This is a genomic window from Pseudoalteromonas sp. 120-MNA-CIBAN-0494 (genome assembly GCF_040308885.1).
Classification (GTDB): Bacteria; Pseudomonadota; Gammaproteobacteria; order Enterobacterales; family Alteromonadaceae; genus Pseudoalteromonas; species Pseudoalteromonas nigrifaciens.
The window spans coordinates 57,672-173,014 of the sequence record NZ_JBEOOE010000001.1 but is presented as its reverse complement, the minus strand read 5'-3'; the positions used below and the strand labels follow the sequence as shown (position 1 = coordinate 173,014).

General features: G+C 40.3%; 98 protein-coding genes, 5 tRNA genes, 1 other RNA gene and 3 pseudogenes (1 of these 107 only partly in view). 76 read left to right on the top strand and 31 right to left on the bottom strand.

All coding sequences use genetic code 11. The features are described from left to right. Positions 1–369: 369 nt before the first annotated feature. The 4 genes and pseudogenes from ltrA to AAEY55_RS00785 all read left to right on the top strand — a co-directional run. A pseudogene (gene ltrA, locus AAEY55_RS00800) lies at positions 370–1,770 on the top strand (group II intron reverse transcriptase/maturase); the annotation flags it as partial. A gap of 52 nt (positions 1,771–1,822) precedes the next feature. Next, a complete protein-coding gene (gene bcsG / locus AAEY55_RS00795) occupies positions 1,823–3,400 on the top strand; it encodes a cellulose biosynthesis protein BcsG (RefSeq protein WP_350549649.1) in 1,578 nt (525 codons plus the stop codon). Between the two features lie 129 nt (positions 3,401–3,529). Continuing rightward, positions 3,530–5,086, top strand: coding sequence for a transcriptional regulator TyrR (gene tyrR / locus AAEY55_RS00790; RefSeq protein WP_011328814.1), 1,557 nt, complete (start codon positions 3,530–3,532; stop codon positions 5,084–5,086). A gap of 128 nt (positions 5,087–5,214) precedes the next feature. After that, positions 5,215–5,751, top strand: a complete 537-nt coding sequence (locus AAEY55_RS00785; RefSeq protein ID WP_179807456.1) for a thioesterase family protein — start codon at positions 5,215–5,217, stop codon at positions 5,749–5,751. A 95-nt stretch (positions 5,752–5,846) separates the two neighbouring features. On the opposite strand, the gene AAEY55_RS00780 is transcribed toward AAEY55_RS00785, so the two are convergent. After that, positions 5,847–6,500: an OmpW family protein gene (locus tag AAEY55_RS00780; protein WP_179807455.1), complete on the bottom strand. Its 654-nt coding sequence runs from the start codon at positions 6,498–6,500 to the stop codon at positions 5,847–5,849. A 242-nt stretch (positions 6,501–6,742) separates the two neighbouring features. On the opposite strand from AAEY55_RS00780, the gene AAEY55_RS00775 reads away from it, so the two are divergent. The 10 genes from AAEY55_RS00775 to AAEY55_RS00730 all read left to right on the top strand — a co-directional run bounded on the left by AAEY55_RS00775 (position 6,743) and on the right by AAEY55_RS00730 (position 13,824). Next, positions 6,743–7,825: an MATE family efflux transporter gene (locus AAEY55_RS00775; RefSeq protein ID WP_350549644.1), complete on the top strand. Its 1,083-nt coding sequence runs from the start codon at positions 6,743–6,745 to the stop codon at positions 7,823–7,825. Continuing rightward, on the top strand, positions 7,825–8,148 hold the full coding sequence (locus tag AAEY55_RS00770; RefSeq protein ID WP_350549641.1) for a hypothetical protein: 324 nt from the start codon (positions 7,825–7,827) through the stop codon (positions 8,146–8,148). Before AAEY55_RS00775 ends, AAEY55_RS00770 begins: the two co-directional genes overlap by 1 nt. Before the next feature lie 50 nt (positions 8,149–8,198). Further along, entirely contained in the window at positions 8,199–9,119 is a 921-nt protein-coding gene (locus tag AAEY55_RS00765) for a glyoxylate/hydroxypyruvate reductase A (RefSeq protein WP_179807454.1), read from the top strand. Positions 9,120–9,578: 459 nt separating this feature from the next. Then, positions 9,579–10,364, top strand: a complete 786-nt coding sequence (locus AAEY55_RS00760) for an SDR family oxidoreductase (RefSeq protein ID WP_058373853.1) — start codon at positions 9,579–9,581, stop codon at positions 10,362–10,364. A 9-nt stretch (positions 10,365–10,373) separates the two neighbouring features. After that, a complete protein-coding gene (locus tag AAEY55_RS00755; RefSeq protein WP_179807452.1) occupies positions 10,374–10,835 on the top strand; it encodes a MaoC family dehydratase in 462 nt (153 codons plus the stop codon). Positions 10,836–10,987: 152 nt separating this feature from the next. Next, positions 10,988–11,566, top strand: coding sequence for an AraC family transcriptional regulator (locus AAEY55_RS00750; protein ID WP_257025470.1), 579 nt, complete (start codon positions 10,988–10,990; stop codon positions 11,564–11,566). A gap of 26 nt (positions 11,567–11,592) precedes the next feature. Continuing rightward, positions 11,593–12,003 carry a helix-turn-helix transcriptional regulator gene (locus AAEY55_RS00745; RefSeq protein ID WP_257025469.1) on the top strand — a complete coding sequence of 137 codons (411 nt, stop codon included), beginning with the start codon at positions 11,593–11,595 and terminating at the stop codon, positions 12,001–12,003. A gap of 130 nt (positions 12,004–12,133) precedes the next feature. Further along, positions 12,134–12,736: a class II aldolase/adducin family protein gene (locus tag AAEY55_RS00740; RefSeq protein ID WP_218910973.1), complete on the top strand. Its 603-nt coding sequence runs from the start codon at positions 12,134–12,136 to the stop codon at positions 12,734–12,736. A gap of 26 nt (positions 12,737–12,762) precedes the next feature. Then, the gene (locus AAEY55_RS00735; RefSeq protein ID WP_218910972.1) at positions 12,763–12,903 is read left to right on the top strand and encodes a hypothetical protein; all 141 of its coding nucleotides are present in this window, start codon (positions 12,763–12,765) and stop codon (positions 12,901–12,903) included. A gap of 39 nt (positions 12,904–12,942) precedes the next feature. Then, positions 12,943–13,824, top strand: coding sequence for a TauD/TfdA family dioxygenase (locus tag AAEY55_RS00730; RefSeq protein WP_350549635.1), 882 nt, complete (start codon positions 12,943–12,945; stop codon positions 13,822–13,824). 319 nt (positions 13,825–14,143) lie between these two features. Here AAEY55_RS00730 and AAEY55_RS00725 read toward each other — a convergent pair whose 3' ends face one another. The 3 genes from AAEY55_RS00725 to AAEY55_RS00715 are packed head-to-tail and all read right to left on the bottom strand — an operon-like array spanning position 14,144 to position 17,483. Beyond that, positions 14,144–15,649, bottom strand: coding sequence for an FAD-dependent oxidoreductase (locus tag AAEY55_RS00725; protein ID WP_350549632.1), 1,506 nt, complete (start codon positions 15,647–15,649; stop codon positions 14,144–14,146). Between the two features lie 33 nt (positions 15,650–15,682). Next, positions 15,683–16,450 (bottom strand): SDR family oxidoreductase, encoded by a 768-nt coding sequence (locus AAEY55_RS00720; protein WP_179807449.1) that lies wholly within the window; start codon positions 16,448–16,450, stop codon positions 15,683–15,685. A 49-nt stretch (positions 16,451–16,499) separates the two neighbouring features. After that, positions 16,500–17,483: an MFS transporter gene (locus AAEY55_RS00715; RefSeq protein ID WP_350549629.1), complete on the bottom strand. Its 984-nt coding sequence runs from the start codon at positions 17,481–17,483 to the stop codon at positions 16,500–16,502. Here AAEY55_RS00715 and AAEY55_RS00710 point away from each other — a divergent pair. From AAEY55_RS00710 to AAEY55_RS00700, 3 genes are read left to right on the top strand one after another with little or no spacing between them, the layout of a single operon-like run. Next, positions 17,465–18,088, top strand: a complete 624-nt coding sequence (locus AAEY55_RS00710; protein WP_350549626.1) for an AMP-binding enzyme — start codon at positions 17,465–17,467, stop codon at positions 18,086–18,088. The two genes, AAEY55_RS00715 and AAEY55_RS00710, sit on opposite strands and share 19 nt — an antisense overlap. A gap of 21 nt (positions 18,089–18,109) precedes the next feature. Then, complete coding sequence (locus tag AAEY55_RS00705) at positions 18,110–19,267, top strand: acyl-CoA dehydrogenase family protein (protein ID WP_350549623.1); 1,158 nt, start codon at positions 18,110–18,112, stop codon at positions 19,265–19,267. A gap of 25 nt (positions 19,268–19,292) precedes the next feature. Further along, positions 19,293–20,486, top strand: a complete 1,194-nt coding sequence (locus tag AAEY55_RS00700) for an acyl-CoA dehydrogenase family protein (protein WP_350549620.1) — start codon at positions 19,293–19,295, stop codon at positions 20,484–20,486. A 183-nt stretch (positions 20,487–20,669) separates the two neighbouring features. On the opposite strand, the gene AAEY55_RS00695 is transcribed toward AAEY55_RS00700, so the two are convergent. Next, on the bottom strand, positions 20,670–21,485 hold the full coding sequence (locus AAEY55_RS00695) for an SDR family oxidoreductase (RefSeq protein WP_350549617.1): 816 nt from the start codon (positions 21,483–21,485) through the stop codon (positions 20,670–20,672). Between the two features lie 55 nt (positions 21,486–21,540). Further along, a complete protein-coding gene (locus AAEY55_RS00690) occupies positions 21,541–22,746 on the bottom strand; it encodes an acetyl-CoA C-acyltransferase (protein WP_350549614.1) in 1,206 nt (401 codons plus the stop codon). Between the two features lie 1,160 nt (positions 22,747–23,906). On the opposite strand from AAEY55_RS00690, the gene AAEY55_RS00685 reads away from it, so the two are divergent. The 6 genes from AAEY55_RS00685 to AAEY55_RS00660 are packed head-to-tail and all read left to right on the top strand — an operon-like array spanning position 23,907 to position 29,637. Beyond that, complete coding sequence (locus AAEY55_RS00685) at positions 23,907–24,377, top strand: hypothetical protein (protein WP_011328783.1); 471 nt, start codon at positions 23,907–23,909, stop codon at positions 24,375–24,377. 51 nt (positions 24,378–24,428) lie between these two features. Next, positions 24,429–24,905 (top strand): hypothetical protein, encoded by a 477-nt coding sequence (locus tag AAEY55_RS00680; protein ID WP_350549611.1) that lies wholly within the window; start codon positions 24,429–24,431, stop codon positions 24,903–24,905. 56 nt (positions 24,906–24,961) lie between these two features. Beyond that, positions 24,962–25,660 (top strand): molecular chaperone, encoded by a 699-nt coding sequence (locus AAEY55_RS00675; RefSeq protein WP_179807442.1) that lies wholly within the window; start codon positions 24,962–24,964, stop codon positions 25,658–25,660. Further along, positions 25,660–26,385: a hypothetical protein gene (locus AAEY55_RS00670; RefSeq protein WP_244181038.1), complete on the top strand. Its 726-nt coding sequence runs from the start codon at positions 25,660–25,662 to the stop codon at positions 26,383–26,385. The genes AAEY55_RS00675 and AAEY55_RS00670 overlap by 1 nt, the downstream gene beginning before the upstream one ends. A 5-nt stretch (positions 26,386–26,390) precedes the next feature. Beyond that, positions 26,391–28,796: a fimbria/pilus outer membrane usher protein gene (locus AAEY55_RS00665; protein WP_350549607.1), complete on the top strand. Its 2,406-nt coding sequence runs from the start codon at positions 26,391–26,393 to the stop codon at positions 28,794–28,796. Further along, positions 28,786–29,637 (top strand): hypothetical protein, encoded by an 852-nt coding sequence (locus AAEY55_RS00660; RefSeq protein ID WP_179807440.1) that lies wholly within the window; start codon positions 28,786–28,788, stop codon positions 29,635–29,637. Before AAEY55_RS00665 ends, AAEY55_RS00660 begins: the two co-directional genes overlap by 11 nt. Here the strand turns inward: AAEY55_RS00660 and AAEY55_RS00655 are convergent. Further along, positions 29,627–30,217 carry a LuxR C-terminal-related transcriptional regulator gene (locus AAEY55_RS00655; RefSeq protein WP_011328777.1) on the bottom strand — a complete coding sequence of 197 codons (591 nt, stop codon included), beginning with the start codon at positions 30,215–30,217 and terminating at the stop codon, positions 29,627–29,629. The two genes, AAEY55_RS00660 and AAEY55_RS00655, sit on opposite strands and share 11 nt — an antisense overlap. A gap of 385 nt (positions 30,218–30,602) precedes the next feature. On the opposite strand from AAEY55_RS00655, the gene AAEY55_RS00650 reads away from it, so the two are divergent. Beyond that, the gene (locus AAEY55_RS00650) at positions 30,603–32,789 is read left to right on the top strand and encodes a TonB-dependent receptor (RefSeq protein WP_350549603.1); all 2,187 of its coding nucleotides are present in this window, start codon (positions 30,603–30,605) and stop codon (positions 32,787–32,789) included. Positions 32,790–32,861: 72 nt separating this feature from the next. Here AAEY55_RS00650 and AAEY55_RS00645 read toward each other — a convergent pair whose 3' ends face one another. Together AAEY55_RS00645 and AAEY55_RS00640 are read right to left on the bottom strand one after the other, a co-directional pair. After that, entirely contained in the window at positions 32,862–33,227 is a 366-nt protein-coding gene (locus tag AAEY55_RS00645; protein WP_041454510.1) for a hypothetical protein, read from the bottom strand. A gap of 195 nt (positions 33,228–33,422) precedes the next feature. Then, complete coding sequence (locus tag AAEY55_RS00640) at positions 33,423–34,625, bottom strand: aromatic amino acid transport family protein (RefSeq protein WP_080516816.1); 1,203 nt, start codon at positions 34,623–34,625, stop codon at positions 33,423–33,425. A gap of 220 nt (positions 34,626–34,845) precedes the next feature. Here AAEY55_RS00640 and AAEY55_RS00635 point away from each other — a divergent pair, with 220 nt between their 5' ends. Next, positions 34,846–35,736 carry a DMT family transporter gene (locus AAEY55_RS00635; RefSeq protein ID WP_182677256.1) on the top strand — a complete coding sequence of 297 codons (891 nt, stop codon included), beginning with the start codon at positions 34,846–34,848 and terminating at the stop codon, positions 35,734–35,736. Between the two features lie 10 nt (positions 35,737–35,746). On the opposite strand, the gene AAEY55_RS00630 is transcribed toward AAEY55_RS00635, so the two are convergent. Next, positions 35,747–36,625 carry an OmpA family protein gene (locus AAEY55_RS00630; protein WP_011328772.1) on the bottom strand — a complete coding sequence of 293 codons (879 nt, stop codon included), beginning with the start codon at positions 36,623–36,625 and terminating at the stop codon, positions 35,747–35,749. Positions 36,626–36,832: 207 nt separating this feature from the next. Here AAEY55_RS00630 and rnt point away from each other — a divergent pair, with 207 nt between their 5' ends. Then, positions 36,833–37,531, top strand: coding sequence for a ribonuclease T (gene rnt, locus AAEY55_RS00625; RefSeq protein WP_350549598.1), 699 nt, complete (start codon positions 36,833–36,835; stop codon positions 37,529–37,531). Here the strand turns inward: rnt and AAEY55_RS00620 are convergent. After that, complete coding sequence (locus AAEY55_RS00620) at positions 37,515–39,140, bottom strand: DUF342 domain-containing protein (RefSeq protein WP_197108192.1); 1,626 nt, start codon at positions 39,138–39,140, stop codon at positions 37,515–37,517. The two genes, rnt and AAEY55_RS00620, sit on opposite strands and share 17 nt — an antisense overlap. Before the next feature lie 270 nt (positions 39,141–39,410). Here AAEY55_RS00620 and ssrA point away from each other — a divergent pair. Beyond that, positions 39,411–39,767: a transfer-messenger RNA gene (gene ssrA, locus AAEY55_RS00615) on the top strand. 533 nt (positions 39,768–40,300) lie between these two features. After that, positions 40,301–40,498, top strand: a pseudogene (locus tag AAEY55_RS00610) (tyrosine-type recombinase/integrase); the annotation flags it as partial. Between the two features lie 40 nt (positions 40,499–40,538). On the opposite strand, the gene AAEY55_RS00605 reads toward AAEY55_RS00610, so the two are convergent. Together AAEY55_RS00605 and gltS are read right to left on the bottom strand one after the other, a co-directional pair. Continuing rightward, positions 40,539–41,774, bottom strand: a complete 1,236-nt coding sequence (locus AAEY55_RS00605; protein WP_350549595.1) for an ATP-binding protein — start codon at positions 41,772–41,774, stop codon at positions 40,539–40,541. Positions 41,775–42,178: 404 nt separating this feature from the next. Further along, positions 42,179–43,393: a sodium/glutamate symporter gene (gene gltS / locus AAEY55_RS00600; protein ID WP_011328742.1), complete on the bottom strand. Its 1,215-nt coding sequence runs from the start codon at positions 43,391–43,393 to the stop codon at positions 42,179–42,181. 595 nt (positions 43,394–43,988) lie between these two features. Here gltS and AAEY55_RS00595 point away from each other — a divergent pair. Further along, the gene (locus AAEY55_RS00595) at positions 43,989–44,747 is read left to right on the top strand and encodes a sulfite exporter TauE/SafE family protein (RefSeq protein ID WP_350549592.1); all 759 of its coding nucleotides are present in this window, start codon (positions 43,989–43,991) and stop codon (positions 44,745–44,747) included. A gap of 5 nt (positions 44,748–44,752) precedes the next feature. Here the strand turns inward: AAEY55_RS00595 and AAEY55_RS00590 are convergent, their stop codons facing one another. Continuing rightward, a complete protein-coding gene (locus AAEY55_RS00590) occupies positions 44,753–45,388 on the bottom strand; it encodes an NAD(P)-binding oxidoreductase (protein ID WP_011328740.1) in 636 nt (211 codons plus the stop codon). Positions 45,389–45,470: 82 nt separating this feature from the next. Continuing rightward, positions 45,471–47,480, bottom strand: coding sequence for a bifunctional tRNA (5-methylaminomethyl-2-thiouridine)(34)-methyltransferase MnmD/FAD-dependent 5-carboxymethylaminomethyl-2-thiouridine(34) oxidoreductase MnmC (mnmC, locus tag AAEY55_RS00585; RefSeq protein ID WP_350549589.1), 2,010 nt, complete (start codon positions 47,478–47,480; stop codon positions 45,471–45,473). Positions 47,481–47,661: 181 nt separating this feature from the next. Between mnmC and fabB the strand changes: the two genes are divergently transcribed. From fabB to purF, 10 genes are all read left to right on the top strand, one after another. Then, on the top strand, positions 47,662–48,873 hold the full coding sequence (gene fabB, locus AAEY55_RS00580) for a beta-ketoacyl-ACP synthase I (RefSeq protein WP_306287854.1): 1,212 nt from the start codon (positions 47,662–47,664) through the stop codon (positions 48,871–48,873). A gap of 109 nt (positions 48,874–48,982) precedes the next feature. Further along, entirely contained in the window at positions 48,983–50,104 is a 1,122-nt protein-coding gene (locus tag AAEY55_RS00575) for a 4-phosphoerythronate dehydrogenase (RefSeq protein WP_179808019.1), read from the top strand. Positions 50,105–50,149: 45 nt separating this feature from the next. Next, the gene (locus tag AAEY55_RS00570) at positions 50,150–51,166 is read left to right on the top strand and encodes an aspartate-semialdehyde dehydrogenase (RefSeq protein WP_182677220.1); all 1,017 of its coding nucleotides are present in this window, start codon (positions 50,150–50,152) and stop codon (positions 51,164–51,166) included. Positions 51,167–51,514: 348 nt separating this feature from the next. Then, on the top strand, positions 51,515–55,519 hold the full coding sequence (locus AAEY55_RS00565) for a FimV/HubP family polar landmark protein (RefSeq protein ID WP_350549584.1): 4,005 nt from the start codon (positions 51,515–51,517) through the stop codon (positions 55,517–55,519). Positions 55,520–55,668: 149 nt separating this feature from the next. Beyond that, entirely contained in the window at positions 55,669–56,463 is a 795-nt protein-coding gene (truA, locus tag AAEY55_RS00560; RefSeq protein WP_011328733.1) for a tRNA pseudouridine(38-40) synthase TruA, read from the top strand. A gap of 154 nt (positions 56,464–56,617) precedes the next feature. After that, complete coding sequence (accD, locus tag AAEY55_RS00555) at positions 56,618–57,493, top strand: acetyl-CoA carboxylase, carboxyltransferase subunit beta (RefSeq protein ID WP_011328732.1); 876 nt, start codon at positions 56,618–56,620, stop codon at positions 57,491–57,493. A gap of 25 nt (positions 57,494–57,518) precedes the next feature. Further along, positions 57,519–58,784, top strand: coding sequence for a bifunctional tetrahydrofolate synthase/dihydrofolate synthase (folC, locus tag AAEY55_RS00550; RefSeq protein WP_086998467.1), 1,266 nt, complete (start codon positions 57,519–57,521; stop codon positions 58,782–58,784). 11 nt (positions 58,785–58,795) lie between these two features. Next, a complete protein-coding gene (locus tag AAEY55_RS00545; RefSeq protein ID WP_179808016.1) occupies positions 58,796–59,425 on the top strand; it encodes an SPOR domain-containing protein in 630 nt (209 codons plus the stop codon). Between the two features lie 195 nt (positions 59,426–59,620). Next, the gene (locus AAEY55_RS00540; protein WP_041454502.1) at positions 59,621–60,115 is read left to right on the top strand and encodes a CvpA family protein; all 495 of its coding nucleotides are present in this window, start codon (positions 59,621–59,623) and stop codon (positions 60,113–60,115) included. A gap of 18 nt (positions 60,116–60,133) precedes the next feature. Next, on the top strand, positions 60,134–61,660 hold the full coding sequence (gene purF, locus AAEY55_RS00535; protein ID WP_089368566.1) for an amidophosphoribosyltransferase: 1,527 nt from the start codon (positions 60,134–60,136) through the stop codon (positions 61,658–61,660). A gap of 93 nt (positions 61,661–61,753) precedes the next feature. Here purF and AAEY55_RS00530 read toward each other — a convergent pair whose 3' ends face one another. Continuing rightward, positions 61,754–62,353 (bottom strand): Yip1 family protein, encoded by a 600-nt coding sequence (locus tag AAEY55_RS00530; protein WP_011328727.1) that lies wholly within the window; start codon positions 62,351–62,353, stop codon positions 61,754–61,756. Between the two features lie 223 nt (positions 62,354–62,576). Here AAEY55_RS00530 and miaE point away from each other — a divergent pair, with 223 nt between their 5' ends. Further along, on the top strand, positions 62,577–63,353 hold the full coding sequence (gene miaE, locus AAEY55_RS00525) for a tRNA isopentenyl-2-thiomethyl-A-37 hydroxylase MiaE (RefSeq protein ID WP_350549806.1): 777 nt from the start codon (positions 62,577–62,579) through the stop codon (positions 63,351–63,353). Positions 63,354–63,361: 8 nt separating this feature from the next. On the opposite strand, the gene AAEY55_RS00520 is transcribed toward miaE, so the two are convergent. Both AAEY55_RS00520 and AAEY55_RS00515 read right to left on the bottom strand, forming a co-directional pair. Beyond that, a complete protein-coding gene (locus AAEY55_RS00520; protein ID WP_011328725.1) occupies positions 63,362–64,102 on the bottom strand; it encodes a UDP-2,3-diacylglucosamine diphosphatase in 741 nt (246 codons plus the stop codon). Positions 64,103–64,214: 112 nt separating this feature from the next. Beyond that, the gene (locus AAEY55_RS00515; RefSeq protein ID WP_193039041.1) at positions 64,215–64,706 is read right to left on the bottom strand and encodes a peptidylprolyl isomerase; all 492 of its coding nucleotides are present in this window, start codon (positions 64,704–64,706) and stop codon (positions 64,215–64,217) included. A gap of 155 nt (positions 64,707–64,861) precedes the next feature. Between AAEY55_RS00515 and cysS the strand changes: the two genes are divergently transcribed. Next, positions 64,862–66,241, top strand: coding sequence for a cysteine--tRNA ligase (gene cysS / locus AAEY55_RS00510; protein WP_086993300.1), 1,380 nt, complete (start codon positions 64,862–64,864; stop codon positions 66,239–66,241). An 88-nt stretch (positions 66,242–66,329) separates the two neighbouring features. Here cysS and folD read toward each other — a convergent pair whose 3' ends face one another. Next, positions 66,330–67,184 carry a bifunctional methylenetetrahydrofolate dehydrogenase/methenyltetrahydrofolate cyclohydrolase FolD gene (gene folD / locus AAEY55_RS00505; protein ID WP_350549577.1) on the bottom strand — a complete coding sequence of 285 codons (855 nt, stop codon included), beginning with the start codon at positions 67,182–67,184 and terminating at the stop codon, positions 66,330–66,332. Between the two features lie 345 nt (positions 67,185–67,529). Here folD and AAEY55_RS00500 point away from each other — a divergent pair. The 12 genes and pseudogenes from AAEY55_RS00500 to AAEY55_RS00445 all read left to right on the top strand — a co-directional run bounded on the left by AAEY55_RS00500 (position 67,530) and on the right by AAEY55_RS00445 (position 78,383). After that, a tRNA-Pro gene (locus tag AAEY55_RS00500) sits at positions 67,530–67,606 on the top strand. 116 nt (positions 67,607–67,722) lie between these two features. Then, a tRNA-Arg gene (locus AAEY55_RS00495) sits at positions 67,723–67,799 on the top strand. A 23-nt stretch (positions 67,800–67,822) separates the two neighbouring features. Further along, positions 67,823–67,898: transfer RNA gene (locus AAEY55_RS00490), tRNA-His, on the top strand. Positions 67,899–67,913: 15 nt separating this feature from the next. Next, positions 67,914–67,990, top strand: a tRNA-Pro gene (locus tag AAEY55_RS00485). A gap of 64 nt (positions 67,991–68,054) precedes the next feature. Further along, a tRNA-Pro gene (locus tag AAEY55_RS00480) sits at positions 68,055–68,131 on the top strand. 456 nt (positions 68,132–68,587) lie between these two features. Further along, complete coding sequence (gene tig, locus AAEY55_RS00475; protein ID WP_011328721.1) at positions 68,588–69,892, top strand: trigger factor; 1,305 nt, start codon at positions 68,588–68,590, stop codon at positions 69,890–69,892. 164 nt (positions 69,893–70,056) lie between these two features. Beyond that, entirely contained in the window at positions 70,057–70,674 is a 618-nt protein-coding gene (gene clpP, locus AAEY55_RS00470; RefSeq protein ID WP_011328720.1) for an ATP-dependent Clp endopeptidase proteolytic subunit ClpP, read from the top strand. A 132-nt stretch (positions 70,675–70,806) separates the two neighbouring features. After that, positions 70,807–72,090: an ATP-dependent protease ATP-binding subunit ClpX gene (gene clpX / locus AAEY55_RS00465; RefSeq protein WP_011328719.1), complete on the top strand. Its 1,284-nt coding sequence runs from the start codon at positions 70,807–70,809 to the stop codon at positions 72,088–72,090. A 149-nt stretch (positions 72,091–72,239) separates the two neighbouring features. Continuing rightward, positions 72,240–74,600, top strand: a complete 2,361-nt coding sequence (gene lon / locus AAEY55_RS00460; RefSeq protein WP_350549574.1) for an endopeptidase La — start codon at positions 72,240–72,242, stop codon at positions 74,598–74,600. A 170-nt stretch (positions 74,601–74,770) separates the two neighbouring features. Then, positions 74,771–75,079, top strand: a pseudogene (locus AAEY55_RS00455) (HU family DNA-binding protein); the annotation flags it as partial. 171 nt (positions 75,080–75,250) lie between these two features. Continuing rightward, positions 75,251–77,152, top strand: a complete 1,902-nt coding sequence (locus AAEY55_RS00450; protein ID WP_350549571.1) for a SurA N-terminal domain-containing protein — start codon at positions 75,251–75,253, stop codon at positions 77,150–77,152. Positions 77,153–77,408: 256 nt separating this feature from the next. Continuing rightward, the gene (locus tag AAEY55_RS00445) at positions 77,409–78,383 is read left to right on the top strand and encodes a transposase (RefSeq protein WP_350549803.1); all 975 of its coding nucleotides are present in this window, start codon (positions 77,409–77,411) and stop codon (positions 78,381–78,383) included. A 498-nt stretch (positions 78,384–78,881) separates the two neighbouring features. On the opposite strand, the gene AAEY55_RS00440 is transcribed toward AAEY55_RS00445, so the two are convergent. The 6 genes from AAEY55_RS00440 to pspF are packed head-to-tail and all read right to left on the bottom strand — an operon-like array spanning position 78,882 to position 85,291. Then, a complete protein-coding gene (locus tag AAEY55_RS00440) occupies positions 78,882–79,643 on the bottom strand; it encodes an ATP-binding cassette domain-containing protein (RefSeq protein WP_011328713.1) in 762 nt (253 codons plus the stop codon). Continuing rightward, on the bottom strand, positions 79,643–80,635 hold the full coding sequence (locus tag AAEY55_RS00435) for an oligopeptide/dipeptide ABC transporter ATP-binding protein (protein WP_011328712.1): 993 nt from the start codon (positions 80,633–80,635) through the stop codon (positions 79,643–79,645). The genes AAEY55_RS00440 and AAEY55_RS00435 overlap by 1 nt, the downstream gene beginning before the upstream one ends. Then, the gene (locus AAEY55_RS00430) at positions 80,636–81,529 is read right to left on the bottom strand and encodes an ABC transporter permease subunit (protein WP_011328711.1); all 894 of its coding nucleotides are present in this window, start codon (positions 81,527–81,529) and stop codon (positions 80,636–80,638) included. Then, a complete protein-coding gene (locus AAEY55_RS00425) occupies positions 81,516–82,550 on the bottom strand; it encodes an ABC transporter permease (protein WP_350549568.1) in 1,035 nt (344 codons plus the stop codon). The genes AAEY55_RS00430 and AAEY55_RS00425 overlap by 14 nt, the downstream gene beginning before the upstream one ends. Then, on the bottom strand, positions 82,550–84,157 hold the full coding sequence (locus AAEY55_RS00420; protein WP_350549565.1) for an ABC transporter substrate-binding protein: 1,608 nt from the start codon (positions 84,155–84,157) through the stop codon (positions 82,550–82,552). The genes AAEY55_RS00425 and AAEY55_RS00420 overlap by 1 nt, the downstream gene beginning before the upstream one ends. Before the next feature lie 48 nt (positions 84,158–84,205). After that, a complete protein-coding gene (gene pspF / locus AAEY55_RS00415) occupies positions 84,206–85,291 on the bottom strand; it encodes a phage shock protein operon transcriptional activator (protein WP_086997934.1) in 1,086 nt (361 codons plus the stop codon). 185 nt (positions 85,292–85,476) lie between these two features. Between pspF and pspA the strand changes: the two genes are divergently transcribed. The 8 genes from pspA (at position 85,477) to AAEY55_RS00375 (ending at position 92,119) form a co-directional block, all read left to right on the top strand. After that, positions 85,477–86,136, top strand: coding sequence for a phage shock protein PspA (gene pspA / locus AAEY55_RS00410; protein WP_041454499.1), 660 nt, complete (start codon positions 85,477–85,479; stop codon positions 86,134–86,136). Between the two features lie 85 nt (positions 86,137–86,221). Then, positions 86,222–86,455 carry an envelope stress response membrane protein PspB gene (pspB, locus tag AAEY55_RS00405; protein ID WP_011328706.1) on the top strand — a complete coding sequence of 78 codons (234 nt, stop codon included), beginning with the start codon at positions 86,222–86,224 and terminating at the stop codon, positions 86,453–86,455. Further along, entirely contained in the window at positions 86,452–86,853 is a 402-nt protein-coding gene (pspC, locus tag AAEY55_RS00400) for an envelope stress response membrane protein PspC (protein ID WP_011328705.1), read from the top strand. The genes pspB and pspC overlap by 4 nt, the downstream gene beginning before the upstream one ends. A gap of 63 nt (positions 86,854–86,916) precedes the next feature. Beyond that, entirely contained in the window at positions 86,917–88,338 is a 1,422-nt protein-coding gene (locus AAEY55_RS00395) for a YcjX family protein (RefSeq protein ID WP_086997937.1), read from the top strand. Beyond that, on the top strand, positions 88,335–89,360 hold the full coding sequence (locus tag AAEY55_RS00390) for a YcjF family protein (RefSeq protein WP_011328703.1): 1,026 nt from the start codon (positions 88,335–88,337) through the stop codon (positions 89,358–89,360). The genes AAEY55_RS00395 and AAEY55_RS00390 overlap by 4 nt, the downstream gene beginning before the upstream one ends. A gap of 157 nt (positions 89,361–89,517) precedes the next feature. After that, a complete protein-coding gene (gene megL / locus AAEY55_RS00385; protein WP_011328702.1) occupies positions 89,518–90,699 on the top strand; it encodes a methionine gamma-lyase in 1,182 nt (393 codons plus the stop codon). 238 nt (positions 90,700–90,937) lie between these two features. After that, complete coding sequence (gene phhA / locus AAEY55_RS00380; RefSeq protein WP_011328701.1) at positions 90,938–91,735, top strand: phenylalanine 4-monooxygenase; 798 nt, start codon at positions 90,938–90,940, stop codon at positions 91,733–91,735. A 39-nt stretch (positions 91,736–91,774) separates the two neighbouring features. Then, positions 91,775–92,119 carry a 4a-hydroxytetrahydrobiopterin dehydratase gene (locus tag AAEY55_RS00375; protein WP_011328700.1) on the top strand — a complete coding sequence of 115 codons (345 nt, stop codon included), beginning with the start codon at positions 91,775–91,777 and terminating at the stop codon, positions 92,117–92,119. 168 nt (positions 92,120–92,287) lie between these two features. On the opposite strand, the gene AAEY55_RS00370 is transcribed toward AAEY55_RS00375, so the two are convergent. Continuing rightward, on the bottom strand, positions 92,288–94,315 hold the full coding sequence (locus AAEY55_RS00370) for a BCCT family transporter (protein ID WP_350549561.1): 2,028 nt from the start codon (positions 94,313–94,315) through the stop codon (positions 92,288–92,290). A gap of 199 nt (positions 94,316–94,514) precedes the next feature. On the opposite strand from AAEY55_RS00370, the gene AAEY55_RS00365 reads away from it, so the two are divergent. Continuing rightward, a complete protein-coding gene (locus AAEY55_RS00365; protein ID WP_147207655.1) occupies positions 94,515–95,090 on the top strand; it encodes a hypothetical protein in 576 nt (191 codons plus the stop codon). 141 nt (positions 95,091–95,231) lie between these two features. Here AAEY55_RS00365 and dapD read toward each other — a convergent pair whose 3' ends face one another. From dapD to map, 3 genes are all read right to left on the bottom strand, one after another. Beyond that, a complete protein-coding gene (dapD, locus tag AAEY55_RS00360) occupies positions 95,232–96,062 on the bottom strand; it encodes a 2,3,4,5-tetrahydropyridine-2,6-dicarboxylate N-succinyltransferase (protein ID WP_011328697.1) in 831 nt (276 codons plus the stop codon). 9 nt (positions 96,063–96,071) lie between these two features. After that, complete coding sequence (gene glnD, locus AAEY55_RS00355) at positions 96,072–98,690, bottom strand: [protein-PII] uridylyltransferase (protein ID WP_089368557.1); 2,619 nt, start codon at positions 98,688–98,690, stop codon at positions 96,072–96,074. Between the two features lie 68 nt (positions 98,691–98,758). After that, positions 98,759–99,544: a type I methionyl aminopeptidase gene (map, locus tag AAEY55_RS00350; RefSeq protein WP_011328695.1), complete on the bottom strand. Its 786-nt coding sequence runs from the start codon at positions 99,542–99,544 to the stop codon at positions 98,759–98,761. Between the two features lie 271 nt (positions 99,545–99,815). Between map and rpsB the strand changes: the two genes are divergently transcribed. The 14 genes from rpsB (at position 99,816) to AAEY55_RS00280 (ending at position 113,296) form a co-directional block, all read left to right on the top strand. Then, the gene (gene rpsB / locus AAEY55_RS00345) at positions 99,816–100,544 is read left to right on the top strand and encodes a 30S ribosomal protein S2 (protein ID WP_011328694.1); all 729 of its coding nucleotides are present in this window, start codon (positions 99,816–99,818) and stop codon (positions 100,542–100,544) included. Between the two features lie 103 nt (positions 100,545–100,647). Next, positions 100,648–101,499: a translation elongation factor Ts gene (gene tsf, locus AAEY55_RS00340; RefSeq protein ID WP_011328693.1), complete on the top strand. Its 852-nt coding sequence runs from the start codon at positions 100,648–100,650 to the stop codon at positions 101,497–101,499. Between the two features lie 157 nt (positions 101,500–101,656). After that, the gene (gene pyrH / locus AAEY55_RS00335) at positions 101,657–102,406 is read left to right on the top strand and encodes a UMP kinase (protein WP_011328692.1); all 750 of its coding nucleotides are present in this window, start codon (positions 101,657–101,659) and stop codon (positions 102,404–102,406) included. Positions 102,407–102,456: 50 nt separating this feature from the next. Then, positions 102,457–102,978, top strand: a complete 522-nt coding sequence (frr, locus tag AAEY55_RS00330; RefSeq protein WP_011328691.1) for a ribosome recycling factor — start codon at positions 102,457–102,459, stop codon at positions 102,976–102,978. Between the two features lie 165 nt (positions 102,979–103,143). Further along, positions 103,144–103,923, top strand: coding sequence for an isoprenyl transferase (locus tag AAEY55_RS00325; protein ID WP_011328690.1), 780 nt, complete (start codon positions 103,144–103,146; stop codon positions 103,921–103,923). A gap of 20 nt (positions 103,924–103,943) precedes the next feature. Further along, a complete protein-coding gene (locus AAEY55_RS00320; protein WP_011328689.1) occupies positions 103,944–104,810 on the top strand; it encodes a phosphatidate cytidylyltransferase in 867 nt (288 codons plus the stop codon). Beyond that, the gene (gene ispC, locus AAEY55_RS00315; RefSeq protein ID WP_350549800.1) at positions 104,807–106,012 is read left to right on the top strand and encodes a 1-deoxy-D-xylulose-5-phosphate reductoisomerase; all 1,206 of its coding nucleotides are present in this window, start codon (positions 104,807–104,809) and stop codon (positions 106,010–106,012) included. The genes AAEY55_RS00320 and ispC overlap by 4 nt, the downstream gene beginning before the upstream one ends. A gap of 1 nt (position 106,013) precedes the next feature. Next, positions 106,014–107,372 (top strand): sigma E protease regulator RseP, encoded by a 1,359-nt coding sequence (gene rseP, locus AAEY55_RS00310; protein ID WP_350549556.1) that lies wholly within the window; start codon positions 106,014–106,016, stop codon positions 107,370–107,372. 96 nt (positions 107,373–107,468) lie between these two features. Then, positions 107,469–109,940 (top strand): outer membrane protein assembly factor BamA, encoded by a 2,472-nt coding sequence (bamA, locus tag AAEY55_RS00305; protein ID WP_011328686.1) that lies wholly within the window; start codon positions 107,469–107,471, stop codon positions 109,938–109,940. Between the two features lie 11 nt (positions 109,941–109,951). Beyond that, positions 109,952–110,470 (top strand): OmpH family outer membrane protein, encoded by a 519-nt coding sequence (locus AAEY55_RS00300; protein WP_041454497.1) that lies wholly within the window; start codon positions 109,952–109,954, stop codon positions 110,468–110,470. Between the two features lie 7 nt (positions 110,471–110,477). Next, entirely contained in the window at positions 110,478–111,500 is a 1,023-nt protein-coding gene (gene lpxD / locus AAEY55_RS00295) for a UDP-3-O-(3-hydroxymyristoyl)glucosamine N-acyltransferase (RefSeq protein WP_011328684.1), read from the top strand. A 27-nt stretch (positions 111,501–111,527) separates the two neighbouring features. Beyond that, positions 111,528–111,980: a 3-hydroxyacyl-ACP dehydratase FabZ gene (fabZ, locus tag AAEY55_RS00290; RefSeq protein WP_011328683.1), complete on the top strand. Its 453-nt coding sequence runs from the start codon at positions 111,528–111,530 to the stop codon at positions 111,978–111,980. 2 nt (positions 111,981–111,982) lie between these two features. Then, positions 111,983–112,753: an acyl-ACP--UDP-N-acetylglucosamine O-acyltransferase gene (lpxA, locus tag AAEY55_RS00285; RefSeq protein WP_011328682.1), complete on the top strand. Its 771-nt coding sequence runs from the start codon at positions 111,983–111,985 to the stop codon at positions 112,751–112,753. 153 nt (positions 112,754–112,906) lie between these two features. Continuing rightward, positions 112,907–113,296, top strand: a complete 390-nt coding sequence (locus AAEY55_RS00280) for a septal ring lytic transglycosylase RlpA family protein (protein ID WP_089368555.1) — start codon at positions 112,907–112,909, stop codon at positions 113,294–113,296. Here AAEY55_RS00280 and cydC read toward each other — a convergent pair. Beyond that, on the bottom strand, positions 113,293–115,032 hold the full coding sequence (cydC, locus tag AAEY55_RS00275; RefSeq protein WP_350549551.1) for a thiol reductant ABC exporter subunit CydC: 1,740 nt from the start codon (positions 115,030–115,032) through the stop codon (positions 113,293–113,295). The two genes, AAEY55_RS00280 and cydC, sit on opposite strands and share 4 nt — an antisense overlap. Next, positions 115,025–115,343, bottom strand: partial view of a thiol reductant ABC exporter subunit CydD gene (gene cydD / locus AAEY55_RS00270; RefSeq protein ID WP_350549548.1) — the 3' end only. The gene runs 1,457 nt beyond the window's last position; 319 of the gene's 1,776 nt are visible here — the last part of the coding sequence; its start codon lies off the right edge, out of view; the stop codon is at positions 115,025–115,027. The genes cydC and cydD overlap by 8 nt, the downstream gene beginning before the upstream one ends.

The following is a 115,343-nucleotide window of genomic DNA, read 5'->3' as shown; positions in this document are numbered from 1 at the left end:
TCGCCATTGCCTACACGAATTAACAGGCAATAATACTAAATGTATGAGTATTATTGCCGACTTGATAAATCACACGTAGGTATTTATCAATGGATAAACGCTAAATCACAATTCAGCGTTTAAGTATTATCACCTTACAGCACGATAAGGTTAAAGACTGCGATCGGCATCCACCCCAATATGTTCGAGTTCAGATAGGTAAACCGGGGAAGGTTTGTTTGAATGCTAAGGGAGCACGACCCCGATGACAAACAAGCTGGCGGAGCGTTCGTAGTAGTCTGAGATGGGGAAAGCCCATTACATGGCGAAGGGGCGCAGTTTAATTGATTTGCGCAAGCAAATTACCTGACCTTAATGAGGTGAAGACCTTTGATAATCAGCGAACTGCAACGTAAATTAGCAACATGGACAGCAACCGATAAAGCGCGTCGCGTTAATCGATTACTGCGCCTTATCAGTCACCCACAATGGCTTTGCCAAGCGGCTGAAGTAACGCTTTCTTCAAAAGGTGCCAAAACACCTGGCGTTGATGGAATAACTAAAATTCACTTACAGGATAAGCTGACTGATTACTTAGATGGGATCAGAAATGATTTACTCTCGGGTAATTATCAACCAATGCCTGCCAGACGAATTTATATTCCTAAAGCGAATGGAAAGCAACGCCCTTTAGGCATACCCACCTTAAGAGACAGAATAGTGCAACGTGCCATGCTCATGGCAATGGAGCCGATATGGGAAAATGATTTTCATTCACTATCCTATGGTTTTAGACCTGAACGCAGTGTCCATCACGCCATTAGAACTGTTAAGTTACAAATGACAGGCTCAAGTGAACCACGTGGGCGCTGGGTAATTGAAGGGGATTTATCAAGTTATTTTGATACAGTCCACCATCAATTACTGATGACATGTGTGCGTAAGCGTATCAATTGTCGACGATTTAATGAATTGCTCTGGCGGTTCATCAAAGCAGGACATATTGAACGTAATCTATTCTGTGCAACAAGCGAAGGCGTACCACAAGGTGGTGTCATTTCTCCATTATTGTCAAATATCATGCTCAACGAATTTGATCAGTATTTGGATAAATGCTACTTGAGCAAGAAAGCACGTAAAGATCGCTGGTACTGGAATCGTACAATCCAAGATAAGCGTACCATTGCACTAGAGGAAAATAGACAATGGAAACCTGGGGTTGCTTATTGTCGTTATGCCGATGACTTTCTTGTGATTGTCAAAGGTAACAAACAACAAGCAGAAGCCATTCGTGATCAGTGTCGAAATTTTCTTGAAGGTAAACTTAAACTCACACTTAACATGGAGAAAACCCATATTACGCATGTGAATGATGGATTTATCTTCCTTGGTCATAGGATCATAAGGAAACGTGGTCCTAAAGGGAATATGCGTGTGGTGTCTGGTATTCCACATGGTAAGGCTAAAGCATTTTCTCATTCCTTGAGCCAAGCTTTATCCAGTGATCACAGTTGTAGCAAGATAGACAAAGTTGAACAACTCAGCCGCAAGCTTAAAGGCTGGGCGCAATTTTATCGTCATACTGATTATACCGCTAAAGTTTACAGTAAAATTGATCGTATAGTTTTCTGGAAATTAGCAAAATGGCTAGCGCGGAAATATCGTTGCTCCGTTAAGTCATTAATGATGAAGTGGATAAAACGACCGACGCCAAATCAGGCCAAGACTTGGGTATTATTTGGTAAAAGCAATCGAGGTAATTTATGTAGCGCTTCACTAAGCTCACTTTTAAACACCAAGTTTTAGAGCCGTACATGTTTAAAAAAAATGAAAAGGACAAACCGTGAAGTTATCGGGTTTAGGTATTTGGAATCTCTATTTTTTAGTAAAGTTTGTACTTTTTTATTATGGTGCCATAAAATTTGATTTTTTAAGTAATGCTGCTTTAGCTGCCTTATTTGCACTTACCTTTAGTAATTCACAAGTAGATAAGCTAAAGCACTTTATTGGCGCGGTGTTTGCGATTGTATTGCTTTATAAAGATTCATGGTTACCTCCAATTGATAGATTAACCAAACAAGCGGGAAATATTCAAGATTTTAGTTTAGGTTATTTTGTTGAGTTGTTTGGCCGCATAGTTAATTACGATATGCTGTTGGGCTTATTTATTATTGTTATTTGTTTTTGGTATACCTCGCAGTGGATCCGCTTTACTACAGTAACAATAGCTGGATTAATTTTTATAGGTTACCAGGGGGCGTTAAAGCCAAATGATATGGCAGTGTCGGTGCAAAATGCGCCTAATCAAGAGCAAGAGTTTAGTAATACTGCTGTAGTTACCCAAAAGCTAGATTCAGCAGATCAGCAATTAAATGATTTTTATAAGCAGCAGAGCCAATTAGTTAGCTACTTTCCAGATGAGTATAACGGCACGCAATTTGACGTTGTTGTTTTAAATATATGCTCCCTAGCTATTGCAGACTTAAACGCTATAGGCGTTAGTTTAGATGATGTTTATAGTGATTTTGACATTGTGTTTTCTGATTTTAATTCAGCTACATCCTACAGTGGTCCTGCCGCTATTAGGTTACTGCGAGCAAGTTGTGGGCAAACAAGCCAACCAGCACTGTTTAATGATGCGCCAGAGCAATGTCACTTATTTAATAACCTAGAAAAGCTAGGATACGACAGTCATTTAGTTATGAATCATGATGGCCATTTTGACGGTTTTAAAGATTTAGTGAAAAAACAAGGTAAGCTAAATAGCCCACTATTTGACACCACATCATTACCTGTTGCGCAGTATAGCTTTGACAGTAAACCTATTTATTCAGACGAGGCGGTGCTAAATAGTTGGCTTGAAGAGCAAGGCGATAGCTGCGCACCATGCGCTATGTATTACAATACGATTAGCTTGCACGATGGCAATCAACTGGCTAATAGCAGGCGCATGAATAGTGATGAAAGTTATCCTGTTAGACAACAAAATTTATTTTCAGATATTAATCAGTTTATTAAAAACTTAGAAAAACGCGGCCGCAACGTGATGCTAATGTTAGTGCCAGAGCATGGCGCTGCACTGCAAGGCGACAAAGTACAATTTGCAGGGCTGCGCGAAATACCAAGCCCTTCAATAGTAACAGTGCCAGCGGCAATTAAGTTTATAGGTCCTGACTTGCCTCGTATGTCGCAAATAACAGTGGCAAATACAAGCAGCTACTTTGCTCTATCTGAGCTGATAACTAAGGTGATGAAGAGTAATTACTTTGCAGGGAAAAGTAATAATATGGCAGAATTAGTGAGCCAGTTACCCACTTCGCAAAAAGTAGCAGAAAACGCCGGAACAATAATGATGTATGTTAATAAACGTCCATATATTCAATTAGATGGCGGTGAGTGGACTTTATATCCCCGAGGGTGAGTTATTTTTTTATATTTAGCTCAAGCAAAAAAAATGCATATATGTCCAAATTTGTTTACATTAAACTATCCAGCTGATCAGAGTTAGCGTATTATTCAGCGCAAATAGTTTCCCCTTATTTGAGGCTGTATGCGTTTAGATATTCATTGTGCGGATCGAGTTGGTATTGCTCAAGAAATCCTTAATATTTTAGTTAACTATAATGTTGATTTAAAAGGGATTGAAGTCGACTCAGTTAATTGTCGTATGTATGTTAGCTTTCCTGAAATAGAATTTGAGCAGTTTCAAAAAATCATGCCATCAATTCGCTTAATTGATGGTGTGCATGATGTACGCACCACGGCATTTTTACCCTCAGAGCGTGAACATAACGAATTAAATACACTACTAAGAGCACTACCCGATGGCGTTATTTCAATAGATGCCAAAGGTTGGGTGCGTTTATGTAATGACGCAGCGTGCAAAGATTTACAACTAACAGAAAAAGAAGTTATTGGTGCCAATATTAATAACTTACTTAAAGGTTTTAATTTTACTCGCTGGCTTGAGGGTAAAGAAGTACTTGGCCAAACTACGCGCGTAGAAGTGGCAGGTGAAGATTTTATTGCGGATATTTTACCCATTGCTGTTCCGCAAAGTAACGAAGGCGATGTGTTAGCCGGGGCGGTAATAAATATTAAATCGCAAAGTCGCTTAGGCCAACAAGTAAGTGCTTTTAGACGCTATGGACAAGAGAGCTTTGCTACTATTCATAACTTTAGCACTGCAATGCGCCGAGTAGTGCGTGAAGCACGTAAAATGGCGCAGTTAGAAGCGCCTATTTTAATTACTGGCGAAACCGGTACTGGTAAAGAGTTGCTCGCACGTGCATGTCATTACGCTTCTAATCGCTCTGTTAAGCCTTTTATTGCTTTGTCGTGTGCTTCGTTACCCGATGATGTGGCCGAATCTGAATTATTTGGTTATGCCGGTTACGAAGAAAACGCCGCGCCAAAACGTGGCGTACTTGAACAAGCCGATGGCGGTACTGTATTTTTGGATGAAGTGGGCGAAATGTCTACTCAATTACAAACCAAGTTACTGCGCTTTTTACAAGATGGCACATTTAGAAAAGTAGGCGATGAAAACGAAGTAAAAGTTAATGTACGTATTGTTGCTGCCACTCAAAAAGACTTACCTGCTATGGTACAAGAGGGGGTTTTTAGGGAAGACTTATATTACCGTATTAACGTTTTAACGCTAGAAATAGCACCACTGAGAGATCGCAAAGCCGATGTGGGGCCGCTTGCTGAGCACTTTATTCAAAAGTACGCACAGCAAAATGGTCATGACGTGCCGTTGTTATCACAAGAGTGTTTAAGCTTTTTACAAGATTATCCGTGGCCGGGTAATGTGCGCCAATTAGAAAACGCAATTTACCGTGCTGTGTCTTTGTTAGATGACAGTGAATTACGCGTTGAGCATTTACAGCTCCCTACATTTACCCATGATTTAGGGTATTTAGAATCAGATTTTGAAGGCTCACTTGATCAAGCAGTTAAACGCTTTGAAGCTACGTTATTACGTAAGCTATATCCTGCTTATCCTAGCTCACGCCAACTAGCAAAGCGCCTTGGTTTAAGCCACACCGCGGTGGCAAACAAGTTACGTGATTATGGTATTAATCGTAAAACAGTAAAAGTTTAGTAACGCAAAGTAATAACTATAAGCTTAAACGTGCGCGGGTAGCTTATAGTTATTTACTTTAATAAAGTAAACTTTGGCTAAACGCGTGTGATACACTTAATTTAATTTTAACTGGTAAGACCTCTGCCGTGAACTTATACATTCGACTTATTTTATTGTTTTTTAAAATTAAACGTAACCATGACTATCAACACTTACTTGATACGGTAAATATTGATTACAAAGCCCTACCTACAGATTGCGATATAAACTTACATTTAACTAATTCACGTTACTTGGCTATGATGGATTTATCGCGCACTTGGATGACAGAGCGTGTGGGTTTATTAAAGCACATATTAAAACGTCGTTGGTTTCCAATTGTAAACGCGACTGCTATTACTTATATTCGCGATATAAAACCTATGCAGCGTTATACAATTAGCACCCGTTTAGTGGGCTGGGATCATAAGTACTTTTATATAGAGCAAAAATTTCACTCTCAGCGTGGCTTACACGCAATTGCTTATGTGCGCGGCGTATTTAAAAGTAAAAAGGGCATAATTAGCATTGAAGAAATGCTGGAAGTAGCTGACTTTAAAGGTGTAGCCCCTATTTTACCAAGTGAAGTAATGCACTGGAAAGAAATGTTAGAGCAGAAAAAAGTAACTAATTTACCACGATAATAATAGTTAACCTGAGCTCTGGTTAGTTATGAGTAATAATCAATAGTTGAAAAAAAAAGGCCTTACGGCCTTTTTAACACACATGCTTATTACTATTAAAAGCTGTATTTAACCCCAAACATCGCCACAATTGGGTCAATTTTAACGGTTGACGTTAATGCTTGAGCGCCATCGGCATAGACAGTTGCATCAGTTTCAATATCCATAATTGAAACCATAGCGTGTAGGCCCCATTTTTCATCTATTTTATAGTTAGCACCCACTTGCGCTACAAAGCCAAACGAATCATCAAGTTTAACTTCTACATCATCTGTTCCAAGTACTGTTTTTAGTGCTTGAGAAGGTTGCTCATCAAAGAAAGTTGTATAGTTAACACCTACACCAACAAAAGGGCGAAACGCGTAGCTTGAATCTAAAAAGTGATATTGCGCTACTAACGAAGGAGGTAAATGCTTAATATTAGCTATTTTATTGCCCGCTAAACCACCCGCGCCATTTATATCATGTGAAAACGGTGTAGCTGCAATTAACTCTAACACCCATTGCTCATTAAAAGCATAATCAACAGTAATACCTAACTGAGTATCTGAACCCGGATTAAGTCCTCGGGCAGAATCTTCGTTAATTGGTGAGCTAGTACTATCAGGGTTTACGTTTATAGCACCCACGTTTACGCTAAAGTTAGCGTGTGCAGCAGGAGAGAGTGCTAATAAAGAGGTGAGTAATGCAATGCTTAATTTAGTTTTCATGTTGTTCTCCAAGAACTACTTTGTGATTGCCGCTATTATTATTCATTAACACAAACAATAACTTGTTTTAGATCAAGGTTTCAGAAATGTTTGAAGTTAGCAAAATCATTTATTGATTTAGATTAAGTTTCTCCACAGTACATAACAAAAGCTATTGACTTATTTAGGTAATATTCAGAATAAAATCAGCCAAGTTTGTTAAACTTATCTTTATGTCTCCTTTTCAATATTAAGCAGGTTAAATGAACGCTACCCAGCAGCTGTTTCTTCATGGTTCAATTTCTAAAGCGCTGCTTAAGTTAGGTATTCCTATAATTTTAATCAATGTTTTACAGTCGGCGTATCAACTCACTGACGCTTTTTGGGTGGGGCGTTTAGGGGCTGCGCAAGTTGCTGCTGTGTCTATTAGTATGCCTGTTACTTTTTTAGTCATTGCCATAGGTGCAGGTTTGGCGATGGCGGGAGCTATTTTATCGGCACAATATATGGGAGCAGGGCAGCAAGACAAAGTAAATCATGTTGCCGCGCAAACTATGTTAATGGTGACGCTAACAGCCATAGTGCTGGGGGGCATAGGTTATATGCTATCGCCTTATTTTTTAACCCTTTTAGGGGTAGAAGACGCTGTTTATGGCGATGCACTTAAGTTTATGCATGTATCGTTTATTGGGGTTATTTTTGTATTTATTTATGCCATGTTCCAATCGTTAATGCGTGGTATTGGCCAAACAAAAGTACCGCTAATTATTGTGAGCGTGACCGTGTTGCTTAATTTTGTACTCGATCCGTTATTTATTTTTGGCTATGGCAGTTTTCAAGGCTTAGGGGTAATGGGAGCTGCACTGGCAACTTTAGTAACGCAGAGCTTAGCTGCACTTGCTGGGGTAATTATATTTTTACGCGGCCGTCATGGTATTCAATTACAGCTAAAAAGCTTTTACCCCGATTGGCAATATATAAAACAAGCCTTCTTTTTAGGCGCTCCGGGTTCAATTGAATTGTCGGCTCGTGCTTTTGGTTTAATTATCATGTCTTTTTTAGTGGCAAGTTTTGGCACGCAAACGATTGCATCTTACGGTGTTGGCTCCAATGTTTTACAAATGGTGATGATCCCAGCAATGGGTTTGTCGATGGCTGTGTCTACATTAGTGGGGCAAAATATGGGCGCAGGAAACCCCAAACGCGCTGCGCAAATAACTCAGCTTGCTAGTTTATGGGGCTTACTAGGCCTGTCGTTTGTGGGAGGGGTAGCCTATTATTTTGCCGAGCATTTAGTTGCATTTTTTATTCCCGATGATGGGGCTGTAATCGCTAAAGGCGCATAATGTGTTTAACTTGGGGGGGAATTGGTGTACAACTTTGTGTCGTGGCTGCTTTTAGGGCATCTGGCAATATGCTTAATGCTATGTTAGTTGCCCTGTTATCACAGGGGGTTGTACAGTTTCCTGCGGCGTATATTTTATCTAAACATACGCAATTAGGAGATCACGGTATTTGGTATTCATTTGCCATTACCAACGTAGTTATTGCGCTTATTACCTATGCGTGGTTTGCTCAAGGTTCGTGGCAAAAAACTATTTTAACCAAAGAAGACAAAGACATAGCTAAAATTAGCCAAGAAGCTTTCATCGAAGAAGGCAGTCACTAAACATTGCGGTGGGGTTTGCTGCCGTATAATTAATTTTATAAGGAATAACTATGTCTGTTTTGGTTGCTATAGGGGATCGTGATAATTCTAAGCTGGTGTCGCAGTTACAAGCACGCTTACCTAATATACACATTGAGCAATATTCACAGTGTGAAGATTTCAGTAAAGTTGAGTTTGTATTAGCCTGGTATGCACCAAAAGAACTATGGGCACAATTACCTAATTTAAAAGTGGTGTCGTCGTTTGGTGCTGGGGTTGATAGCATTGATTTAGACTTGCTGCCAGAGCATGTTGAAGTGGTACGTATTGTTGATCAACAATTAGAAATTGATATGGCCGAGTATGTACTTACTCACGTATTGGCGCAAAAGCTACAATTAAAAGAATATTATCAAAAACAAGCTGCAACGCAATGGAAACCCAAGCGAGTATTAAGCTATAACAGAGTGGCTATTTTAGGCTTTGGTCAATTAGGTCGAGCCTGTGCGCAAAGACTCGTTGATAATGGCTTTAGCGTGAGCGCGTGGGCACAAAGCCATAAAGACGTGAATAACGTGACCATGTATTATGGAGAACATGGGCTAAACGAAATGCTGCCTAATACAGATTATTTAGTGTGCTTATTACCGCTGACCGAAAACACGGCCGGAATTATTAACAAAGATTTATTGGCTAAATTACCCGCCCATGCAGTATTAGTAAATGCGGCACGCGGCCAGCACGTAATAGAAGCTGATTTATTACAGGCACTTAATAGTGACCGTTTACGCGCCGCCACGCTTGATGCATTCGATCAAGAGCCATTACCAAGTGAGCATCCATATTGGCTGCATCCTAAAATAACCATAACACCACATTGCGCTGCATTATCAGATGTTAACTGCGTTATTGAACAAATTGAAGTGAGTATTCAATGCTTAACTAATGGCACACCACTTAAAAACCGGGTTGATAGAACCAAAGGCTATTAGCCACGAAGAAAATGATTTGGTAAACATCTTGTTAACAGGTGTAATTTTTATTATTGTATGAAACTTATTCTTACTAATAAAAATAATATCGAGAATACTATGAAGTCTAATCAGGGCGGCGTTAAATTAAGTTTAGTGGTTATATCTATTATAATTTTAGGAGTATCGGCATGGTTTAACCAAGCAAATGCTTGCGAGCTTGCGCTAATACTCTATTAAAACAAAACCTATGCTGAGTTTTTATCAAACCTAGCATAGGTTTTTTGCTATAAGCACTAAAATTATCTCCTTAATTAGTTATCTAATTTAAGTCCTCAGTATGCTGCTTGTTGTATCACACCACAATTTCATTCTTATATTGCTAATAGTTATCGGGTTAGTCCAGATTGACGATGATAGTTGCTCAGCGTCAGCCTTATGCTGGGTGCTAAATTAATAAGCACGACATCGGAGATAAGAATGACGACAGCACCTAAGTACGTAGAAGGGCATAACCTGTTACGCGGGAAATCGGTTTTAGTAACGGCCGCCGCAGGCGCGGGCATTGGCTTTTCAGCCGCATTACGTGCAGCCGAAGAAGGGTGCCGGGCATTAATGATATCTGACATTCATCCACGTCGTTTAGATGAAGCTGTAGCTAATATAAAAGCGCAAACAGGTTTGCAACAGGTATTTGGCCAATTGTGCGACGTAAGCCAAGAAGAACAGGTTCAGGTATTGATCAATGCAGCAGAGGATAAACTCGCAGGTGTTGATGTGCTTATTAATAATGCAGGACTAGGTGGTCAAACCGCTGTAGTAGATATGAGCGACGAGCAGTGGAGTAAGGTGATGGACATTACTCTTACCGGTACATTTCGTATGACCCGTGCAATGCTGCCATTTATGCAACAACGCAAGGCAGGTGTAATCATTAATAATGCTTCAGTATTGGGTTGGCGAGCACAAAAAGAGCAAGCACATTACGCCGCTGCTAAAGCCGGTGTTATGGCATTTACTCGCTGCTCGGCATTAGAAGCTGCTGAGCATGGAGTGCGAATTAACGCGGTATCGCCATCAATCGCTTTACATGAATTTCTTAAAAAAGCCTCAAGTGCCGACGTACTTGAGCAATTAGCCTCAAAAGAAGCCTTTGGTCGTGCTGCCGAAGTATGGGAAATCGCCAACGTGATGATGTTTTTAGCCAGCGATTACTCGTCTTACATGACGGGCGAAGTTGTGTCTGTTAGTTCACAGCGTGCTTAGGGGGGCAAAATGGCAAATAAAATAATTACTAGCAAAACGCAATTACTTGCTTCAACCGGACTTGATTTAGGCGTAAGCGACTGGATTGCAGTAGAGCAAAGCCGTATTGATATGTTTGCCGAGGCAACGGGAGATCATCAATGGATCCATGTCGATCCCATTAAGGCTGCAGAAGGCCCATTTGGCGCATGTATTGCGCATGGTTATTTAACCCTGTCATTAGTTAATTATTTTTTACCTCAGTTGGTAGATGTGCAAAATATAAGCATGGGAGTTAATTACGGCTGCGATAAAGTACGCTTTCCTAATGTGGTTACAGCGGGCAGTAAAGTACGCGGCACAGGGCAAATAATTAGTGTGGAAGAAGTTAAAGGCAGTGTGCAAGTGATCACGCGAGTAACCATTGAAGTGGCAGAGCAACAAAGGCCAGCCTGCGTGGTAGATACCATTAGCCGTTACTCGTTTGTCTAAATGTTTTGGTTAAGCACGACTAAAGCATAACACTTAAACAGCTAGCGGTTATGTTACAAATAATAGTATTAAATTGCTTAATATAAGAGTGCAATTTAAGAATAACGGTTATTGATAAAAGGTTGGATTTAATTACACAAACGAGGGGTAACATGGTCAATACTGATACGCGTTATATTATTTGGTTGCTGGATTTTTTATCTAGCTTGGGAATGGATACCAACACCATTGCTGCCAACAATGGTATCAGTCGCAGTGAGCTCCACAAACCTAATGTGCTCATTAATGCTAAACAGCATCGAGGTTTACTAACTGATGCACAGCAGTGTTATGAGGGCAGCGATCTTGGACTCATATTAGGTTTAAAACGCTCTATTGCTACCCACGACCAACTTGCATATTTAATGATGAGCAGCGCGACGCTGCGCGATGCCAGCCATATTGGGCTTAAATATCAAAATTACTCAGGCCGCTTTTCTGGTAATTTAGTAGTGACCTCCTTTAGTGAAATTCAAGCCGAAGGCTGTTATCAAATTGACGCTAAAGCTGAGCTGGGTGAATTGCGTGTATTAGCAATAGAAGATTTACTTGCCAATATAGTCACGACTTGTCGTTGGGTGCTTGGTCAAGCATTGCCTATTACTAAACTACGTTGTAATTATCCGGCGCCAGTTCATGCTGAGTGTTACCAAGCCATTTTTAATTGCCCCGTCGAATTTGATGCCCAGTAACCCAGCTATTTTTTGATGCTGCGATTTTGGATCAACCACTCCCGCAGTCGAGCCCAGAAAGTGTCAACTTTTATAAAAAACTGTGCGAAGAAAAAAGCATTACTCGAAATCATGGCGACATAGCATGGCGCTTGTCGCAAATTATTGTTGAAGATCCTGCCAGTCCTCCATCGCTGCACGATGCAGCACTAAAGCTGCATTGTAGTTGCCGTACCTTGAGCCGTAAGTTATTGGCGCAAGGTTGGCGCTATCAACAATTAATCGATCAAGTACGAGAGATACATGCGCGGCGACATTTGAGCGATCCTACGTTATCAATCACTCGCATTGGTCAGCAACTTGGGTATGCCGATAGTTCGGGGTTTCATCGCGCTTTTAAAAAATGGACTGGGTTGTCGCCAAGTGCTTTTCGCCATGCGTTATTTGCGGTGCGCTAATCGCTAGTTAATGGCTAGATCGGATAACAACTTGGCGCAATGAGACAAGCTTTATTAACCACTCAGACCTATTATTTTAACCATGATTTAACATGTTTATTTTGCACAGCAACAGGAAGGTATAATAATAATGAAAAAATATGATGGCCTTAATCAATCAATGCTAGAGCGCTTTGCAACTCGTCCGGGTCGCAAAGAATTATTACCAGAGTTAAGCGAAAAAGCGCAAGTTGCGCTTATGTGTCGCATGCTTATTCGTGAAGGATGGGATGAGCATATTGCAGGGCATGTTACTTACCGATTAGAAAACGGTAATATTTTAACTAATCCATGGGAGCTCGCTTGGGGGGAGTTAACCGCCAGCGATATCGTTACGCTAGACCCAAAGGGGAATGTGCTTGATAGTGATTGGAATGTGACCCCAGCGATAGGTTTGCATTTACAGCTGCACGCAATGCGACCTGATGTACATGTTGTTATTCACAATCATCCGCATTGGAGTGGTATTTGGGCTTGTATGCAAAAAGTGCCGCCAGTATACGACCAAGCAAGTGCTTATTGTGGTGTTGAATTACCACTTTATGATGAATATGAAGGCACCTTTGAAAACGAAGCAACTAGCTTATCAGCAGTTGAAGCGCTCGGTGATGCTAAGTGGGCATTACTGGCAAACCACGGCTCGTTAGTGGTGGGTAAAAATCTGCGCCAAGCACACCTAGAGCAATTACTTTAGAGTGGCGCAGTAAACGCGCGTATGAAGTGGAATTAGCAGGTGGCGGGCGACCATTAAGTGATGAAGAAGTTAAAAAAGTGTCTATTGCTGACGACAACGGTTTCCCTTTTGTTTGGGAAGCAATGGCGCGCAAAGAATTACGCCTAGATCCAGGTTTAGTCGACTAAATTTGTCGGATTCACTTAGCTAAGTAGAAGGAATAAAAAATGAAGCTTACAGTAACTCCGCTTGATAATGTTGGCGTAGAAGTGTCGGGTTTCGATATTAACGAGCCACTTACCGATGAAATAAAAGCTGAACTAAAAGCACTATGGTACGAACACGCTATTTTAGTGTTTCGTGATCAGGATATTAGCCCTGAAAAGCAAATTGAGTTTAGTCGCATTTTTGGCCCGTTAGAATTACATCCGTTAAAAGTTACCACCAGTGATAAATATCCAGAGTTATTTGTGCTACAAAATGGTGGCCCTATGGATAAGTTTCAAACTGCTTTTTATAAAGGCGAAGAAATTGTGGGTCGGTTAGATTGGCACATGGATTTGCATTATACAGCGCGTCCAAATCATGGTGCACTGTTGCGCGCTGTGGTGGTGGTGGTGGTGGCAGCAGAAGATGGCATGACCGGTTTTGGCGATTTAGCAAAAGCGTACGATGCACTCGACGACGACACTAAAGCTTTAATTGAACAGCTAGAAGTGGTTTACAGCTTTAGTATGCAGCGCCGCCATATGCGCTACGTTAACTTAGACGGTTATGAGCCTGGCCCTAACAGCCCAACAAAACCAACCGACATTGGCTTTCCTGACTTTTCAGACGCTGCTTACCCTATGGTAGTTACACACCCGATCAGTGGCCGTAAAGTACTTGAGGTGGTAGAGCAGTTTTTAGATAGAGTTGTTACTCCACAGCAATTTGGTTTATCGAATGATGAATCTATAGAGCTACTTGAGCGATTTGTTGCGCATGTACAAAAGCCGGAATTTACTTACTTTCATAAATGGCGCGAAGGCGACATGGTACTGTGGGATAACTGGCGTGCAATGCACTGCAATGCACTGCAATGCACTGCACTGCACTACCGGCACTAAGCCTGGGATCAATCGCGTTATTAACCGCACCACCATTGAGGGCGATATAACGCTTGGCCGTGTGTTAAAAACAGAATAACTTTACATCTATTGCAGCAGCTTAAATTAACCAGCTGCTGCTTTTTTATATCTTTCATTAATACTTACCAGCCTCTACACGACATTTCAATCTGCTAATTTTTAATCTATAGCATGCACTTAATATACTTGCGTTTAATACGCAGATTTATTACCTAAGCAGAATAAGTAAGTTAAACCGTTACGCTGTTTGCTATAACGGTTGTTAAATTAAGTGCTAGGGCGTGTTTATTTTTCGAGGTTAAATTGGCAGGTGCTTAGCGGCGCTGCGCCCAGCGAGCCTGCCAAAAAAAGTGGCATCTCCAACCGACATACCACTGGCATATCCCTTGGCTGTACGTGGTAATCCCGCGGTGGCTCGACCAGCAGCATAAAGCCCACTTATTATTTCATTGTCTAAATTAACCACTTCACCCGTAGTGAGTGTTTTTAGCCCACCAAGCGTAAATATGAGCGGGCCTTTGGTGCCGGGCATAATTACAGCAGTCATTTCACTTGCAGAGTATTCTAATAAGGCAAAAGGGGGCTTGTTTAACGGTTTTAGCCACTCGGCGGTTTTATGAAATAGTGGGTCTTGTTTATTACTGGCGTGCTGATTAAAGTAGCTAACAGTTTGCTCAAGCATACCGGCCGGGAAGGGCGCTTCACTGGCAACTTCTGCTATGCTATCGCCAGTGGCAACAATGGCTGCACGTTGTAAATAATGCGACGCCTCAAAATCCTCTTCTTGTACTAACAAATAAAACTTTTGCTCAGCTTGTTGGCAAGAATAATGCGCCAATCTGGCTAAATACGCATCTTCATTTATATAACGCTGACCGTGTTTATTTAGTAAAATACCGTAGGTTAGCTTTGCTGGTGGATAGAGCGGAAACGACATAAAAGCCTGTTCCATATTAATTGTTTGCCCGCCGACTGCTTGGCCTAATTGAATACCATCCCCCATATCGAAGGTGTTGCCATAAGGTATGCAATACTCAAGTAGATCAGGCATGTATTGACGTGTCATGGTGTCGTTCATTACAAAGCCACCGGTGGCTAATACCACACCACGAGTTGCACGAATCGCAATTTCTCGGTTGTCGCGCTTAGCAATTACGCCGCAAACACGATTGTTTTTATCTACTAATAAAGCAATAGCGCGACAATCATTAATTACCTCAGCGCCCGCGCCTGCGATGCGCTGCATTATGGCATCCATAAATATTTTACCGCCTTCGTCGCCCACTTTAGAGGGCACGTGACCGCGTGGAACGGGCTTAGCAATGGTATTAAAAGGGTGAGCTTTTTCATTACCGGTAAATAATAACGACTCATCACTGAGTGGCACTACTGTACGCTCTAAAAAGGCTGCGCGTTTATAAGGTACACCAAGGGATTCAACCCAATCAAAATGTCCTGCAGCGCCTTGTGCATAACAACGCATCTTATCTTCATCGCCATACGGGCCAAGTGCTTCGCGTAAATAAGCCAGCATGTTTTCGGTGCTATCTTCTAAACCTAACTCTTTTTGTAATGCAGTGCCGCCACTGCCGCCTAAATACATTTCACAGCTTGATAATGCAGTCGAGCCACCCCCAGCACTGGCACGTTCTAAAATAGTAACCTTAGCACCTAAGGTTACAGCTTCTAGTGCGGCGGCGGCTCCTGCGCCGCCATAACCGCACACGAGTACGTCGGTGCTAATATCAAAGTGGCTAATCGATTCAAAAGCGCGAACTTTGTGTGTGCTTAGTATTGGGTTCATGTTATATCCTTATAAGTATTTAATATTTAGTGTTTAAAACTTGCCATTGCGCATCATGGCGTCCATACCACCATCTACATAAATAATGCTGCCATGCACAAAAGAGGCTTGGGCTGATTGTAAAAAACTGACCGCATCGGCAATTTCACTTGGCTGACCATTGCGACCAATAGGCGCAACAAAGTTACGTACGGCTTCGCCAAAACGTGGATCTTGCTTAGAGGCTTCGTGCAGTGGAGTTTCAATTGCACCGGGAGCAACTAAGTTAATACGCACGCCGGTACTCCCCGTTTTAACGGCTAAACGACGACAATGCACAGTGAGTGCGTATTTAGATGCCGAATAGGCTATTTGTGGTTGGCCAAGCTCATCTGCCAGTGCGCGAGCGGCTGGCTCGTCATTGTTGAGCATTAACTCAATAATAGGGTGTGGATCTGCCACTTGTTGACTAGCGGCCACTGAGCCAATAACGGTAATAGCTGGCTGCTCACCTTTGGCGAGTGCAGGTTGAAGTAATTCAATTAACTCGGTTGAGCCAAAATAATTAACCGAAACCACTAAACTGCTACTTGGTGCGGTAACGCCAAGGCCCGCGCAACAAACCAGGCCATCTAGTTTACCATTGGCTAATTTGATAACTTGCTCTGCGGCATTAGCGCGACCTTCAGGGGATGATAAATCGGCATTAACTTCGGCTTGATGGCGGTCTATGCCGATCACAGTATGACCTGCTGCGCGTAGTTTTTCACAAACGGCGGCGCCAATCCCTGATGCTGAACCTGTAACTGCGGTAACTGACATAATAAACTCCTAGCATTATTGGTTAATAGTAATTAAAACAAAGTTTAATTTACTGAATGGGTTTTATGAGTTGTTTTGCTTGATAAGATTTTAATTTAAACAGTAAAAATACCGATATTAATGTTGTACTCGTACTAATAAGTAAAGCATAACGTAAGGATTCAACACCGGCCACCTCCCTAAATACTTCACTAAGCACGCCCACCAACATAGGCCCAACACCTATGCCTAAAAAAGTAATCAGCACGGTTTGCATTGAAATAGCCAATGCCCGCTGAGTACCCGGTACAATTGAAGTGAGTAATGTGAGACAAGGGCTAACCCACCATACAGAAAAGAAACTCGCTAAGGTGCAAAACAGCATAGCAAACGGAATACCGGCAAAAAATAGGTCATCGCCTAAGCCTTTAGGCCATAAAAAATATATAACAATAAATACCCACCCCAGTATATGGCCTAGTATAGGTAGCCATAAAACACCTTTTCGCCTGGCGATTCTATCAGCCAAATAGCCACTAGAAAGTATTCCAATCGCTGCCGCACCGCCGCCAAAAAAGCCTGCCATCATGCCGGCTTGGCTCAGTGTTAAGTCGTGGCTGCGTACTAAAAAAGTGGCATTCCACATGCCAAACGCATTTGCGCCTAACGTTGCAATGGCGCTTGAGCAAACTAATAGTCGATAATCTTTGCGCTTTAACAATGCTTTTGTTGATGCTCTAAAACCTGTGGTTAGTGCAGGCTGCAGCGGTGAAGTTGGAGAGCTAATGGCATCATCGTATTGACCGCGTTTAGGTTCGGGCATCACAAAAAATAGCAAAAAAGAAATAAACAAAGCGGGAGTAGAGATAATAAAAAAGGTTTCTCGCCATCCATACAGCTCTACCCAATATGCACCTAAGGTAAGCGCAATAATGGCGGCAAAGGTAGCGCCAGAGGTAAAACAGCTAATCGCAAATGAGCGTCGCTCAACCGGGTAACTGTCCGAAAGTAACGATAAAGAGGCCGAAGTAACCGGTGCTTCAGCTACTGCCACCAACATACGCATTATTAGCAAGTATTTGTGGCATTGATACCGACGTTGCCACCATCGCTAGTACCAGTGGCCGTGCAATTGAAGGCACCGAAATAGCAATAATGTCTGAGCAGGGTGAAATACTCGGTGCTAATGAAACTGGCGAAATTTGTATTCGTGGTTTTCATGTAATGAAAGGGTATTTTGAGCAACCACAAGCAACCGCCGAAACCATAGATAAAGACAATTGGCTGCACACCGGCGATGTTGGGCATTTAGATAAAAATGGCTATTTAAGCATTACCGACAGACTAAAAGATATGTACATTTCGGGCAGATTTAATTGTTATCCGGCAGAAATAGAGGCAGTACTTATTGAGCACAGCGCTATTGCACAAGTTGCAGTGGTAGGAATTAAAGATGAGCGCATGGGAGAAGTTGGCTGTGCATTTATTACTTTAAAATCATCAGCAGAACTTGATGAGGCAACGTTAATGACTTGGTGTCGTGAGCGCATGGCAAATTATCGAGTGCCCAGAAAAATCAAAATAATTGACGCAATGCCAGTAAATGCTTCTAACAAAGTAGTTAAAGCAGAACTGATAAAGCATTTTTTGCAACAGTAAAATTTTAGAAGGAGCAAACATTTGGAATTTTCATTTACCGAAGAGCAGAAAATGATCCGCGATACTGCGCAAGCCTTCTTAGCTGAAGTATCGTCATCGAATACAATATGCAGCGCAATGGACACTGAGCAAGGCTTTGATCCACAAATATGGCAACGTATTTGCGAAGAAATGTACTGGCAGGCAATTCATATACCGGAAGAATATGGCGGCATGGGACTAGGCTATGTAGATTTGGTGGTTATGCTGGAGCAAATGGGACGTTATTTATTATGTTCGCCGTTTTTTTCAACCGTGTGTTTAGCCAGTAATGCCTTAATAGTTGCCGGCACTGATGAGCAAAAGCAACAATATTTAACGCAAATATGTGAAGGTAGTTTAACCGCTACGCTTGCCTATACCAGTAAAAATGGCCAGTGGGACGCAACAGCAGTGCAAGGCATTGGAACTGCACAGGGCGATGATTATGTACTTAATGGCACATATCGTTATGTACTAGATGGCCACACGGCGCAATTATTAATAGTTGCCGCACGTAGTGAAGGCAGTGAGGGCGAGCAAGGAATAAGTTTATTTGCAATAGACTCGGACACCCCTGGAGTAAAGCGCACTTGGTTGCCAACTATGGATCAAACACGTAAACAGGCAGAAATAGTGTTTGATAATGTGCGAGTGAGCAGCAGCCAATTAATGGGCGAGGCAAATAATGCTTGGCCACAGCTAAATAAAGTATTGCAACTAGCTGCTATAGCCATTGCAGCAGAGCAAGTAGGTGGCTCGCAACAAGTATTAGATTTAACTGTAGAGTACACCAAAGAGCGAGTGCAGTTTGGTAGGCCTATAGCGGGTTTTCAAGCAGTTAAACACCAAGCGGCAGATATGATGCTGCGTACCGAGGTGGCGCGCTCAGCCGTTTATTACGCTGCGTGCGTAGCAGAGGAGGCGCTCAGTGGTGGTTTGTTGGCCGATGAGTTAGGCGAAGCAGCCAGCGTAGCTAAGTCGTATTGCTCAGAAGGCTACTTTAAAAATGCCGGAGATGCGCTGCAACTTCATGGTGGAGTAGGGTTTACCTGGGAATATGACGTGCACTTATATTTTAAACGAGCCAAATCGTCTGAGTTATTTTTAGGTGATGCAGCTTATCATCGTGAACACGTCGCAGCATTGTTATTAGATTAAACGGCTGCTAAAAAAGGTAAAACAGATGAAATTAAGTTTTAGTGATGAAGACGAAAAATTTCGCGCCGAAGTGGCACTTTGGCTCTTTGAGAATTTAGTGGGTGAATTTGAGCAGCTTAAATTTCGCGGTGGCCCAGGGGATGAACACATGTTTCCTCTGGAGCGTAAAAAGTGGGAACAAAAGCTCGCGCAAGGAGGTTGGACCTGCATTGGTTGGCCTAAAGAATATGGTGGCCGAGGGTGCTCTATTGAGCAGCAAGTTATTTTTAATGAAGAATATGCTCGCGCCGGTGCGCCGGGTCGTGTTGGGCATATAGGTGAAGGGCTTGCTGGGCCAACGTTAATTGCCTTTGGTAGTGAAGCGCAAAAACAAAAATACTTGCCAGGCATTGCAGCCGGAACCGCACTTTGGTGCCAAGGTTATTCTGAGCCTAGTGCAGGCTCAGACTTAGCTAATGTTAATACCAAGGCACATTTTGACGAAGCCAAAGGTAAGTGGATTATTAGCGGGCAAAAAGTGTGGACATCGCTTGCGCATGAATCTGACTATATTTTTGTTATAGCGCGTACTAACCCAAATTCTAGCGCTCACAAAGGGCTAGGCTTTTTCTTAATGAAAATGGATCAGCCAGGTATTGAAGTGCGTGGCATAAGGCAGCTTACCGGCACCTCTGAGTTTAATGAGGTATTTTTTGATCAAGCCGAATGTGATGCCGACGATATTGTAGGGCAACCAGGTGAAGGCTGGGCTATTGCTATGGGTTTACTTAATTTTGAGCGTGGCGTGTCGACCTTAGGTCAGCAAATGCAGTTTCAAAATGAGCTTAATCAAATTATTGATATAGCCAAAGCCAATGGTAAAAGCCAAAATCCAACTATTCGCCAACGCATTGCTGACGCTCATATAGGGCTTAAAATAATACGCTACAACAGTATGCGTATGCTCTCAGATACAGGTGATGGCGGCTTACAAAAAGAAGCGCTGATCTATAAGTTATTTTGGGCAACATGGCACCGTGATTTAGGCGAACTGGCAATGGATGTACTTGGTCCCGAAGCCGAAATACTAGAGTCAGGCCCTTATACATTAACCCGTTTACAGGCTATGTATTTGTTTGTTCGCTCAGATACCATTTATGGTGGCACTAACGAAATACAACGTAACATTATTGCTGAACGTGGCTTAGGTATGCCCAAAGAGCCTAAAATAACCGCATAAAATAATTGTATTACTTAACCTGATGTAACGGATAAAAAATCGCTTAACCAGCACATCAGGTTACTTATTTTATTGCTCATTACGACTGGGCTGGTGGGGTTATTTTTAGCGAAGGCTGTGAGTTCAAAAATTAACTAAAGAGTAAGAAGGGCTGTAAAGCTAAGCCCGCTTAATCAGCGGGCTTTATTTGAATACAGTAAGGACGTTAAAACTACTGCGAGGCATAGGCATTGGCGCGTCGGTTAGTCCCCCATTAACACCAAAAATTTCACCAGTGATATAGCCCGCCGCGGGCGAGGCTAAAAATAGCGCACAAGCCGCTACATCTTCAGGCTGACCTAAGCGATTCATAGGTGTACGTTTAACAATAGCCTGCTCCATTTCATCATTCATTACGCCTTTAAGTGCTTCGGTAAGGGTTGAGCCTACGCTAATTGCATTAACGCGCACTTTAGGTGCAAAATCTTGCGCTAAATTAAGCGTCATAAAATTTAATGCCGCTTTGGCGATGCCGTAACTGATAAAGCCGGGCTGAGCTAACTGCCCAGCTACCGATGAAATATTAATAATACTGCCTTGGCCACTGGTATTTACCATGTGCGGGGCACTAATACGTGACAAATCAAACGCGGTAGCGGTATTGAGCTTAAAGCAATTTTCTAACTCTGCTGCGCTGCTGCTAAGTGTAGGCTTAATTGCGCCTGAGCCACCGACGTTATTGACTAAAATATCGAGTCGGCCAAAATGCTCAATTGTTTTATCAACTAATGACTGTCGTTGTTGCTCATCAAGTACATCGCACGCAACGACTAAAGTGCGGCTGCCGCGTTGGCGTATTTGCGCTGCTGTTTGTTCAATATCTTCGATGGTTCTGGCAGTGACTACAATATCGGCACCCGCATCGGCTAATGCCAGTGCTATGGCAGCACCTATGCCACGCCCTGAGCCGGTAACAATAGCGACTTGGCCATCGAGGCGAAATCTATCGAGTATAGACATTAATATCTCCTTACTTAAATTAGACTAACATGTTGCTGTGCAAATTAAGGTTGCCTTACAGGCATACCTCAAATAAACCCGCAGCACCCATGCCACCGCCAATACACATGCTCACCACAACATATTTAACACCGCGACGCTTGCCTTCAATAAGGGCATGGCCCACCATACGCGCACCACTCATACCAAAGGGGTGGCCAATGGCGATAGCGCCGCCATTAACGTTAAGTTTATTGTTATCAATACCTAGGTAGTCGCGCGAATAAATAAGCTGACACGCAAACGCTTCGTTAATTTCCCACAAACCAATATCATCAATTGATAAACCATGTTGTTTTAATAGCTTAGGAATAGCATATACAGGGCCAATACCCATTTCATCGGGCTCGCAACCTGCAACCGCCATACCACGAAACACACCCATTGGCGCTAAGCCTTTTCGTGTCGCTAATTGTGAGTCCATTACCACGCAGGCTGATGCGCCATCAGATAACTGACTTGCATTACCTGCTGTAATAAATTCACCTTGTGAAATAACGCGACCATCTTTCCACACCGGTTCTAAGCTTTGTAGGCTCTCAAGAGTTGTAGAAGGGCGGTTGCCTTCATCTTTAGCTAGTAATACGTCCTCAAAGGTCACTTCTTTGGTTTCGCGGTTAAATACTGATTTAGTAGATGCCATTGGCACAATTTCGTCATCAAACAGGTTGTTTTTTTGCGCCGCAGCAATACGCAGTTGCGACTGTAAGCTGTACTCATCTTGCGCTAAACGTGAAATGTTGTAGCGCTTAGCAACCACTTCTGCCGTTTCGATCATCTGCATATAGGCATGCTCTGAATGCGACAGTACTTTTTTTGAAATATTACGATAAGTATTTTTGTGTTTGTTTTGCACCATAGAAATAGATTCAACGCCACCGGCAACCACAATATCCATTGAACCAAGCATAATATTTTGCGCCGCAAAACCTATACTCATTAATCCAGATGAACACTGACGGTCAAGAGTCATACCCGGCACGCTATTAGGTAGGCCTGCAGCGGTCGCTGTTAAACGGCCCAAGTTATAGCCTTGAGTACCTTGCTGGGCTGCACAACCAATGATCACATCATCAACCTCAGCACCATCAATACCCGCGCGTTTAACGGCTTGCTCAACTGCATGACCTGATAATGCAGGCGCTTCGGTATCGTTAAAGGCACCACGAAAGGCTTTGCCCATAGGCGTTCTGGCGGTAGAAACTATAACTGCTTCGCGCATGATTATTCCTTTTTTATTTTGAAGTGCAAAGGCACTCTTACGGTTAAATTTTAGCTAGGTAATAATGCTGAGTTGCTGCAATAACACGTGTGTATTGGTTAAATTAGTCAGATTAATTGCAATTATTACCACGGGTAAAAATAGAGTTTTCCATATCTACATTAACCCTTATCGCGTCACTGTGAACATCGACCATTTGAGGTAGACAATAACTAATTAGTAAAATAAAGAGAATTAGTAATTGGTTTGTACTGCTTATTAATTCGCTTATTGGGCGAGTTTAGCTTTAATAGTGATGAGTAAAGCAAGACAATATTTGCCGCGGATTTTAGAAAGGGAAACAGTTACAAACGGAATTGATTTTAATGAATTTACGTTGTGGTTCCTGCAATTTATTGAAAGTAGTTAGGGTATATTGACCGTTCATGGTTGAACCTTTTTCACTCTAGGGGGCTTTAATCGCGGTGCGAAATTTGTAACCTAGTATGCTCGGTAACTGTTTTTCCCTTATTCTACTAGCTTAAAACCAAGTAAAAATAAGTAAAAACGAGCAAAGCTTCCGCCGCTCACCTATACCCATGTAGATAAAAATAGTTCATCACCCTTGGCAAAACTACTCGATCAGCGTGTGTTTGGCATTTATACGTCGATATCACCTAGTTTGTGGGGAATAACGACATTACATAGGCTCTGTCTAACCTAAAAGCCAAGCAAATTGCTAAAAATTAAACCTTAGATGGTAAACAGGCTCTAATTAAAAAGAATTTTTTAAGTGGGAAAGTTGTTTTTTATTAATTAAACAGGCTAAAAAAACACATGAAATGAATGAAAAGTGAACGAGGTATTTAATTATGTTTAGCTAATAGAGTTTATAAAAGTTATTAGGATCAAATAAAGACAGTTTATTTTTTGTTTACCTAGTTTTACGTTGTTTATAAATTATAAACACATATTTTACACACCATTAAAACGGTTTTTAATTTATGGGTCGTTGAGGCTTGTGAATTGTTTAGTACGCATATTTATAAAAATTAAGTACTAATACTATTACATTTAATTGCAGGATTGTTTGATAAGTAAGCAAATGAAAACTCACTAAACCGTTATTTTATCTTAAGATTAAATCGTCTTACCGAAGTTGCTCAAAGGAAATGGCAATAATGAAAAAATATCTAGGTTATTTATTATGTTGCTTTGCATGTAATGCATATAGCAACGATGAAGTAGCACTTACTTTAGTTGGGTACATTTCACCTAAATGTGAGTTCACGGCAGAAAATAAAAACTTAATTATTTCTTCAGATGGCTTCGCTAATACAGAGTTAGCAATTAATTGTAACTCACCTATGCGGGTATCTATGCTGTCAGAAAACGGTGGTTTGCGCCACCAGCAGGGTACTCACTTAAATGCTTATAACGTTAACTTGTCAATTGCAGATGCTAATCAAAGTATGTCTGTTTCGTCACAGACCCTAACAGTATCACAAACATTTAATGTTGATAAAATTTTATTTAACAGTGTAGCAAAACTACAGTTAGAGCTAGTAGACCCTTTAATTTATGCAGGAAATTACCAGGATGTTATTCGCATAGAAATGACGCCATCTGCAGTCTCTGGTGGTGTGCGGTAAACCATTAATTATTAAACATAAACATATGTCACATGGAAAAGGAATATAACAATGAAAAAGTTAATCGTATTATCAGCAATCGCAGCACTTACATCAGGTGCAGCACTAGCAGACAGCATAAACTTAGGCGCGGCTGTACAGTCTGTGTGTGGAGTTAGTAACACAGAGACTGTTAAATATTTTCCAGCTCTAGCGCTCGGTGATAGTGCTACAGTTAATTTTAATCTTCAGTGTAATGATGTAAACGGCGCAACAATATCGCTAACAACTTCAGAAGGGCATTTACAAAATGCGGATGATGAAGATCAGGGCATTGGTTATACTGCAGCATTAAGTGCAGGTCCATTTGCGTTTACTTTAACTGCAGATGATGGCGCAAATAATCAGTCTGTATCACAAAGCCAAGCTGGTACACCGGCAATGGCTGGAGGTACTATAGCGGGGACAATTTTAGTTACAGTTACACAAACACCTACATGGTCAGGGACGTATGCAGATACGCTTACATTAGGTATAACAGCTAATTAATTCGTCACTTTAAAAGGCAGTTTTTAACTGCCTTTTTATTATTTAGAGGGAATTTTATGCGTTTATTTATAATTTTTATTTTATTTACAGCTTCTTACTCGGCATTGTCTTTTCAAGTACAACCTATGGTTGCAGAGGTACAACCTATGGGGAGCCAATCGCAACAAACAATACGCATAGCAAATACATCAGTAAATCCTTTAACTATTGAAATTACAGCATATGATTTATTAATAACGGATCAAGGAGATGAGTCGTTACGTGAAAATGAAGATGACTTTTTAATTATACCTATGACAACTATTATTCCTGCAGGAAAAAGCCAGTCAGTTATTGTTAGGTATATTGGTGAGCCTGTACTTTCCGCTTCAAAAGCTTATCGTTTAATGATTGATCAAGTAAAAGTTAATTTACAAGATGATAATACATCAGGTGTTGGTATGAGCTTGAGCTTTAGAACGTTACTTAATGTGGTTCCGCAAGGAGCAGAAGCCAAGTTAATGATTAAAAGTAAAGCACAAGCAGCAACTGGTGAGTGGAAAGTATTATTAGAAAATACCGGCAATAAATATATTCGCTTATCGCAAGCACAGTGGGTAATTAAGGGTAATAATGAAAAATTTGTGCTTGAAGGAGAAAGCTTAAGTAAAGCGTTAAGTGGAAAGCTGCTTTTACCTAACTCAAGTCGAGAAGTAACAATAAAAATACCAGCGCAATTTAATGCAGAGCAAAGTGAGTTAGAGGTGCTGTTTTAATGTGTAGGCTGCTGAATTATTACTTATTATTATTTGTAATGTTAGCTTTGCCCGCCTACGCTTTAGAAGTAACGCCCATGGTAGTTACTTTTTCACCAAATGGCGTGTCAAATGGTGCATCTAGTTTAATACATAACCAGTTACCACGTGATATTGCCTTTGATATACAGGTATACGAAATTCAATTTACACAAGATGAACCACAACTAGTGCCGTTAGAAGATTCGCCATTGTGGGTGTTTCCGCCGTCATTATTTTTACAAGCGGGGCAAAGTCAGCGTATTCAATTTAGATGGCTAGATAAAGTACTGCCAACCACAGATAAAAGTTACCAAGTTAGCTTGATTGAGCAACCATTAAACGCTCACTTAGCAGACAAAGCATCGCAATTAACCATGCTGCTTAATGTGAACTTAATTGTGCATGTAGATCAACCACAGTTAACAGCAGATTTAGCCGTTGGAGAGTCTCATATTGAGGGAACAGACATTATGGTAAATATAATAAATAAAGGCCCAGGTGCGAGTCGATTAAGTGATTATGAGATCAAGTTAACTGATGAAAGTTCTGGAGTATTAATAGAGCGCATTTTAAAGCAGCAATTAAAGGCACAAGGGTATGACGTGTTTTTTGCACCTAATAGTAGCCACTATATAAAAATACCTAAACCAAAATCGATAAAAGAGGATAGTTTTAAAAGCTTACGCTTAGAATTGATGAGGTAATAAATATGCGTATATTTATTTGTTTATTATTAATTGTATTCACTCAAGTAAGCCTAGCAAAAATAAATCCATCTAACCGAACCATTGAGCTAAGTGTTGAGGCTGAGCTTAATAAAACAGATATTGGCAGAGTAACACTTGCTGTGGAGCCAGGTGATAATTTATTACTTAAGTGGAACGAAGTTGAAACAGTATTAAAGGAAGTGTTATACCCTGAAGGCCTTGCCATATTAAAAGCTAAGGTTGTTGATGGTTTGCTTAGCAAGCAAGCATTAGAAAAGTTTGGCTTTGTGGTTAACTTTGACCTAAGCGATTTTAGTTTAAAAATAAATGCCCCTCTTAATTTAACCCGCCCGCAAACATTAAGTTTAAAATCAGACTCTAGGCGACTAAAAGCTTCAGAAGTGGCTAATTTAAGTGGCTTTGTTAACCTGTATTCTAGCTACTTATATCAACAAAATAACAATACAGATACGACAGACAAACAGCTAGCCTTTCGTGCTGAAATGGTGATGAATTGGGGGGGCTGGGTAGTAGAAAATGAACTTGAGTACTTATCAGATGTTGAGGCAACATCATCAAATGTTAAACGTTTAGGCACACGCTTAGTGCATGACTTACCGTTAAAAGGCATGCGTGTATCAATAGGCGATAACTACAGCTCAGGAAGTTACTTTCAATCTACATCACGTATTTTGGGGATTTCACTTGCTCATGACTTCTCGCTAGTATCCGATAGGCCAATAAGACCCAGTGCCTCTAGAAGCTTTACTTTAGAAAGCCCATCTTCTGTAGAAGTATTGGTTGACGATAGGATTGTAAAGCGATTAAATTTAACTGCAGGCATATATTCATTAGATGATATACCGTTGAATGAGGGAAGTAATAATATAAGTTTGCGGATCACTGATATTGCAGGGGTAGTACGATACGTTAATTTTGATGTAACCACGGGCTTAGATTTATTTGCAGAGGGACAGCTAGAATATGAGATTCATATTGGAGTGCCATCGACATTAACCGATCAGCTAAATTACGATAATGACAGCCCATTGATAAGTACCTATCTTGATTATGGGGTATCGCCTAGTTGGACTATTGGCTTTACAGCGCAGGCAGATGAATTTATACAACAAGCAGGCTTTAAAAGTATTTATGCTGCCAATATTGGCCAATTTGCATTTGAAAATGCAGTGAGTTTTGGCGACGAAACAGGACACGCTTACCGATTGGTATATAGTAGCTTTACAGACAGAAGTGAATTACCACAAGATATTAGTTTTGGTTATGAGTACTCTACTGAAAACTTCCGTGCTGTAGGCTATCGACCTGATCTACAAGGTAGTGCTCGACTACGAGAACACTTTATTCAGGCAAACTATAGCTTTTTTAATAGCCCTACTTTACGTACTTCTTTTTTTGCCAACCTATCAAGAGCACATAATGAAGCTCAGTTTGATAAATCAGTAGGGTTAAGTTTATCTGGTGATTTAAGTAACAACCGTTGGCGTTATAGCCTAGGCGCTCAATGGGATGAAATAGCAGATAATGCAGAGTGGGGAATTAGGCTCTCTTTAACCTATAAGTTTAGTAATGATCGACGTTTAAAGTTATCTCACCAATCACGTAGAAACAAAACACGTTTAGAGTATACCCAAGATGCTAATCAACGTTATGTAGGTGCCTTTAGTTTAAGAACGGGAATTGAACATAATGACCAAAATGAAGCATTATTTGACTTAAACACACAATATAATGGCAACCGATTTTTAGCTAGTTTAGACCATGCTAGCTTTTATGAGCAATTAAATGCAAGTTCAGCTTATCATCAAAGTCGGGTTAGTTTTGCATCCAGCGTAGCATTTGCAGAAGATGATTGGGCAATAGGTAAGCCTATATACGACAGCTTTGCTTTAATTAAACCCCACTCGAGCCTAAAAGATAAAAAAATAACCTTGGGCCAATACAAAGATCAATACAGAACAAACAATGCAGATTTTGATACTATTTTATTACATGATATTAGCTCATACGATAATTCGGCTATTTCAGTAGATGTAGAAGATTTGGAGCCTGGGTATGATATTGGGGCGGGTTTAGTGGTGTTTTTCCCATCTTATCGCAGTGGGTATAGTGTAATGATTGGTACTGCTGCAAATATATCGGTTATCGCCACTTTACTAGATCAACAACAACAGCCGTTAGCATTACAAGTGGGTGTTGCTGTATGTTCAGATAATACTGAAAAACAATATAAGTTTTTTACAAATAAATCGGGTCGTTTTGCATTAACTGGGCTTACCCCTTGTAGCTATGAAGTGACATTAAATAATAGCGAAAAATCGCAATTTATTTTAGATGTAAAAGAAGGTGAGCAACTACAAAGAAAAGGAAAGATTTATGTACACTAAACAAACGGTTACCTTTATTAGCGGCTTAGCTTTATTACTTTTACCTTATATTAGCTACGCACAGTGTGATGCAAGGTTAAATAATATTGACCACTTATTTGATGACTTTGATCAGTACCATGCATTACAAAAAGTAGATGCAAAAAAGCAGCTGCGCATTAATGTAATAAATGACGAACAGTGCCAGCTACATATTATACTAACCAGTGAAAACCAAGCGCAGCTAAAAGGCGCTTTTCAAAGTATTGCTTATCAATTTCGCAGCGATACTCAGCAATTAGTCAGCTCATCAATTAGTCGTTTACAACTAGTAGAGTCAGCGGCTGAAGTTGAACTTTTGATCCCATCGGGTACACCGGTAAAGGCAGGGTTATACACAGATAGATTGCAAATAAAACTTTATGATCAAAATAATCAGCTGCTCGATGAGCGTCAACTTGACATTGAAACAGATATTGCCCCAAGAACCAGCCTGTCGGTGCTTGGTTATAATACTTTTGCAAATATCATTAACTTAGGAGAGTTAATACCTCTGCAAGAATACGCTATGTTACCTAGCCTGCAAGTAGTGACTAATTCAGATGTTCGGCTGCGTGTTAGCTCTGATAATAAAGGTAAGTTAGTGCACAGTATGTATCAGCAACAATATGCGATAGATTATAATTTAGATTTGGCGGGTAATTGGTTAGGATTGAGTCAAGATACAAATAAAACGTTTTCATACGCTGGGCAAACTGTGTTTTTATTGCCACTTAAAATACAGTTAGCTGACTTTAAAGAGCAAGCCGCTGGTGAGTATACAGATACTATAAGGTTTCAAATTAGCCCACTTAACTATTAACTTTGTTTAAGTTTTTTTGACACCATGCAAGTGCTTGCTGCTTATTTTTAACGGCAATTTTTTGATACACTTTATGTAAATGAACTCGCACAGTTGCTTCGCTGATAAACAGGCTATCGGCAATAGCACTGGAGTGCATTCCTGAAAACAGTAAGTTTAAAACTTTAATTTCTTTACAGGTAAGGTTATTCGACTGCAGTGTTGTTTGTTGCTCGCTAGCCAGCATTTGCCTCATCCAACAATCAGTAACTGCGCGAGGAAACCAAAGTTCTCCCTTATTAATCGCTTCTAACCCTTGGTGAAAAAGAGCTTCGTCTGTATTAGCATAAAATAAGCCCTTTAAGTTAGGCCATTCTTTTAATGGAATAACATCACTGTCTTTAGGCACGTCAAAAATAACAAGCCCTTGGTGCTCATTTTTTAACATAAACTGATTAATTAGTTCATAGTTAGTGATAACGTTAAGTGCTTGATAATTTACCAGCAGTATATTGTATTGTGTCGCCACACAAAATAAAGAAGTATACCCGGAAGTATTTAAACACTTTATCTGTTTATTCGTTATATTTTCAATTGCCATAAATTTATTCCATATACTTAAGTATTACTACTATATTCCTAAGTTCAGTTAATATCAATGGTGAAATAATGTACAAATCGTTTGTTATTTAACTTAAATCGCTTGTTTAATTGTAGTATACGCAATAGGCTCTGTGGGTTTATTTACTTCCTCATTTTAATAATTTAAGGTGAATGGCGTTTTACTGAATAACTATTAGCGAGGAGTTGTGGCGCGGCAGGGTTTTTATTAATAAAATATTAGAAAATGATACATATCATCTTGTTTATATCATATAATTTACATCCAGAGGAAAGATGCTACAACGCATCTTTTTTTATGCCTACAATTTATATTTTATAAAAATGTAACGCATAACAAAACCTATACCCTTTGGAGATTATTTTTGAAATTACGCAACCTCTCACCGTTAAGCTTAGCAATTATTGCTGCACTCACTACCTCAGTAAATGCAGAAGAAACCAAAACAACAGCAAAGCAAGACGCATTTGAAAAAATAGAAGTAACCGCTCGTAAACGTACAGAAAGCTTATTTGAGTCTCCAACCGCAATTACATCAATTGGTGCAAACCTCATTGATAAAGCCAATATGAGTAATTTAGAAGATATTGGTAAGTATGTACCTAATTTAAATATTACTCGTTATGGCGTGGGGAACTCTGCACATGCATCTGTGTTTATTCGCGGTATAGGCCTTCAAGATCATGTTATTACTACCGATCCTGGTGTTGGGGTTTACTTAGATGGTGTGTATTTAGGCCGTCAAATGGGGTCAAATTTATCGCTACCGAATGTTGAGCGTGTAGAAGTATTACGTGGCCCTCAAGGTACTTTATATGGCCGTAATACTTTAGGTGGCGCGGTTAATGTAATAACCAAGCAACCAGGTGATGAAGGCATTTTAACAACGACTGCAAAAGTGGGTAGCCGAGGTCGTGTAGCAGGCGATATTTACTTTAATAACGCATTAACTGATGATTTGAGTATGTCGGCAAGTGCGTCTTACAAGCAGCGTGATGGGGTGGGTACAGCAGTTAATTTAGCTAACCCAGAAAAGGAAATTGGTGAAGAGCAAGAGTTTAGTGGCCGTGTTGCATTTAAATACCAAGCAACTAGCGACCTTGCATTTACTTTTTCTATAGATGGCGTTGATAACGAATCGGGCCAATCGCCTTATACAATTGAGCTTACCGCACCACTTGATCCAAATGATCAGAACAATGGCGATTTCCCATTATTAACACCAGATTTAATTCCGGCAAATCCAGATGATTTAGGCACAACCGTTGCGGGTATTGAATCAACTTCTTACTCAGGTTGGGGAACTTCATTTGCTGCTGATTGGGCAATTAACGACACTTATACAAGTAAGTTTATCTCAAGCTACCGTACCTCTGAGTATGAAGGTGGTTTAGATGATGATGCATCAGCGCTTAATTTATCTGAGTTTCCAGAGCAAGGTGGTGCTGATCAATACTCATTTGAAATTCAGTTAAACGCAACGTTTGACAACATGGACTTTGTATCTGGCTTGTACTTCTTTAATGAAGATGGCTTTACCCGTTCAGAAGACTTTGTATTTAGCCCATACAATACGCCAGACAGTTTTGGTTTCTTCGAAATAAATCAAGAAACCAACTCTTATGCTGCTTACTTTAATGCCGGCTACGATTTAACCGACGATTTAAGCATTGGTGGTGGCCTGCGCTACTCAAAAGATAAAAAAGAAGCGAATGCGATTTTTCCATCTTTTGCCGAACGTAAATATGTATCTGCAGACTTTGATGCTGTGACATGGGATATAAATGCTTCGTACCAGCTTAGTAATAATATGAATGTGTATGGTCAAGTTCAAAAAGGTTACCAAACAGGTGGCTTTCCACCGCGTCCATTTGGCGGGCCTGATCAGTTTTCATCATTTGATGAAACAAAAGCAATTAACTACGAAATTGGCTTAAAAGGCCAAGTACACGAAAATGTATCTATGATGTTGGCTGTATTTGTAACTGACTACACAGATTTAGCGCTGCCATTTTCAGACCCTACTTCGGGCGGTGGTTTTGTAACTATCGTTGAAAATGCTGGTCAATCAAAAGCGCAAGGTATTGAGCTTGAAACAACAGTAGCCATTACTGACGACTTTACTATTCGCAGTGCAGTGGGTTACTTAGATTCAGAAATTAGTGAAGTAGCAGCAGGCGTACAAGGAATTGGTAAAGGCGATTCGCCTGCATTAACACCACGCTGGACTGTGATGATTGCGCCTTCATATTTTATGGATTTAAATAACGGTGGCACTCTGGCTTTTAATGCAAACTACTCGTACCGCAGTGAAATGCAAGGTCAGTCAGTATTTAACTATAGCGAAACAATTGATTCTCGTGAGTTAGTTGGCTTTAATATTTCTTACACTAACCCGTACGGCGATATGGAAGTAACGCTATATGGTGAAAACGTATTAAACGAAGTGTACGATGTAGGACGCCTACAACAAACTGGTTTTGTTGGCGTTATGCGCAGTAATGACCGCAGTGAATTTGGTTTAAAGTTCAAAAAAGACTTCGAGCTGTAAACTAATTTAGCTAACGCATTTAAACAAAAAGGTAAGCCGCGGCTTACCTTTTTTAATATTAGTAGGGCAAAATTAATCTTTGTTTAGATCTTTACGTGCTTGCTCAATTTCTTCGGCAATTTCACGTGCTTTTTGTTTGGTTTTTTCGGTTAGCTCGCCTGCCGTTTCTTTACTTTTTATCCACGCATCAACAGCAACTTCTTTGCCGTCATCGTACATATCTAAACCCATTGCTTTACTTTGCTGTAATAACTGATTTAGCGACTCGTCATGTTTAATTTCGTGAGTGGTTTCTTTTACTTTAGTCCACGCTTTATCTAGCTCTTGCTGCACTTGAGCACCGGTGTCTTTAGCGTCTTCTTTGATCTCTTTGGCATCTTCACACGCGGTTAATGTAAGTAAAGTGCCTAATAATGCTAAACCTGCTAATTTATTCATGTGTAATTTTTCCATCGATATAAAATAATATTTAACACCATTATAAGTAACGAAAATGAACATACCCGTAACAAAACGATTAAATTTTAAATTAATGGATAAAAGTGATTGCCCTAAGCTGTTTAAATTGGCTCAATACTTGGGTGTAACTACGGTTTATTGAGCCCCGAGCATTAAGCTCGGGAGTTATTAGAATTAGCCTATTGCGGGTATTAATCCGGCCATTTGTAGGCCTTGGGCACTAATAATAGTTAAACCGCATAATGCTGCAATGGCTAAGCCAATATTACCGCTGCGTACTTTATAACCTGTGTTTTGTGTACTTTTACGTTGCTTATAAACCATAGCTACAGGTAAAAAAACGGCCAAAATCACTAAGGCAATCGCTGCGTAGCCAAGCGCCATAATAAACCCTTGCGGATAAAATATGGCAAAACCAAGAGGAGGTATAAAGGTAATTAATGCCGTTTTAATTCGATCCGCTTTTGTATCTGCTTTTTTGAAAGTGTCGGCAAAAAAGTCAAACAAGCCTAAACTTACACCCAAAAATGAAGTGGCCAATGCAAGATCAGCAAATAACTTAACGGCAGTGGCAACGTTTGGGTTGTGCGCAATGCTCGCCATGCTTTGTACAAAGCCACTTAAACCTTGGCTATTGAGCAAATCATTTTGACTCATAATACCCTGGCTTAATATTTGCCAAAAAATATAAATACCTAACGGTAGCGTTGCACCCGCTATCATTACTTTACGCAGTGTTTTTATGTCTAATCCTACGTATTTAACAATTGAAGGAATAGAGCCATGAAAGCCAAATGAGGTAAATACCACCGGAATAGCCGAGAGTATTAAGCCTTGCTCTACTGGCATTTCAAGTAAATGTTGGCCATGTACATAAGGCGTTAACATATAAAACAGGCTGGCAAGTACCACAATTTTTATTGAAAACAGCACTCTATTAAATTTATCGACCTTACTGGTACCCAGAGTTACGACACCAGCAATTAAAACCGCCAGTAAAACAGAGGCCAGTTGCGGTGCAATACTCACGTTAAACCCCGTGTTTATGCGATCTTGAAGTTGTGCGCCACCACCAGCAATATAAGCTGCACACAAAGCGTAAAATAAAAATATCACCGAAAAGTTAGCTACATATTGTCCACGTTTGCCAAGCCAAAGTTTAGCTAAGGTATTTAGCGTCGCATCGCGAGGAGCATATTGATGGAGCTCAAGCATTAGCAGTGCAGTGTAGGTCATTAATAACCAACAACCGACAATTAATGTCAGCGCAGTACTAAACCCTAGTCCGGCTGATGCAATTGGTAAGGCCAGCATACCTGCACCTATGGTAGTACCTGCAACAATTAACATGCTACCTATTGTTTTATTTTTAAGCACTTAATGATCCTGATCAATCTTGAGAGGTACGCAAGATATAACTAGTTAACCAAAACTTAAATAGTTTTGTTATAAAAGAAATAAAATAAAGTGTAATTATCTATTTACAACTGTAATTTAAATGCATCTTTTATTAATATTAACTATTAAAAAAGTGCTTTAAGCGTATAGTTTATTTGAAGTTTTTTGAGTTTTATTGTTAATGGCTAAGGAGCGGCATGTGCCAATTAAAGTATCGTACTTTATAATGGTTCTTATATGGTCAACCACACCATTAGGTATAGTGTGGAGCAGCGATACAGTATCGCCAACATTAGCGGTTTTATTACGTATGTTGGTAGGGCTTACTTTAGGTGCTGTAATTATAGCTATTACGCGTATTAGGGTGCCGTGGAATAAAAATGCCTGCTTACTTTATTTTTACTCTAGCATAGGTATTTTTGGTGGCATGTTACTTAGTTATATGGCGGCTAAAACAGTGCCCTCAGGCATTATTTCATTAATGTTTGGCTTAGCGCCTATTTTATCGGGCTTACTTGCCCAGCAACTCCTTAACGAGCCTAAGTTTAGTGCAATTAAGCTAATCGCACTTGCATGTGCCCTAATCGGATTATATTTTGTCAGCTATAACCAAATTAAGCACTCGCAAACTCAGGGGCTTGGTTTGTTATATGTGTTTATAGCGGTGTGTTTTTTTAGTTTAAGTGGAGTGATGATCAAGCGGGTTAAAATTGCTATTCATCCTATGGCAACTACATTTGGTGCTCTGGTGTTTGTAACACCTTTATTTTTTATTGCTTGGTTGCTGCTAGACGGTGAATTAAATATACAAAATTGGAGTGCTAAATCAATATGGGCTATTGGTTATTTAGGAGTATTTGGCTCATTGTTAGGAGCGCTGGCGTATTTTCATGTATTACAAAACTTAAATGCCAGTACTGTTGCACTTACCACGCTTATTACCCCAAGTTTTGCATTAGGGCTTGGCGCATGGCTTAATAATGAACCGCTTAGCAAGGAGCTTATTAGTGGTGCGGTTATTATTTTACTAAGCTTAGGTGTGTTTCAGTTTGGCGAGCAAATAGTTAATCGAAATAAGCAAAAAATATGATGTTAAAGCATCATATTTTCGCTATTTGAATTACTAATCTACGGTTTTTGTTGCGCCCTAAAATAGTATCGTTAGTGTCTACAAAACGTTTTTCACCTAACCCATCGGTATGCACTTTAGTTTCATCAACACCTAAACTAATCATATAATCTTTAATTGCTTTAGCGCGTGTTTTAGAAAGGTCTAGGTTATTCCATCGACCGCCATAGCTATCGGTATAAGACGCTATATTAATTGACTCAATACTTGGATCATTTTTTAAGTATTCAGCAATTTTATCTAAACGTTGCTGCGAAGATTTAGTTAATTTACTGCTGTTAGACTGATAGTTCATTACCGTAAACGAAATATCTTCAAAGCTATATGGCAATAATTCATCGCGGCATTGTAAAAAGGCCCAATAGGCTTGTTTAAAATTAACCCCCGACATGCCTACGGCAATTTTATCGGCACTATTTTGCCAGTCTTGATAATAAAAAGTAGGCTGATTACCTTTTTCAAGTTCGGTGAGCATTTCCCATGCGGTTTTATTACCCAGTTCGCCGTCAAACTTTTTAAGTAACTTCATGTCAGCTATATCGCGAACTGGCGTACCGGCTCGCCATGCTGGTGGCACTGCTTTTAAGCCCGCAATAGCGTAATTATCAGGGCGAACAACCATATCTAAATTAAAAGTAAGGTCTTTGTTTTTACTTGCATTAACATTAAATATGGCTTCGCCATAATATGGAACTTCATGATTTAACTGGCATTGTAAACGAGAGGTTTTAACTACTTGCCAATTAGAGTTGTCTTGATCGGCAATGTATTGGCGCATAGCACCATAGCTGCTATAACTGCAAAGTGCGCTGGTAATACCAAGGCTAATAAATAACAACTTAAACTTCATCGGGAATTCTCCAGTAAATCAGTATTGCCAATAATTTGGCAAAATACCGTGTAATAGCACTTAATAGTAAACAATACAGAGTAAGCTCTAACTGTAAAGCAAATTACATGCCTATAGTTTTAGCTATAATTAATCAATAAATCCTCTAGCCGAAAGGCCCCCAATTTTGACATAATAGATGGCTTACACCTACAAACCAAGAAGACTATGGCAAATACTGAGCAAACACTTTTCGCAAAACGCTTTCGTGGCTTTTTTCCAGTGGTAATTGATGTTGAAACTGGCGGGTTTAATAAAGATACCGACGCTTTATTAGAAATTGCAGTATCTGTTTTAAAAATGGATGACGAAGGATTGCTTAGCATAGATCACACGGTGCACTTTCATGTAGAACCGTTTGCAGACGCTAACATTGAACAAGCGGCCATTGAGTTCAATGGTATTGATCCATTTTCAGCACTGCGCGGTGCCGTGCCTGAAGAGCATGCAATTAAAGAAATTTGCAAAGTTGTGCGCAAAGCGCAAAAAGCAGCCGGCTGCCAACGTTCAGTTGTGGTTGCGCATAATGCAGCATTCGATCATGGTTTTTTAAATGCAGCAATAGAGCGCAATAATATAAAGCGTACGCCGTTCCATCCATTTGTAAGTTTTGATACTACATCGTTAGCAGGGCTTGCTTTAGGGCAAACTGTACTTGCCAAAGCATGTAGAGCAGCGGGTATTGAATTTGATAATAGCCAAGCACACTCAGCACTTTACGATACAGAGCGTACCGCTGAGCTTTATTGTTTAATAGTGAATCGCTGGCAACAACTAGGCGGTTGGCCACTAGCGCCATTAGAAAGCACCGATACTGAGTTACAAGTAGATGATAGTGATAGCGATGATGCTAAAACGTCTGAGTAATTTTACCTTCGCTTAGTTTGACTAAATGGGGCGGATAAATACGCGAAAACTGCTTAGTGTCTTTTGCTATTTTAAGCTCCACACCCGGATGCATTAAATCGTTAACTTTTAAGTGGCTGGTGGCCAATAGTTGCATTATTTTATGCTTAATAAGCTGTTTTTGACGTTGTAACTGGGCAGTACGTGTTTGTATATGCTGCTCATTAAGTTTTATTTTATCTAAATATAGTTGACGTTGTGCCGGCGCTGGGATTTTGTTGGCCTTAATTCGCGCATTTTTTAGCACAGCAGATTTATCAGCAAGCAGCTTTTCAAAGTCAAAAATTTCAGTTTGCTTTTCTCTCAGTTCAAACCAATGTTGTGCTAAAAACACCTTGGTTTTAGTTCCTGCGGGCGCACCCAGCTCACCAGTTTCAAGGCGCAGTGCATCTAATATATTACCGCCAATTATTTTACCGCGCGGATTGTTCGCTTTTCCTACTCTAATTAATCGCTTAGCGCGTAAATCACAATGTAAAGCCTGGCGTTCAATAAAGAGATCTTGCGCTGTTTCTATGTGGCAATACTGCGCATATCCAACGCAAATAGTCCGCTGAGCAATTATGTGGCAACTAAATGCTTCATCAACTTCGCGCTTTCGGCCAATGGCACCTAGCATAATGGTTACTGCACCTTTACTGTGTATTGTTCCTGATTCTACAAAGCCTAAAACAGTAATGTCGCCATTCGCTTTAACATGCATACCATCTTTAATATCACCACTAATAATTACGCTACCGGTAAAGTTAATATGGCCGGTGCTTACATCTACGTTATCAAAACATAACACGTCATCCACACGCATTCCACGGGGGAGGGCAACTGGTACGCCTTTGCAATCAGCTATTAATATATTTGGGTTATTAGGATCTATTTTGGTTCCCTCAAAGGGCTGCAATTGATGCTCTTTTCCGGGCTTTGCTAAAATAATATCGCCAAATACAGTATAACCATCTTCACCTAAAGTAGCCGCAACTCGCTGCATAAGTGGCGTGCCTGGTTTTACCGTAATAATTGCCCCTAAATTTTTCATATCAACTTTACCGCCTTCCTTAGCTTGCGGGCTAAGTACGCGATCTTGTGCGGTTGAACACAAACGTACAAATTTGGCGTCAAGGCCTTTTTTAGGGTTACGGCCATGCGCAATAATTGCAGAATATTCGCTTCCTGCTGGGTGCTCAAATTGCTGTCCTAAAAAGTTATCTAAGGCTTGTGGGCTTATGCCCTTACTAATACCAGCATCAAAAAGTGCTTTTTGTGCGTCTTGCATTGATAGCAATACACCACCTTTTGCCGTTTTAATCGTTGCTTCGGCTACCATATTTTTGTCATCAATATTAATAGTAATAGCGGCATTAATTGCGTGTGCAACAATTAACGATTCGCTTTGGTAATTTTTACTTTGCGTAAATAACTTACTAATATTGACAGCTATAATCTCAAAGTCACAATACTGAGATTGCTCTATCAATGTTATTAACTGTGTTGTTGTTGCTATAAAACCACTGTCTATAGGATGCTTTAATAAAGACAAGTACCCTGTTTGTTGATTAAATGAGAAAACCGACATTTATAAATTCCCTACGTAATATGCCTGTTATTATTTTATTTTTTATATAAAGATCAAAATTTGTTATTAAATAAATTTTAATCTCGTATTTGAGCACAAAGCAGAGAGAGTGTTAAGTAAATGTTATTGCTTACTCGGGTTGTTTGCATAGCTTTGCCTGTTTAATGCACAATAGTGCCTAGTAAGTAAAAATAAAGCATCGAAGGGCCTTGAGTATCAGCATATTACTCGGTTATACTAGCCGTACGCTCTGAATGAGTTACTAATTCAGGGGCTGATTAGGATTCGACGGAATTCAAGAAGCCCAAGGTGCATGTCGAGGTGCGGTTTGCCTCGTTAAACAGCCGCAACCTAAAGTAATCGCAAACGACGATAACTACTCTCTAGCGGCTTAGGCCAGCTAGCGCTCCTTCTATGTATTCTTGTGGACTAGATTTTGGAGTGTCACCCTAACACCTGATCGCGATGGAAACCCTGGCCGGGGTTGAAGCGTTAAAACTAAGCGGCCTCGCCTTTATTTACCGTGTTTGTCCGGGACTTAAAGGTTAATTAAATGACAATACTAAGCATGTAGTACCGACGGTCGAGGCTTTTCGGACGGGGGTTCAAATCCCCCCAGCTCCACCAATATCGGTTTTTAGATTCGTTTGTCTAAAAACCCTAAAAAACCCGCAACGCTTGAGAAATCAAGCTTGCGGGTTTTTTTATGGCTAAAGGTTAATTAAGATCACAGACCCATTAAGCTATTCGCCAAAGTACCCACGAAGCAGGTAGCGCACTTCATTGAGTGATGATTTTTGATGCAGTAACCGAAGCTAAGCTTTTAAAAATGAAGGTTTAAATGAGGGGAGTAACTGAGAGTTTAAAACTGTCTGATGTAGATAAATTAATAATCAACCTTATTAGCAACGATCCTCATATTACAAACGCACAGTTAGTTGTCGCTAGCGAAACGTCGTTGAGCGCCATCTAAAGGCGAATAAAGGTTTTGAAAGAAGCAGAGTAATAGTAAGAATTGGGTATTGGCTCTAAAAAACCGGCAATTGTCAGATTAAATAAGTTATTTATACACAATTAATACGCTAATAATTTAGTGGCACTTCTATTCACGTAAAATAAATAAGTTCTTAAATTGAAAGTGTTTTAAATACTTGCCCGATATTAATTTGCCTAAAGGGCAGTGTAGCCATGTTTTACGGCATACTTTTGCGAGTCACTTTATGATGAATGGAGGTAATATTTTGGTACTACAGCAAATACTTGGTCATGCAAAGATTGAGCAAACCATGGTTTACGCGCACTTTGCACCAAGTCATTTAGAAGATGCTATTAGGTTTGGACCTAAGATTAACTGCTAAAAGTATTTACAGCGTTAAAAGCTATTGGATAAATCTCATTTTATTTGTCTCTATTTCCAAACATCTTTATCCAAAGAGCAAAACCACGCTGCTGAAGACGGTATTCCCCAAGTTTTGATGGGTTTTTTAGAATAATCTTTCGGTTAGTAAGAGCTTTTAAGGCGTCAGTTAAAGTTTGATCACTACCGGTAAACTTTTGTCTTATTTCACTTTTTTTGACCCAAGCACTTAAACTTTCAGCCATAATTGCGAGAACATCTCTATATTCGTCTGATTTTATTTGCTCATGATATTGAGATGCATAGTAACGTCGCCCAATTGAATCTAAAGCTCCGCCTTCATTAAATGCTCCAGCTAGTACATCATGTTCAGATATTTCACCATCATCGTTAATATCAAATGCTGAATACGCAAATTGTTGAATAAAGTGGGGATAACCTTCAGATAAAGTGGATATTCTAGATTTAGCTTCATCAGATATGGTAGTTAAATCCTGATTCACTCTATTACCTTCACTCATTCCTTGTTCGATAACATAATATCTGTCTTCTTTAAGTAGTTCTTTTACTTTTAAATGATGAAAAATACGTAGCGAAGACTCATGAGAATCTGATAACTTCCCAATTACCTCAGGCAAACCCGCTATCACAAACATGACGTTAGTACAGTTATGTTGTTGTAGCATCTCAGTAACTATTTTAATGAAGTAACCAAGATGTAATTCTGGTGAAGCTGCGTCAGCTTCGTCAATGAAAAATACAATACCGTCTTTGGCTTGTTCACCCTTTTCTGGGTTTGTAATTCTATTACAAGTTTCAGCTAAAGAGTATGCCAAATCATCAATTATTAGGTCAGGTTCTTCAGCTACAGAATTTTTCTCAATTCCTGAATCCATAATTTTAATGCGTTGAACAAAGCTCCATGTTTCATTTAAGAAAGAGCGCACAGATTCTATTTTGCCCAATTCACGCTTCAAACCTTTATCAATAATTTTTATGAAAGTATTTAAGTTTGTTCGAGGGGATATTGAAGTATTGATGGTTACAAAATTCATATTGCCATACTCAGTAGCAATACTTCCATCAGCAAGAGGTTTATAGAGCATCAAAAGAGATGACTTTCCAATGCCTCGCTCACCTGTAATTAAAAAGTGAGTTGGACTACCATTTCTAGTTTGGTGTAAGCCATGCTCAAAAGTGTTAATTTCATTTATACGCCCTGCAAACATTGCGGTCGGAGCAGGACTGTTAGGTTTAAATGGGTTGATTTTTTTCAATTCAAGCCTCATAGAGTAGTTTGAGAGCAAAACATTACTGCCAGTAGTTATGCTTTTTTATTATGTCCACATAATGCCCAAATACAAAAGATTACACAAGACTTTAGAAGATACTATAAGAAACTAAGCTTATGATTTAAAAGTAAGTACTTGTTTTAATTAGTTACCTGTAGTAATCGAGGCTTTTCGGACGCGAGCCCCCCAGTTCTGCCAATAATGACTTTTAATTTCGTTTTTTTATGGCTGTAATTTAAGGTGGCTTTTACAAGATTAATATTGTGATGGTGAACGAGTTGTCCATATTAGGTTTGCTAAAAACGATTGGAGGTACGGCAGGGTTAGTTATTAAATGTGAGCCAGCGTTTGGGCTGGCTCACGAGAGTGCAATAGCTTAAGTGCGGCTATTAACCGCTAACAAAAGGAAAGCTTAAATACAGCTGTATAATGAGTGCGTTGGTAATATCAATGAAAAATGCGCCCACCAAAGGTACTACTAAAAATGCCTGTGGTGAGGGGCCGTAACGAGATACTAAAGATTCCATATTTGCAACTGCGGTAGGCGTTGCGCCTAAACCAAAACCACAATGACCGCCCGCTATTATTGCGGCGTTGTAGTTTTTACCCATTACTCTAAAGGTAATAAAGTAAGCAAACAGCATTAGCATAACGGCTTGTACTAAAATCATAAATATCATTGGGCCGGCTAAGCTCAGCAGTTCCCATATTTTTAACGACATTAAAGCCATGGCTAAAAACATTGATAGCGCCATAGTGCCCCATAAGTCTATACAGGCGCGGCTTACCTTATAAATTTTAGAAAATTCAGTAAGGTTAGTAATAAAAACACCAAATAATAATGGGATTAAAAATGCTGGTAAAATAACGTCAATTGCTTTTAATGCGTCGTAGCCCATGCGGCCTAAGTACATACATAATAATATAACAAACAAGGTTTCCATCATTTTACGCGGTGTTACTAGGTCGTGATCATCTGGGTCGAAGGTAACTGTGTCATCGCGCTCTTCATGGTATGAAGTGTCTGCTTTTAAGTTGTATTTATTAATGAGGCGTCTGCTGACTGGGCCGCCAACTAAGCCACCAAGAATAAGCCCAAGCGTAGCGGCTGCCATTGCCAGTTCAAATACGCTACTTTGCATACCATATTCATTAATAAATAAATCAGCGTACGTAGCACCACTACCATGGCCACCAGAGAGTGTTACAGAGCCGCCAATTAAGCCCATTAAAGGCTCCATACCGGTTGCTACCGCAATAGATATACCTAAGGCATTTTGCACCAATAAATAAATTGTTGCGACGCCCAAAAACAGCGCGACTTTAGGGCCGCCTTTAATTAATAAGCTAAAACTCGCACCCAAACCAACAGTGGTAAAAAACATGGTCATTAATGGGGTTTTAAAAGTCATATCGAATTGAAAGTTAATATCAAAGTAAACGTGCAGAATGGCCGCAATAATAGAAAAGGCAATACCACCCACAACGGGTTCAGGAATGTTGTTGTCTTTAAGAAAAGCAATTTTGCTATTGAGATAATAGCCTGCAAAAAGTATTAACAAAGAAACTAACAAGGTTTCTATAATAGAAATTTCAATATTCATAAGCGCATTTAACCTTTTTAATACGGTATATTTTTGTTTGCACATGAACCAAAGTTTGACCGTGAAGAGGTAATCAACAGATTAGCAGTTCAAAACTTTAGAGCGCCATAAGCAAAAGCAGTACCTTGCAACTTAGCAAATCATTAATAAAAAACAGGCAAAGTTTAATTTTGAGGGCAGGAGCTTAGCATATACCGGTTACCGATCAAGATGCATATTTTAAGTTTGTATACTATTTTGCAGCAAACACAGCCATAAAGTAATTCTTATTCATTAGTTTTAATGTGGTTGTATTTTTTTACAACAAACAAAGTTGGGTGTAATTGTTAAAAGTTGCACAGATAAAGGGACAGTTCATTTTTATTAGTTACGTATTTGGGCTAATTTATAGCGGGTTATTAATTTTAAAATTGAATCTATAATTAATTGTTGTAAGCATATTTTAAACTTAATGCTGAGCTTTAATGTGCTGTGGCTTTACACAATGCTTATATTTTTTGAACGCAATTTAAACTATGCATGTTATACCTAATGGTTATACAAAATCACTAAAATAAGCCTCAATATAAGGTGTTATTCACCCTAGAGCATAAATATGGATTTATTGGCTACAGAGTTTATTACTCCCTGTATAGCGCTGTTACTTATTGTACTTGCAGGTTTTACATCATTTGTATCTGCCGCGTTTGGTGCCGGTGGCGGGCTGATGTTATTAGTTGTTATGGCATCAATTATGCCAATGACGGTCGTGGTGCCAGTGCATGGCTTAGTACAATTAGGATCGAATGCAAATAGACTAGTGTTGAGCATTAAACATATAGATAAAAGTATGTTTATTTACTTTACGCTTGGTGGGTTGGTTGGCGCTGGCATTTCTAGCACTGTAGTTAATGATATTCAGTTAGATGGTATGAAGTTGGCGGTTGCGGTATTTGTGGTTTATTTATTGTGGGGTAAAACGCCTAAATTTAAAAACGACTCAAAGCTGGGGCGTTTAGTTGCGGGTTTAATAACGGCATTTATTTCTATGTTTGTTGGCGCAAGTGGACCGCTAGTAGCGAGTTATTTGCATATTAATAATTATGACAAATTAAAGTTCACTGCAACGTTTTCTAGCATTATGACCCTACAGCATGTGTTAAAGGCGTTTGTTTATACTGTTATTGGGTTTAACTTTTGGCAATGGTTGCCATTGGTGATAGGTATGATAGCCAGTGGTGCGCTAGGCACTTGGTTAGGTATTTATTTACTTAAACGTATGTCCACAGCACGTTTTAAAGCTATTTTTAAGGTTATATTAACACTTATGGCTTGCCAATTGGCTTGGCAAGGCATAAGTGAAATATTGCTATAAGCAGATTATTTTACCGCAGCTTTAATAGGGCTGTCGCCATCAAAAAGCTCAAAAATACAACTGCTATTACATTGGTTTTGCGCAATGTTAAATAAAACATGAGCAACGTTTTCTCTGCTTATTTTTGCATTTGAACGATCGCTTGGTCGTGTTGTGCTAATAAGCATTGATGCAGCTTCGTTGGTTAATGCACCCGGTCGTACAATGGTATAACTAAGGCCGCTATTTATTAGGTATCTGTCTGCCATATGTTTAGCTACTAGGTAAGGTTTTAGATCACTTTGAATTGCATCAGGATCGTCAGCACCTAACGAGCTCACCATAATAAAGTGTTTAACCCCGTGCTCTTTTGAAAAGTTAATTGCCTTAGTAGCAGCCCACAGATCAATTAATAAGGTTTTATCAGCACCTGTACCGCCGCCTGAGCCAGCAACAAATATAACTTGCTCACAGTCTTTTACTACGTCACTAAAATCGCTTTCTAAATCTTGTTCGATAATAGTTAAATGTACGCTATTTAAATCACTTAGTTTATTTTTATTGCGCACTAAAGCGATTACATTATGCTCATGCTGGAGTAATAACTCGGTAGTCATTTTACCAATTTGCCCGCTTGCGCCAATAATTAAGGTTTTACTCATCATTAACTCCTAAATTTGTTTGCTATTTCAGCTTACAGTAGATCGTGACTCGTTGGTATACCTTTCAAGTATAGCTAACTGATTAAATTTTATTACGAATTAAATCACGCACTATAAAACGAGCAGGGTGAATAGCTTGGCTTACACGCTCGCTGAGCGGGCGCGGCTCGTTGTTTAAACTGCTAATTAAGTGTTCACTGCAAAGTGGCGCACTGCATAAAGCACGTGCACCAAAGCCGGTGAAAATATGTAGCCCTTGTTGTTTTTTACTTAGGGCTTGGTACTGATAGCGTTTACCTAAACGTAAATTAGCAAAGGCAGTTAGGTAATCGCTTTGCTCTACCCACTCTCCTGCCATAGGTAAGTGATCAATAAAACTACAACGCACTGCGGCTTTTGCTGCGGTTATATTGCCTAAGCTAGTTGCAAAATTACAGTGGCCGTAAAAGTTGAGTAATTGCTCGCGATTACTAAGGTTGTCTTGCTCAGTTACTTGTCGGCTTTTGGTGTTTTTTTCAAACGTTGCACCCATACAATGATGATCTAAATAAGCGGGTGTAAAATAGCCTTTATGGCACAGCACCGTTTTTAGTTTAGTTGACTGCTCACTTGCCTGCACATGCGATACTTGCCCGCGTACACCAACGATTGGTAGTGCTTTAGTTTGTGCAAATGCATCGCTGTGCTCACCCGCACATATAATTACATCGCTAAAGGGGCCAAACTGTTTGCCGTTACTAAAAAGTAGCCAGCCGTTGCTGGTTTTTTTTAATTGTTCTATATGGCAGTTAAAAGTACTTTTATAAGGCGATAAACAATGGGCGGCGCTCAACATAGCATTAACTAGTTGTGGTGGGTTTACCCAGCCACCTTGTTCAAAATATACGCCAGAATAACCAGTAGTAACTCCGGCTATAGTATCTCCTTGCTCTGCGGTTACGTTACGCATTAATGTTTGTGGCCATAATTGCTGCTGGGCTAAATTTTCATGGCGATCAACGAGTGGCTGTTTTACTGCATGCTGCAATACACCGCACCAGCTATGATCAAAACTAAAGCCATCATTGAGTAACTGTTTATAAAACCGTTTGGCATATAAAAAGCTATGCGCAAATAGCTCGCTGTGTGGGGAGTTTTTTGCTTGTAAATGAGGGTATACCGCCCCTTGCACGTTGTGCGATGCCCCCATAGCGGGTGCAGCATCTTGGCAAAACAATTGGCTGCTAATACCTCGCTTAGCTAGGCTGTATAAAATACAGCTGCTGGCAATACCACCACCAATTACCGCCACATTACTAAGCGGGCTTACATCGTGATTAAAATAACTTGGCGCCGATTGCGTATCGTTAGTGTGTTTTAATGTGCCAATTAGCATGCTACGTTTGTGCGCAAACCCTTTAACTTTTTGCATGGTAAAGCCTGCATCACTTAACCCACGACGAACAAAGCCGGCAGCGGTAAAGGTAGCAAGGGTGGCTCCTACTTTTGAAATGTTAACCATGGCATTAAACAGGCTTTGTTGCCACATGTCAGGGTTTTTACTCGGTGCAAAACCATCTAAAAACCAAGCATCTACTATACCTGATCGCGGATAGCTCATTGTTTTAATCGATTCCAGTGCATCACCAAAATATAAATCGAGCACGATTGTCCCATTATTAAATTCAAGTCGATGGCAGCCTGCTAAATTAATGGGATACTGGCTGATAAGTTGCTCACTTAATAAATTAAGTTCAGGCCATGCTGTTAATATTTTGCTTAAGTCACTTACACTTAATGGGTGTTTTTCAAAGGCAATAAAGTGTAGTCGCTTTACACCATAGTTTAGTTGCTTTTGAACTTGTTGGCGTGCAAGGTGGTCAGTAAAGTGCTGGCATGTATTTAAAAAGTTAAGGCCAGTACCAAAACCGGTTTCGGCTATAACAAAATGTGCTTGGTCATGGCTTTGTAACCGTGTATCTATATTGTTTTGCTGATAAAACACATAATAAGATTCAGCTAAGCCATTATCGTCAGAATAATAAATATCATCGAAGTCATTGGCAACAGGTGTGCCTTGGTGGTTAAAGTGAATGTTGGCGTTTTTTATCATGACCCATTTAATTTTAGAGATGAAATTTTTTAATTATTTTACGTGTTTTCTTTGAAATAGTCTGGCGTTATTTATAAGCTAGCAGTTCAGAGTACAAGTGTACGCTAGAAAGCTGACCACTTAGATGATTAAATTCGCGTAAAATAGAACGCAATTAAGTATTAAGCTAAGGGAATTACCCATGAGAAGAGCCGTAATTACAGGTATCGGTGTTGTATCAAGTATTGGTAACAACAAAGAAGAAGTATTAGAATCGTTAAAAACAGGCCGTAGTGGCATTGCGTTTAACCAAGAATTTGCCGATTTCAAGCTACGTAGCAACGTGTCGGGCAAAATTGATATTGACGTTAAAGAACATGTTGACCGCAAAGCAATGCGTTTTATGGGTGATGCTGCTGCCTATTCTTATATTTCAATGACGCAAGCGATTGCAGACTCAGGTTTATCTGACGAGCAAGTGTCAAACGAGCGTACGGGTATTATAGTTGGTTCTGGTGGTGGTTCATCTAAATGGCAAGTAGAAGCGGCTGATATTTTACGCGAAAAAGGCGTAAAGCGTGTAGGTCCTTATATGGTGCCACGTACTATGGCAAGCACCACGTCTGCATGTTTAGCAACACCGTTTAAAATTAAAGGTGTTAACTACTCTATTAGTTCTGCATGTGCTACATCAGCGCACTGTATTGGTAATGCAGTAGAACAAATTCAACTTGGCAAGCAAGATGTTGTTTTTGCTGGTGGTGGTGAAGAGCTGCACTGGACTTTAGCAATGGAATTTGACGCTATGGGCGCACTTTCTACTAAGTACAACGAAACACCAGAAAAAGCATCGCGTACGTACGATGCAAACCGCGATGGTTTTGTTATATCTGGTGGTGGCGGTATTGTTGTGGTTGAAGAGCTTGAACATGCTCTTGCTCGTGGCGCACATATTTACGCAGAAATTGTTGGCTATGGTGCAACGTCTGATGGTTACGACATGGTTGCTCCTTCAGGCGAAGGTGCTGCACGCTGTATGCGCCAAGCTATGCAAGACGTAGAAAGTATTGATTATTTAAATACGCATGGCACATCTACTCCAGTGGGCGATGTTAAAGAGCTTGGCGCTATTCAAGACGTATTTGGTGGTAATTCACCAATGATCAGCGCAACTAAAGCAATGACAGGCCATGCCCTAGGTGCGGCGGGTGTTCACGAGGCTATTTTCTCTTTATTAATGCTAGAGCATGGCTTTGTTGCACCATCAATTAATATTGATGAATTAGACGAGCAAGCTGCAGGCCTTGATATTGTTACTGAACGTCGTGATGTTGAGTTAAATACTGTAATGTCGAACAGCTTTGGCTTTGGTGGTACAAATGCCACGTTAGTTATGAGTAAATATAAAGGTTAATTAGTTTCTTACTAAATACCCAAAGCCGAGCATTGCTCGGCTTTTTAGTTTGTGCAAAGCCTAGGTTGTTCGTTACAATAGCGACCCTTAATTGCCAAACGGACTCTGTATGAAAATTCTTGCCGATCAGAATATGCCTTTAGTTGAGCAGTACTTTGCAGACATTGGTGAAGTTGAGCGTTTTGATGGGCGACAATTAACAGCCGATCAACTAATAGACGTAGATGTGCTGCTTACTCGCTCAGTCACTCAGGTTAATAATGAGCTTTTAGCACACGCTAACAAACTAAGCTTTGTTGGCACCGCAACAATTGGTGTTGATCATATTGATACGCAATTATTAAATGATAAAAATATTGCCTTTAGTAGCGCGCCAGGCTGCAACGCAATTGCGGTAGCCGAGTATGTAATAAGCAGTTTATATGCCTTAAGCCAAGAAAACGCCCGCCCACTTAATAATCAAACAATAGGTATAGTTGGCGTAGGCAGTATTGGCAGTTGTTTGGCGAAAAAATTACAAGCGCTGAATTTAACTGTACTTTTATGTGATCCAATAAAACATGCGCAAGGCTTATTAAACGAGCACGTAGCACTTGATCAATTACTTGCGCAGTCAGATATTGTAACTTTTCATGTTCCGCTTATAAAAAGTGGCGAGCATAAAACGCTACATATGATGGATAAAGCCAGATTAAAAGCGCTCAAACCCGGGCTTACGTTAATTAATGCAAGCCGTGGTGATGTGATTGACAATCAAGCATTATTAGAAGTGATGCAAGCGGGTGCCGATTTAGATTTAGTGCTTGATGTATGGGAAAACGAACCCACTATTTTAACTGAGCTATTGGAGCATGTGCGCTATGCAAGCGTTCACATTGCAGGGCACACCCTTGAAGGGAAAGCCCGTGGTACACAAATATTGTATCAAAAGTTTTGTGAACTCAAAGGGATAGAAGCAACAAAGTCGCTCGACGAATTTTTACCCGTGCCTGCAATTACGCAAGCTACATTAGGACAAAGTTTTAATGAAGCTGATATTGCGCGTTTGGTGCATTTAATTTACGACGTACGCCGTGATGACGGTATTTTACTGCGTGATTTAGCGAATAACGGTTTTGATAGTTTACGTAAAAACTACCCTGTAAGACGAGAATTTAGCACTTTAACAATACAAGGTGATAGCTCGCAGCTAGCCGCTTTAGCCCAGCTTGGGTTTACTGTTGCAAACTAATTTAACTAGCGATGTTGTTTTAATATCGCTTAAAGAGGAATAAATATGTCGCAAAAATATAACGTTGTGGTACTTGGTGCTACAGGTTTAGTTGGTCGTCAAATCATTGAAACATTAGCAGATCGTAAATTTCCAGTGGATCAACTTTTTTTACTTGCTAGCAGCCGCAGCGCAGGCGAAGACATTAAGTTTTGTGGTGAGACCATTGAAGTACTAGATGTTGAAGGCTTTGACTTTAGCCAAGCGCACATAGGCTTCTTCTCTGCTGGTGGTAGTGTGTCAGAGCAGTACGCGCCAATTGCTGCAGATGCTGGTTGTGTAGTAATCGACAATACATCATTTTTTAGAAATGATTTTGAAGTCCCTCTAATCGTACCAGAAGTTAACGCAGCAAGCTTAGCCGATTTTAGAAACCGTAACATAATTGCCAACCCTAACTGTTCAACTATTCAGATGATGTTGGCACTAAAACCAATATACGATGCTTACGGAATTGACCGTATTAATGTATCAACATATCAAGCAGTGTCGGGCGCAGGTAAAAAAGCGGTTGATGAGTTAGCAAAGCAAACCGCTAACTTAATGAATGCCCGTCCAGTTGACAGCGATATATTTCCTAAGCAAATTGCGTTTAACGTGATCCCACAAATAGATGCATTTGAAGATAACGGCTACACCCGTGAAGAAATGAAAATGGTTAACGAAACGCATAAAATATTAGGTGATACTACCATTGCAGTAAACCCAACGTGTGTAAGAGTACCGGTGTTTTTTGGTCATTCAGAGTCAATCAATATAGAAACACGTATGCCATATGACCTTGAACACGTAAAACAGTTATTAAACGACGCGCCAGGTGTTGAGCTTATTGATGATGCGGGCGATTACCCAACAGCGGTATCTGATGCCAGCGGTACTGACACAGTTTACATTGGTCGTTTACGCGCCGATATTTCACATCCACATGGTTTAAATATGTGGGTTGTAAGCGATAATACCCGCAAAGGTGCAGCAACAAATAGCATACAAATTGCAGAAGAGCTTATTGCTAACTACATGTAATTACTTATAGCTTTAAAGCAAAAAAAGCGGTAAACATTATTTGTTTGCCGCTTTTTGTTTATATGGCTGTCAATTAATTGCCGCATATAATTTAAAAGCGTATAAAGATGTTGATATAACAGATTTAAATACTTTTAATTATAAATTTAAGGTATTTATTTTCAAAGTGTTGCGATGGATATTAGTGGCTAACTGGTTTATAGTTTGTAACTGGAATAGAGCTTGCAATAAAAATAGATTGTAATAAAAAATGTGAGTCAGCCATTTGGTTGATGACGGCAAGAATAATCAATGTTTATGCGCCCACTTTGTGGCGCTACGTTAACATTTAAACATTAAAGGATCAGCATGCGCGGTTTAGCTTCACTTATTATATTGGCGTCTGCATTGATAGTCACTTCTGTTTACTCTCAAGACAGTACCCAACTAAAGGGGCCTAAAGGCGTTGACTATGGTGTGCAAGGACGAGCAATAGGGCCAATAAAACCGACCGATACACTCTGGCGTATTGCTGTTAAAGTTCGTCCTGATAACTCTGTAAGCATTTATCAAGTTATGCAGGCCTTGTATAACAAAAATCCAAATTCATTTTTAGAACAAAACCTTAACCACATGCAAAGTGGTGCCTATTTAAACATACCCACCTTAGCTGAAATTAAAAGTGTTAGCTCTGAGCTAGCAAGACAGCGCTCTGAACAAGACGACAAGTTATGGGAAAAAAAGAAAAACGGCACGCTAACGCAAAGCGAAATTAATACAGCTCAAACCAAAGTAACGCAAGCGCGTAAAGTTGACGTAGACGAAGCTAAAAAAGAATTACAAAAAGAATTAAATGACATAAAAACGGATCAAAGTAATAGATTAGTTGAGCTGCAACAGCAATTTAAAAGTTCGGTAAACAATGTTGAAGAAATATTAGTAGAGAATAACAAGCTTAAAAAACAACTCACAGGTATTTCACAAGAGCTAAAAAACTTACGCGAGCAACTAGGGCAAGACAGCGAAATACAGCTGCAACTTAAAGAATTAATAGTTAAACAAAATGAAATAATAGCGCAACAAAAAATCAAAGACGCCAAACAAGATGCCGAATTTGACTTAGGAGCCTTGCTATCTAATCCGCTGGTTTTAATTTTGTTAATGACTATACCTGCATTATTAATTATTTTTGCCGTTGTAATGTTGTTACGTAAACGCGCAAATAACACCGAGCAAAATAACCAAGAAGATGAAGAGTTTTTACCGCAAACTCCCGTTTATAGCAGTGATGACAGCGATGATGTTGTAAGTGCAGCTAGCCACGACGATCCCATTATTCCTGATCCGTTGGATGATTTAAGTGTTCAATTAGATGACGGTATTTCGGATGACGCGCTGTTAGATGACGATGTAGCGTTTGACGACTCATTAGACGATAGCAATTTATTAGATCAAGATGAGTTAGAAAGCTTACTGAGCGATGACATCATTTTTGATGATGAAGACGGCCAAGACGATGATGAGCTCGATATTTTTATGCAGCAAGGCTTTGATGAGCCTGTAGATGACAGCTTAGAGGACACTATTGATTTAGACTTAAACACATCACAAAACAGTGATGATATTTTAAGTGCTGATGATTTAGATAGCTTATTTGATGAAGACGATAGATTACCAGAAATTGAATCGAGTGATAGCGACAAAGTAGCACCAGAGAGTGGGGATTCTCACGATGAAATATCTGCCTTTAGTGAAGAGTTAGCAAGTGAAGATGACGATTTTGATATTGATGATTTATTAGAATCAGAGCAATCATCAATACCAAGCAATACAGAAGAGTTGGTAGAGGAAAACGACGACTTTGACTTAGATGATATCGACAGCTTAATCGATGAAGTAAGTGAGCAGGACGATGCTCTGCCTGAAAAGCAAAGCAGCGCTACAGAGCTAGTTGAAGAAAGCGACGACTTTGATTTAGACGATATCGACAGCTTAATTGACGAAGCAAACGTTCAGGGCGATGATCTGCTTGAAGAGCAAAACAGCGCTACAGAGCTAGTTGAAGAAAACGACGACTTTGATTTAGATGATATCGACAGCTTAATTGACGAAGCAAACGTTCAGGGCGATGATCTGCTTGAGGAGCAAAGCAGCGCTACAGAGCTCGTAGAAGAGAATGACGACTTTGATTTAGATGACATCGATAGCTTAATTGACGAAGCAAGCGAACAGGGCGATGATCTGCTTGAAGAGCAAAACAGCGCTACAGAGCTCGTAGAAGAGAATGACGACTTTGATTTAGATGACATCGATAGCTTAATCGATGAAGTTAGCGAACAAAGCGATGAAAAGCAGCCAGAAACACCGCTTGAAGAGCAAAATAATACAGCTGAGTTAGTAGAAGAAACTGATGACTTCGACTTAGATGATATTGACGACATCGACAGCTTAATCGACGAGGTTAGTGAACAAGGCGAGGAAGAGCAGCCTGAAACAGCGCTTGAAGAGCAAAATAATACAGCTGAGTTAGTAGAAGAAGCCGATGACTTCGACTTAGATGATATTGACGATATCGACAGCTTAATCGATGAAGTAAGTGAGCAGGATGATGAAGAACAGCCTGAAGCACCGCTTGAAGAGCAAAATAATACAGCTGAGTTAGTAGAAGAAACAGATGACTTCGACTTAGATGAAATTGACGATGTTGACAGCTTAATCGACGAAGTTAGTGAACAAAGTGAGCAGGGCGATGAAAAACAGCCAGAAATAGCGCTTGAGGAGCAAAATAATACAGCTGAGTTAGTAGAAGAAACCGACGACTTTGACTTAGATGATATTGACGACATCGACAGCTTAATCGACGAAGTTAGTGAACAAAGCGAGGAAGAGCAGCCTGAAGCAGCGCTTGAAGAGCAAAATAATACAGCTGAGTTAGTAGAGGATTTAGAAAAAGCGCAGCAAGAGTTAAATAGTGACGACGCTGAATCTGTTGACTCTTCATTAAGTGAAAATACAGAGTCAGCACTTGAGTCAGAACCAGAGCTTGCAGTAGAAGAGCAAGACGATTTTGGCGACTCAATTATAGAGGATTACTCAGATACATCGCAGACGTTACTCGATCCTGAAGATGCGCTTGAAGAATATAATGACGATAATTTAAAAAGTGTTGATGAGCTTTTAAATGAGCTACAACAAGCATCCGATGATGAAGAGTATGTAGAACCCCCTCAGTGGTCGGTTGATGATTTTAATGATGTAACAGAAGCCGAATTAGGTGACGACCCTCTAGGTATTGAAAATGATGAATCTGAATTATTAGCAGATGAGTCAGTGCCTGATGTAGCAGCGCCAAGCGAAGAGCTTGATGTAGACGAATACCCTGAGCTAGATCTGAATGACGATGCAATACTAACAGCAGATGAACAGCAAGCGTTTACTCCGCAAGAGCTGCAAGGCGATAACCTAGATGGTGATGCTAAAGGTATGGCCTCGAGTCAAGCTGAACAAGATCTTGCAAACTCGCTACTAGCCGGTGGTAATTTAGATAGTTTAAATGATGACTTTGACGATGAACTATTAATTGAAAATGATTTTTCAGAGCTCGATAGTGAACAACAAAATGAAGATGAATTATTAGCAATAACCTCACCACCAGAGGTTGATACAAGTAATTCGTCTGAGCAGCAATTAAATGATGACGTTAGTGATGATTTGCTTAACGAAGTAGACGATATTCAAATTGAGCAATTAAATGAAGAGTTAGATGAGAAGTTAATTGATGAGCAAACAAATGTAGACCGTGAAGCGGCATTAATGCCAACAGAGTTACCGCATAACGGTGAAGTTGCATCGGATGATGAGCTTGATGACGAGTTTATGGCCGATTTAACTCAGACCGACTTTGATGCATTACTAAATGAATTAGCCGATGCCGATGAGCTGGATATTGCAGACAGTAGTGAGTTTGACGTTGATTTTAATAACTTACTCAGTGATGAAATAGATACTGATGAATCAGCTTTAGTGCCACAGCCAACTGTTAACAGCAATACTATTGAGCAAACTAGCAAAGATGAGTTTGTAGATATTGATGCGTTATTAGAGCAAAGTGACGACGCAGATACAGAGCACGAACCTTACGATGATGTGAATATGGACGTAGGGCTAGGTGATTTTGACTCATTACTGGCCGGCGATAACCCAACAGATGTTGATGCTGAAAGTGGCGGTTATTCTGCTAAATTAGACTTAGCCCGCGCTTATATTGAAATAGATGATTTTGACTCAGCGCTTAAGGTTATCGAAGACGTTATTAATAAAGGCCCTGAAGAAGTTCAACAAGAAGCGCTTAGCTTAAAAGCTAAACTTAAATAAAATAAAGAGCATAAATTTAAAGCCCGTAATTTTACTAATTACGGGCTTTTTTAATCGGGATAGGTTTGATTATAGCGCAGCTGCTTTTATTGCATCGCTAGATAGCATAAAATGCCCCGTTCATTAGCACAGTAGGTAAAGCAGTAATTATGCGAGTAGCACTTGGAGTTGAATACAACGGCGCACGCTATAGTGGTTGGCAACGACAATCACACGTAAACAGCGTACAACAAGAAGTAGAAACAGCGTTATCGCGTATTTGTAATCATCCGGTTGCAATTGTATGCGCAGGGCGTACCGATGCCGGTGTGCATGGTACCGGGCAAGTTGTGCACTTTGATACAGATGCACCACGCGATATGGTGGCATTTACTTTAGGCATGAATACATTGTTGCCAAAAGATATTGCTATTCGTTTTGCTCAGCCAGTGGCTGATGATTTTCATGCTCGTTTTAGTGCTACAGCACGCCGTTATCGTTATGTTATTTATAATAACCCACTTCGTGGTGCGGTATTAAACGAAGGTGTTACGCACTTTCATCACACGCTTGATGAAACTAAAATGCAAGAAGCGTGTCAGTATTTAATAGGTAAATACGACTTTACGTCGTTCCGCGCTATTCACTGCCAAGCAAATACTGCTATTAGAACAATTCAGCATTTATCGGTACAGCGCCAAGGCAGTTACGTTATTATAGATATTAAAGCCAATGCTTTTTTACATCATATGGTACGTAATATAACGGGTTGTTTAATGGATATAGGCTTACATAAACAACAACCTGTTTGGCTAAAAGAATTGCTAGATTTAAAAGAGCGAGCAAAGGCAAGTGCAACCGCTAAAGCTGCCGGTTTATACCTGGTAGATGTTGATTATCCTGAACAATTTAACATACCTAAAACGCCATTAGGACCTTTGTTTTTACCAGATATTAGTATTTAATTAGGTGGTTTTTAACTGTTTAATCTAAGCGCTGGCAACTACTAAGACCAGTTTTTGATACCGTGTTAGTGTAATTCATGTTTTAATTGAGAAAATTTGTTTGCATGATAAGCATGCAAGCTCGCGACACAGAACAGCATTAAGAGAGTTGCAAATGAGTTGGCTAGAAAAAATCTTACCTAAAACGACAAAAGCATCAGGTCGTAAAGAAATTCCAGAAGGTGTTTGGGCTAAGTGTACATCGTGTGATTCTATTTTGTATAAAGCCGAATTAGAAAAAGCATTGAATGTATGTCCTAAGTGCGATCATCATATGCGTATTAGTGGGCGTAAGCGCCTTGAGTATTTTTTAGATGAAGGTGACCGTGTAGAACTTGGTACACAGCACGAACCTAAAGATGTGCTTAAATTTAGAGACTCAAAAAAATACTCTGACCGTATTACAGCGGCGCAAAAATCAAGTGGTGAAAAAGACGCGCTTGTGGCAATGAAGGGACATTTAAAAGGTATTCCTGTAGCTGCTGTAGCATTTGAATTCTCATTTATGGGCGGTTCAATGGCATCGGTAGTAGGTGCACGTTTTGTTGACGCTGTTGATCAATGCTTAGAGCATAATATGCCACTTATTTGTTTTTCGGCTTCTGGCGGCGCACGTATGCAAGAAGCACTTATTTCATTAATGCAAATGGCTAAAACCAGTGCCGCGCTTGCTAAAATGACAGAAAAAGGCTTACCATTTATTTCAGTTATGACTGATCCAACAATGGGCGGTGTTTCTGCATCGCTTGCTATGTTGGGCGACATTAACGTAGGCGAGCCAAAAGCATTAATTGGTTTTGCAGGGCCGCGTGTTATTGAGCAGACAGTGCGTGAAACACTCCCTGAAGGTTTTCAGCGTAGTGAATTCTTGCTTGAACACGGTGCAATAGACATGATTATTGACCGTCGTGAAATGCGCGATACATTGGCACGCATTTTGGCTAAGTTTATGAACTTGCCTTCTACTGAGCAAGAGCATAGAGTAGCGTAAATTTAAGCTTTATTGATCTAACGCTATGACAAAAACAATTCCTAGCCAATCATCAAGCCTTGATGATTGGCTTTTTTATTTAGAAAGTGTTCACCCTGCAAATATTGCAATGGGGCTAGAACGCGTTGCCAGTGTTGCTAATAACATTGGGCTATTAAACACCTCAAGTAAAATTATTTTGATTGCCGGTACCAATGGTAAAGGCACCACAGCACGCTGCCTAGAGTCGTTACTTTTAGCGCAAGGCCTTAGCGTAGGTACGTATGCTTCACCACATTTAACGCACTATAACGAACGTGTACGGGTAAATGGGCAAGAGCTTAGCGATCAGTATCATGTTGATGCCTTTCATTTACTAGAACAAGGGCGCAAAGATACCGCACTCACTTATTTTGAATATGGCACCTTGGCTGCGCTGGCAATTTTTAAGCGCTGTGAGGTTGACTACGTACTCTTAGAGGTAGGTTTAGGCGGGCGTTATGACGCCACTAATATTGTTACGCCTTTTGCGAGTGTTATTACCACTATCGATTTAGATCACAAAGAATACTTAGGTGATACGCGCGAACTCGTTGCTTATGACAAAGCGGGTATTTTTCGTGAAAATACGCCGGCTATTATTGGCGATTTAAATATTCCCCATACCATGACTGATTATGGCGATGAAATAAATGCCAAGATGGTTTTATCAGGGAGTGACTTTATATTTAAAGAACACGCAGATACCTTTAGCTGGCAATACCAACAGTACAACCTTGAATTAGCTAAACCAGCAATTCCTAGTCAAAATGCAGCAACAGCGTTAACCACGCTAAGTGTGTTAAATTTACTCCCGAGTGAGTCGGTGATCAAAGCCTGTTTAGCAAACCTGGTTGTGGAAGGGCGTTTTGAGCAGTTAAGCGACCAACCCTTGGTATATACCGATGTAGCGCATAATCCTGAATCGGCTCGATATTTAGCAAGTAAATTACTAAGCTACAAAGATAAAGGCTTTAAAATTCATGCATTAGTCGCTATGCTTGCTGATAAAGATAAAGCAGGTGTGCTTAAAGAAGTAAGCCATTTAGTTGATCAATGGTCGTTAGCGAGTTTAAATGGCCCTCGTGGTGATAGCGCTAGCAACTTACAAAATGCGCTACAAAGCATACCGCATAATGATATTAAGCATAGTTATAATAGCGTAGCAGCAGCACTCGATGTAATTTTGCCAACACAACAAAACGACACAGTTTTGATTGTTTTTGGTTCATTTTTTACCGTTGCTGGCGCTATTGATTACTTTAAAAAATAGAGAGAATATCGGTGAACTCAAGTTTTATAAATCGCTTAGTCGGAACAAGTATCGTGGTAATAGCAGCAATTGTGTTTATACCTAACATACTTGATGGTGAAAAAGTGCACTATAAAGAAGGCTTTAAAGCGATTCCAGAACGCTCTGAGTTCAAAACAATCGATCTGCAGCAAGAAATTGATGAAAACGTAGCCGGGGCAGACTCGTTGCAACAAGATGAGATAGAAGACATTCAAGCAGATGATATCGCTTTTGAACAACAAGCTAATATTGCTCAAAGTGACTATACATCAGAAGCTAAAGTGGTAGAGGCGGTAATAGCGCCTAAAGCTCAACCACAAGCAGCTGCGCCGGTACAATCAATCAAGCCACGCCAAAACAATGAGAACCTAACCAGCATGGCTTATGTCATTCAATTAGGTAGTTTTTCTCATGCCGCAAACGTAAAAGCGCTGCAAGCAAAGCTGCAAGCTAAAGGGTTCAAAACCTTTACTAAGCCAGTAAAAACGCCAAACGGTACATTAACTAAAGTATTTGTTGGCCCATCGCTTAATAAAAATGAGTTACAAAAGCAATTACCAGCACTTAAAGAGCTAACTAAGCTCAATGGTAAAATAACGCAATTTGAAGTAACCAAGTAACGTATTGCACCTAGCCTTGTGTGCAAGGTTAGGTGTTTTTATTAGTCGTATTACACTTCTCATATGTTGGTCAAAACTATTTTAATTAAGGTTAAAATTTACTGTTTTGGGCAACCAGTTATCTCCCGCTTAAACTTGCATATTAACGATGTTTAGGTATAGAATGCGCCCCAAATTAGCGACTAATTGGTTCTTATGATCTGGGTTGATTACGCCATTCTTGGCATTATTGCACTATCTACCGTCATCGGTTTAATACGCGGCTTTGTTAAAGAAGCTATGTCATTAGCTGTATGGGCTGGCGCTTTTATCATCTCTAGCTTGTTCTATCAATATTTAGCTTCCTTCCTAACTACCATTTCTGAACCCCTTTTAAGAAATGCAGCGGCCATAGCCATATTATTCTTTGTGACGCTATTGTTGGGCGGTTTACTAAACTACATTTTAGGTGAATTAGTACAGCGTACTGGTTTATCAGGCACCGACCGTGTTTTTGGCATAGTGTTTGGTGCTCTTCGAGGCGTGTTGGTCGTGAGCGCGTTACTCTTCTTTCTTGATGCTTTTACAGGTGCGCCTAATACGCATTGGTGGGGCAACTCTATTTTGATTCCGGAATTTGGCTTTGTTGTTGAATGGTTTTTTTCATACCTTGAAAACAACTCAAGCTTTTTAAATTCAGTAAACCGTTAATCGGCGAGGATAAATTACATGTGTGGTATCGTTGGAATAGTCGGAACATCGCCAGTTAATCAGGCGATTTATGATGGCTTAACTGTTTTGCAGCATCGCGGCCAAGACGCCGCGGGTATTATTACCATTGACAACAATACGTTTAGCTTACGCAAAGCAAATGGTTTAGTGAGAGATGTATTTCACACTCGCCATATGAAACGATTGCAGGGAACAATTGGCATAGGCCATGTTCGTTACCCAACAGCAGGCTCGTCAAGCTCATCAGAAGCGCAGCCATTTTATGTAAACTCTCCTTTTGGTATTGCATTAGCACATAATGGCAACCTAACGAATGCAGAAGAGTTAAAAGAGCAATTGTTTTCAGAAGCACGACGCCATGTAAACACCACCTCTGACTCAGAAATATTGCTTAATATTCTTGCGCATGAGTTAAGTAAATCAAACAAGCTACAGCTTGGCGCAGAAGATATTTTTACCGCTATTACCGAAGTAAATAACAAAGTGAATGGCGGCTATGCTGCTATCGCGATGATTATTGGCCACGGTGTGGTGGCGTTTCGTGACCCTAATGGTATTCGTCCATTGGTATTTGGTAAACGCGAAAGCGCAAAAGGCACCGAATACATGTTTGCTTCAGAAAGTGTTGCACTAAAACAAGATGGTTTTGAATTTATTCGTGATGTAGCACCAGGTGAAGCCATTTATGTAACCGAAAACGGTGAATTTCACTCGTTAAGCTGTGCAGATAAAGTATCTTATTCACCATGTATTTTTGAGTTTGTTTATTTTGCTCGCCCCGATTCAACCATTGACCGTATGTCTGTTTATGCAGCACGGGTAAATATGGGAACTAAATTGGGTGAAAAAATAGCACGTGAGTGGGCTGATAAAGACATTGATGTGGTTATTCCTATTCCTGAAACATCGTGTGATATTGCGCTCGAAATAGCCCGTGTTCTTGATTTACCTTACCGCCAAGGTTTTGTTAAAAACCGTTACATTGGTCGCACATTTATTATGCCCGGCCAAGAGTTACGTAAAAAATCAGTGCGTCAAAAGTTAAATGCCATAGATCGTGAGTTTAAAGGTAAAAACGTATTACTGGTTGATGACTCAATTGTGCGTGGTACTACCTCAGCGCAAATAGTTGAAATGGCTAGAGAGTCGGGTGCTAAAAACGTTTATTTTGCATCAGCTGCTCCTGAAATACGTTTTCCTAATGTGTACGGTATTGATATGCCATCTGCAGCCGAGCTGATTGCTCATGGCCGTGAAGTGGAAGATATTAATGCAAGTATTGGTTCTGACGGTTTGATTTTTCAGTCATTAAAAGATTTGATTGCAGCGGTTGGCAAAGAAAACCCTGAAATCACTAAATTTGAAACATCAGTATTCGATGGCCAATATATAACTGGCGACATTGATCAAGATTACTTAAATCGTATTGATAAAATGCGTAATGACTCTGCAAAAAGTACTCGCGAAAATGCGATGTCTGCAGGGTTAGAGATTCATAATCAAGATGAAAACGAATCAGACTAATCGTTAAAAATATTTAAATAAAAAAGGAGCTAATTAGCTCCTTTTTTTTGTGCAAAAAAGCACAAATACTTTTACTCCAACGCGGTGCAGTGCTTATGTAAACATGGGGCTCACTATTCCATTAGTCCATAGCATAGCGGTAACCGCTAAAATAATAACCAGTAAAATTAAGCCACAAGTTACTACAGAGCTTGCGTAAATAAAGCCTCGTTCTTCTGGTATATGCATTAATATTGGCACACCGGTATAAAGTAAATAAACCGAGTAAGCCAAAGCAACCATGCCTACGCACACCACAAACCATAAGTGCGGTAAAAAAGCAGCTAGTGCCGACATAAACACCGGGGTTGCAGTATAAGCTGCTAGTTCGAGAGCTTGAGTGAAAGTGGGCTGAGCACCAAAGGTTACTCCCATCCAGTGGGCTAAATAAGCCAAAGCAAATATACCCGCAATTAGCGCCACATACATTGCAATTGCAATAAGTAGTGCACTGTCATGGGTTAAAAATACGGGGTTTCCTGTACCTATGCTCCATCCTAAATATACCGATGAATAGTACCCCATAACCGAGGGAAACAGCGCTATCAACACAATATGCGAGAGGCTATAAGTTAGGCTTTCATGGCGGTTATCAATTGTTTGCCATTCTTCAAGTGGGTGAGCGTAAAGCCCCCATAGGTGGTTTAGTATCATAGTGTTTACTCCATAAAAGTAACTTATTAGTTTTTTACTGTTTTATTTTTATACAGTCACTATACAGTTATGGTTCACTTGCAATACAAAGTCAAGGTAACATTGTATTAACATTTTGAAGTTGTAAATGATACCCATGTAAAAGTAGGCCGTGGTGATCTTTTAAAAAGGTTTCATGGTAAAATCGTTATTAAGTTTAAAGTTATACTGAGATATGCAAAAAGTGTCTACGCAACAATTATTAGCGCCAATTTTAAGTTTTTTAAAATGCGAAACCCCACAGCAGTGGGTTGATGAAGCGATAAAAAAAGAAAATTTATCGATTATATTAATCGACCATTTGATATGTGAATTAAAAGCAGCGCAATCAGCGATGTTTTTAATTCGTAAGTATGCGGTGGATAAAGAAAGTAGCGACGCTCTGCTTGAGTGGCTAAAACCGTTTGAAACATTAATTTATAAACGTGAAGGCAATTGGCGTGACTTAGCGGCTAAAAACAAGCTTACCAAGGCTATTATTCCTAAATCTAACTCGCCGTATGGGCAAGAGTTAATCGATAAAATGGTGATGCTAATAAAAGAAGAGTTGCATCATTTTTATCAAGTATTAGAAATTATGGACGAGTACGGTGTTGAATATAGAAGTATTACCCCATGTCGTTATGCTAAAGGTATGCTGCGTAATGTAAAAACCTTTGAGCCAGATGCTCTGGTCGATAAGCTTATAGTGGGTGCTTACATTGAGGCGCGATCGTGTGAGCGTTTTGCTAAGCTTGCTCCGCATGTAGATAAACGTTTAGGTGACTTTTATATATCGCTATTGCGCTCAGAAGCGCGACATTATCAAGATTATTTAACGCTGGCGCAAGAAATTGCCGACTTTGATATTACCGAGCGAGTGCAGTTTTTTGCAGAAAAAGAACGTGAGCTCATTGCAACGCCCGATACCGACTTTAAATTTCATAGCGGTATTCCTGCATTAAAAAACTACCTTTTGTAGCACTCATTTTACGCCTTAAAAGGAGTGCTAATTAACTTTTGAGCCTGTGGTGTAACCACTAAATATGAGCCTTGGGTGTACCAGTCACCTAAAACCGTACGCGTTAAAGTTTCTTGGTTTACTGTGTAAGTATGCACATTAGGGCGATGAGTATGACCGTGGATCATATTAGTGACCTGGTGCTTAGCAAAAGTAGCGAGTACGGCGTCATCAATCACATCGAGTATTTCAAGGGGTTTATTGGCTTGGCTAAGTTTACTTTTTTCACGTGCATTACGGGCTATTTTTTTACGATACCATAGTGGCATAGCCAACATTAGTTTTGGCCACCACCATCCACGGCTTTTACGACGAAACTTTTGGTACTCTATATCTTGAGTACACATTTCATCGCCATGTAAAATAACCGTTGGTGTACCGTATAAATCTATTACGGTTTGCTCATCAAGTAAGGTCATGCCTGCCATTGCGGCATACTTGTCGCGCATAATAAAGTCGCGATTACCATGAATAAAATAAACCGGTGTACCGCCATCACTGACTGCTTTTAAATGTTTTGCTACATTAGCGCTCAGCGTTGTAATGTAATCGTCGCCAACCCATACTTCAAAAAAATCACCTAAAATGTACAGTGCATCTACATCTTGATTAAGTATGTGCGTATTTAAAAAGCTAAAAAATGCCGCGCTAATATCAGGGCGGTTTTCACTTAGGTGTAAGTCGGCAATAAAATAAGTTTTGCGAGTCATAGATGAGTCTTTTTAGATAAAATAAAAGCGGGCTTATATAAATTAAGTAAATATTTAAACTTAATTTATATTAATACCCGCTTATATACTCACATAATGTGAGTAAACGCTATTAGTTAACAGTAACGCTTTCGATAATTACATCTTCAAGTGGTACGTCTTGATGAAAGCCGTTGCTACCAGTTGCTACGCCTTTAATTTTATTAACTATGTCCATGCCTTCAACAACTTCAGCAAATACACAGTAACCCCAGCCTTGCGACGTTTCGCTGCTGTGGTTTAAAAAATCGTTGTCGTTAACGTTAATGAAAAATTGCGCTGTAGCTGAATGAGGATCAGGCGTACGTGCCATTGCTAAAGTACCTACTTTATTTGATAGGCCATTGTTAGCTTCATTTTTAATTGGATCATTTACTTCTTTTTGATCCATACCAGGGATAAAACCACCGCCTTGAACCATAAAACCATCGATTACACGATGAAAGATAGTGCCGTTGAAAAAGCCAGCATTTGCATACTCTAAAAAGTTTTTAACTGTGTTTGGAGCTTCTTGAGCAAACATTTTAATGGTGATGTCACCAAAATTAGTGTGTAGAACAACCATGAGGTTTCCTGTATCTGGTTTAAATAGTCGCGCTATTTTATCTCAGTTAGCTAAGATTAACAAAGTAGATGTTTGCTTTGTTATAAAGCGCTAGAGCAGGGGCTTTTCAAGTGGTAACATAGCTGTTCAAGTTAATAGTCAAGGACTCAAAGTAAATGGTTAATATATACAACACACTAACGCGACAAAAAGAGCAATTTAAACCAATGGTCGAAGGCAAAATCGACATGTATGTGTGTGGTATCACCATTTATGATTACTGTCATATTGGGCATGCGCGTACCTTTGTTGGCTTCGATGTGATTGTTCGCTACCTTCGCCACATTGGTTACGATTTAAAATATGTGCGTAATATTACCGATGTTGATGACAAAATAATTAAACGCGCTAACGAAAATGGCGAGTCAATAAACGACTTAACTGTGCGCATGACGAAAGCCATGCATGAAGATTTTGATAGTTTAAACATGTTACGCCCCGATGTTGAACCAACAGTAACTGCGCACATGGATGAAATTATTGAAATGGTTGAGCGCTTAATTACCAAAGGCCATGCTTATGTTGCTGCCGATGGCGATGTATTGTTTGATGTTTCTACCTTTGAGCAGTACGGCGCATTATCGCAGCAAGATTTAACCATGCTGCAATCAGGATCGCGTGTTGAGGTTGCTCAAGATAAAGACGATCCGCTTGATTTTGTATTGTGGAAAAAAGCCAAAGCGGGTGAGCCATCATGGTCATCTCCATGGGGCGAAGGGCGTCCAGGTTGGCATATTGAATGTTCTGCTATGAGCTCAAAGCATTTGGGTGAGCATTTTGATATTCATGGTGGGGGTTCTGACTTACAGTTTCCGCATCACGAAAACGAAATTGCACAATCGTGCTGTGCAAATAATGGCAAGTATGTAAATACTTGGATCCACACGGGTATGGTGCAAGTAAATAAAGAAAAAATGTCTAAATCGTTAGATAACTTTTTTACTGTGCGTGAAGTGTTAAAACAGTACGATGCAGAATCAGTACGTTACTTTTTAATCTCGGGCCATTACCGCAGCCAGCTAAATTATTCGCAAGAAAATTTAGATCAAGCTCGCTCATCACTTGAACGTATTTATACAGCACTTCGTGGGGTTGAACCGGTAGCGTGTGAGCTTGATGACAACGAGTATGTTATTAAGTTTAGAAAGGCGATGGATGATGACTTTAATACACCAGAAGCATTACCTGTGTTGTTTGAGCTAGCTAAAGAGCTAAACCGCGTAAAAGATATTGATAGCCAGCAAGCAGGGCAGTTAGCATTTATACTAGGTAGCATAAGCGAAGTGCTAGGTGTTGCTCAGCAGGACCCAGAAGCCTTTTTACAAGGTGGGCAAGACGATGATGAAGTAGCACAAATTGAAGCGCTAATAGTTAAGCGTAACGATGCGCGTGCTAGTAAAAACTGGGCTGCTGCTGATGAAGCGCGCGATGCACTTAGTGCGTTAGGCGTAATACTAGAAGATTCAGCCGGTAAAACCACTTGGCGTAAAGCGTAATTGGTTTATTTCAAAAATAATAACTAACTTTATTTTTTGCATTAAAAAGGGTTGCCACTTGGCAACCCTTTTTTGATTCTGTTAGCGCTTAGCTATGATATTTTTCACACGCTTCGAGGGTGTTTTCAATCAAGCTTGCCACTGTCATAGGGCCTACACCACCAGGTACAGGGGTAATAAAGTCAGCTTTTTGCTCAGCAACACTATATTCAACATCACCCACTAACTTACCGCTATCTAAGCGGTTAATACCTACATCAATAACAATCGCACCTTCTTTAACCCAGTCACCAGGAATAAATTCAGGTTTACCAACTGCAACCACTAATAAATCGGCCCGACGAACATGGGTTTCTAAGTCTTGTGTAAACTTATGACAAACAGTGGTAGTGCAACCAGCTAACAATAGCTCTAGTGCCATAGGACGCCCTACAATATTAGATGCACCTACAACCACAGCATGCAATCCTTTATAACGCACACCCGTTGAGTCAAGTAAGGTAATAATACCTTTTGGTGTACAAGGACGAAGGGCTGGCATACGTTGGGCTAGTCGGCCTATATTGTAAGGATGAAAACCATCTACATCTTTATGCGGGGTAATACGTTCAAGAATCTTTTCTACATCAAGACCTTCAGGTAAAGGGAGTTGTACTAAAATACCGTCAATTTCTTGATCGTTGTTTAATTCATCAACTAACTCTAATAGTGTTTGCTCAGTGGTATTTGCTGGTAAATCAAAAGATTTAGAGATAAAACCAACTTCTTCACAGGCTTTACGTTTTGAGCCAACATAAACCTGACTCGCAGGGTCGAGTCCTACAAGCACTACTGCAAGACCGGGCGCACGAAGGTTTTGTGCTACTCGCTCTGAAACGCGTTGTGCAACTGCGCTACGTACTTGTTTTGCTATTGCTTTACCATCAATGATGTTTGCCGTCATGGGTGACCTTTAATTAGGGTTAATTAACTTGATACAGATACTTAAAATGGATATACAAAAAATAGGGGTAATGTAATAAAGAAATACTTACTTTATTAAATCCATTTTTAATATGTTTACTATTTTCGCAGAAAAGCACTAAAGCGCCAAGTTGCTTTTAGCTAATAGCGTATTTGATTATACAAAATAGTCTAAATTTCAGCCGGCTATTAGGTTATTCTGGCTATTATGAACTAAAAGTGAGCAATTGAATTGTTTTCTTAAAAAAACGTTTGACCTAACCCAGCCAAATCACTATTATGCACCCCGTTGTCAACGAGGTCACTCGCTAACAATTATAAGCATCGGCGATTAGCGCAGTTTGGTAGCGCACTTGGTTTGGGTCCAAGGGGTCGCAGGTTCAAATCCTGCATCGCCGACCACTTTCTTAAGTAATTAAGCTAAGTGGATATTATTTGGGTATTAATGCAATAGTACATTTGCACAAAGCCATTGTACTTACGTAATTAGCTTATTGGTAAACTATGAAGTTTTCGATGCGCCCATAGCTCAGCTGGATAGAGCAACGCCCTTCTAAGGCGTGGGTCGAAGGTTCGAATCCTTCTGGGTGCACCATTTGAAAACAAGTAAATGCCGTGGTGATTGTAGCTCAGTTGGTAGAGCCCCGGATTGTGATTCCGGTTGTCGTGGGTTCGAGCCCCATCAGTCACCCCAATTTACAAAGAGTATCGGCGATTAGCGCAGTTTGGTAGCGCACTTGGTTTGGGTCCAAGGGGTCGCAGGTTCAAATCCTGCATCGCCGACCATTTTCTTATAAATGGTCTTAAATACAGAGTTTAAGTATTCAAAAGTTAAGTATAAAAAATATATCGGCGATTAGCGCAGTTTGGTAGCGCACTTGGTTTGGGTCCAAGGGGTCGCAGGTTCAAATCCTGCATCGCCGACCATTTTCTTTATTAACAATAATAAATGAAAATGGTTTTGATATTACACGCACTACTCACTTCAAAATCAGTATTATCGAGCACTTTGTTAAAGCAGAGATTGTTAATATTCGAAAATAAATAATAAAAACTCACTAATAAACTATTTTAGAACTTATAAACTATAACTTTATACTTTTGATTAGCTGCTAAATTAGCCTGTTTTTTATTCGCTTGATTACTAATAACACAATTGTGCTTCAAAAAATTGTTTCCTACACTCGACTATCATCAATATTACGTTATAATGCCGCGTCTATTATTTTAATATAGTGCCCGCAGGGCAGAGCAGCAATGGTATCTGGTGGTAGCGACGAATGTTTTTAAGCCACAAAGGTTTAAATTTTATCAAGACTCCTAAAGATGACTTTGTGTGTAAAGAAGGCGAACAGTCGCCAAAATTGAAGATTGAGGTAAATCATGCAAGTTTCTGTTGAGACGACCCAAGGCCTTGAGCGCCGTCTGACCATCACCGTTCCTGCAGAGAACGTTGAGAATGAAGTAAAAAAACGCTTACAACAACTGTCAAAAACGCAGCGTATTGATGGCTTCCGTGCTGGTAAAGTTCCAGCATCAGTAATTAACAAGCGTTTTGGACCAGCAGTTCGTCAAGAAGTTGCTGGCGAAGTAATGCAACGTAATTTCTATGAAGCAATTGTTTCAGAAAAAATTAACCCAGCTGGCGCACCAACATTTGCTCCAAAAGCACTTGAAGCTGGTAAAGATTTAGAGTTTTCGGCTACGTTTGAAGTTTACCCTGAAGTTGAAGTTCAAGGTTTAGACAAAATTACAGTTGAAAAACCAGCCGTAACAGTAACTGACGAAGATTTAGCTAACATGCTAGAAACACTTCGTAAGCAACACGCAGACTGGGCTGAAGTTGATACAGCTGCTGGCGAAAACGACCGTGTAACGGTTGATTTTGTAGGTACTATCGACGGTGAAGTATTTGAAGGCGGCAAAGCTGAAGACTTCCCATTAGAACTTGGCCAAGGTCGTATGATCCCAGGTTTTGAAGATAATATCGTAGGTAAAAAAGCAGGCGAAGAAGCAATTGCTGACGTAACTTTCCCTGATGATTACCATGCTGAAAACTTAAAAGGTAAAGCGGCTCAATTCACTATCACAGTGAAAAAAGTTGAAGCGCAAGAGTTACCTGAATTAAGCGAAGAATTTGCAACTAAATTCGGTGTTACCGAAGGTGGTGTTGACGCGCTTAAAGTTGAAGTTAAAAAGAACATGACACGTGAGCTAGACCAAGCGGTTAAAGCTAACGTTAAAGATCAAGCTATTAAAGGTCTTTTAGCGAACAACGAAATTGAAGTGCCTAAAGCACTAGTTGATCAAGAAGTTGACGCATTACGTCAGCAAGCTGCTCAACGTTTTGGTGGCGATGCGCAAAACATGCCTGAGCTTCCTGCTGAATTGTTCCATGAGCAAGCAGTAACACGTGTTAAAACTGGCCTTTTATTAGGTGAAGTGATTAAAGCTAACGAGATTAAAGTTGACGACGCTAAAGTTGAAGCATTAATCGCAACGGTAGCTTCTGCATACGAAGATCCAACTGAAGTAGTAGAATACTACAAAGCGAATGATCAACTTATGCAGCAAATGCGTAATGTAGCAATGGAAGAGCAAGCTGTTGAGGCTATCTTAGCTAAAGCAACTGTGACTGACGTTGAAACAGCATTTGACGACATCATGAATCCACAGCAAGGTGCTTAATAAGTCATTGACTTAAGTGCTCGCTAACGATTAAATGGCTCGTGTTACTCTGTTTATGCAGTGTGCTCGGGCCATTTTAGTTTGTGGTTCTTAATTTGCGAAAAATGATAACTATGCTTTTCTTTAATAAGGACAAGTATAAGCGCATAAGGAATTAAATAAGTATGAATATTGGTATTACAGATCCCCTAAACGCATTGGTCCCTATGGTTGTTGAACAAACACCTAAAGGCGAGCGCTCGTATGACATTTATTCGAGATTATTAAAAGAGCGTATTATCTTTTTAACGGGTCCTGTTGAAGACAACATGGCAAACCTGATTTTAGCGCAAATGTTGTTCTTAGAATCAGAAAACCCAGATAAAGATATCTTTTTATATATAAACTCACCAGGTGGTTCGGTTACTGCGGGTATGGCAATTTACGACACAATGAACTTCATTAAACCAGATGTAAGTACAATTTGTGTAGGTCAAGCTGCTAGCATGGGTGCTTTTTTACTTACCGCTGGGGCAAAGGGCAAACGTTTTTGTCTACCGAACTCGCGCGTAATGATCCACCAACCATTAGGTGGTTTCCAAGGTCAAGCATCTGACTTTGAAATACATGCCAAAGAAATCCTGTCTATTAAAGACAAGCTAAACCGCTTAATGGCTGAGCATACAGGCCAACCATTAGACGTGATTTCTAAAGACACTGATCGTGATAACTTTATGAGTGCTGATCAAGCTGTAGATTACGGCATTGTAGACTCAGTATTTAAAAATCGCGCTAGCAAGTAAGCGTTTGGCAAACAGCTAGGCTGTTTGCCACTTTGAGTTACTATGCGAAAAAATTAAATTTTGGTATAGTTAAAACGTATTGAAATAGCCATCGATCAATTTGGTGGCCAACGTATAAAATGAGGTAGCTGAATGTCTGACACTCCTACAGACGGCGACAAAAGTAGTAAATTGTTATACTGTTCTTTTTGCGGCAAAAGCCAACATGAAGTACGCAAATTAATTGCAGGCCCTTCAGTATATGTTTGTGATGAATGTGTAGAGTTGTGTAACGATATTATCAGAGAAGAAATAAAAGACATTGCGCCTAAGCACGATGCCTCTGACAAACTACCTGTACCAAAAGAAATTCGTAAACACTTAGACGACTATGTTATTGGCCAAGACCATGCTAAAAAAGTATTGTCTGTAGCGGTATACAACCATTACAAACGCCTACGTAATCAGTCGACTAAGCAAGATATTGAACTAAGTAAAAGTAATATCTTATTAATTGGTCCTACAGGTAGTGGTAAAACATTACTAGCAGAAACGTTAGCACGCTTATTAGATGTGCCGTTTACTATGGCCGATGCAACCACATTAACCGAAGCGGGTTATGTGGGTGAAGATGTTGAAAACATCATTCAAAAGCTGTTACAAAAATGCGATTACGATGTAGAAAAAGCACAACGTGGTATTGTTTACATAGATGAAATTGATAAAATTTCTCGTAAATCAGACAACCCGTCAATTACGCGTGATGTATCAGGCGAAGGCGTGCAACAAGCACTACTTAAACTGATAGAAGGCACCATAGCTTCGGTTCCACCACAAGGTGGCCGTAAGCACCCACAGCAAGAGTTTTTACAAGTAGATACGTCTAAAATCTTGTTTATTTGTGGTGGCGCATTCTCAGGTCTTGATAAAGTGATTGAGCAACGTAGCCATAAAAATACCGGTATTGGTTTTGGTGTTGATGTTAAAGAGTCTGCAGCGAGCCGTTCTTTAAGTGATACATTTAAAGACGTAGAGCCAGAGGATTTAGTTAAGTACGGCTTGATCCCTGAGTTTATCGGCCGTTTACCGGTAGTTGCTACATTAACTGAACTTGATGAAGCTGCACTAATACAAATTTTAAGTGAGCCTAAAAACGCCATTACTAAACAGTTTTCAGTATTGTTTGGTATGGAAGATGTTGAGCTTGAGTTTCGCGATGATGCCTTAGCTGCAATTGCCCACAAAGCAATGGAGCGTAAAACAGGTGCTCGTGGTTTGCGTTCAATCGTTGAAGGTGTATTACTTGATACTATGTATGAGCTACCTTCTATGGATAATGTAAGCAAAGTGGTTATAGATGAAACCGTAATTAAAGGTGAATCAGACCCAATTTTGATTTATGAAAATAATAATCAAGATAAAGCAGCATCTGAGTAGTTTTTAAGCTATTTGATTTAAAAAGGAGCCTAAGGCTCCTTTTTTTATAATTAATTTAATTGAGTACGGGAAAATCGTTGAACTTTAATTAGGTTATCCCCATATACTTGAGTAATCTTTAAAATAAATGAAGTGCAAAGAGAAATATAATGACGCTTGAGAGAACCGATCGAGTCGAAATCCCAGTATTAGCACTGCGCGATGTAGTGGTATACCCGCACATGGTGATCCCGCTTTTTGTAGGCCGTGAAAAATCAATAAAATGCCTTGAAGCGGCAATGGATAAAGACAAACAAATTTTCTTGGTTGCCCAAAAAGATGCAACCGTAGATGAGCCTGAGCAAGATGATATTTATCGTGTTGGTACTATTGCCACTGTACTTCAGTTATTAAAGTTACCAGACGGTACAGTAAAAGTTTTAGTAGAAGGTACGCAGCGCGCAAAAATTGAAGAATTTATTGATAGCGAAGAATTTTTTGTAGCTAATGCGCAGTTTATTGAATCAGAATCAATAGATGAGCATGAGCAAGATGTGTTTATTCGCAGCGCAATTAGCCAATTTGAAGGCTATGTAAAACTCAATAAAAAAATCCCACCAGAAGTACTTACTTCGGTTTCGGGGATTGACGATCCGGCGCGCCTTGCCGATACCATGGCAGCTCATATGCCATTAAAAGTGCCTGAAAAACAAAAAGTATTAGAAACCTCAAGTGTTACCGAACGCTTAGAATACTTAATGGCGCTAATGGAAGGCGAAATAGATTTACTGCAAGTTGAGAAAAAAATACGTAGCCGCGTTAAAAAGCAGATGGAAAAATCACAGCGCGAGTATTACCTCAATGAGCAAATGAAAGCTATTCAAAAAGAGCTCGGTGAACTTGATGATGTGCCAGACGAGTTTGAAGCGCTGAAAAAGCGTATTGAAGAGTCGGGCATGCCAACCGAAGCAAAAGAAAAAGCGACGGCTGAGTTAAGTAAGCTAAAAATGATGTCGCCAATGTCGGCAGAAGCCAGTGTAGTGCGCTCATACATAGATACACTAATTAGTGTACCGTGGAAAAAACGCTCAAAAGTTAAAAAAGATTTAGCTGGCGCGCAAAAAATACTTGATAGCGACCATTACGGCTTAGAAAAAGTTAAAGAACGTATTTTAGAGTACCTAGCGGTGCAACAACGTACTAACAAGCTTAAAGGGCCTATTTTGTGTCTAGTAGGGCCGCCTGGTGTGGGTAAAACCTCTTTAGGTCAATCTATTGCACGCTCTACCGGCCGTAAGTATATTCGTATGGCGCTTGGCGGTGTACGTGATGAAGCTGAAATTCGTGGCCATCGTCGTACTTACATTGGCTCAATGCCAGGTAAAATGATTCAGAATATGACAAAAGTGGGCGTTAAAAACCCATTGTTTTTACTTGATGAAATCGACAAAATGTCATCAGACATGCGTGGTGATCCCGCATCTGCATTACTTGAGGTGTTAGATCCTGAGCAAAATAGTCATTTTGCCGATCACTACCTAGAAGTTGACTACGATTTGTCGGATGTGATGTTTGTTGCTACATCAAACAGCTTTAACATTCCAGGGCCGTTACTAGATCGAATGGAAGTTATTCGTTTGTCGGGTTACACCGAAGATGAAAAACTAAATATTGCTAAACAGCACTTAATTACCAAGCAAGTTAAGCGTAATGGCTTAAAAGAGCATGAAATTGAGATAGCCGATAGTGCCATTACCGGTATTATTCGTTATTACACGCGTGAAGCGGGTGTACGTAATTTAGAGCGCGAAATATCTAAACTATGTCGTAAAGCGGTTAAAAATATTTTAATCGAAAAAGACACCACAACAGTCACTATCGATGAGCACAACCTAGAGGACTTTTTAGGGGTGCAACGCTTTGATTACGGTAAAGCAGAAGACGGCGACCGTATTGGCCAAGTTACCGGCCTTGCATGGACTGAAGTGGGCGGCGACTTGCTAACTATTGAATGCGCCGCAGTACCAGGTAAAGGTAAGCTTAGCTATACCGGCTCATTAGGTGATGTAATGCAAGAGTCGATACAAGCAGCCATGACAGTAGTACGAAACCGAGCGGAAGAGTTTCGTATTAGCAGTGATTTTTATGAAAAGCGCGATATTCATGTACACGTACCTGAAGGCGCAACGCCTAAAGATGGTCCAAGTGCAGGTGCTGCTATGGTAACTGGTTTAGTGTCGAGCTTAACGGGTAATCCGGTACGTGCCGATGTTGCAATGACAGGCGAAATTACATTGCGTGGTGAAGTACTACCAATTGGTGGCTTAAAAGAGAAATTATTAGCAGCGCATCGCGGCGGTATTAAAACGGTTATTATTCCAAAAATTAACGAACGTGACCTAAAAGAGATCCCAGACAACGTATTGGCTGGCCTCGATATTCACCCAGTGACATGGATTGATGAAGTATTAAAACTTGCTTTAGTGCACCCAGTTGATAGTTTTTCAGTCGAAACGCCGAAAAACCGATAAAAAACGCTAAAAAAGTGCTTTTAGGGGCTTTTCAAATCTAAACGGTATGATAAGTTAAGCACTGGTTTTCAAGCCTAGCCCTTATGGTTACTAGGCTTAAGAAAAATATAATCGTATGAGCATAATAGTTTGCTCTAAATTTTCAAAACAGTGATGTTAGTAAAAAACAATCGCTCTTGATAACAACAATTAAAGAGGATGATATTGTGAATAAATCTCAATTAATCGATCAAATCGCAGCTGATGCTGACATTTCTAAAGCGGCTGCAGGTCGTGCACTAGATTCATTTATCGAATCAGTTACTGGCGCACTTAAAGAAGGCGACTCAGTTGCACTTGTTGGTTTTGGTACTTTTTCAGTTCGTGACCGTGCTGCACGTTCAGGCCGTAACCCACAAACTGGCGAAACAATTCAAATTGCTGCTGCAACTATCCCTGCATTTAAAGCAGGTAAAGCACTAAAAGACGCAGTAAACTAATCACTGTTTTAAACACATTAGTTGTGGCGAGTGTAAAAATACTTAATGACCACAGAAGATGAATTAAGTAACTTTACCGCCAGTTACTTCAAGTGAAAAAGCGTATCTGGTAAGATACGCTTTTTTTACATATGACAAGGTAAAAACCTTGCTCAGAAAAGAGATAAACAAATGCTTGAGAAAATCAGAGAAGGTTCGCAAGGACCTATAGCCAAAGTAATTTTAGGCGCCGTGATTTTATCTTTTGCTTTAGCAGGAATTGGTAGTTACCTAGGTCAAACCACAGAACAACCTGTTGCTGAAGTAAATGGTATTAAAATTAGTCAAACCGAATTTAATCGTGCGTTTCAAAATGAACGAGGCCGATTAGAGCAACAGTTTGGTGAATACTTTACCCAAATTGCAGCCGATCCAAATTACATGGCGCAAATACGCCAAGGTGTAATTGACCGTTTAGTACAACAAGAACTGCAAACTCAACTAGCGGCAGAGTTAGGCCTTCGTGTAAGCGATGAAAGTGTAAGACAAACCATTTTAGAATTACCTTATTTTAAAATTGGTGAAAGCTTTAACAACGACCGTTACTTGCAAGTTATTCGTCAAATGAACTTTCAACCAGACTCATTTCGCGAGTATTTACGTAAAGACATGACACGCAGCCAGCTTGTATCTGCTGTTGCGGGAAGTGATTTTGCGCTAAAAAATGAACTTGACAGTGCCATTGCTCTACAACAACAAACGCGCAGCATTGACTACCTAGTAGTTAATAAAGAAGCAATGCAAGACAGTGTTGTAGTGAGTGAGCAAGAAATAGCAGATTACTATGAATTAAATAGCGGCCAGTTTTTATCTCCTGAGCGTTTATCGGTTAATTACATAGAGCTAAAAGCGCAAGACATTACAGTTGCTTCAGTAACTGAAGATGACGTAAAAGCCTATTACGAACAAAGTAAAGCGCAATACGTTGAGCCTGAAAAGCGTCGTGTTTCGCATATTTTAATTGATAACAGTGAAGACGATGATGCAGCTAAAGCAAAAGCAGAGTCTTTATTAGCGCAATTAAATCAAGGTGCTGATTTTGCCGAGCTAGCAGAATCATCGTCTGATGATATTGTAAGTGGCGAAATGGGTGGCGATTTAGAGTGGATAGAACGTGATGTAATGGATCCTGTTTTTGAAGACGCAGCATTTGCGCTCGAAAATAAAGGTGACTACTCAGACGTTATAGCATCAGAATTTGGTTACCACATTATTAAACTAACCGACCTACAGGCACAGCAAGTAAAAGCCTACGATGATGTAAAAGCAGATTTACGTGCAGAACTAGAAAAAGCTGAAAAAGTAGATGCATTTTACGAAAAGCAAACAGAAATGGCCGCGCTTGCGTTTGAAATTTCAGACCGCTTAGTTGATGCAGCAGAAGCCGCGGGTGTAGAGATTAAGTCTACTCCACTTGTAGCGCTAAATGAGCTACCAGAGCCGTTAAACAGCCCTGCAGTTATTACAGCATTAACATCAGTTGATTTACTTGAAGATAAAGTAAACTCAGAGCTGATTGAGTTAGGTAATGAGCATGTTATTGTGGTGCGTGTTAATGAACATGAGCCAGCTGCCACTAAAGCACTAAGCGATGTAAGCGAGCAAATTAAAGCCAGCTTAGTTAACGAGAAAACATCAGCGCTTGCTAAAGAAAAAGCCCGTACACTCTTTGCAGAAGTACAAGCAGGCAAGAGCTTAAATGACGTTGCCGCTGAGCAAAACCTAACAGTTCGCCAAGAAGCGCAGTTAACGCGTCAGAGCTATACTGTTTCGCCAGCTATTGTGACGCAAACATTTAAAATGGCTCACCCAACTGATTCAGCAATCGTTGAGCTAGTTAATTTAAATAATGGTGATGCTGCGATTGTTGCGCTTAAATCGGTAACGAACGCTGAAGTTGCAGATGATATTGACCCACAAATTCAGCAAAACATTACCATGGCACAAGCAAACAAAAACTACATGGTGTTTATTGAGTCATTAAAAGCTCAAGCGAAAATTAACTTACCAAATGTAGCGCAAGCCCCAGAGTAAAATTCGTAATTAAATAATTAAAAGGCGCTTTTTTAAAGCGCCTTTTTTATTTGTAAAAAGCAGCTATTAGGAAAAGTAGTTATGAGTAAGATCAGTTATTACTAAAAGAAGGTGCCAGATATCAGTAAGTGATTAACCAAACTTGGTATTTAGGTTTACAGTTGAAATATTTTTAATGCAGACACCCACCCTAATATTTGTAATATCAGTGTAATTAACTATGCTCTGGTTAGTGCAATAATTGAGCAGATATAACATAGCTATCGCAAGAAAACGTCAGGTTAGTTTGGTCGATACAAAATACTATCACTGTATTTCGCGCTGTGTACGCCGTGCATTTTTATGCGGCGTAGACAACTTTACTAATCAATCGTATGAACATCGCAGAGGGTGGGTTGAAAGCAAGTTACTTGCCCTCGCTAACGTATTTTGTATCGATGTGTGCGCGTATGCAGTAATGAGCAATCACACTCATTTAGTACTCTATGTTGATGATAAAAAAGCCAAGCGACTAACCGATAAAGCCATTATTCAGTGGTGGCACAGGCTTTGTAAAGGCACTGTACTCACTAACAAATATCTGCAAGGTGAAGAGCTAAGTAAAATTGAATGGCTCTTTCTAAATGAAACAATCATTGAATACCGAGAACGCTTAGCTAATATCAGTTGGTTTATGCGCTTATTAAATGAAGACATTGCGCGCAGAGCTAATAAAGAAGATAACTGTACCGGCCGCTTTTGGGAAGGACGCTTTAAATCACAAGCCCTCTTAGATGAAGCGGCATTAATCGCCTGTATGGCGTATGTTGATTTAAACCCAATAAGAGCAAAGGCAGCAACAACACCTGAAACATCAGAGCATACCAGCGTAAAAATACGCATTGAAAGTGCCACTGCAGGTAAGCAACCGAAGCAACTCCTGCGCTTTTCAGGTAAATCAAAAAAGCACATGGCGAAAGGATTACCGTTTGAGCTTAAATCTTACCTTGAACTAGTAGAATTAACCGGGCGTTGTATACGCGAAGGTAAAGCAGGCTATATCGAAAGCAGCACTTTACCCCTGTTACAAAGAGTAAACATTACCCCCGAAAACTGGCTAAAACTCACCACACAATTTAGTCGCGTATTTCATGGTGCAGTAGGTCGCCCAGCGTCGCACGAAGGATACTGCGAACACCTAAACAGAAAGCGGCGCGCCAACATTAGTAACTGCGAAAAGCTACTGGCTTAAAGCGTTACTTCAAAAATTACCCGTTATTTCCCTTCACTGTGAAAGCACAGTATTTTGCATGCCTAAAAATGAATAAAAACAGCGTTATTTGAATATTATTTTAATAAGCAGAGAGATTGTCAAAGCTAAGGGGATTTTAAGCTCAGCAATGTTTATTTAGATAAACACCAAAGGGATTAATTATTAGAGTGGGTGTCATTTTAATTTTTTACTGTGAAAGCACAGTATTTTGCATGCCTAAAAATGAATAAAAACAGCGTTATTTGAATATTATTTGAATAAGCAGAGGGATTTTAAAAATTAAGGATGCTTTTAAGCCTAGCAATGTTTGTTTAGATAAACACCAAAGGGATTAATTATTAGAATGGGTGTCATTTTAATTTTTTTTAATTTTTTAACATTTTAGTTTTTCAGACGTTCAGGTTTAATTATGTTCTAAATCAAACCTAAACGCGTACACTTTTACGTATTGAAGTTAGTTTTTCTTGGATTGTCTCATCAACAACTCAATAATTTTTGCGTTATTTTCGATTGGGGATTTTGGAATATTGCTTCGGTGGGGCCGTATTCAACAATTTCGCCTCGTTCTAGTACTACCAGTTGGTCGCTAATATGGCGGACTAAACTAAGGTGATGGGTTATTAATATATAGGTTAATCCGGTTTCTAGTTGTAGCTTTAGTAATAAATTAACTATTTGTGCGCGTACAGAGGGGTCTAGAGATGAAAGTGCTTCATCGAGTACAACAACCTTAGGATCTAATATAAGTGCGCGAGCAAGCGCTACACGCTGTAATTGCCCTATGCTGAACATGTGCGGATAATATTGTTGATGATCTACTAATAACCCCACTTTTAACATGGTGCTGTCTATTTTTTCGGCGCGTTGTTGTTTGTCAAAATCGGTATTAAATTGCAGGCAATCATCGAGCATGTCGGCAATAGTCAGTGCCGGGTTTAGCGAGGTTGCTGAGTCTTGAAAAATCATTCTGATATGGCGACATTGTGGATCGCGAATGCCGTTATTTTCGATTATGTTGTTTTCGAGTAAAATTTGCCCGCTATCAGCGCTATCGGCTCCGGCAAGTAATTTTGCTAGGGTACTTTTTCCGGCACCCGTTTCACCAATTATGGCTATGGTTTCGCCTTTGCCAACACTAAACGAAATATTTTTAAGTACTGCAAATTTTTTACGGCTAAATAATCCAGCCCGTAAATTAAAGCTTTTTGATAATGCTTGTACTTTTAGTAAGGGTTGCACTATTTCATCTCCTTGATCAGCGGAAAATGACACGCATAACTATGCCCTTGGTGTTTAGTTAGCTTTGGCGCAATAACACATTCTCTTTGTGCTTGCGGGCAACGCGGCCCTAACCGACAACCAATTGGTAAATGTTGCAGCGTAGGAATGGTCCCTTTAAGCGCGTAAAAAGGCTCTTTATGCGCCAAACCATGTTCGTAATCGGGTAGGCTTTTTAGTAGTGCTTGCGTATAAGGGTGGCGTGGCTGGCTAAAAATACGATGCGTTGGGCCTGCTTCAACCATTTGTCCACAATATAAAACATGAATAGTATGCGACCAGTTAACAATTTCTTCTAGCTCATGAGAAATCATTAAAATAGACATGTTTTTTAACTGATTTAAGCTTTTTAACAATCTAAATACTTGTGCACGGGTGGTGCTTTCAAGTGCGGTGGTGGGCTCATCTGCAATTAATAATTTTGGCGTACGCGCAATTGCCATAGCAATCATCACTTTTTGGCACACCCCTTCTGAAAGCTCGTGGGGGTAGCTGCTAAGTATTTCTTCGTGGTTTTTAATACCGACTTTATGAATAAGTGCTTTTACTCTGTCTTTGCGCTCGCGATTACGCTTTAAGAAAAACCCTTTACTTGCTACCTCAGGTAAGGTTTCGGCTATTTGATCAAATATTTTAGCGGTAGGGTCAAGGCAGCGACTCGGATCTTGATAGATCATTGCTATGTCTTGGCTTACTACTTTACGGCGTTGCTCTGGGGTTAAACGCATTAAGTCTACCCCGCGCCAATGCACTCTATCAGCTGTTATTACCCAGCGTTCATTAAGCACTCCTACAATTGCTTTGGCGATTAAGCTTTTACCAGAACCAGATTCACCCACTAAAGCATGTACTTCGCCTTCTTTTAAACTAAAGCTCACTCTGTCTACGGCTCTAATAACGGTTTCAGAGGTGTGTAATTCAATGGTTAAGTTTCGAACATCAAGTAATTGCATTTAATCAGCCTTACGCGCTTGTAAAACTTGGCGAAGTCCATCGCCTACTAAGTTTGTTGACAGTACCGCTAAAAACAACAGTACGCCTGGTAGGGCTACAGTCCAGGGGGCTAAATATATAAGCCCGAGGTTTTCGGCTAAAATTGCACCCCATTCGGTTGTAGGTGGTTGCGCGCCTAATTTTAAAAAACCTAAAGCGGCTATATCTAAAATAGCAGTAGAGAGCGCCATGGTAAAAATAACCACTATATATTCATATATATTAGGGTAAATCCCTCGCGACAATATATGCCAATTAGAGGCGCCATCGAGCCGATAAGCGGTGATGTAATCTTTACTCAGCTCATCTACAATTAAGTTGCGAATAGAGTGAATAAATTGCGGCAGCAGTGCCAAAATAATTGCCCATACGGTATTCATTAAACCTGGGCCTAATATCGCTATAATAATAATTGCCAGCAACAACGACGGAATAGAAAGCGTTATATCCAGTAAGTGATTTAAAAAACTGGAGCGAAGCCCACGACTAATACCAGCAAAAGTGCCTACGAGTAAGCCAATGACAGTGGTTAAAAACGCTGCAATAATTGATAAGCCAAATGTATACGTTGCGCCGTTCATTAATCTAGAAAGCACATCGCGGCCTAAATCGTCGGTGCCTAAAAGAAAACGTACGTCACCCATTTCGCGCCACGAGGGCGGAATAAGTAAGGCATCACTATGTTGCTGATTAACCCCATAAGGGGCTAAAAAAGGTGCACTGGCGGCCAGTAAAGCAAAAGCAATAAACACCCATAAACCAACGAGTGCAGGGTGGTTGGTTTTAAATTTTCGCCACAGCCGTGCTAGGGGCGATTTATTCGACTCTTCAGAAAATAAGTTAAACTTTGCCATGAGCTTGGTTCCGTGAGAGTGGGTCGAATAGAGTATAAATTAGCTCTGCGATTATGGTGGCAAAAATAATAAATAAAGAAACCGCCATTAAGCCACCTTGTATAGCGGGGTAATCACGCTGATAAATACTATCAATTAACCAGCGGCCAATCCCAGGCCACGAAAAAATAATTTCAGTGATCATTGCCAGCGTAATAAGCGTGCTAAATTGTAAACCAATTTGCTTAATTACCGGTAACAATGCATTACGCAGCGCATGGTGCATTATAAGTTGCCTGCGATTAAGGCCTTTTGCGCGCGCAGTTTTAATAAAGTTTTGATCCATTACTTTAAGCATAGATTCGCGAGTAAAGCGTATTAATACCGTAGTGGGGTACATAGCCAGTACTATGGTAGGCAAGGTAAGGTGGTGTAAGGCGTCAATAAAAGCCATGCCCTGGTACGGAAAGTTTGCCAAGCTAATATCAATTAAAATAAAGCCAGTAGTGGGTGGTATTTCATAGAGTAAGCTCATTCTTCCCGACATTGGAAACCAACCCAGTTGCAATGAAAATAGCATAATAAGCAATAATGCCAACCAAAAAATAGGCATGGAATAGCCTATCATAGTGGTAGAAGAAATAAGCTTATCGGGCCATTGTTTGTAATAAGCAGAGGCTAATATGCCCGTAGGAACACCAATAACAACCGAAACAAACAGCGCGTATATACTAAGCTCGAGTGTGGCAGGAATTAAGTCGAGTATTTGCGAAAATACGCTATCTCCAGAGGCAAACGACAGTCCCCAATCACCTTGCAATATGCGTCCTAAAAAAGCGATATATTGCATAAAATAATTACTATTATATAAATACTTATCTTCTAACTGGGTGTGTTGCGCAAAGTTATTACTGGGAATACCGCTTAAATTACTTAATGCATCGCCAGGAAATAAAAAGCTCAGTAAAAAAGTAAAAACGCTAAGCATTAATACCATAAAAACAAATAAACCAATGCGGCGTAAAATATAATCTAAGCGCATTATTTTTTCCTCGCATTAGCAAGCGAAATAGCACCAAATGGGCCGAGCGTTATGCCCTCTATATCAGCACTGCTTGCCTGAAAACGCATGCCGTGGGCTATTGGTATTAAAGGTAGCTCATTAATAATCATGCTTTGTGCAGCGTCATAATATTGTTTACGCAGTGCTATATCGGTTGTACTAAGCGCTTGGTTAAGTAAAGAGTCAAATTGTGGGTTACACCAATTTGCGGCATTTTTACCACTAAAGGTGGCCGTGCAACTTAGCAAAGGGCTAAAAAAGTTATCAGGGTCGGGCGTATCGGCAGCCCAGCCAAGTAGTACGCTGTCGTGTCGGTGCTCGCCAACACGCTGAATAAAGGTATTCCATTCGTATTCTATAATACTCACTTTAACCCCTATTTTACGTAAATCACTTTGCATTAGCTCGGCCATTTTACGGGCATTAGGATTATAAATACGACTGACTGGCATGGCCCAAATGTTCATGTTAAAGCCATTAGGTAAGCCAGCTTCAATAAGTAATTTTTTGGCTAAAGCAGGGTCAAAATTTGGAATGTTAGCTTGTGGTTCAAACGCCCACGAGGTGGGTGGTAAAATTGATTGAGCGCGAATACCATTGCCGTAATACACAGCCTGCATTATTTTATCTACGTCAATTGCATGAGCGAGTGCTTGTCGTACTCGTATATCGTCAAAAGGGGGGCGCTCAGTATTAAATGCCCAGTAGCCAATATTTAAGTTAGTTTCTTTTTCTACATTAATGTCGTCGCGCTGGGCTAAAATACTCAATTGCGCGCTACTTGGATGAGCAGTGACATCACATTCTTTGGTGAGCATTTTAGCTATACGCGTGGTGCCGTTAGGGGTAATGTCGTAAACCAATTGATCCAGTACCACGTCGTGTTTCCAATAAACTGGGTTTTTATAAAAGCGCACTAAATGGTCGCGCCTATACTCTTTATAAATATACGGGCCTGTGCCTACTGGGTAGTGATCAAACAAATTGGTTTGTTCGCTGGCTTTTAGTTGCATGGCATATTCTTGTGACAATACAACCGCAAAATCGGTGGCCATATTGGCTAAAAAGCTACTTTCGGCATTAAACAACTCAAACCGTACTTGATAGTCAGACACACGTACAATTTTACGAATAAGCTGATCAATTCCTACACTCTGAAAGTAAGGATAATTAGCATCGCCAACAAAGTGATACGGATTATAAACATCAAATAAGCGGCTAAAAGTAAAAATAACATCGTCAGCGTTAAAGTCACGGCTAGGCGTAAAATAAGCTGTGGTATGAAATTTTACGTCTTTACGTAAGGTAAAAGTAATCGATTTACCGTCTTTACTCGTTTTCCAATCGGTGGCTAATTCACTTTGAAATTCAGCTGTAACAGGGTCAATACTAATTAGGCGGTCGTATAATTGATTGGCAATAATATCTATAGTTGAGCCTGTTGTAGTTACCTGCGGATTAAACGACACAGGGTTTGCTTCAGCGCAATAAACTAAGCCTTGGTTTTTTTCTTTTAAGATTTCTTCTTTACTATCTATACACCCTATAAGGCTGGTTGATAGCAAAGCAAGTAATAATTTATGCACCTGCGTAACCTCTAACTATTATTGAACTATAACTAAGTAAACTGAAACTCACCCCTTGGTGTCGCTTGGGTATAGCAAGTTATATTTTTTCAGATAGCCACGTAATTGATGATACGTCAAACCCAGTACTTCTGCAGTTTTCTTTTGATTAAATTGGCTATGCTCTAAAGCTTTGTTAATCATTAAAATTTCAAAGTCGTTAGAGAGTTTTTTTAAGCTACATGGAAACTCAGTATTAATAGGCGCTGCACTTGGTAGTGCTTGAGCAACCGGCGCTGCGGCAACCGCTGGCTCAGGAGTATTAATGTTATTATTAACAAAAGCAGTAGGCTTTACTCGTGGTTTTGGCCTAAAACGGCTTTCAAATGGGTCTAAAATAATCTGATGAACGGGGATCTGTTCACTCCCATGGCGATACAAACTGCGCTCAACCACATTTTTTAGCTCTCGAATATTACCAGGCCAATCATAACTAAGCAGTGTTTCTGTGGCACTACGGGTAAAACCGCTAAACAATTGCCACTCTAAATCGCGCGCCATATTCATTGCAAACTGCTCTGCAAGCAGCATTATATCGCCTTGGCGTTCACGCAGTGGGGGAAGGGTTATTACATCAAAAGCCAGGCGGTCGAGCAAATCGCTTCTAAACTCACCTTGCTGTGCTAAATAAGGTAAATCTTCGTTAGTAGCGCACACTAAACGCGTATCTACTTTTATTGTTTGTTTACCCCCTACACGCTCAAATTCACCGTACTCTATTACGCGTAGCAGTTTTTCTTGTACCATTTCGGAGGTGTTTGCTAGCTCATCTAAAAATAAAGTACCGCTGTTTGCACGTTCAAAGCGGCCTTCGTGGCGTTTACTAGCGCCAGTAAAAGCACCACTTTCATGGCCAAATAATTCACTTTCGAGCAGGTTTTCGTTAAGCGCCGCACAGTTGAGCTTTACATAGTTTTGATCCCAACGTTTAGATAAAAAGTGTAAACGCGCTGCAATTAACTCTTTACCTGTGCCACGCTCACCAATAATAAGCACTGGTTTATCTAGGTTAGCTAACTGCGATACCTGATCAAGTACCGATAAAAAGCTATCAGATTGGCCGAGTAAGTTATCTTGTTGGCGATATTGGCTCATATTTCCTAACTCTTAGTCATTTTTACTAACAGTTAGTGTATTTCATAATGGGGGATAACTAAAGTAATTTGTAATTTGAGTTTAACTCTATGAATAAATTATGTATTTTAACTTTTATAAAGTTGGCAAGCATATTGATACAGTTATAGCAGACAAACTAAGTTTAAATTATAGAGGTAAATGTTATGGGAATTTTTTCACGTTTTGCAGACATTGTTAATTCTAATATCAATGCCATTTTAGATAAAGCAGAAGACCCAGAAAAAATGGTTCGTCTGATTATTCAAGAAATGGAAGACACCTTGGTAGAGGTTCGCTCTACGTCAGCTAAAACACTCGCTGAGCGAAAAGAATTAGTACGTCGCGTTGATACACTTAAAGCGCAAATGAATGATTGGCAAGACAAAGCTGAACTAGCGCTAAGCAAAGATCGTGACGATTTAGCACGTGCCGCTTTACTCGAAAAGCAAAAGTCAGCTGAAGCTGTAGCCTCAGTCGAGGGTGAACTTGAGCATGTAGGCTCACACATCGAAAAGTTACAACAAGAAGTAACCACGCTACAAGAAAAGCTAGCAGATGCTAAAGCTCGTCAAAAAGCGATTATATTACGTCAGCGTTCGGCTGAGTCGCGCCTTGAAGTTAAAAAAGCACTTGATAGCTCAAAGGTAGAAGATGCACTTAATCGTTTTGAGCGTTACGAAACTAAAATAGATGGACTAGAATCTCAAATAGAGTCGTACGATTTAGGCAAAAAAACCTTAGCAGATGAAATTGCCGAACTGCAAAAAAACGAAAAGGTAGACGATGAGTTAGCTGAGCTTAAAAAGAAGCTAGCAGATAAGTAACGTATAGCTAACGCATACCAATAATAATATAAGGGGCCCATGTGCCCCTACTTAAAACACTAATACGGATAGTCAGGAGAGGGTTATGTTTGATCCAGAAATACTCGTAGCACCATTTATTTTATTTATGATTTTTGTAGCGCCATTGTGGTTAATATTGCACTACCGTAGCAAAAAACAAGTAAGCCAAGGGTTAAGTGAACACGAGCATCGCCAGTTATTAGAGCTTGCTCAAAAGGCTGAAAAAATGGCAGACCGAGTCGAAACACTCGAAGCATTACTTGATCAAGAGTCGCCACAGTGGAGGCGTAAAGTATGAGTACCAAACGTGAATTATTAAGAGATCCGCAGCGCGGAAAAATAGCCGGCGTATGCGCTGGGCTAAGCGATTATTTTAATATGGAATTATGGTTAGTTCGTATTATATTTGTTAGTGCGGTATTACTAACTGGCGGCCCTTTATTTGTGGTAGCGTATATTGCAGCCTGGTTTATTTTAGATAAAAAAGAACCCACTAGCGCCTATAAAACAAATTCAACTAACTATGGCGATCCGCTAGAAGTGAAATTTAAAGTATGGCAAAAAGGCGAGCCACCGCGCCGCGCATTGCAAGACTTAAAAGAGCGTTTAACACGCGTAGATACGCGCCTACAAAATATAGAACGCTATGTTACTTCTACTGAATTTACGGTGAGCCGTGAAATTAACAAACTTTAAAGGATTTAATAGCACGGCAACTACACATTAAACAGTAAGTGAAGTGCTAAGTGCTAAACCATTATGAGTCGTACTTCATTTGCAAAAAAGACCTTTACCAGTATTAAAGGCAAAGCACAAAAAGCATTGCATCGCAGCTTAGATCAGCATGTAAAACTGGCTGTAACAGGTTTGAGTGGCAGCGGCAAAACAGCGTTTATTACCGCATTAGTTAAACACTTAACAAGCCAAGCGAGTGATAAAAACCTGCCTTTTTTTGATGTAATGCGCGAGCGCCGTCACATTGCCACTAAAGTAGTGCCGCAAGAGGCGCTTAAAGTGCCCACATTTAATTATACTCGAGCATTAAATGCGTTACTCCCCAGTGACGGCGAGCCAACATGGCCGCCTTCAACCGAGCGCATAAATACGCTGCGTTTAGCTATTAAGTATCAAAGTAACGCTGGGTTGCGTGGCCATTTTTCACCGCAATCAACACTTTATTTAGATATTATTGACTACCCCGGCGAGTGGTTGCTTGATTTACCTATGCTGGAGCAAAGTTATGCACAGTGGTGCGAGCTGCAATATCCGCTATTAACGCAGCATTTGCGGGTACATACCTCAAGTGAGTTTTTAACAGCCGTTGAGCAACTCGACCTAAATGCGCCGGTAGATGAAAGCGCACTTGCGCATATTGCACAGCTTTATCAAAGCATGTTGGTAGGGCTTAAAAAAGACACTAAATTAGCTATGCTGCAACCTGGGCGCATGTTAATGCCAGGCGATTTACAAGGCGCGCCATTGCTATTGTTTTTTCCAGTATCGGGTGAGATAAATAGTAATAACCTAGTTGCAGGCTCTAACTTAGCGCATTTAATTAAACGCTTTAACGCCTACGTTAAAGAAGTTGTAAAGCCTTTTTATAATGAACACTTTCGCCATTTTGATCGCCAAATAGTGTTAGTGGATGTGCTTAGTGCCTTAAACGAAGGGCATGCAACCTTGCAAGAGCAAAGTAGTGTTATTAATCAGTTATTGGCGCACTTTAGTTATGGTGAATCGGGCTTTTTTAAACGCTTATTTAAACCTAATATAGATAAAATATTATTTGCCGCTAATAAATCAGATCATATAACCGCTAAGCATCATAAAGATTTAGCACTATTACTTGACTCATTAGTGCACGAGCAAAGTAATCATTTAAAGTTTGATGGTGTGCAAATAGAAACCATGGCTATGTCGTCAATTACCGCAACACAGCCGCGCCAAGTAACCGACAAAGGCCAAACGCTAGACTGCATTTATGGCAAGCCACTTAACGAGCCTGATTGGCTAACCTACTTACCGCCACAGCCGCCTAATAGAATGCTTAATAAAAGTGAATGGCCAGCGCAAGGGTTTGAGTTTTTATCGTTTTCGCCAATGCCAAGCCCAGATAAGCAGTTAAAACATATTCGATTAGATCATGTGATGCAGTACCTGTTAGGAGACAAGTTAGCATGAGTGAATCAAACCAAGAGTTTCAAGCAGGACGTCGTATAAATACCCAGAGTATGGAGCAAAACGAACCTGAATTGGCGCCTGCAAAAATAATTGAACATGGACAAAGTGATTACCAAGAAGATAATGACGAAGCGCTAGAGCCAGAAATTGACCTAGCGCCAGTATATAAAAAGTCAAAATGGCAAACGCTCAAAGGCATTTTTGTTGTTAGTTTTATAGTGCTGGTGTTGTTAGAGTTCGCTTTTTCATTGGTACTGGCTTTTCAACAGTCGATTATTTTAGGCAGTATATATTTAACCGCTGTAGTGAGTGGGGTGTTGCTAATAGGGCGCTTATTATGGCGCGAATACCGAATGCTGCGCAGTTTAAAACGTAACCAGTTACATCGCCATGAAGCCGACAGGCTGTTAAATAGCGAGCAAGTAGGCGGCGCATTACCTTGGCTTGAAAAACTAAATAAACATCAGCAACTTGATAACTTTGAAACTTTTAAAAATCAAGTGGCAACGCATCACAGCGATAAAGAAATAATGACGCTGTACGCCAATAGTTTATTAATAACGCAAGATACCCAAGCTAAAAAGCTAATTAATCGCTTTGCAACTGAATCGGCGTTACTAGTTGCGCTTAGCCCGCTGGCGCTGGTGGATATGATGGCTGTTCTGTGGCGTGGTACTAAGTTAATAGAGCAAATAGGAAAAATTTACGGGATTGGTTTTGGTTACGCAAGTCGCATAAAACTGTATCGCATGCTAATAAAGCAAGTAATGTTTGTGGGCAGTGCCGAGCTTATTTCTGATTTAGCTGCAACCGCGCTAAGCGCCGAGTTATTAGGTAAGCTTTCAGGGCGAGCAGCACAGGGCTTAAGTGCCGGTATATTTACCGCGCGCATTGGCTACAAAGCAATGGAACTAAGCCGCCCATTACCTCGGCTTGAAAATAAACGCAATTTATTAAAAAGTACGGTACAAAACATTGCTAGTAAAATTATTAGCCGTAAAAAGCCCGAGACAACGGAATAAGCAGTATTAAGAAATACTTGGCAATATTTATGTACAGCTAAAAGTATAAATATTGCACAAGTAGCCATCTGAGCATCCGGGATGCTTGTGCTTTGAATGCCCATACGTTTTGATTGAATGCTAATACCCAATAACAATCAAAATAAGAGAGTATTCAATGAGCAAGCATCATATAAACACCCAATGTATTCACGGCCCGCAAAAAGCAAACGACCCTCACGGCGCACTCACTTCTCCTTTGTATCAAACCTCAACTTTTCATTTTGAAAATGCAGCGCAAGGTGCAGCACGTTTTGCTGGCGATGAGCCGGGCTATATTTATACCCGCCTAGGCAACCCTACTACTACCGAGCTTGAACAAAAAGTAGCGCAATTAGAGGGCTGTGAAGCGGCTGCAGCAACGGCAACTGGTATGGGGGCGGTATCGGCCTCAGTACTTAGCTTTTTATCGCAAGGGGATCATTTAATTGCATCGAGTGCTTTATATGGGTGTACCTTTGCGTTTTTCTCGCACATGTTGCCGCGCTGGGGAATAGAAGTCACCTTTGTTGATATGACCAACGAGGATGAACTACGCGCTGCAATTAAACCCAATTCAAAAATGATATTTGTAGAAACGCCCATTAACCCCACTATGGCGGTTATCGATTTAGCATTAATTGGCGCCGTTGCAAAGCAGCACAACTTAATTAGCGTGGTCGACAACACCTTTTTAACGCCATTACTACAATCACCTAAGCAGTACGGTATCGATATTATAGTACACAGTGCTACCAAATATTTAAACGGCCATGGCGATGTGGTAGCGGGCATTGTATGTGGATCTATGGAGCATATAACGCTAATAAAAATGACGGTGCTTAAAGACATTGGCGCCACTATAAGCCCGCACGATGCTTGGCTTATTAATAGAGGTTTAAAAACCCTCGCCATAAGAATTGAGCGCCACTGTATCAGCGCACAAACAATTGCCGAATACTTAGAAGCGCACCCACAAGTAAGTAAAGTTTACTATCCTGGGCTTAAATCGCACCCTGGATATAAATTTATTGGCAAACAAATGAAAGCGGCAGGCGGTGTTATTGCTTTTGAGCTAAAAGGTAGTTTGCAGCAGGGGGCGCAATTCATTGATAGTATGCGGCTTTGTACAATTGCCGTAAGTTTAGGCGACGCTGAAACACTTATTCAACATCCAGCCTCTATGACCCATTCACCTTACACACCAGAGGAAAGACTCGCTGCAGGTATTAGCGATGGATTAATTAGGCTTTCGGTTGGACTTGAAGATGTTAACGATATTATTGCTGATCTTCATCAGGCATTTACTCAAATAAATTAGAGTGTATTTAATTGTGTACGATATTTTGCATCTTTAAAGCTTGTAATTGCTAGGTTGTTTTAAATTATTTACTTGCGTGTAATTTTAAGTGCACAAGATGGCTGATCGTGGCTAATACAGATGTAGCCCAAGCTATTAAACTTTTGTTCACTTTTGCATAGTATGGCTGCAATCGGTATCCAAGTTACTTGGGTATCACCCTGACACCGGTTTCGGGTTAATCCCAAAGAAGGTACTAATGGCTAAAGCAAGTAAATACACCTCCAAAACACCAGATGAAAATGGCGTTATACATTGGAGCGATGAAGAAAATAAAATTTGGTCTGAGCTCGTAGCGCGCCAACTTGCGTGCATTGAAGGCAAAGCCTGTAACGAATATATGGAAGGTTTAAAAAAAATAAACCTGCCACACGATCGTATTCCGCAACTTAGTGAGCTAAACGAAGTACTGCTAGCCACTACCGGTTGGCAAGTAGCGCCAGTGCCGGCACTTATCGACTTTGATGAGTTTTTTCGGTTACTGGCCAATAAGCAATTTCCGGTGGCGACTTTTATTCGTAGCCGGGATGAGTTTGATTACCTACAAGAACCCGATGTGTTTCATGAAATATTTGGTCACTGCGCTATGCTTACTAACCCTGATTTTGCAGAGTTTACGCATAAATACGGAAAACTTGGCTACGCGGCAGAGAAAAAAGATCGTGTATACCTAGCGCGCATGTACTGGTTTACCGTTGAATTTGGTTTAATGCAAACCGATAATGGTTTGCGTATATACGGCGGTGGTATTTTATCAAGCCCAGGAGAAACCCAGTACGTATACTCAAGCACGCCAGAAATTACGCCAATGAGTGTATTAGATGTGCTGCGTACCCCGTACCGAATTGATATTATGCAACCGCAGTACTACACCATAAATTCGATTCATGATCTGTTTGATATATCGCAAATGGATATAATGGCTTTGGTTGAACAAGCAAAAGAACTTGGCTTGCACGACCCAAAATTTTCACCAAAAGAAAAATTAGCTAGTTAACTTTAATATAAAAAGTAACGCTAAAGATAAGGATTTAAAATGTCTTCATTAAGTGCACAAAAATGCGAAGCCTGTCATGCCGATGCGCCAAAAGTATCAGACGAAGAGCTAGCGCAATTAATTACCAAAATCCCTGATTGGGTACCTGAAGTACGCGATGGCATTATGCAGCTTGAGCGTGTTTACAAATTTAAAAACTTTAAACAAGCTATTGCGTTTACTAACAAAGTAGGCGACATGGCTGAAGACGAAGGCCATCACCCAGGTTTATTAACCGAGTGGGGCAAAGTAACAGTTACTTGGTGGAGCCATTCAATTAAGGGACTACACAAAAACGATTTTATTTGCGCCGCTAAAACAGATGACGTATTTAACGCGCTGTAATACCAAACTAATTGAGCAAACCAACAAAGGCACTTATTTTTAAGTGCCTTTTTGCTTTTTAGGGAAAATAAAAGGCCAAACACAGGGAGCTTAGGCTAGGAGGCCGATATGGATTATTTAGCCCTTAACTATGTGATGCAGATAAGGGCTAAATTGGGTTAGCGCAAATTATTTGTCGGTGTTTAGCATTTCGTCATGCTCAGTCATATCCCAAGGAAGCTCGCCCGGGCTGTTATCTAAAAAGTGCAAATAGTTTTCAAATTGGTCGAGAATATCTTTCACAATATCATCTTCGCTATAGCCAAAAATATCATACGACAAACCACCACGGCGCAAGTATACCTCTGCACGACAATACGTTTCAGTGTTATCTGTTTCAGGTTTTAGCTCAGAGTGAACAAAACTAGGCATTGCATGCTCTGTTAACCTTATGTCGTATACAAAGTCCATATGTTCATGGCGTAAAACAGTTAAATGCGCGCGACATAAGTCGGCATCAAATTCTACTTCAGCATGCCATTGTCGAGATTTTAATTCTGCTTGCACTTCTTTCATCGCTTTAGTCACTACTTGGTCAATAAAGTTATGTACTTTGCTTTTGTTTGGGTAGTCGATCATGGCTGCTAAACGGCGTTTCCAATGCGATAAATTTAAATTTCTGCCGTTTAAAGTATGTGCTTGTAAGCTGGTATCGCGATGTCCTTCAATTACAAGCGCACGCCATAGGCCAACAGTGGCAATTAGCATAATAATAGCAAAGGGTAAGGCACTGGCTATTGTCATAGTTTGCAGTGCGCTGAGCCCGCCTGCCAGTAATAAAGCTGCAGCAACCGCACCTTCAAGAACCGCCCAAAATACCCGCTGCCATGCAGGAGTGTTTGCATTACCACCTGAAGCTAATGAATCAATAACGAGTGAGCCAGAGTCAGACGAGGTAACAAAGAAGGTGATAATTAAGAATACCGTTAATAGCGAAATAAAGAATGACCAAGGTAATACTTCAAATAATTGAAATAGTGCTACGGCATGGTTCGCTTGCACATCAGTAATTAAAGTGTCTAAGCCTTCATTCATGATTAAATTGAGAGCCGTATCACCAAATATCGAAAACCATAAAAATGTGAATATGGTGGGCACTAACATTACCCCAACAACAAATTGCCTGATGGTGCGACCACGGCTAATTTTTGCGATAAACATACCCACAAAAGGTGCCCAGGCAATTGTCCAGCCAAATATAAATAAGGTCCAGTTACCTATCCAGTCGCTGCGACTATAAGCTTGCAAGTTAAAGGTACGCTCAACAATACCGCTTAAGTAACTGCCAGTATTTTGTAAAAAAGATTCTAAAATATGAATGCTAGGACCAATAAAAAATACAAACATCATTAAAGATATTGCCAAGGTCATATTCAAAATAGATAAGCGCTTAACGCCTTTATCCATACCTGCTACCACAGAGATGGTTGCTGCTGCGGTTATAATAGCAATGGCTGATATTTGCACTGTGGTATTTATAGGAATGCTTGGCCATAAATAATGTAGGCCCGCATTTATTTGCGTTACCGATAACCCCAAGGTCGTGGCTATACCAAATAGAGTACCTAAAATAGCAAATATATCGACCGCGTGACCAATTGGGCCATAAATTCTATCGCCAATTAAAGGATATAACGCTGAGCGAATTGATAGGGGCAAACCATGACGAAAAGCAAAGTAGGCAAGTACTAAACCTACAATTCCGTATATTGCCCATATATGAAATCCCCAATGGAAAAATGCAATTTGCATTGCTTGTTTAGCAGCGTTAACTGTTTCTGCCGCACCCGAAGGTGGAGATGCATAATGCAATACAGGCTCAGCAACACCAAAGTAGAGCAGTGCAACACCGTAGCCTGCAGAAAATAACATAGCAAACCACTCTGCAAAGCTATATTGCGGCTCTGAGTGATCGGGCCCTAGTTTTATGTTTCCCCAACTAGAGGCGGCTACAGAGACTATAAATACTAAAAATATAGCGACAGATAACATATAAAACCAGCCAAAGGTTTCTGTTATCCAAGTAAGGGCGATACTGAATGCTTTACCAGCAAGTTCAGGGTTACTGCTCGTACCTATCACTAAAAGGAGAATGATGAATACGGCAGGCAAAAATACGGGGAGTAAAATAGTTGAGCGTAAAGCTTTTGTTGTCATATTAGTCCTTAATATTTATTGCTAACTTTAATGTATGCTTAACTACCTTATTATATTCTGGGTGTGCTTGGCTAATTTAATTACTTTTAGCTACTTCAAGTAAAGTAAACTGGTCTGAGCATTATTTATTCAAAGTACCTTTTTGCTTTTTTATTACATATTTAATAGCATGGTTAAAACAATTAAAAAAACAGCCTTAATGACCCTATCTCGTTATCACCTTGCAGCGCTAATTATTACAGTGACCTTTATAGACTCGATGTTTATTCCGCCTGTATTTGGCATACAGTGGCACAGCCAAAAATTTACCTATGAGTTGTCTACTTACCTAGTTTGGATAAAGCTGATATTGGTAAGTATTGCTACTTATGTGTTGATAAAAAGCATCAGTAAAACAAGCAAACATACTGTTCAAGCAAAATTAGTTAGCTTGCTATTGTTTATAATGGCAGGGTTGCAAATTGTAGCACTTGGGCTTACATGTATTTGGTATGTCATTGTGGGCAGTCAAGCGCAATTTTATCAGCAGCAGGAAAATATAGTAGCGTATACCAGCGATGTAGGTGCATTTGGCAGTGCGTATCATTACTTTGGTTATCAGTGTGTGGGTGAATATGGTTTTTATACATACATGCCAATAGCCACTATCGATTGGTTACGGGACATGTCATTTTATGAGAAAAACAATCAGCTAATTATTCGTTATTATGATTTTAAAACGAAAAATCAGCAGGTAAAACAAATAGACTTACATGGCTTGAGTTGTAATGGGTGATTGTAATACACAATGCCGGCTAAATAAAAAGCGCTAAACCCACAAGGGCTTAGCGCTTTTAAATACACAATTAAGGTTCAGCTAAAACACTTAACTTTAAAGTGTCGTTGGGTTTCGCTGCGCTCTACCCAACCTACTTAACTATTCATCATCAATTGAGCGGAGCAGGGCGTTGATGCCTACTTTTTCGCGTGTTTGCTGATCTACTTTTTTCACTATAATTGCAGCGTACAGGCTGTGGCTACCGTCTTTTGATGGTAGTGCGCCAGGGACTACTACTGCGCCTGCTGGTACGCGGCCGTAGTGAATTTCACCGGTTTCACGGTCATAAATACGGGTACTTTGGCTGATGTAAACGCCCATTGAAATTACCGCGCCTTCTTCAACAATTACACCTTCTACTATTTCAGAGCGTGCGCCAATAAAACAGTTGTCTTCGATGATGGTTGGGTTGGCTTGTAATGGCTCTAAAACGCCGCCTATGCCTACGCCACCCGATAAGTGTACGTTCTTACCAATTTGTGCACACGAGCCTACAGTAGCCCATGTATCAACCATGGTGCCGTCGTCAACGTATGCGCCAATGTTTACATACGATGGCATAAGTACCACGTTTTTACCTACAAAGCTGCCTTTACGCGCAACAGCATTAGGCACTACGCGCATGCCGCCCTGTTTAAATTGCTCCGGCGTGTAGTCGCTAAATTTAAGTGGTACTTTGTCGTAAAACTGATTTACGCCATCGTCCATTGCTTGGTTTTCGCGAATACGGAACGACAGTAAAACCGCTTTTTTAAGCCATTGATGTACTACCCATTCACCCGATATTTTTTCAGCAACGCGTGCTGCGCCACTGTCTAGCAGGTCAAGCGCGTCAATAATGGCTTGCTTTACTTCAACAGATACTGTGCTTGGGCTAATGCTATCGCGGTTATCCCAGGCGTTTTCGATCATCGTTTTTAAATCTGACATAGTGTCCTCTTATTCGGTTTCTGCGTTGAGTTTTTTACGCAATGCTTGATGAATTTTGGCTTGTTCTTCGTCTGTAAGTGCTTGGTACTCGTTATTAGAGACCACGAAGAAATCTTCTGCGCGCTGCCCCACTGTGGTGATACGCGCAGCGTGTATGTGTAATAAGTGTGCTTGAAAAACTTCGGCTATTTTAGTCAATAAACCGGGTATATCAATTGCTTGGATTTCAATTAGGCTGCGATCTTTACGCGGATGCGGGCGCAGCACAATTTTAGGTTTTATATTAAAGTCTTTAAAGCGTTGCGAGCGATTCTTTTTGAAGCGAATTTTTTTACGCGGCTCAAACAAGGCTTGCTCTAGGGCGCGTTTAATTGATTGTGCTCTGCCACTGGCAATTGGCTCGCCATTTACTTCTAAAATAACAAAGTTAAATAGTACGTAGCCATCTTTGGTGGTAAGTACTTGCGCGTGCTGTATTTGCGCCTTTTTAGAACCAATAACACTCACTAAGCGGGCAAATAAAGGCCCAGAGTAAGGGCTGTATACAAATACTTGGGTGCCACCGTGCATCGCTTTATTTGATACGATAACACTCGGTTGACTTAAATCTTCGCTATTAGCTAAATGCTGGCTGTGCCATGAAATTTGCTGTTCGCTAAAAGCGGTAAAGTAATTGGCTTTAAAGCGGCTCCAAATTAAATCAATTTGGTCTTCCATGTAGCCTAAGTTGAGTAATCGCTGTTTAGCTTGATGCTTTTTGTCGCGAATTTGGTCGCGTTGATCCATTGGATTTTCAAGCCCTAAACGCAGTGCGTGTTGCGTATGTAAGTAAAGCTCACGCAGCAGGGTGTTTTTCCAATCGTTCCATAAATTGTCGTTGGTGGCACGTATATCGGCAACGGTTAAGCAATATAAATAATCAAGTTGGCGCTCTGTTTTTACTCGTGTGGCAAAGTCTTTAATAACTCCAGGGTCGTTTATATCTTTACGTTGTGCGGTAACCGACATAAGTAAATGATTACTAACCAGCCATGCGATTAGTTTACCATCGGCGACAGAAAAGGCATGTAACTTTGCAAAGGCTAGTGCGTCAACAGCGCCCAGCTCTGAGTGGTCGCCACCACGGCCTTTGGCTATGTCATGAAATATACCCGCTAAATAAAGTAGCTCAGGTTTATCCATACGAGTGACTATTTCACTACAAATAGGAAATTCGCTGACACCGGTTTTATCAAAGTACTGATAAATATTATTTATTAATCTGTGGGTGTGCTCATCTACTGTGTAGGCATGAAATAAGTCAAATTGCATTTGCCCAAATATGTTTCGCCACTGCGGTAAATAAGCAGCCAGCATGCCGTGTTTATGCATTAAGGTAAACGCACGGCCCATACCATTGGGGTGCTTTATAAGACGTAAAAAAGCTTCGCGACAGGCAGCGTAATCTTGTAAGTCGCCTAGTAAACGGCGGCGCACTTGGCGAATAGTGCGAATAGTGCTGGGATAAATGTGCGTTATTTCTGGGTTGTCGGCAATATGCTCAAATAACATAAAAAGCTGATCGCGCCTAAAAAATACCGATGGGCTTTTTACTTTAATTTGATTGCCAATACGCTCAAAATTGCGATCAAGCTCTTGAATAATAGGTTGATGGTGTTTTGGCGAAATACTTTGTTCAAAGTACGCCAGCAGCATCAGGTTTAGCTCGCGTACGCGGCTCATTATTCTAAACAAACGCTTCATCATGCGCTCAACTGACGATTTACCATCGCTACCAAACCCCAGAATTTCGGCGGCTTGCGGTTGGTGATCAAACAGTAAGCGGTTTTCTGAGCGCCCTGCAGCCAAATGCAGCGCAAAACGAATATTCCATAAGTTTTCTAGGCACTCTGAAAGCTCTTGAAACTCTTCGTGAGTAAGGTAGCCATGGCTAATAAGCTCTTGTAGGGTTTCTGCTCTAAAGTGTTTTTTAGCAACCCAAATAATGGTTTGCAGATCGCGCAGGCCACCGGGGTTTTCTTTTATGTTAGGTTCGAGATTATACGCTGTGCCGTGGCATTTTCGGTGGCGTAAATGTTGCTCTTGTACTTTGGCTAAAAAAAACTCATTTGAGCGCCACACTGGCGTGTCAATTATGTGGTTTTTTAGCTTTTCAAATTCTATATGATTACCAAAAATAAGCCGGCTTTCTAATAAGCTGGTGGCAAAGGTAACGTCTTCACGTTTTTGCTCTATGGCTTGCGCTATAGTGCGAACACTGTGCCCAATCTCTAAATTGAGATCCCAAAGCATGGTAACAAACTGACCTATTTTTTCGCTGATTTCAGCGTTTGGTTGTTGTGTTACTAGTAGCAAAAAGTCGATGTCGGAATAGGGGTGTAACTCACCTCGTCCATAACCACCTACGGCTATAAGTGCTAGGTCGGGTTCGTGCGCTAAATCATAAACATGAAACAGTTTGATCAGCAAACGATCTATGAATTCAGCCCTGGCATTAATTAAATTACCAACCGGTTGTTTAGAAAACTCATTAAAAAGCCATTTATAAAAATAGCTAGAACAATCGCGATAATCACTAAGTTGCTCTGCGTCGCTAAGCAACTTTTTTACTTTGTTGGGTAATGCCACCGGGGCTGATTCCTTATTTATACGAGTTCATTTTGATAAATAAATAGCTATCAAGTTGAACGGGTATTTTAATGCTCAATGATCCTGTCGATTGTATCATCTGATCGTAGCGTTAAAATTTCAACACCATTTTCAGTTACTAACAAAGTATGTTCCCACTGGGCTGACAAGCTACGGTCACGTGTAACCACAGTCCAATCATCTTTAAGTAGTTTACATTGGCGTTTGCCCGCATTGACCATAGGCTCAATAGTTAAACACATGCCGGCTTTTAATACTTCGCCAGTACCTGCTTTGCCATAGTGCATTACTTGTGGCTCTTCGTGAAACCCTGCGCCAATACCATGGCCACAGTATTCACGAACAATTGAGTAGTTGAAGCTTTCAGCATATTTTTGAATTGCTTCGCCAATATCGCCTAAACGCACACCTGGTTTTACCATTTTAATGGCAATGTAGAGGCTTTCTTGTGTTACTTCTGCAAGGCGTTTACCTTGAATGTTAGGGGTACCAACATGGAACATTTTAGAAGTGTCGCCGTGATAGCCATCTTTAATTATGGTAACGTCAATATTAATACTGTCGCCATCTTTTAATGGCTTTTCGTTTGGAATACCATGGCAAATAACATGGTTTACAGAGGTGCAAACTGATTTTGGAAAACCATGATAATTTAATGGAGCAGGGATTGCTTGTTGCACATTAACAATATAATCATGACAAATTGTATTTAGCTCATCGGTGGTCACGCCCGGCACTACATATGGGCCGATCATTTCAAGTACATCTGCCGCTAAGCGCCCAGCTACGCGCATTTTCTCTATTTCTTCAGGGGTCTTAATAATAGCGCTCATTGAAGCTCCAAAGTTGAGTTTTTAACATTTATCGTCGCACAATTTTTGCACGCGATGTTGAGTATTTAATTTTAATATGGTATAAAGCGCGCCGTCTTTTTACAAATAAATTCTTTAATGATTTTTTGTATTTAAGGCAAACACAATTTTATTTTAACACACACACGTATCGTCACATACACTTGGGTGCATTAGAAGTTTAAATACTTCGGTGTTGGTGCTATGGGATATGTGGAGGCCTAACCCTAAACAACTATAGAGGATCTATAAAATGGCAAACGTTTCAATGCGCGATATGCTTCAAGCTGGTGTTCACTTTGGTCACCAAGCACGTTACTGGAACCCTAAGATGAAGCCTTTCATCTTCGGCACACGTAACCGTGTACATATCATCAACCTTGAGCAAACTGTACCAATGTTCAACACTGCACTTAAGTTTTTATCTGGTGCTGCTGCAAACAAAGGTAAAGTTCTTTTCGTTGGTACTAAGCGTGCAGCAAGCGAAGCAGTGAAAGAATCTGCAATCGCAAGCGACCAGTACTATGTAAACCACCGTTGGTTAGGTGGCATGTTGACTAACTGGAAAACAGTTCGTCAATCAATCAAGCGTCTTAAAGACCTTGAAATACAAAGCCAAGACGGTACTTTCGAGAAGTTAACTAAGAAAGAAACGTTAATGCTTAACCGCGAAATGGAAAAGCTTGAGAAGAGCCTTGGCGGAATCAAGAACATGGGCGGTCTTCCAGACGCGCTTTTCGTTATTGATGCTGACCACGAGCACATTGCTATCCGTGAAGCTAACAACCTAGGTATTCCGGTTGTTGCAATTGTTGATACTAACTCGAACCCAGATGGCGTTGATTTCATCGTACCTGGTAACGATGATGCTATCCGTGCGGTAAGTCTTTACACTAACGCTGTTGCAACTGCGATCACTGAAGGCCGTGAGAACACACTTGTTGCTCAAGCTGAAAAAGACGATTTCGTAGAAGCTGAGTAATTAGCTGTCTTCAAGTCTTCATCTTTTAAAGGTGAAGACTTGCTATTCTTGTAGAGCGGGTAACCCGCTTATCTAAACCTGATTCAGATTTGAGGAATTACTAATGGCTGTAACTACTGCCCTAGTTAAAGAATTACGCGAGCGTACTGGCGCTGGCATGATGGATTGTAAAAAAGCGTTAACTGAAACTGATGGCGACATCGAGTTAGCGATTGAAAACATGCGTAAAAGTGGCGCGGCTAAAGCAGCTAAAAAAGCAGGCAATATCGCTGCTGAAGGCGCTATCATTATCAAGAAAAATGGTAATGTTGCAGTGCTAGTTGAAGTTAACTGTCAAACAGACTTCGTAGCTAAAGACGTAAGCTTTTTAGCGTTTGCTGATAAAGTAGCAGAAGCTGCAATTGCAGACACTGTGACTATCGAAGACTTACAAGCTAAGTTTGAAGAAGCACGCGTTGAGCTAGTAACTAAAATTGGTGAAAACATTAACGTACGTCGTCTACAGTACATCACGGGTGAAAACCTAGTTGAGTACCGTCATGGTGATCGTATTGGTGTTGTTGTTGCTGGTGTTGCTGATGAAGAAACACTTAAGCACGTTGCAATGCACGTTGCTGCATCAAGCCCTGAGTACTTAACTCCTTCAGACGTTCCTGCTGATGTTGTAGCTAAAGAACAACAAGTACAAATCGAAATCGCGATGAATGAAGGCAAATCTGCTGAAATCGCTGAGAAGATGGTTGTTGGCCGCATGAAAAAATTCACTGGTGAGGTTTCTCTTACTGGTCAAGCTTTCATCATGGAACCTAAGAAAACTGTTGGCGAAATTCTTAAAGAGAAAAACGCAACAGTTACTAGCTTCGTACGTGTAGAAGTTGGTGAAGGTATCGAAAGAAAAGAAGAAGATTTTGCTGCTGAAGTTGCTGCACAAATCGCTGCTGCTAAAGCTAAATAAGATTAACTATTTGTGTAGGGAGTAAAAAAGACATGCAATTAATGTGTTATTTGCTTTTGCTTCACAGCTAGAAATTCTTTAAAATAACCGCGCTTTTATGTTTAACATAAGCGCGGTTATTTTTTATCCATTTTTTATAAAAGTTGGCCCCAATACTATGACTATCAATCGTAAACCTATTTTTAGACGCGTTCTTCTCAAATTAAGCGGTGAAGCTTTAATGGGAGATGAAGGCTTTGGCATCGACCCTAAAGTGTTAGACCGCATGGCTCAAGAAATTAAAGAGCTCGTAGAGCTCGACGTAGAAGTGGGTTTAGTTATTGGCGGTGGAAATTTTTTACGCGGTGGCTCGTTAGCAGAAGCAGGCATGAATCGTGTTGTTGGCGATCACATGGGTATGCTTGCAACCGTAATGAATGGTTTGGCAATGCGTGATGCGCTGCATCGTGCATTTGTAAACTGTCGTTTAATGTCGGCTATTCCACTTCATGGTATGTGTGATGCGTACAATTGGGCTGAAGCAATTAGTTTATTAAAAACGGGCCGCGTAGTTATTTTTGCAGCCGGTACGGGTAACCCATTTTTCACTACCGACTCAGCAGCCTGTTTACGTGGTATCGAAATTGAAGCCGATACGGTAATTAAAGCGACTAAAGTAGATGGCGTTTACAGCGATGACCCAGTTAAAAATCCAGATGCGACACTTTATCGTCATTTAAGTTACAATGAGATAATTGAGAAAGAATTGAAAGTAATGGATTTAGCGGCATTTACATTAGCACGCGATCATAATATGCCATTGAGCGTATTTAATATGAATAAATCAGGCGCATTAAAACGTGTTATTATGGGTGAAGAAGAGGGAACCCTTATTTCTTCACAAGCCTCAGATGAAGTAATTAAATAGATTAGGATTAAACTGTGATTAACGATATTCAAAAAGATGCGCAAGAGCGCATGCAAAAGAGTGTAGCAGCACTGGGCAGCCAGTTATCTAAGATTCGTACTGGTCGTGCTCATCCTGCATTGCTAGATGGTATTATGGTGTCGTATTATGGCTCGCCAACACCGTTAAACCAAGTTGCTAACGTAACAATTGAAGATTCACGTACACTGGCTATTGGTGTATTTGATAAGTCACTTGCGCAAGCGGTAGAAAAAGCAATAATGGCATCTGACTTAGGTTTAAACCCTATGTCAGCAGGTTCAGTTATTCGTGTACCATTGCCAGCATTGACTGAAGAACGTCGTAAAAACTTAATTAAAATTGTTCGTGGTGAAGTTGAAGGCGGTCGTGTTGCAGTACGTAACATTCGTCGTGACGCGAATGGCGATTTTAAAAACTTATTGAAAGATAAAGATATTTCTGAAGATGAAGCGCGTCAAGCTGAAGAAGCAATTCAAAAGATGACCGATAAATTCATTAAAGAAATGGATACTCAATTAGCAGCTAAAGAAGCTGAGTTGATGGAAATCTAAGAAACTAATACGCTGCACTTGGGGTAATAGATTGAACCTATTGCAAGTAAATTCAACGCAGTTAGCGTTAAAAATAGCCACTTGAAATAGATTTATTATCCCGAGTACAGGTTAAATTTATTAGTTTTGAAACGCCGGCTGGGGTATACTAGGCGGCGTTTTTTTATGGAATACTCAATATTTATGGTTCTAGATGCTGACACAATTTCACAGCAATGTTTACCTAAACATGTAGCTATCATCATGGATGGTAACGGGCGTTGGGCGCAAGCCAGAAATAGACCGCGTGTGTTTGGGCATAAAAAAGGTGTGGACGCAGTTCGTCAATCTGTACAGTTTTGTACTAAATTAGGGATACAATCGTTAACCTTATTTGCTTTTAGTAGTGAGAACTGGCGTCGACCTGAAGACGAAGTAAAAACGTTAATGGAGCTTTTTTTATTTGTACTTAGTAAAGAAGTTAAAAAGCTGCATAAAAACAATGTAAAACTGACCATTATTGGAGACTTATCGCGGTTTTCTGAAAGCTTACGCAGTAAAGTAGATACTGCTCAAAAGCTTACAGCAAATAATACCGGGCTGCATTTAAATGTTGCTGCAAATTACGGTGGACGTTGGGATATGGCTAATGCTGCTAAACAACTTGCAGAGCAAGTTGCACAGGGGCAATTAGACCCAGCCGATATTACAGAAGAGCGTATAGCACAGTACATGAGTATGGCAGATCAGGCCGAGCCTGATTTACTAATTCGTACTGGTGGCGATGTCAGAATTAGTAATTTTTTACTCTGGCAAGCAGCTTACGCTGAACTTTACTTTACCGACACACTGTGGCCTGATTTTAATGAAGCAGCATTTGCTGAGGCCATAGCGTGTTACGTTGCCAGAGAGCGACGATTTGGTTGTACGGGCGAACAAATAAAACAATTACTCGCTCAAACCTAAATAGAATAAGGGTCATAATTTTGTTAAAACAACGCATTCTAACCTCACTCGTGCTAGCACCATTAGCGCTTGCTTTGGTTTTTTACACCCCACTGACATTATTTAGTTATTTTGCGGGTGCAATTGTATTAATGGGCGCATGGGAATGGTCTGCTTTTATGGGGCTGTGCAATAAACTTAAGCGCAGCGCTTTTGTACTTTTAGTTGCCGCTTTGCTAGCGTTACTAAACCTGCACTGGCCAATCGAATCACTTTGGCAAGATGGAAAATTAGTTGGTGATGCAAATTACTTATTTACGCTGTCGTTTGCATGGTGGATTGTTGCTAGTTATTTAGTATGGCGCTACCCAGAAATGGCTAAAGCATGGAACGAAGGCATAGTAATGCGCGGTATTGCCGGATTACTAACGTTAGTGCCTTTATGGTTAGCCCTAAATACGCTGCGCAGTGCGCAATATACCGAATCTAGTCATTTTGGCTCTATGCTTATTTTAGTGGTTTTAGGAATCGTATGGAGCGCCGATATTGGTGCCTACTTTACAGGTAAAAGCTTTGGTAAGCGTAAGCTCATGCCAAAAGTAAGCCCAAATAAAACTATTGAAGGTTTAGCCGGCGGCGTTGTCGCTGCAGTTATATTTGTGCTTACATTTTGTCATTTTACCGACGTAGATTTAATTGTATGGCCAATTTACGCCATTATGACTGTGTTTATTGCCTTGTTTTCAGCGGTGGGTGATTTGCTTGAAAGCATGTTTAAACGCGAAGCAGGACTTAAAGACAGCGGTAATTGCTTGCCAGGACATGGCGGGATTTTAGATCGTATTGATAGCCTAACCGCAGCCGCACCTATGTTTGTAATGTGTTATGCGTGGACTTTGAGTTTATGAGTGAAAAGCAGCAACTGGTAATTCTAGGGGCTACAGGCTCTATTGGCCTTAATACCTTAGATGTTGTGGCAAGAAATACTCAGCAGTTTAGTGTTTTTGCATTAGCTGCTGGGAAAAATGCTAAAAAAATGGCTGAGCTATGTATTGCGCATCAGCCACGCTATGGCGTTATGGCAACACAAAGCGCTGCTAAGCAATTGTCGTTATATTTAAGTAATACGCCATGTAAAACGCGGGTAATGCATGGTGAGCAGGTTATGAGCGAGCTGTGTGGGCATCCAGAGGTTGATGCTGTCATGTCGGCAATTGTCGGCGCTGCAGGGTTGTTGCCGACGTTAAGCGCAGTAGAAGCCGGAAAAAAAGTACTGCTCGCCAATAAAGAATCTTTGGTAATGTCGGGTCAGTTGTTTATTGATAAAGTAAAACAACACAAAGCGACATTGCTACCAATAGACAGTGAACATAACGCTATTTTTCAATGTTTACCGTACTCTCTACAAAATGCGCAAGGCGATCAACACCTGCAATCTCATGGCGTAAGTAAAATATTACTTACCGGATCAGGCGGCCCATTTTTAACCCGTGATATAAATACCCTTAAAGATGTAACCATAGCAGAAGCCGTGGCGCACCCTAATTGGTCTATGGGACAAAAAATATCGGTAGATTCAGCCACCATGATGAACAAAGGGCTTGAGTTTATTGAAGCTAAATGGCTGTTTAACTGCGACCCGAGTGATATTGATGTGGTTATTCATCCACAGAGTATAATTCATTCTATGGTGCAATATCACGACGGCTCAATTTTAGCGCAAATGGGTAACCCTGATATGCGTACCCCAATTGCCCATGCATTAGCTTACCCTGAGCGCATAAATGCAGGGGTTAAGCCGTTAAATTTTTCAGATATTAGTGACTTTTCGTTCACTAAACCTGACTTTTCTCGTTACCCTAATTTACAACTAGCGATTGATGCGTGTAGCGCAGGGCAAGGCGCAACAACGACAGTGAATGCCGCAAACGAGATCGCGGTAAGTGCATTTTTAAATGGTGAAATTGGTTTTACCGATATATACACAATAAATGCACAGACTCTCGAAGCGGCCACGTACACCAATGTGCAAAGCTTAGATGAAATTTTAGAGTGCGATAGATTAGCGCGTTTAAGCGCATCGCAGTTTATAACAAAAGTGACGCATTAATATGTTCGATTTTTTTTGGAATCTCGGCTCATTTATTTTAGCGCTGGGTATTTTAGTTACAGTACATGAATACGGCCACTTTTGGGTGGCGCGTAAAGCCGGCGTTAAAGTGCTGCGCTTTTCTATCGGCTTTGGTAAACCATTGCTAAAATGGCGTGATAAATACGATACCGAGTACGTTATAGCAGCCATACCTTTGGGTGGTTATGTAAAAATGCTCGATGAGCGGGTTGATGAAGTACCTGCAAATCAGCGTCATTTATCATTTAATGCTAAGTCGGTACAAGCGCGTATAGCGATTGTTGCTGCGGGGCCCGTTGCTAACTTTATATTTGCTATATTTGCACTTGCCGTTATGTATATGGTGGGTGTGCAATCAGTAAAACCTGTTGTTGGCAGTGTGGTTGAAGGCAGTCGTGCAGCGCAAGCGGGATTAATGCCGAGCCAACAAATTACTAAAATTGGTGATGATGAAATTACCACCTGGCAAGACGCAACCTTTGCGCTTATGTCGAGTTTAGGTGATAAAAGCGTTGCAGTAACTGTACGTAACGAAAACTATCAGCTGCAAACAAAAATGCTCAATTTAGACGGCTGGAAACTTGATCAGCAAGACGTGCCACCATTGAGCTCTCTAGGCATAGTACCATTTAGGCCACAAGCAACACTTAGTATTGCTGCGGTTACTAAAAGCTCTGCTGCAGAGCTGGCAGGGTTAAAAATAAATGATACTATTGTGGCTGTAAATGGCGAAACAATAAGCAATTGGCAGCAATTAGTTAATCTTATTACCCAATCGGCTAACAAATCATTACAATTTAGTGTAAAAAGACAAGACACTATAAAAATAATATCGGTAATACCTCAAGCTAGGGTTAACGCTCAGGGCATAGAGCAAGGCTTTTTAGGGGTTGCACCAATAGTAGAAAAATGGCCGCAAGGTTATATAGAAACTAGACATTATGGCCCGCTCGATAGTATTGTGCGAGGTAGTAAAGAAACGTGGCGATTAATTACCCTTAGCTTTGATATGATAGGTAATTTAATTACAGGCCAGATTTCGGTTAAAAATTTAAGTGGCCCAGTAGGCATTGCCGTAGGCGCGGGGACTAGCGTAAGCTACGGTTTCGTTGCGTTTTTAAGCTTTTTAGCACTGATCAGTGTTAACTTGGGTGTATTTAATTTATTGCCCTTGCCAGTGCTTGATGGCGGACACTTAATGTATTACATAATTGAACTTTTTCGTAAAAAGCCAGTCTCTGAAAAGACACAAGAGTTTGGTTTTAAAGTGGGTGCGTTACTACTCATTTTTTTAACATGTTTCGCTTTGTTCAATGATGTATCGCGTTTGTCGTTTTAACGTGACAATGACTAATTAGAACCACGATTGTACAGCTCGTAAATTTACTTTTCGATGCTAAGCGGTAATACAGTTGTAAAGGATAAATATAATAAAATGGCTATAAAAAAACATTTGGTAGTTTCAAGTTTATTGGGTGCAAGCTTTGCAGCCCTAGGCCAAAACTCCTTTATTGTTGAAGATCTCAAAGTTGAAGGTTTACAGCGTGTAGCACTGGGTGCTGCATTAACGCATATTCCTATTAACGTGGGCGATAATGTTGATGAGTACACGATTTCAAAAACAATCAAGTCTCTCTACCGCTCAGGTCACTTTGACAATATAAAAGCGCTACGCGACGGTAATAACGTTGTTTTTAAAGTAACTGAACGCCCAACAATTAGCTTTATTGAGTTTGATGGCAATAAAGATATTAAAGATGAGCAGCTTAATCAGTCACTTGATCAGCAAAATATTCGCCAAGGCGAGCCACTAGATAAAACCGTTATTGATAATATAGAAAAAGGCTTAACTGAATTTTTCCATAGTATTGGTAAATACAACGCTAAAGTTGATATTAGTATCACTAAACTGCCGCGTAACCGGGTTAAACTTAAATTAAAATTTGATGAAGGTGATGCTGCATCAATTCGTCAAATTAACTTGGTAGGTAATGAACTTTTTTCTAATGAAGAGCTATTACAACTGGCTGAGTCGCAACAAGACTTACCTTGGTGGCAGTTTATGGGCAGCGACCGCTACCAAAAACAAACCATTGAAGGCGATTTAGAAAAAATTCGTAGCTTTTATTTAGACCGTGGTTACCTACGTTTTAACATAGACTCTACCCAAGTGTCGGTTAGCCCAGAGCGTGAGTCTGTATACGTTACAGCTAACTTAACAGAAGGGGTTAAATATAAAGTTAAAGGTTTTGACTTTATTGGTGACTTACTTGGTCGCGAAGACTTAATTAAAAGTGTTATTCCACTACGAGCGGGTGAGTTATATAACGGCTCAGTGGTTACCTCTTCAGAAGAATTTATAAAAAGCTACTTAGCGCGTTTTGGTTATGCCAATGCTGAAGTACGCACAATTCCGCAAATTGATGACGAAAATCAAGAAGTACAACTAACCTTATCGGTTAACCCTGGTAAGCGTGTTTATGTGCGCCGGATTATTGTTGGTGGTAACCAAAGTACTGCAGATGAAGTGCTACGCCGCGAAATGACACAGCTTGAAGGCGCATGGTTATCTAACCAAAGCTTAGAGCGTTCAAAATTACAAATTCAGCGTTTACCTTATATGGAAAAAGTTGATTTTAACGTTGTGCCAGTCCCAGGTGTTGATGACCAAGTAGATGTTGATTTTACGGTTAAAGAGCAGTCGGCTGGTAGCTTTAATGCCGGCTTAGCGTATGGCTCATACCTAGGCTTACAGTTTAATATTGGTGTAACAGAATCTAACTTTTTAGGTACTGGTAATCAAATAGGCTTTAATATTAATACCTCGCGTGGTTCTGAGCGTGTGAGCGTGTCTTATACCGACCCATACTTCACGCCAGATGGCGTATCGCAAGGTAGCAGTATTTTTTACAGTAACTACGATGCAAGTAAGTTTAGTTTGATCGACTATAAGTCGAAAAGCTATGGATTGGGGACTAATATAGGCTTCCCAATTGATGCGGTTAACCGCATTAACTTTGGTGTTCGTTGGATTCAAGAAGAGCTTTCAGATATTGCAGAGTACGAGCAAACGCGTGTACTGCGTGAAACCTTCTTAGACCAAGACAACCCAGATGCTGGTTTTGACTTTACTAAATATGAGTTAAGTGCTGGCTGGTCTCGCGTTACGGTAAACCGTGGTTTATTCCCAACAGCGGGCTCACGTCAAACCCTAAACTTAACAGCAACAACGCCGAATTCTGACTTAAAATACTTTAAGTTAAACTATGATTCGCGTTTTTACTGGCCAATATCGAACGACCATCGCTGGGTGTTCTCAACCCGTGCGGCGTTAGGTTACGGTAATGGTTATGGCTCAACTAACGGCTACGACCAAGTACTGCCATTCCAAGAATACTTCCGTATTACTGAAATGGAACTACGTGGTTTTGACCGAAATACAATTTTACCACGCGCAATTGCACGTATACCGCAATCAATTCCGGGTACACCTTTACCAGATGGCTCAACCACAGGTAATATAGGCGGCTCATCTGAATTTGATGTGCTAGTACCACAAGGTCGAATTGGTGGTAATGCTAAAGCGGTAGCAGGTATGGAATTAATTGTACCTACACCGTTTTTAGATGAAGAAAATACCAGTTCAGTACGTACCAGTTTCTTTGTTGATGCTGCTAACGTATGGGATACCGAGTTTAACGTAGACCGTTACCAAAATTTAGCAGCCGATGAGCGAGCTAAATTAGATGATTACTCTGATCCAATGCGTTTTAGGGTTTCAACCGGTTTATCATTACAGTGGATCTCTCCAATGGGTCCAATGCTGATTAGTTTTGCGTATCCATTGCAAAAAGAAGAAGATGACGATACGAAGACCATCAGTTTTAATATTAGTAACAGCTTTTAAAGGAGTTTTTTGTGAATAAATTATTTAAATCAACGGCAGTAGCTGTTTTAGCAACACTTATGATGGGCACCTCGGTAAGTGCATTTGCACATAAAGTAGGTATTGTAGACATGCAAGAAATCTACAAGCAAATACCACAAATGGCTAAAATTGAGCAATCTCTACAAACTGAGTTTGCAGAGCGCCGTCAAGAGTTAGAAAAGCTACAAGGCGATATTCGCTTTGAAGCTGAAAAGTTCAAGCGTGAAAGTACCACTATGAGCCAAGCGCAAAAAGATAAACTGCGTGACAAAATTCAGGGTATGCAAAAAAACCTTGCTGAAGTAGGTCGTCCTCTTGAGCAAGAAATTAAAGCACGCCAAAACCAAGAGCTTGCAAAAGTGCAGGGTTTAATTATCAAAACAATTGAAGACATTGCTAAAGATGGCGACTTTGATGAAGTTAAAGTTAAAGATACAACTATTTACTTTAACCCTAAAAAAGTAACTGATCTTTCTAATAAAGTAGTTGCTGCAGTGAGTAAGAAATAATTAAGTTATGCAAAATTATACGCTTTCGCAAATAGCGGAACTTCTAAGCGCCGAGCTGCAAGGTGATGGCGCTTTAGAAATAACAAAAATAGCAACACTTGCACATGCCCGCTCAGGGCATATTGCATTTTTAGCGAATAAGAAATATCGCTCGCAACTTGAAGTGACTCAAGCCAGTGCTGTCATTGTTAGTGAAGCAGATGCTCCTTACTTTAACGGCAATAAACTAATAGTTGCAAATCCGTATGTAAGTTACGCCAAGCTTGCGCAATTAATGGATACGACGCCACGCTCTGCCGCAACAGGCATTCATCCAAGCGCGGTTGTTCACCCAAATGCGACAGTAAGTAAAAGTGCCGCTATTGGCGCTAATACGGTAATTGAAAGCAATGCGATAATTAACGATAACGTACAAATTGGTCCGAACAGTTTTATTGGTGAAGGTGTTAAAATAGGCTCAGGCACTAAGCTTTGGTCGAATGTAACTATTTATCATAATGTTGAAATTGGCTCAGATTGTTTGTTGCAAGCCAATAGCGTTATAGGTAGTGATGGTTTTGGTTATGCTAATGAGCGTGGGCAATGGATTAAAATTCCTCAGCTTGGCTCTGTTATTATTGGTGATAAAGTTGAAATTGGCGCAAGTACTACAATTGATCGTGGTGCACTTGACGATACTATTATCCATAGTAATGTAATTATTGATAACCAATGCCAAATAGCACATAACGTTGAAGTTAACTCAGGCACAGCTATTGCTGGTTGTACTGTACTTGCTGGTAGCGTCACCATAGGTAAAAACTGCCAAATTGGCGGCATGACAGCAATTAATGGTCACATGAGCGTCTGTGATGGTGTTATAATTACGGGTATGAGTATGGTGACAAAATCAATCACCGAGCCAGGTATCTATTCATCTGGTATACCTCATACTACAAACAAAGAATGGCGTAAATCAATCGCTCACTTGCGTAACCTTTCTGAAATGAAAAGCCGTATTAAAGCACTTGAGCAATTAAATAAGCCATAAACGTTGAACACTAATGAGGATGCTATTTTGGCAAACGAATTAAATAGCCTTGATATTCAAGAAATTTTAAGTTTATTACCGCATCGCTACCCGATGTTATTAGTTGATAGAGTAATTGACTTTACACCTGGCAAATCTTTGCATGCTATTAAAAATGTGACTATAAACGAACCCATTTTTACCGGGCATTTCCCAAATCAGCCAATTTTTCCGGGTGTATTAATATTAGAAGCCATGGCTCAAGCAACTGGGTTACTTGGCTTTAAAACGGTTGAAAACCGTAGCGAAAATGAATTGTATTTGTTTGCAGCTGTAGATAATGCACGTTTTAAAAAACCAGTACTTCCTGGTGATACTATGCATTTACATGTTGAGTTTTTAAAAGAACGTCGTAATTTATGGAAGTTTGCAGCAGAAGCAAAAGTCGATGGCAAGCTAGTATGTAGCGCCGAAATTATGTGTGCGAGAAGAGAGTTTTAATTGTGATTCATCCAACGGCAATAATCGAACCAGGCGCGACACTAGGCAGCAATGTTTCAGTGGGACCATATAGTTATATTGGCAATGATGTTGTCATTGGTGATAACTGTATTATTGAGTCTCATGTTGTAGTTAAAGGCCCATCAACTATCGGTTCTGGAAATCATATTTTTCAGTTTGCGTCGGTTGGTGAAGCATGCCAAGACAAAAAGTACAACAACGAACCAACATCGCTCACTATTGGTGACAATAATATTATTCGTGAATGCGTTACAATTCACCGTGGCACAATTCAAGATCAGGGCGTAACCATTATAGGTAGTAATAACCTGTTTATGGCCTATACCCATGTTGCTCATGATGCAGTGATTGGCGATAATGTTATATTTGCTAATAACGCCAGTGTAGCAGGGCATGTACATATTGGTGACTGGGTTATTCTTGCGGGCAACTCAGGTATACATCAGTTTTGTAAGGTAGGCGCACATGCATTTGTAGGCATGTATTCAGCTATTAATAAAGATGTACCACCATTTGTTACCACTATAGGTATACCTGCAGGTCCAGTTGCAATTAATACTGAGGGCATGAAACGCCGTGGTTTTCAAAGCGATGAGATAATGGCTGTACGCCGTGCTTATAAAGTATTTTATCGTAAAAGCCTAGGTGTAGATGAAGCAATTGAGTCACTTAGCGAAGATGCGCAAAAGTATCCAGCAGTACAGTTAATGATAGATTTTGTTAAAAGCTCAGAGCGCGGTATCGTACGATAAACGCCTTTTAGCTTATATAAAAAACCACCTAAGAGTAATCGATGGTGGTTTTTTATTGCTTATTATTTATAATTATTAGTGAGTAATTCAGGATCAGCTCAGGCAAGTAGCTGTAGGCTAGTAGCTAATTATATCAATTACATAAGCTATTAAATGATACTTAAAAAACTCACTGTTACTTTTATTGCTATTATCCTTGCAGGTTGTAGTAGTCAACCACTTGTAAAATCAAGCTCAGGGGAGCTGACACAGCTTGGCAAAGCATCATTTTATGCCGATAAATACCAAGGAAGAACCACCGCAAATGGCGAACGCTTTGATCAGCAAGCAGCAACGGCAGCACATCTTAAGCTGGCCTTTGGTACTAAAGTGAAAGTAACAAACCTAGCAAATAATAAGTCGGTAATAGTGAGAATTAACGACCGAGGTCCTTATATACGCGGGCGTATTATAGATTTATCAAGCAGTATGTTTAAAAAGATAGCCGACCCTAAAGTCGGCGTTATTGATGTACAAGTTACCGTAATAGATAAAGCGAATTAAAAACGGATAGTAAGTGACGTGTAAGCAGGATCGCTAAGTAATTGCTGATGGGTGCCTTGTGCTATTACGCGCCCATCCTCTAACCAAATAATATTATCCATATGTTCAAGCAGGGCTGGATCATGGGTAATAGTAAGCACACTGGCGTTACTCATAACTTGCATAATGGCATGCATTACACTTTGTTTAGATTGATTATCTAGCCCTTCTGTTGGCTCATCAAGCACTAAAATAGCGGGGTTTTGCAATAAAGCCTGCGCAATCGCAATCCGCCTCGACTGACCTTGTGATACATTACGCCCACCGGTACCTAAGCGGGTATCTAACCCCGATTTTAACTCAGTAAACCACGGGCTAAGTTGTGCATGCGCTAGTGCATCTAGCATTTGCGCTTTAGTTGCATTAGGCGCTGCATAGCATAGGTTTTCTTTTAAAGTGCCATCAAAAATATGATGCTGTTGAGCCAAAATATTAATTAACCTTGCTCGATTATCATTACTTAATAAATGCAAATCAACGCAGTTGCCTTGCTCACTCAAGGTAATATTGCCTTGTTGCAGTGGCCATAAACCGGTGAGTAAGTTAACTAAGGTGGTTTTACCGCTGCCGCTTCTACCAACAATGGCCACTTTTTGCTGCGGCTTTAGCTCAAAACTCACGTCATTTAATGCTGGGTGTTTATCGTAACAATAACTAATGTTCTTAAGTGTTAGTGAGGGATTTTGCAAAGCCAAATTATTATTTATAGCGGCATCATATTGCGTATTAGCATTTGCGGCTTTATCTTCAAGCGTAAATAAACGTTCAGCTGCTTTTAACACATTTGGTAATTCAATAAACGCATTTGGCAGGAGTAACACACTCTCAAAGCTGGCGAGCACAAATAGGCTTAGCATTGCCAGCTCAACATTAACCATGGCATTACTGTAAACCAGGGGCGCTATGGTCACAATACTTGCGATCATGGCCAGTTGTACAACTAATAAACTTAAACCATCGGTATTAGCCAGCGCCTTGTGGCGAATAAACAGTTGCTGATTATACTGCTCGCTTAAATCATCGCACTTAGCAATTTGCTGCTCCCGAGCTTGGTAAATACTTAGTTCTCTAAGGCCGGTTAAAGTATCGGAAAGCTCAGAGCGCAGCTGTGCACTTAACTGTGTTTCTTTGTGGCTGTTTTTATTTAATTTAACGCTAAGAAAAGCAGGTAAAACGACGCCAATCAGAACAATGCCAGTAAAACAAATAAGTGCGACATCGGCGTTGTATGCCGACATAAACAGCATAATAATAGGCACGCTTAATAGCGCAACTAACATAGGTAATAATACGTTTAAGTAAAACTTATCTAGCGCGTCTACATCATTTTGGAGCCGATTAACTAAATCGGCGCTGCGGCTCATTGCTAAGTCAACATTATTGAGTTTACTGAGGGTAGAGAACACACTAACGCGAATTTCACTTAGCATTAAAAACGTAGCATTGTGAGTTACTAAGCGTTCGCCATACCGTGATGCGGTGCGTACAATCGCTAAAAAGCGAATAGTACCCGCAGGAGTAAAGTAATTCATTTGTGTACCGGCAAGACCGGCTGCTGCCATTGAGGCTAAAAACCAGCCCGATATAGCCAGTAACCCCACATTAGCAAGTACTGTAATAGTGGCTAAAAAGGTACCCAACAACATGGCTTTGTAGTGAGGCCGGCACAGTTTTAGTAAACGAATAAAGTTATGCATTAACTGCTCCTTGCTGGGCTGTTTGCAGTAAAGTGGCAAATTCACCAGCTTCAGCCGCTAAGCTATTAAAGCAACCTTGCTGAGCTATTTTGCCATTGTGCATTACAATAAGTTGCTCAGCATTTTTGACCGTATTGAGCCGATGGGCAATAACCAGCACTAAATTATGTTTTGCATAATCAGCTATAGCATGTTGAATAACTTGCTCTGTTTCGCTATCAAGGTGCGCGGTAGGCTCGTCAAGTACCAATATAGGTGCTTGTTTTATAAAAGCACGGGCAAGGGCAATACGTTGCTTTTGACCACCAGAA

Coding starts and splice junctions, on each gene's coding strand:
- AAEY55_RS00755 (WP_179807452.1), top strand. CDS start 10,374: ATGGCAAATAAAATAATTACTAGCAAAACGCAATTACTTGCTTCAACC.
- pspC (WP_011328705.1), top strand. CDS start 86,452: ATGAGTACCAAACGTGAATTATTAAGAGATCCGCAGCGCGGAAAAATA.
- AAEY55_RS00395 (WP_086997937.1), top strand. CDS start 86,917: ATGAGTCGTACTTCATTTGCAAAAAAGACCTTTACCAGTATTAAAGGC.
- cysS (WP_086993300.1), top strand. CDS start 64,862: ATGGTTAATATATACAACACACTAACGCGACAAAAAGAGCAATTTAAA.
- AAEY55_RS00280 (WP_089368555.1), top strand. CDS start 112,907: ATGATACTTAAAAAACTCACTGTTACTTTTATTGCTATTATCCTTGCA.
- fabB (WP_306287854.1), top strand. CDS start 47,662: ATGAGAAGAGCCGTAATTACAGGTATCGGTGTTGTATCAAGTATTGGT.
- AAEY55_RS00730 (WP_350549635.1), top strand. CDS start 12,943: ATGAAGCTTACAGTAACTCCGCTTGATAATGTTGGCGTAGAAGTGTCG.
- rnt (WP_350549598.1), top strand. CDS start 36,833: ATGGCAAATACTGAGCAAACACTTTTCGCAAAACGCTTTCGTGGCTTT.
- frr (WP_011328691.1), top strand. CDS start 102,457: ATGCAAAAGAGTGTAGCAGCACTGGGCAGCCAGTTATCTAAGATTCGT.
- AAEY55_RS00740 (WP_218910973.1), top strand. CDS start 12,134: ATGAAAAAATATGATGGCCTTAATCAATCAATGCTAGAGCGCTTTGCA.
- dapD (WP_011328697.1), bottom strand. CDS start 96,062: ATGTCAGATTTAAAAACGATGATCGAAAACGCCTGGGATAACCGCGAT.
- ispC (WP_350549800.1), top strand. CDS start 104,807: ATGAGTGAAAAGCAGCAACTGGTAATTCTAGGGGCTACAGGCTCTATT.
- AAEY55_RS00390 (WP_011328703.1), top strand. CDS start 88,335: ATGAGTGAATCAAACCAAGAGTTTCAAGCAGGACGTCGTATAAATACC.
- AAEY55_RS00450 (WP_350549571.1), top strand. CDS start 75,251: ATGCTTGAGAAAATCAGAGAAGGTTCGCAAGGACCTATAGCCAAAGTA.
- AAEY55_RS00690 (WP_350549614.1), bottom strand. CDS start 22,746: ATGCGCGAAGCAGTTATAGTTTCTACCGCCAGAACGCCTATGGGCAAA.
- AAEY55_RS00660 (WP_179807440.1), top strand. CDS start 28,786: ATGTACACTAAACAAACGGTTACCTTTATTAGCGGCTTAGCTTTATTA.
- map (WP_011328695.1), bottom strand. CDS start 99,544: ATGAGCGCTATTATTAAGACCCCTGAAGAAATAGAGAAAATGCGCGTA.
- gltS (WP_011328742.1), bottom strand. CDS start 43,393: ATGAATATTGAAATTTCTATTATAGAAACCTTGTTAGTTTCTTTGTTA.
- AAEY55_RS00375 (WP_011328700.1), top strand. CDS start 91,775: ATGTCTTCATTAAGTGCACAAAAATGCGAAGCCTGTCATGCCGATGCG.
- rpsB (WP_011328694.1), top strand. CDS start 99,816: ATGGCAAACGTTTCAATGCGCGATATGCTTCAAGCTGGTGTTCACTTT.
- AAEY55_RS00750 (WP_257025470.1), top strand. CDS start 10,988: ATGGTCAATACTGATACGCGTTATATTATTTGGTTGCTGGATTTTTTA.
- AAEY55_RS00595 (WP_350549592.1), top strand. CDS start 43,989: ATGGATTTATTGGCTACAGAGTTTATTACTCCCTGTATAGCGCTGTTA.
- megL (WP_011328702.1), top strand. CDS start 89,518: ATGAGCAAGCATCATATAAACACCCAATGTATTCACGGCCCGCAAAAA.
- AAEY55_RS00760 (WP_058373853.1), top strand. CDS start 9,579: ATGACGACAGCACCTAAGTACGTAGAAGGGCATAACCTGTTACGCGGG.
- AAEY55_RS00570 (WP_182677220.1), top strand. CDS start 50,150: ATGTCGCAAAAATATAACGTTGTGGTACTTGGTGCTACAGGTTTAGTT.
- AAEY55_RS00370 (WP_350549561.1), bottom strand. CDS start 94,315: ATGACAACAAAAGCTTTACGCTCAACTATTTTACTCCCCGTATTTTTG.
- clpP (WP_011328720.1), top strand. CDS start 70,057: ATGAATATTGGTATTACAGATCCCCTAAACGCATTGGTCCCTATGGTT.
- bamA (WP_011328686.1), top strand. CDS start 107,469: ATGGCTATAAAAAAACATTTGGTAGTTTCAAGTTTATTGGGTGCAAGC.
- tig (WP_011328721.1), top strand. CDS start 68,588: ATGCAAGTTTCTGTTGAGACGACCCAAGGCCTTGAGCGCCGTCTGACC.
- rseP (WP_350549556.1), top strand. CDS start 106,014: ATGTTCGATTTTTTTTGGAATCTCGGCTCATTTATTTTAGCGCTGGGT.
- AAEY55_RS00540 (WP_041454502.1), top strand. CDS start 59,621: ATGATCTGGGTTGATTACGCCATTCTTGGCATTATTGCACTATCTACC.
- AAEY55_RS00520 (WP_011328725.1), bottom strand. CDS start 64,102: ATGACTCGCAAAACTTATTTTATTGCCGACTTACACCTAAGTGAAAAC.
- purF (WP_089368566.1), top strand. CDS start 60,134: ATGTGTGGTATCGTTGGAATAGTCGGAACATCGCCAGTTAATCAGGCG.
- folD (WP_350549577.1), bottom strand. CDS start 67,184: ATGACGGCAAACATCATTGATGGTAAAGCAATAGCAAAACAAGTACGT.
- AAEY55_RS00515 (WP_193039041.1), bottom strand. CDS start 64,706: ATGGTTGTTCTACACACTAATTTTGGTGACATCACCATTAAAATGTTT.
- pspA (WP_041454499.1), top strand. CDS start 85,477: ATGGGAATTTTTTCACGTTTTGCAGACATTGTTAATTCTAATATCAAT.
- mnmC (WP_350549589.1), bottom strand. CDS start 47,480: ATGATAAAAAACGCCAACATTCACTTTAACCACCAAGGCACACCTGTT.
- AAEY55_RS00655 (WP_011328777.1), bottom strand. CDS start 30,217: ATGGCAATTGAAAATATAACGAATAAACAGATAAAGTGTTTAAATACT.
- AAEY55_RS00365 (WP_147207655.1), top strand. CDS start 94,515: ATGACCCTATCTCGTTATCACCTTGCAGCGCTAATTATTACAGTGACC.
- AAEY55_RS00770 (WP_350549641.1), top strand. CDS start 7,825: ATGTGTTTAACTTGGGGGGGAATTGGTGTACAACTTTGTGTCGTGGCT.
- AAEY55_RS00695 (WP_350549617.1), bottom strand. CDS start 21,485: ATGTCTATACTCGATAGATTTCGCCTCGATGGCCAAGTCGCTATTGTT.
- AAEY55_RS00680 (WP_350549611.1), top strand. CDS start 24,429: ATGAAAAAGTTAATCGTATTATCAGCAATCGCAGCACTTACATCAGGT.
- AAEY55_RS00325 (WP_011328690.1), top strand. CDS start 103,144: ATGGAATACTCAATATTTATGGTTCTAGATGCTGACACAATTTCACAG.
- AAEY55_RS00430 (WP_011328711.1), bottom strand. CDS start 81,529: ATGGCAAAGTTTAACTTATTTTCTGAAGAGTCGAATAAATCGCCCCTA.
- AAEY55_RS00675 (WP_179807442.1), top strand. CDS start 24,962: ATGCGTTTATTTATAATTTTTATTTTATTTACAGCTTCTTACTCGGCA.
- accD (WP_011328732.1), top strand. CDS start 56,618: ATGAGTTGGCTAGAAAAAATCTTACCTAAAACGACAAAAGCATCAGGT.
- AAEY55_RS00670 (WP_244181038.1), top strand. CDS start 25,660: ATGTGTAGGCTGCTGAATTATTACTTATTATTATTTGTAATGTTAGCT.
- truA (WP_011328733.1), top strand. CDS start 55,669: ATGCGAGTAGCACTTGGAGTTGAATACAACGGCGCACGCTATAGTGGT.
- AAEY55_RS00645 (WP_041454510.1), bottom strand. CDS start 33,227: ATGAATAAATTAGCAGGTTTAGCATTATTAGGCACTTTACTTACATTA.
- AAEY55_RS00765 (WP_179807454.1), top strand. CDS start 8,199: ATGTCTGTTTTGGTTGCTATAGGGGATCGTGATAATTCTAAGCTGGTG.
- AAEY55_RS00685 (WP_011328783.1), top strand. CDS start 23,907: ATGAAAAAATATCTAGGTTATTTATTATGTTGCTTTGCATGTAATGCA.
- AAEY55_RS00425 (WP_350549568.1), bottom strand. CDS start 82,550: ATGCGCTTAGATTATATTTTACGCCGCATTGGTTTATTTGTTTTTATG.
- cydC (WP_350549551.1), bottom strand. CDS start 115,032: ATGCATAACTTTATTCGTTTACTAAAACTGTGCCGGCCTCACTACAAA.
- AAEY55_RS00780 (WP_179807455.1), bottom strand. CDS start 6,500: ATGAAAACTAAATTAAGCATTGCATTACTCACCTCTTTATTAGCACTC.
- tsf (WP_011328693.1), top strand. CDS start 100,648: ATGGCTGTAACTACTGCCCTAGTTAAAGAATTACGCGAGCGTACTGGC.
- lpxD (WP_011328684.1), top strand. CDS start 110,478: ATGCAAAATTATACGCTTTCGCAAATAGCGGAACTTCTAAGCGCCGAG.
- tyrR (WP_011328814.1), top strand. CDS start 3,530: ATGCGTTTAGATATTCATTGTGCGGATCGAGTTGGTATTGCTCAAGAA.
- AAEY55_RS00725 (WP_350549632.1), bottom strand. CDS start 15,649: ATGAACCCAATACTAAGCACACACAAAGTTCGCGCTTTTGAATCGATT.
- phhA (WP_011328701.1), top strand. CDS start 90,938: ATGGCTAAAGCAAGTAAATACACCTCCAAAACACCAGATGAAAATGGC.
- AAEY55_RS00575 (WP_179808019.1), top strand. CDS start 48,983: ATGAAAATTCTTGCCGATCAGAATATGCCTTTAGTTGAGCAGTACTTT.
- folC (WP_086998467.1), top strand. CDS start 57,519: ATGACAAAAACAATTCCTAGCCAATCATCAAGCCTTGATGATTGGCTT.
- pspF (WP_086997934.1), bottom strand. CDS start 85,291: ATGAGCCAATATCGCCAACAAGATAACTTACTCGGCCAATCTGATAGC.
- AAEY55_RS00665 (WP_350549607.1), top strand. CDS start 26,391: ATGCGTATATTTATTTGTTTATTATTAATTGTATTCACTCAAGTAAGC.
- lon (WP_350549574.1), top strand. CDS start 72,240: ATGACGCTTGAGAGAACCGATCGAGTCGAAATCCCAGTATTAGCACTG.
- AAEY55_RS00700 (WP_350549620.1), top strand. CDS start 19,293: ATGAAATTAAGTTTTAGTGATGAAGACGAAAAATTTCGCGCCGAAGTG.
- AAEY55_RS00590 (WP_011328740.1), bottom strand. CDS start 45,388: ATGAGTAAAACCTTAATTATTGGCGCAAGCGGGCAAATTGGTAAAATG.
- AAEY55_RS00565 (WP_350549584.1), top strand. CDS start 51,515: ATGCGCGGTTTAGCTTCACTTATTATATTGGCGTCTGCATTGATAGTC.
- AAEY55_RS00530 (WP_011328727.1), bottom strand. CDS start 62,353: ATGATACTAAACCACCTATGGGGGCTTTACGCTCACCCACTTGAAGAA.
- pyrH (WP_011328692.1), top strand. CDS start 101,657: ATGACTATCAATCGTAAACCTATTTTTAGACGCGTTCTTCTCAAATTA.
- clpX (WP_011328719.1), top strand. CDS start 70,807: ATGTCTGACACTCCTACAGACGGCGACAAAAGTAGTAAATTGTTATAC.
- AAEY55_RS00630 (WP_011328772.1), bottom strand. CDS start 36,625: ATGAAGTTTAAGTTGTTATTTATTAGCCTTGGTATTACCAGCGCACTT.
- AAEY55_RS00620 (WP_197108192.1), bottom strand. CDS start 39,140: ATGTCGGTTTTCTCATTTAATCAACAAACAGGGTACTTGTCTTTATTA.
- pspB (WP_011328706.1), top strand. CDS start 86,222: ATGTTTGATCCAGAAATACTCGTAGCACCATTTATTTTATTTATGATT.
- AAEY55_RS00775 (WP_350549644.1), top strand. CDS start 6,743: ATGAACGCTACCCAGCAGCTGTTTCTTCATGGTTCAATTTCTAAAGCG.
- AAEY55_RS00435 (WP_011328712.1), bottom strand. CDS start 80,635: ATGCAATTACTTGATGTTCGAAACTTAACCATTGAATTACACACCTCT.
- AAEY55_RS00720 (WP_179807449.1), bottom strand. CDS start 16,450: ATGTCAGTTACCGCAGTTACAGGTTCAGCATCAGGGATTGGCGCCGCC.